This window comes from Pseudomonas sp. YuFO20, from assembly GCF_035064975.1.
Taxonomy (GTDB): domain Bacteria; phylum Pseudomonadota; class Gammaproteobacteria; order Pseudomonadales; family Pseudomonadaceae; genus Aquipseudomonas; species Aquipseudomonas putida_AE.
In genome coordinates, this window is the sequence record NZ_JAXDEO010000027.1 from 1 (window position 1) to 90187 (window position 90187).

79 protein-coding genes and 1 pseudogene are annotated in these 90187 nt (G+C 61.3%); 49 read left to right on the forward strand and 31 right to left on the reverse strand.

Going from position 1 to position 90187, the window contains the following annotated elements; genetic code table 11:
• Positions 1-133: 133 nt before the first annotated feature.
• The gene (locus tag SOP85_RS16465; protein ID WP_274077095.1) at positions 134-1537 is read right to left on the reverse strand and encodes an MATE family efflux transporter; all 1404 of its coding nucleotides are present in this window, start codon (positions 1535-1537) and stop codon (positions 134-136) included.
• Positions 1538-1797: 260 nt separating this feature from the next.
• Between SOP85_RS16465 and pdxB the strand changes: the two genes are divergently transcribed.
• A complete protein-coding gene (pdxB, locus tag SOP85_RS16470) occupies positions 1798-2940 on the forward strand; it encodes a 4-phosphoerythronate dehydrogenase PdxB (RefSeq protein WP_323627518.1) in 1143 nt (380 codons plus the stop codon).
• Positions 2941-2999: 59 nt separating this feature from the next.
• Here the strand turns inward: pdxB and SOP85_RS16475 are convergent, their stop codons facing one another.
• Positions 3000-3179: a PA1571 family protein gene (locus SOP85_RS16475; RefSeq protein WP_274077093.1), complete on the reverse strand. Its 180-nt coding sequence runs from the start codon at positions 3177-3179 to the stop codon at positions 3000-3002.
• 259 nt (positions 3180-3438) lie between these two features.
• Between SOP85_RS16475 and SOP85_RS16480 the strand changes: the two genes are divergently transcribed.
• Together SOP85_RS16480 and SOP85_RS16485 are read left to right on the forward strand one after the other, a co-directional pair.
• The gene (locus SOP85_RS16480) at positions 3439-5205 is read left to right on the forward strand and encodes an ABC transporter transmembrane domain-containing protein (protein WP_442967912.1); all 1767 of its coding nucleotides are present in this window, start codon (positions 3439-3441) and stop codon (positions 5203-5205) included.
• A 164-nt stretch (positions 5206-5369) separates the two neighbouring features.
• On the forward strand, positions 5370-5828 hold the full coding sequence (locus SOP85_RS16485; RefSeq protein ID WP_323627521.1) for an REP-associated tyrosine transposase: 459 nt from the start codon (positions 5370-5372) through the stop codon (positions 5826-5828).
• Between the two features lie 109 nt (positions 5829-5937).
• Here the strand turns inward: SOP85_RS16485 and SOP85_RS16490 are convergent, their stop codons facing one another.
• Positions 5938-7866, reverse strand: coding sequence for a transglycosylase SLT domain-containing protein (locus SOP85_RS16490; protein ID WP_323608958.1), 1929 nt, complete (start codon positions 7864-7866; stop codon positions 5938-5940).
• Between the two features lie 213 nt (positions 7867-8079).
• Here SOP85_RS16490 and SOP85_RS16495 point away from each other — a divergent pair, with 213 nt between their 5' ends.
• Complete coding sequence (locus tag SOP85_RS16495) at positions 8080-9999, forward strand: ATP-binding cassette domain-containing protein (RefSeq protein ID WP_323627522.1); 1920 nt, start codon at positions 8080-8082, stop codon at positions 9997-9999.
• A gap of 148 nt (positions 10000-10147) precedes the next feature.
• On the opposite strand, the gene SOP85_RS16500 is transcribed toward SOP85_RS16495, so the two are convergent.
• Positions 10148-10588 (reverse strand): universal stress protein, encoded by a 441-nt coding sequence (locus SOP85_RS16500; RefSeq protein ID WP_274077089.1) that lies wholly within the window; start codon positions 10586-10588, stop codon positions 10148-10150.
• A 104-nt stretch (positions 10589-10692) separates the two neighbouring features.
• On the opposite strand from SOP85_RS16500, the gene SOP85_RS16505 reads away from it, so the two are divergent.
• From SOP85_RS16505 to SOP85_RS16535, 7 genes are all read left to right on the forward strand, one after another.
• Positions 10693-11130 (forward strand): hypothetical protein, encoded by a 438-nt coding sequence (locus tag SOP85_RS16505; protein ID WP_274077088.1) that lies wholly within the window; start codon positions 10693-10695, stop codon positions 11128-11130.
• A 612-nt stretch (positions 11131-11742) separates the two neighbouring features.
• Complete coding sequence (gene fadB / locus SOP85_RS16510; protein ID WP_274077087.1) at positions 11743-13890, forward strand: fatty acid oxidation complex subunit alpha FadB; 2148 nt, start codon at positions 11743-11745, stop codon at positions 13888-13890.
• Positions 13891-13919: 29 nt separating this feature from the next.
• On the forward strand, positions 13920-15095 hold the full coding sequence (gene fadA, locus SOP85_RS16515; protein ID WP_323608959.1) for an acetyl-CoA C-acyltransferase FadA: 1176 nt from the start codon (positions 13920-13922) through the stop codon (positions 15093-15095).
• A 99-nt stretch (positions 15096-15194) separates the two neighbouring features.
• Positions 15195-15431, forward strand: a complete 237-nt coding sequence (locus tag SOP85_RS16520; protein WP_046819512.1) for a DUF1653 domain-containing protein — start codon at positions 15195-15197, stop codon at positions 15429-15431.
• 114 nt (positions 15432-15545) lie between these two features.
• A complete protein-coding gene (topA, locus tag SOP85_RS16525; protein WP_274077085.1) occupies positions 15546-18173 on the forward strand; it encodes a type I DNA topoisomerase in 2628 nt (875 codons plus the stop codon).
• 653 nt (positions 18174-18826) lie between these two features.
• Positions 18827-19351 (forward strand): DUF6586 family protein, encoded by a 525-nt coding sequence (locus tag SOP85_RS16530; RefSeq protein WP_274077084.1) that lies wholly within the window; start codon positions 18827-18829, stop codon positions 19349-19351.
• A gap of 142 nt (positions 19352-19493) precedes the next feature.
• Entirely contained in the window at positions 19494-19727 is a 234-nt protein-coding gene (locus SOP85_RS16535; RefSeq protein WP_274077098.1) for a hypothetical protein, read from the forward strand.
• 82 nt (positions 19728-19809) lie between these two features.
• Here the strand turns inward: SOP85_RS16535 and sulA are convergent, their stop codons facing one another.
• On the reverse strand, positions 19810-20286 hold the full coding sequence (gene sulA, locus SOP85_RS16540) for an SOS-induced cell division inhibitor SulA (protein WP_323608392.1): 477 nt from the start codon (positions 20284-20286) through the stop codon (positions 19810-19812).
• Between the two features lie 10 nt (positions 20287-20296).
• Positions 20297-20905, reverse strand: coding sequence for a transcriptional repressor LexA (lexA, locus tag SOP85_RS16545; RefSeq protein ID WP_274077082.1), 609 nt, complete (start codon positions 20903-20905; stop codon positions 20297-20299).
• Positions 20906-21134: 229 nt separating this feature from the next.
• On the opposite strand from lexA, the gene SOP85_RS16550 reads away from it, so the two are divergent.
• The 3 genes from SOP85_RS16550 to SOP85_RS16560 all read left to right on the forward strand — a co-directional run bounded on the left by SOP85_RS16550 (position 21135) and on the right by SOP85_RS16560 (position 23775).
• Positions 21135-21842 carry a TetR/AcrR family transcriptional regulator gene (locus SOP85_RS16550; RefSeq protein ID WP_274077081.1) on the forward strand — a complete coding sequence of 236 codons (708 nt, stop codon included), beginning with the start codon at positions 21135-21137 and terminating at the stop codon, positions 21840-21842.
• 158 nt (positions 21843-22000) lie between these two features.
• Positions 22001-23011: a beta-N-acetylhexosaminidase gene (gene nagZ, locus SOP85_RS16555; RefSeq protein WP_323627523.1), complete on the forward strand. Its 1011-nt coding sequence runs from the start codon at positions 22001-22003 to the stop codon at positions 23009-23011.
• Between the two features lie 14 nt (positions 23012-23025).
• Positions 23026-23775: an S-methyl-5'-thioinosine phosphorylase gene (locus SOP85_RS16560; protein ID WP_323627524.1), complete on the forward strand. Its 750-nt coding sequence runs from the start codon at positions 23026-23028 to the stop codon at positions 23773-23775.
• A 98-nt stretch (positions 23776-23873) separates the two neighbouring features.
• On the opposite strand, the gene SOP85_RS16565 is transcribed toward SOP85_RS16560, so the two are convergent.
• The 3 genes from SOP85_RS16565 to mfd are packed head-to-tail and all read right to left on the reverse strand — an operon-like array spanning position 23874 to position 30617.
• Positions 23874-26567 carry a DEAD/DEAH box helicase gene (locus SOP85_RS16565; RefSeq protein WP_323627525.1) on the reverse strand — a complete coding sequence of 898 codons (2694 nt, stop codon included), beginning with the start codon at positions 26565-26567 and terminating at the stop codon, positions 23874-23876.
• Between the two features lie 11 nt (positions 26568-26578).
• Positions 26579-27157, reverse strand: a complete 579-nt coding sequence (locus SOP85_RS16570) for a CsiV family protein (protein ID WP_274077077.1) — start codon at positions 27155-27157, stop codon at positions 26579-26581.
• A 10-nt stretch (positions 27158-27167) separates the two neighbouring features.
• A complete protein-coding gene (gene mfd, locus SOP85_RS16575; protein WP_274077076.1) occupies positions 27168-30617 on the reverse strand; it encodes a transcription-repair coupling factor in 3450 nt (1149 codons plus the stop codon).
• 363 nt (positions 30618-30980) lie between these two features.
• Here mfd and SOP85_RS16580 point away from each other — a divergent pair, with 363 nt between their 5' ends.
• The 9 genes from SOP85_RS16580 (at position 30981) to sthA (ending at position 43356) form a co-directional block, all read left to right on the forward strand.
• Entirely contained in the window at positions 30981-32444 is a 1464-nt protein-coding gene (locus tag SOP85_RS16580; protein WP_274077075.1) for a glyceraldehyde-3-phosphate dehydrogenase, read from the forward strand.
• 114 nt (positions 32445-32558) lie between these two features.
• A complete protein-coding gene (locus SOP85_RS16585) occupies positions 32559-32915 on the forward strand; it encodes a hypothetical protein (RefSeq protein ID WP_323627527.1) in 357 nt (118 codons plus the stop codon).
• A 78-nt stretch (positions 32916-32993) separates the two neighbouring features.
• Positions 32994-33410 (forward strand): hypothetical protein, encoded by a 417-nt coding sequence (locus tag SOP85_RS16590; protein WP_323627528.1) that lies wholly within the window; start codon positions 32994-32996, stop codon positions 33408-33410.
• Positions 33411-34387: 977 nt separating this feature from the next.
• A complete protein-coding gene (locus SOP85_RS16595) occupies positions 34388-35593 on the forward strand; it encodes an HlyD family efflux transporter periplasmic adaptor subunit (RefSeq protein WP_323627529.1) in 1206 nt (401 codons plus the stop codon).
• Complete coding sequence (locus SOP85_RS16600) at positions 35590-36834, forward strand: hypothetical protein (protein WP_323627530.1); 1245 nt, start codon at positions 35590-35592, stop codon at positions 36832-36834. Before SOP85_RS16595 ends, SOP85_RS16600 begins: the two co-directional genes overlap by 4 nt.
• Position 36835: 1 nt before the next feature.
• The gene (locus SOP85_RS16605; protein WP_323627531.1) at positions 36836-38986 is read left to right on the forward strand and encodes a glycosyltransferase family 2 protein; all 2151 of its coding nucleotides are present in this window, start codon (positions 36836-36838) and stop codon (positions 38984-38986) included.
• 9 nt (positions 38987-38995) lie between these two features.
• Entirely contained in the window at positions 38996-40435 is a 1440-nt protein-coding gene (locus SOP85_RS16610) for an efflux transporter outer membrane subunit (RefSeq protein WP_323627532.1), read from the forward strand.
• Positions 40436-40773: 338 nt separating this feature from the next.
• Positions 40774-41754 carry an FAD:protein FMN transferase gene (locus SOP85_RS16615; protein WP_442967913.1) on the forward strand — a complete coding sequence of 327 codons (981 nt, stop codon included), beginning with the start codon at positions 40774-40776 and terminating at the stop codon, positions 41752-41754.
• 207 nt (positions 41755-41961) lie between these two features.
• Positions 41962-43356 carry a Si-specific NAD(P)(+) transhydrogenase gene (sthA, locus tag SOP85_RS16620; RefSeq protein ID WP_077047123.1) on the forward strand — a complete coding sequence of 465 codons (1395 nt, stop codon included), beginning with the start codon at positions 41962-41964 and terminating at the stop codon, positions 43354-43356.
• A gap of 42 nt (positions 43357-43398) precedes the next feature.
• On the opposite strand, the gene SOP85_RS16625 is transcribed toward sthA, so the two are convergent.
• On the reverse strand, positions 43399-44121 hold the full coding sequence (locus SOP85_RS16625; RefSeq protein ID WP_274077067.1) for a glycerophosphodiester phosphodiesterase: 723 nt from the start codon (positions 44119-44121) through the stop codon (positions 43399-43401).
• 14 nt (positions 44122-44135) lie between these two features.
• Positions 44136-44717 (reverse strand): PilZ domain-containing protein, encoded by a 582-nt coding sequence (locus tag SOP85_RS16630; protein ID WP_274077066.1) that lies wholly within the window; start codon positions 44715-44717, stop codon positions 44136-44138.
• 94 nt (positions 44718-44811) lie between these two features.
• Here SOP85_RS16630 and SOP85_RS16635 point away from each other — a divergent pair, with 94 nt between their 5' ends.
• From SOP85_RS16635 to SOP85_RS16645, 3 genes are all read left to right on the forward strand, one after another.
• Positions 44812-46062 carry a lipoprotein-releasing ABC transporter permease subunit gene (locus tag SOP85_RS16635; protein WP_274077065.1) on the forward strand — a complete coding sequence of 417 codons (1251 nt, stop codon included), beginning with the start codon at positions 44812-44814 and terminating at the stop codon, positions 46060-46062.
• Positions 46063-46069: 7 nt separating this feature from the next.
• A complete protein-coding gene (gene lolD / locus SOP85_RS16640; protein ID WP_274077064.1) occupies positions 46070-46753 on the forward strand; it encodes a lipoprotein-releasing ABC transporter ATP-binding protein LolD in 684 nt (227 codons plus the stop codon).
• 66 nt (positions 46754-46819) lie between these two features.
• Positions 46820-48064 (forward strand): lipoprotein-releasing ABC transporter permease subunit, encoded by a 1245-nt coding sequence (locus tag SOP85_RS16645; RefSeq protein WP_323627535.1) that lies wholly within the window; start codon positions 46820-46822, stop codon positions 48062-48064.
• 108 nt (positions 48065-48172) lie between these two features.
• Here SOP85_RS16645 and SOP85_RS16650 read toward each other — a convergent pair whose 3' ends face one another.
• The gene (locus tag SOP85_RS16650) at positions 48173-49522 is read right to left on the reverse strand and encodes a heavy metal sensor histidine kinase (RefSeq protein WP_323627536.1); all 1350 of its coding nucleotides are present in this window, start codon (positions 49520-49522) and stop codon (positions 48173-48175) included.
• On the reverse strand, positions 49522-50202 hold the full coding sequence (locus SOP85_RS16655; protein ID WP_274077061.1) for a heavy metal response regulator transcription factor: 681 nt from the start codon (positions 50200-50202) through the stop codon (positions 49522-49524). The genes SOP85_RS16650 and SOP85_RS16655 overlap by 1 nt, the downstream gene beginning before the upstream one ends.
• A gap of 156 nt (positions 50203-50358) precedes the next feature.
• Here SOP85_RS16655 and copI point away from each other — a divergent pair, with 156 nt between their 5' ends.
• The gene (copI, locus tag SOP85_RS16660) at positions 50359-50880 is read left to right on the forward strand and encodes a copper-resistant cuproprotein CopI (protein ID WP_323608371.1); all 522 of its coding nucleotides are present in this window, start codon (positions 50359-50361) and stop codon (positions 50878-50880) included.
• Between the two features lie 61 nt (positions 50881-50941).
• Positions 50942-51772 carry an NADPH-dependent 7-cyano-7-deazaguanine reductase QueF gene (gene queF / locus SOP85_RS16665; RefSeq protein WP_323627538.1) on the forward strand — a complete coding sequence of 277 codons (831 nt, stop codon included), beginning with the start codon at positions 50942-50944 and terminating at the stop codon, positions 51770-51772.
• A gap of 101 nt (positions 51773-51873) precedes the next feature.
• Here the strand turns inward: queF and SOP85_RS16670 are convergent, their stop codons facing one another.
• Positions 51874-52137, reverse strand: coding sequence for a DUF4404 family protein (locus SOP85_RS16670; protein WP_323627539.1), 264 nt, complete (start codon positions 52135-52137; stop codon positions 51874-51876).
• A 109-nt stretch (positions 52138-52246) separates the two neighbouring features.
• Positions 52247-52876: an HAD family phosphatase gene (locus tag SOP85_RS16675; protein ID WP_323627540.1), complete on the reverse strand. Its 630-nt coding sequence runs from the start codon at positions 52874-52876 to the stop codon at positions 52247-52249.
• 186 nt (positions 52877-53062) lie between these two features.
• On the opposite strand from SOP85_RS16675, the gene SOP85_RS16680 reads away from it, so the two are divergent.
• The 3 genes from SOP85_RS16680 to rssC all read left to right on the forward strand — a co-directional run bounded on the left by SOP85_RS16680 (position 53063) and on the right by rssC (position 55746).
• A complete protein-coding gene (locus SOP85_RS16680; RefSeq protein WP_274077056.1) occupies positions 53063-53752 on the forward strand; it encodes an MlaA family lipoprotein in 690 nt (229 codons plus the stop codon).
• Between the two features lie 330 nt (positions 53753-54082).
• Entirely contained in the window at positions 54083-55264 is a 1182-nt protein-coding gene (rssB, locus tag SOP85_RS16685; protein WP_274077055.1) for a two-component system response regulator RssB, read from the forward strand.
• Complete coding sequence (gene rssC / locus SOP85_RS16690) at positions 55264-55746, forward strand: anti-sigma factor antagonist RssC (protein ID WP_274077054.1); 483 nt, start codon at positions 55264-55266, stop codon at positions 55744-55746. The genes rssB and rssC overlap by 1 nt, the downstream gene beginning before the upstream one ends.
• Positions 55747-55944: 198 nt before the next feature.
• On the opposite strand, the gene tal is transcribed toward rssC, so the two are convergent.
• The 3 genes and pseudogenes from tal to SOP85_RS31405 form a co-directional block, all read right to left on the reverse strand.
• Positions 55945-56871, reverse strand: a complete 927-nt coding sequence (gene tal, locus SOP85_RS16695; RefSeq protein ID WP_323627541.1) for a transaldolase — start codon at positions 56869-56871, stop codon at positions 55945-55947.
• Positions 56872-57186: 315 nt separating this feature from the next.
• Positions 57187-57942 carry a methyl-accepting chemotaxis protein gene (locus SOP85_RS31400; RefSeq protein WP_408601072.1) on the reverse strand — a complete coding sequence of 252 codons (756 nt, stop codon included), beginning with the start codon at positions 57940-57942 and terminating at the stop codon, positions 57187-57189.
• A 102-nt stretch (positions 57943-58044) separates the two neighbouring features.
• Positions 58045-59334, reverse strand: a pseudogene (locus SOP85_RS31405) (HAMP domain-containing protein); the annotation flags it as partial.
• Between the two features lie 210 nt (positions 59335-59544).
• On the opposite strand from SOP85_RS31405, the gene SOP85_RS16705 reads away from it, so the two are divergent.
• Positions 59545-60861, forward strand: coding sequence for a Na+/H+ antiporter family protein (locus SOP85_RS16705; protein ID WP_323627543.1), 1317 nt, complete (start codon positions 59545-59547; stop codon positions 60859-60861).
• Positions 60862-61037: 176 nt separating this feature from the next.
• Here SOP85_RS16705 and SOP85_RS16710 read toward each other — a convergent pair whose 3' ends face one another.
• Positions 61038-61970, reverse strand: a complete 933-nt coding sequence (locus tag SOP85_RS16710; protein WP_323627544.1) for a LysR family transcriptional regulator — start codon at positions 61968-61970, stop codon at positions 61038-61040.
• Between the two features lie 112 nt (positions 61971-62082).
• Here SOP85_RS16710 and SOP85_RS16715 point away from each other — a divergent pair, with 112 nt between their 5' ends.
• The 3 genes from SOP85_RS16715 to SOP85_RS16725 all read left to right on the forward strand — a co-directional run bounded on the left by SOP85_RS16715 (position 62083) and on the right by SOP85_RS16725 (position 63288).
• Complete coding sequence (locus tag SOP85_RS16715; RefSeq protein ID WP_323608363.1) at positions 62083-62577, forward strand: DMT family transporter; 495 nt, start codon at positions 62083-62085, stop codon at positions 62575-62577.
• Entirely contained in the window at positions 62577-63035 is a 459-nt protein-coding gene (locus SOP85_RS16720; RefSeq protein WP_323627545.1) for a DMT family transporter, read from the forward strand. The genes SOP85_RS16715 and SOP85_RS16720 overlap by 1 nt, the downstream gene beginning before the upstream one ends.
• A gap of 91 nt (positions 63036-63126) precedes the next feature.
• A complete protein-coding gene (locus SOP85_RS16725; protein WP_274077046.1) occupies positions 63127-63288 on the forward strand; it encodes a metallothionein in 162 nt (53 codons plus the stop codon).
• A 25-nt stretch (positions 63289-63313) separates the two neighbouring features.
• Here SOP85_RS16725 and SOP85_RS16730 read toward each other — a convergent pair whose 3' ends face one another.
• A complete protein-coding gene (locus SOP85_RS16730) occupies positions 63314-63586 on the reverse strand; it encodes a hypothetical protein (protein ID WP_274077045.1) in 273 nt (90 codons plus the stop codon).
• Between the two features lie 32 nt (positions 63587-63618).
• On the reverse strand, positions 63619-63846 hold the full coding sequence (locus SOP85_RS16735; protein ID WP_020799440.1) for a DUF6555 family protein: 228 nt from the start codon (positions 63844-63846) through the stop codon (positions 63619-63621).
• 166 nt (positions 63847-64012) lie between these two features.
• On the opposite strand from SOP85_RS16735, the gene selD reads away from it, so the two are divergent.
• Positions 64013-65047: a selenide, water dikinase SelD gene (gene selD, locus SOP85_RS16740; RefSeq protein ID WP_323627546.1), complete on the forward strand. Its 1035-nt coding sequence runs from the start codon at positions 64013-64015 to the stop codon at positions 65045-65047.
• Entirely contained in the window at positions 65047-66150 is a 1104-nt protein-coding gene (gene mnmH, locus SOP85_RS16745; RefSeq protein WP_323627548.1) for a tRNA 2-selenouridine(34) synthase MnmH, read from the forward strand. The genes selD and mnmH overlap by 1 nt, the downstream gene beginning before the upstream one ends.
• Before the next feature lie 134 nt (positions 66151-66284).
• Here the strand turns inward: mnmH and SOP85_RS16750 are convergent, their stop codons facing one another.
• Positions 66285-66959 (reverse strand): histidine phosphatase family protein, encoded by a 675-nt coding sequence (locus SOP85_RS16750; protein WP_274077042.1) that lies wholly within the window; start codon positions 66957-66959, stop codon positions 66285-66287.
• 367 nt (positions 66960-67326) lie between these two features.
• Between SOP85_RS16750 and SOP85_RS16755 the strand changes: the two genes are divergently transcribed.
• Positions 67327-68037 carry a glutathione binding-like protein gene (locus tag SOP85_RS16755; RefSeq protein ID WP_323608359.1) on the forward strand — a complete coding sequence of 237 codons (711 nt, stop codon included), beginning with the start codon at positions 67327-67329 and terminating at the stop codon, positions 68035-68037.
• 128 nt (positions 68038-68165) lie between these two features.
• Positions 68166-69140 (forward strand): porphobilinogen synthase, encoded by a 975-nt coding sequence (gene hemB / locus SOP85_RS16760; RefSeq protein ID WP_274077040.1) that lies wholly within the window; start codon positions 68166-68168, stop codon positions 69138-69140.
• Between the two features lie 10 nt (positions 69141-69150).
• Here the strand turns inward: hemB and SOP85_RS16765 are convergent, their stop codons facing one another.
• Positions 69151-70686: an FAD-dependent oxidoreductase gene (locus tag SOP85_RS16765; RefSeq protein ID WP_323627549.1), complete on the reverse strand. Its 1536-nt coding sequence runs from the start codon at positions 70684-70686 to the stop codon at positions 69151-69153.
• A 198-nt stretch (positions 70687-70884) separates the two neighbouring features.
• Complete coding sequence (locus SOP85_RS16770; protein ID WP_323627550.1) at positions 70885-73086, reverse strand: TonB-dependent receptor; 2202 nt, start codon at positions 73084-73086, stop codon at positions 70885-70887.
• A gap of 250 nt (positions 73087-73336) precedes the next feature.
• Between SOP85_RS16770 and SOP85_RS16775 the strand changes: the two genes are divergently transcribed.
• A complete protein-coding gene (locus SOP85_RS16775; RefSeq protein ID WP_323627551.1) occupies positions 73337-74422 on the forward strand; it encodes a DUF1615 domain-containing protein in 1086 nt (361 codons plus the stop codon).
• 121 nt (positions 74423-74543) lie between these two features.
• A complete protein-coding gene (locus tag SOP85_RS16780) occupies positions 74544-75167 on the forward strand; it encodes a glutathione S-transferase N-terminal domain-containing protein (RefSeq protein WP_274077036.1) in 624 nt (207 codons plus the stop codon).
• 117 nt (positions 75168-75284) lie between these two features.
• Here SOP85_RS16780 and SOP85_RS16785 read toward each other — a convergent pair whose 3' ends face one another.
• Positions 75285-75725, reverse strand: a complete 441-nt coding sequence (locus SOP85_RS16785; RefSeq protein ID WP_180204955.1) for a CBS domain-containing protein — start codon at positions 75723-75725, stop codon at positions 75285-75287.
• 250 nt (positions 75726-75975) lie between these two features.
• Here SOP85_RS16785 and SOP85_RS16790 point away from each other — a divergent pair, with 250 nt between their 5' ends.
• On the forward strand, positions 75976-78336 hold the full coding sequence (locus tag SOP85_RS16790; RefSeq protein WP_323627552.1) for a DNA polymerase II: 2361 nt from the start codon (positions 75976-75978) through the stop codon (positions 78334-78336).
• Here the strand turns inward: SOP85_RS16790 and SOP85_RS16795 are convergent.
• Both SOP85_RS16795 and SOP85_RS16800 read right to left on the reverse strand, forming a co-directional pair.
• A complete protein-coding gene (locus SOP85_RS16795; protein ID WP_323627553.1) occupies positions 78301-78771 on the reverse strand; it encodes a DUF1810 domain-containing protein in 471 nt (156 codons plus the stop codon). The two genes, SOP85_RS16790 and SOP85_RS16795, sit on opposite strands and share 36 nt — an antisense overlap.
• A gap of 27 nt (positions 78772-78798) precedes the next feature.
• Positions 78799-79623 (reverse strand): aldo/keto reductase, encoded by an 825-nt coding sequence (locus tag SOP85_RS16800; RefSeq protein ID WP_323627554.1) that lies wholly within the window; start codon positions 79621-79623, stop codon positions 78799-78801.
• 342 nt (positions 79624-79965) lie between these two features.
• On the opposite strand from SOP85_RS16800, the gene SOP85_RS16805 reads away from it, so the two are divergent.
• Together SOP85_RS16805 and SOP85_RS16810 are read left to right on the forward strand one after the other, a co-directional pair.
• Positions 79966-80715, forward strand: coding sequence for a hypothetical protein (locus SOP85_RS16805; protein ID WP_274077032.1), 750 nt, complete (start codon positions 79966-79968; stop codon positions 80713-80715).
• A 197-nt stretch (positions 80716-80912) separates the two neighbouring features.
• Entirely contained in the window at positions 80913-81698 is a 786-nt protein-coding gene (locus SOP85_RS16810; RefSeq protein WP_274077031.1) for a sulfite exporter TauE/SafE family protein, read from the forward strand.
• A 7-nt stretch (positions 81699-81705) separates the two neighbouring features.
• Here the strand turns inward: SOP85_RS16810 and SOP85_RS16815 are convergent, their stop codons facing one another.
• From SOP85_RS16815 to speF, 3 genes are read right to left on the reverse strand one after another with little or no spacing between them, the layout of a single operon-like run.
• Entirely contained in the window at positions 81706-82614 is a 909-nt protein-coding gene (locus SOP85_RS16815) for an amino acid ABC transporter substrate-binding protein (RefSeq protein WP_323627555.1), read from the reverse strand.
• Positions 82615-82660: 46 nt separating this feature from the next.
• On the reverse strand, positions 82661-84001 hold the full coding sequence (gene potE, locus SOP85_RS16820; RefSeq protein ID WP_274077029.1) for a putrescine-ornithine antiporter: 1341 nt from the start codon (positions 83999-84001) through the stop codon (positions 82661-82663).
• Between the two features lie 54 nt (positions 84002-84055).
• Positions 84056-86242, reverse strand: coding sequence for an ornithine decarboxylase SpeF (gene speF, locus SOP85_RS16825; protein ID WP_323627557.1), 2187 nt, complete (start codon positions 86240-86242; stop codon positions 84056-84058).
• A gap of 317 nt (positions 86243-86559) precedes the next feature.
• On the opposite strand from speF, the gene SOP85_RS16830 reads away from it, so the two are divergent.
• From SOP85_RS16830 to map, 3 genes are all read left to right on the forward strand, one after another.
• A complete protein-coding gene (locus SOP85_RS16830; RefSeq protein WP_323627563.1) occupies positions 86560-87219 on the forward strand; it encodes a tetratricopeptide repeat protein in 660 nt (219 codons plus the stop codon).
• 94 nt (positions 87220-87313) lie between these two features.
• The gene (locus SOP85_RS16835; protein WP_323627558.1) at positions 87314-87580 is read left to right on the forward strand and encodes a ParD-like family protein; all 267 of its coding nucleotides are present in this window, start codon (positions 87314-87316) and stop codon (positions 87578-87580) included.
• Positions 87577-88371: a type I methionyl aminopeptidase gene (map, locus tag SOP85_RS16840; RefSeq protein WP_323627559.1), complete on the forward strand. Its 795-nt coding sequence runs from the start codon at positions 87577-87579 to the stop codon at positions 88369-88371. The genes SOP85_RS16835 and map overlap by 4 nt, the downstream gene beginning before the upstream one ends.
• On the opposite strand, the gene SOP85_RS16845 is transcribed toward map, so the two are convergent.
• Positions 88358-88726 carry a VOC family protein gene (locus SOP85_RS16845; RefSeq protein WP_323627560.1) on the reverse strand — a complete coding sequence of 123 codons (369 nt, stop codon included), beginning with the start codon at positions 88724-88726 and terminating at the stop codon, positions 88358-88360. The two genes, map and SOP85_RS16845, sit on opposite strands and share 14 nt — an antisense overlap.
• A gap of 169 nt (positions 88727-88895) precedes the next feature.
• Between SOP85_RS16845 and SOP85_RS16850 the strand changes: the two genes are divergently transcribed.
• Together SOP85_RS16850 and SOP85_RS16860 are read left to right on the forward strand one after the other, a co-directional pair.
• Positions 88896-89459, forward strand: a complete 564-nt coding sequence (locus SOP85_RS16850; protein WP_323627561.1) for a DUF4174 domain-containing protein — start codon at positions 88896-88898, stop codon at positions 89457-89459.
• Positions 89460-89847: 388 nt separating this feature from the next.
• The coding region (locus SOP85_RS16860; protein WP_323627562.1) for a contractile injection system protein, VgrG/Pvc8 family at positions 89848-90187 on the forward strand (340 nt) is incomplete at its 3' end.

Consider the following 90187-nt stretch of genomic DNA (forward strand, 5'->3'; position numbering starts at 1 on the left):
TCGCTCCTACAAGGTCAAATCCGATTGAGCCACAAAACCTTGTAGAAGCTGGCTTGCCAGCGAAGACGGCCTATCAGCCACCATCAATGTTGACGGACACACCGCCTTCGCGAGCAAGCTCGCTCCTACAAGGTCATTTCAGGCTGATACGAATACGCTTGCGCGCACTGCGCGTCAGGCGGATCGACAGCATCAGCGCCGCGCAGCTCAGGCCGACGATCAAACCCTGCCACAGCCCGCTCGGGCCGCTTGGCGTGCCGAACCAGTCGGTCAGGCCGAGGGCGTAGCCCACTGGCAGGCCGATGCCCCAGTAGGCGAACAGCGTCAGGATCATCGTCACCCGGGTGTCCTGATAGCCGCGCAACGCACCGGCCGCCGTGACCTGGATCGCATCGGAAAACTGGAACAGCGCTGAATACACGATCAACATCGCCGCCACCCGGATCACCGTCGGGTCCGCCGTGTAGATGGTTGCGATGTGCTCACGCAGCAACAGCATCAAACTCGCCGAGAGACAGGCATACGCCAGCGCCGTGCCCATGCCGACGCCCGCGGCGAAGCGCGCTTCACGGGGTTGCTCGCGCCCCAGCGCCTGGCCGACGCGCACGGTCACAGCCATGCCCAGGGAGTAGGGGATCATGAACACCAGTGAGCTGAAGTTGAGGGCAATCTGGTGTCCGGCGACCACGGTGGCGCCGAGGCTGCCGATCAGCAGGGCGATCACTGCGAAGATGCTCGACTCAGCGAACACGGCGATGCCGATCGGCAGGCCGATGCCCAGCAGGCGCTTGATCACCGACCATTGCGGCCAGTCGAAACGGCTGAACAGCTGGCTCGACTGATACGCTGGCGCCCAGCGCTCCCAGCCGGCCATGCCCAGGGCCATCACCCACATCACGATCGCCGTGGCCCAGCCGCAACCGACGCCGCCCATGGCCGGCACGCCGAAGTGGCCATAGATGAACACGTAGTTCAGCGGAATGTTCAGCGCCAGGCCGCACAGGCCCAGGACCATCGCCGGACGGGTGCGCCCCAGGCCGTCACTGAAGCAGCGCAGCACATGGTAGATAGCGACCGCCGGCAGGCCACTGGCGATGCCGTGCAGGTACTGCATGCAGGGGCCGATCAGTTCGGGATCGACCTTCATCACGCGCAAGACCGGTTCGGCGCCCAGCAGCAGGCCAGTGGCGATCAGGCCCACCACCAGGGCCAGCCACAGCGCCTGGCGCACGATCGGACCGATCTCGCTGTGGGTGCCGGCACCGAAGCGCTGGGCGACTTTCGGCGTGGTGGCCAGCAACGTGCCGGTCATCAGCAGGAACACCGGCACCCAGATCGAGTTGCCCAGCGCCACCGCCGCCAGGTCGCGCGGTCCGACCCGGCCGGCCATCACCGCATCGACGAAGCCCATCGCCGTGGTGGCCAGTTGCGCGATCATGATCGGCAAGGCCAGGCCGAGCAGGTTTTTCAGCTCCAGGCGGACCCGGGCGGGGCGGGAGAGGGAAGGGCTGGTGGTGTGGTCGGTCACGGAGTTCAAGGGCAAAACGTCCAAATATGTTGGCTGCGCGGGTGCGCATTCTACAGATTGACGCAGCGGTCAGGAAAAGACTGTGTTGGGGATTTGTAATCCTGTGGGAGCGAGCTTGCTCGCGATGGAGGTCAACGATGACGAGGGCTGCCTGAATAAACGCGGCGTTCTCAGGTTTTTCGCGAGCAAGCTCGCTCCTACAGGGGCATCGATGCTAGGCGCAACACGTCAACTACGCCTACACTGCCGATCCGCCAAAGGAGCCTGACATGCTGATTGTTGCCGACGAAAATATCCCCCTGCTAGACGCCTTCTTCGAACATTTCGGTGAAATCCGCCGGGTGCCGGGGCGCTCCATCGACCGCGCCACGGTCGAGCAGGCCGATGTGTTGCTGGTGCGCTCGGTCACCCGCGTCGACCGTGCGTTGCTGGAAGGCAGCAAGGTGCGCTTCGTCGGCACCTGCACCATCGGCACCGATCATCTGGACCTGGATTACTTTCAGCAGGCCGGCATCACCTGGTCCAGCGCGCCGGGCTGCAACGCCCGGGGCGTGGTCGACTACGTGCTTGGCAGCCTGCTGACACTGGCTGAAATCGAAGGCGCCGACCTGACTCAACGCACTTACGGTGTTGTGGGGGCTGGTGAGGTGGGTGGACGATTGGTCAAGGTCCTGCAGGGCCTGGGCTGGAAGGTGCTGGTCTGCGATCCGCCACGCCAGGCCGCTGAAGGGGGCGATTACGTCAGCCTTGAGCAGATCATCGAGCAGTGCGATGTGATCAGTCTGCACACACCATTGACCCGGCAGGGCACCCAGCCGACCTGGCATCTGCTCGATGAAAAACGCTTGAACCAGCTCAAGCCCGGCACCTGGCTGATCAACGCCAGCCGTGGCCCGGTGGTGGACAATCGCGCCTTGCGCCAGGTGCTGCTGCAGCGCGAAGACCTGCAGGCGGTACTCGATGTCTGGGAGGCCGAGCCCGAAGTCGACGTGGCCTTGGCCGAACTCTGCGTGCTGGCCACGCCGCACATTGCCGGCTACAGCCTCGATGGCAAGCAACGCGGCACGGCGCAGATCTATCAGGCGTACTGCGAGTTCCTCGGGCAAGCGCCCCAGGTCAGCCTGACCGACTTGCTGCCAGCCCCGTGGCTGTCGCAGGTGACGTTGAGTGCGGACACCGACCCGGCCTGGGCCCTGGCGATGTTGTGCCGCGGGGTGTACGACCCGCGCCGTGACGACGCGGATTTTCGCCGCAGCCTTGTGGGCAGTGTGAGTGAGCAGCGTACGGCGTTCGATGGGCTGCGCAAAAACTACCCCTCGCGGCGCGAGATCGACGGGTTGCAGGTGCGCATCGATGGGGATGCACCGGCGTTGCAGCAGATCGTGGCGGCCCTTGGCGCGACGGCTATCTGAAAATCGGGTAATAAAAAACCCGGCCCAAATGGGCCGGGTCAATGAAGACGGTGGCTACATCACTCTTGTTCGGCAGGCTTGACCAATCGCTTCTCCAGTTCGCTGCACGCGTGCTGGATCATGTTTTCAGTGATCGGTACTTCGCGGCCCTGTTCATCGATTATCGAGCACCCCAGAGACTGGTCTGGCTGCGTGCGGATCACTTCAATCTTGTCATCGCTGCGTTGTTGCAAGGACATGGCCTGTCTCCTCATCAGGTTGTGTGCCTAGATTAAAACCATCAGGTGACCAGGCTGTGACAACTCCCTGCGATCGCTCCTGAACGGCATCGCCAGTCGACCAGAAATATCCCGACATGGCTACCGCAACTTTAGACCAATAGCGTCTAGGCACTAGACTTCACGGTCATAATTAACCTGACTCATTCTGATTCAACAGGTTCCACCCTCGGGTCGGTGTACGCTGATCCTGTCAATTACTGCGTTGTGGATGATGCAAATGCTCACTGTTCGTCACCGTCGTGCGATTCGCCTGGCCAGTCGTTTCATCGCGCCTTATCGCTGGCACGCGCTGGGTGCCCTGTTCGCGCTGGTCGTCACGGCGGGCATTACCTTGTCCATGGGGCAGGGCATTCGCCTGTTGGTGGATCAAGGGTTCATGACCCAGTCGCCGCATCTGCTCAACCAGTCCATCGGCTTGTTCATGCTGCTGGTGATCGGCCTGGCGGTCGGCACCTTCGCCAGGTTTTACCTGGTGTCGTGGATCGGCGAGCGCTGCGTCGCCGACATCCGTCGCCGGGTGTTCAATCATCTGGTCTACCTGCACCCGGGGTTCTACGAGGACAACCGCAGCTCCGAGATCCAGTCGCGGCTGACCGCCGATACCACGCTGCTGCAATCGGTGATCGGCTCTTCCCTGTCGCTGTTCCTGCGCAATTTGCTGATGGTGATCGGCGGGATCGTCCTGCTGTTTGTCACCAATCCCAAGCTCACCAGCATCGTGGTGATTGCCTTGCCGTTGGTGATTGCGCCGATCCTGATTTTCGGCCGGCGGGTGCGCAGCCTGTCGCGCCTGAGCCAGGACCGGATTGCCGATATCGGCAGCTATGTGTCCGAGACCCTGGGCCAGATCAAGACCGTGCAGGCCTACAACCACCAGGCCCAGGACGAGCAGCGTTTCGCCGTTACCGTGGAGGAGGCGTTCGACACGGCGCGCAAGCGCATCTTCCAGAGGGCCTGGCTGATTACCCTGGTGATCGTGCTGGTATTGGGCGCCGTCGGCGTGATGCTTTGGGTCGGCGGCATGGACGTGATTGCCGGGCGGATTTCCGCGGGTGAGCTGGCGGCGTTCGTTTTCTACAGCCTGATCGTCGGCAGTGCGTTCGGCACCTTGAGTGAGGTGATCGGCGAGTTGCAGCGCGCGGCGGGCGCGGCAGAGCGGATCGCCGAGTTGCTGCGGGCGCAGAACATCATCCAGCCACCGACCACGGGCCTGGTGACCTTGCCCGAGCGGGTGCGGGGCGACCTGGTGTTGCAGGATGTGCGCTTTTGCTACCCCTCACGCCCCGAAAGCTACGCCGTCGATGGCCTGAGCCTGAGCATCCAGGCCGGGGAGACCCTGGCGTTGGTCGGGCCGTCCGGGGCCGGTAAATCGACGGTGTATGACCTGCTATTGCGCTTTTACGACCCCGCCGAAGGCCGCATCCTGCTCGATGGTGTGCCCCTGACCCAACTCGATCCCCTGGACCTGCGGCGCTGCTTCGCCCTGGTCTCGCAAACCCCGGCGCTGTTTTACGGCAGCATCGAAGATAACCTGCGCTACGGCAACCCGACCGCGACTTCGGAGGAGGTTCGAGAAGCGGCAAAAATCGCCTACGCACACGACTTCATCGAAGCCATGCCCAACGGCTACCAGACCCACCTGGGCGACGGCGGCCTGGGCTTGTCCGGCGGCCAGCGCCAGCGCCTGGCCATCGCCCGCGCGCTGCTGGTAGATGCACCCATCCTGCTCCTGGACGAAGCCACCAGCGCCCTCGACGCCCAAAGCGAACACCTGATCCAGCAGGCATTACCGAGCCTGATGAAAAACCGCACCACCCTGGTCATCGCCCACCGCCTGGCCACGGTCAAAAACGCCGATCGTATTGCGGTGATGGATCAAGGGAAGCTGGTGGCGGTGGGGACGCACCAGTCGCTGATTGCGAACAATGCGTTGTATGCGCGGTTAGCGGCGTTGCAGTTCAGTGATGGGCATGAGGCTGCGTGAATCGCCGCTGCTGAATTCTGCAAGGCGGCATTCAGTGAGCTGGCGACCGACCTAGTAACCGACCTAGTAACGGCGCTCTGAAATATGCAGAAATCGCGCAGATCAGCGGCCTCACATCAGTGGGCTAACCTTGCGGAATCAGCATATTCAGGGAGGGCGACGGAATGCCCATCGCCGCAAAAGGGTGTCGCCTGCGCAAGTCCAGATTTTCTGAACAGGGTCGCCTCTATCTGCTGACGGCAGTCACTCATCAGCGCCAGCCGGTGTTCGCTGACTGGCGCTTGGGTCGTTTGTTGGTGGATCAACTGCGCTGCGCTGATGAAAGCTCGGCGATTACTTCCATGGCCTGGGTCGTGATGCCGGATCATCTGCATTGGCTGATTGAATTGAAACACGGGACGCTGGCGGAGTTGATGTGTCGCATCAAGTCCAGAAGCAGTCGTTCGATCAATATGGTGCGCGGTGAGCAGCAGCGATTGTGGCAGCGGGGGTATTACGATCGAGCGTTACGGCATGATGAGGATATCAAGGGGGCGGCGCGGTATATCGTCATGAATCCGTTGCGGGCGGGATTGGTTTCCAGGGTTGGCGATTATCCCTTGTGGGATGCCATCTGGATTTGAGGATCACATTCAAAAGATCGCAGCCTGCGGCAGCTCCTACAGTGGGGCGGGTGTACACCCTGTAGGAGCTGCCGCAGGCTGCGATCTTTTGATCTTGTATCAACGGATCTCACTGATCGTCGAAATACCGCTCATGCCAATCCACCAGCGGTTGCGGTGAGTTGAGTTTCTGGCCGTAGATCACAGAATACGACAGCACGTTCTGCACGTACTGGCGGGTTTCGTCGAATGGGATGCTTTCCACCCAGACGTCGAAGCTCAGATGGTCCGCACCGCGCAGCCACTGGCGCACGCGGCCCGGGCCGGCGTTGTAGGCGGCGGAGGCGAGGACGCGGTTGCCGTTGAACTGGCTGTGGACCTGGCTCAGGTAGGCCGCGCCGAGCTGGATGTTCTTGTCCGGGTTGAATACTTGCTGCGGCGAGGCCAGCGGAATGCTGAACTTGCGTGCGGTTTCCTTGGCCGTTCCCGGCATCAATTGCATCAGGCCGCTGGCACCGACACTGGAGCGGGCGTCGTCCATGAAGGCGCTTTCCTGGCGGGTGATGGCAAATACCCAGCTGGGGTGCAGGCCGCGGATCTTCGCTTCGCGGACCAGGGTTTCGCGGTGGGCCATCGGGAAACGAATGTCCAGGTCGTCCCAATACTGCGCCTGGCTGATGGTGCGAATCGCCGGGAAATACCATTTCAGGTCGTAGGCCAGTTTGGCCTGGGCGACCATTTCGTCGCGACTGAAGTGGCGGCTGACGTGATACCACTCGCGACGACCGTCGACGATCTGCCCGCGGGCATGGAACTCCAGGGCGCGACGAATGCCGGGGGTGTTGCGCACCTTGTTCATCAGCGCCTGGCTGAACACCAGCGGTTTGTTGTTCAGCGAATAGGGCGACTGTGAACGGTCGGCGGCGAGGAAGCCATAGAAATCGCGCTCGCGGGCCAGGCTCTTGTAGAGGGTTTGCGCTTCGGGGTTCTGCGGTTGCGCCAGTTCCAGGCTGCGGGCCTGCCAGTAGCGCCAGCGGTTGGCGGTGGCCAGGTCCTGGGGCAGGCGGCGCGTCAGCTGGTAGGCATCGTCCCAGCGCGCCAGGCGCAGCAGCAAGCGCATGCGCCATTCAGACACCGTGTTGTCGCGCAGCTCCGGGTCGTACCTGGTCATCATGTCCAGCGCACGGCTGTCGAAGCGTTTCGCGAGGGTCAGGCCGATTTCCCGGGCGATCGCCACTTTTTCGTCGCGGGAGAAGTGCATGCTGCTGGCATAACCGTCGAGCAGGCTCATGGCCCGGTCCGGGTCCTGGCGGGCCAGACGGCGCAGGCCGAGGCTGACCACGTCGGACATCGGTTCGTCGGCCGGGGTGAAGCGCGACGGCGAATTGAGCAGCTCCGGTTTCTGTGCCACATCGATCAGCAGGCGACCACGGGGGGCGAGGGTGGTCAAGCCATTGACCAGGCTGTTGGCCAGTGGGTAGTTGCGCGCCTGGGCGGCAAGCTTGGTGCGTTCCCAGCGCTTCTGCTCGGTGAGCTGGCCTTCGGCGGCCCACATGCCGAACAGCGCGTCACACGCCGCCGGTTGCGTCTTGCCGGTCAGCCAGAGTTTGTTGGCGTTGGCGTAGCCTTCGGTCTTCTGGTTGTGGCTGATCTGGTACTGCGCGTTCAGGCAGTCCAGTTCGGTGAAATTCATCTTGGGGTCGTAATATTTGACGAACGTCGCCCAATCGCCGCGTTCGGCCAGCCAGCGCAACCAGCGCAGCTTCATCCAGTTGGCCTGGGGCAGGTCACCGTGCTCGGCGAGGAACTTCTCGATCTCGGCATTGCTCGCGGTCTTCAGGCGCGCGGTCAGCTCGTCGTAGGCCAGGTAGGGTTCCAGCGGGTAGTCGGCCAGGGCCTGGCTGTAACGGAAATACGGGCCGGTGTCGCCCTTGGCCAGGGCGCGCTTGGCTTCATCGTAGTACTGGCGTTGGGTGGACAGGTCCACCGCCTGGACGGATTGAACGGCAGCGGCAGAAAGTAGAAAACAGGACAAAAGATTGAAAAGGCGACTGCGCATGAGACGTCCGGACAGAAAAAACATGACAAGTGCTGGCGACGCCCGCACTGAATTATTCGTAGCTTAGCCTTTTGCCAGCAATGGGCGAAAGCTTTGCCGGGCTGTCTGCATCAGTTCGCAACATTTGTTGTGCAGAGTGCTACCAAGGTGAAAATGCCGGCCTGCTAGGGTCCCGTTTCAGGTAGAATGCGCGCCCGGTTTTTGGAGAAGCTCATGACCCTGCTCAAATTCAGCGATGTGTCCCTTGCTTTCGGCGCTATGCCGTTGTTGGACAAGGTGTCCTGGCAGATCGCCCGTGGAGAGCGGGTGTGCATCATCGGCCGCAACGGCACTGGCAAGTCCAGCATGATGAAGCTCGTCAAGGGCGACCAGAAGCCCGATGACGGCTCGGTTTGGCGCGCACCCGGGCTCAAGATTGGCGAATTGCCGCAAGAATTGCCGGTAGCCGACGAGCGGACAGTGTTCGACGTGGTTGCCGAAGGCCTGGACGGTGTCGGCGCGTTGCTCGCCGAGTATCACCACCTGAGCCAGAACTGCGTCACCGATGCCGACCTGGACAAGCTGATGCACGTCCAGCACGACCTCGAAGCCCGCGACGGCTGGCGTTTGCAGACCCTGGTCGACAGCACCCTGAGTCGCCTGCAGTTGCCGGCCGACAAGACCCTCGCCGAATTGTCCGGTGGCTGGCGTCGTCGTGTGCTGCTGGCCCAGGCCCTGGTGTCCGAGCCGGACCTTTTGCTGCTGGACGAACCGACCAACCACCTGGACATCGGTGCCATCGCCTGGCTGGAAGAAGCGCTGAAGGATTTCCAGGGCGCCGTGCTTTTCATCACGCACGACCGTTCTTTCCTGCAGAACCTGGCGACCCGCATCCTCGAACTGGACCGCGGTGGCCTGATCGACTGGAACGGCGATTACGCCAGTTTCCTGGTGCATAAAGAAGCCGAGCTGGCCGCCGAAGCCACCGCCAACGCGCTGTTCGACAAGCGCCTGGCCCAGGAAGAAGTGTGGATTCGCCAGGGCATCAAGGCCCGTCGTACCCGTAACGAAGGTCGCGTCCGCGCCCTCAAGGCCCTGCGCGTCGAGCGCAGCGAGCGTCGTGAGCGCACCGGCAAGGCCAACATCCAGCTGGAAACCGCCGACAAGTCCGGCAAGCAGGTGATGGTGCTCGAGAACGTGAGCTTTGCTCACCCGGGCGGCCCGTTCCTGATCAAGGATTTCTCGATGGTGCTGCAGCGCGGCGACCGCATCGGTCTGCTCGGCGCCAACGGTACCGGCAAGACCACCCTGCTCAAGCTGATGCTCAGTGGCCTGCAGCCCACCAGCGGCAAGGTGGAAGAGGGCACCCGGATCGACGTCGCCTACTTCGACCAGTTGCGCCACCAGTTGGACCTGGAAAAGACCGTGATCGACAACGTCGCCGAAGGTCGCGACTTCATCGATATCGACGGCCAGAGCCGCCATGTGCTGAGCTACCTCGGCGACTTCCTGTTCAGCCCGCAGCGTGCCCGCACGCCGGTCAAGGCGCTGTCCGGTGGCGAGCGTGCCCGTCTGTTGCTGGCCAAGCTGTTCAGCAAGCCGGCGAACCTGCTGGTACTCGATGAACCGACCAACGACCTCGACGTGGAAACCCTCGAGCTGCTCGAAGAGGTCTTGCTGACCTTCAACGGCACCGTGCTGATGGTCAGCCACGACCGGGCATTCCTCGACAACGTGGTGACCAGCACCCTGGTGTTCGAAGGTGAAGGTCTGGTTCGCGAATACGTCGGTGGTTACCAGGACTGGCTGCGCCAGGGTGGTTCACCGCGCCTGCTGGGCGTGACCGAGAGCAAGTCCGGCAAGGCCGACCTGAACTCCGCCGTGGTCAAGGCCGAGCCTGCGCCTGTGGCGGCCGCCGTCGAGGCGCCGGTGGCGAAGAAGAAGCTCAGCTACAAGCTGCAGCGTGAGCTGGAAGCGTTGCCGGGGCAGATCGAAGCCATGGAACAGCAGATCGCTGCCGTCGAGGCGCAGATGGCCGATGCCGGCTTCTACCTGCGTCCGGCTGCGGAAACCGCTGCGGTGATCGCCCAGCTGGCGCAGTTGCAGGCTGAACTCGACATCATGGTCGAGCGCTGGGCCGAACTGGATGCCTGATTGATCCTGTAACAAAAAAAGCCCGACCTCGGTAATGCGAGTGTCGGGCTTTTTGTAGGAGCTGCCGAAGGCTGCGATCTTTTGATCTTGTTTTTAAACATCAAAGTCAAAAGATCGCAGCCTGCGGCAGCTCCTACACGGGTTTGCTTTAGCTTTTGTTTTGCAGGCGCACTGCCAGCACATCGCAAGGCGCGCCGTGCAGGACGTCGTTGGCGGTGGAGCCCAGCAGCAGTGCCAGGCCATGGCGGCCGTGACTGCCGACCACGATCATGTCGCACCCTTGCTCCTTGGCCAAGTGGTGAATCTCCTGGCGTGGCTGGCCGTAGGTCAGGTGGCTGTATTCCCTGGAGAGCTCAGGGTATTTCAGGATCAAACGATCGAGACGCTCCTTGGCCTGGTCGAACTGCTGCTGTTGCAGTTGTGACAGGTCCATTGGCACATCGCCACCAAAGGCCATGGCCATTGGCTCGACGATATGCACCAGGGACAATTTCGCCCCATTGCTCACCGACAGCTCGCGAGCACGGTGGATGACAGGGTCGCACTCTTCGGTCAGATCTACAGCGACCAGGATGTGGTTGTAGGGCATGAGGTGCTCCTCCTGAGGATTGCAATATTGGTAAGTATGGCTGGTTTCAAGCGCATTGGTTCCAAAGTGACTCAATGTGCTCATCAAGAATCGGGAGTACAGATATGACGGTCTGGATAGTGGTGTCAATCCTGCTGGTGGTGCTCAGTCCGCTGGCATGGCTGCGACCCTCGCGCCATCAGAGCGGTCGCATGGCCCTGCGCATGGAGGCGCGACGCATTGGCCTGGCCATGCAGCTGGCGCCACAGGAGTGGCCGCACTGGCTCGCCCAGGAGCCGCCAAACCCCTGTGCGCAGTACCATCGACCACGCCGGGGCAATCAGCCGGCGTGCTGGAGCTACTGGCAAAAATCACCGGGGCTGTGGGTCAACCAGTGGCAGGAGCCCTGCGAAGATCCCGCGCTGCTCAATCATTTCGAAAAATTGCCGGCCAACGTCTACAAGGTCGAGGCCGACAAGCAAATGATCACCCTGTATTGGGGCGAGAAGGGCGAGGCCGAGGTCCTGCAGCACATCGACGCCACCCTCAAAGCCCTCGCCTGAACCCCCACCCTTGTAGGAGCTGGCTTGCCAGCGATGGACGTCAACGATGACGTTTGAAACCTGACACCCCGCGGCGTTCTCAGGTCCATCGCGAGCAAGCTCGCTCCTACAAGGGTTTTTTGCGGGCAATAAAAAGCCCGACAACTTCATCGGGCGGGGGTGGCCAGGCAGGCCGGTAATTTTGTGTGGGCTGATCTTACGCTGGGCATTCGCCAAAAGCGTTCACTTTTTTCGCCAGTCCCGCCAGCGTAGCCCGTTAAACATAGGCTGCCGTGAATTAGGGCGAATTTTCTAATGATTGATCCTATGAATGGTTGTGCATACCTGTGCGTATTGCAGGTGCTGGCAGTACGGATATGACCGCAAAGTCGCATTTCAACCCGCATTTTGGGCGATTGACAATTGTCGGAAATTCCGTGAAGGTGACGTACCCAAATCAAACGGGCGTATGAATTGAGCGTTTGTCCGACAAAACGCTCCTACAGAATCCCGACTATCGCGTTGGCGGGTGTGACGGGTGGATAGGCGTAGCATCGACGATTGACGTCCCTGCCAGCCATCCGCCTGCGTCCGACGTGTACTGTTCAGCTTCCATATCGTGGAGATCAGTTGATGATTTACGAAGGTAAAGCCATCACGGTTAAGGCTCTTGAAAGTGGCATCGTCGAACTGAAGTTCGACCTCAAGGGTGAGTCCGTCAACAAGTTCAACCGTCTAACCCTGAACGAACTGCGTCAGGCCGTAGACGCCATCAAGGCAGATGCGTCGATCAAGGGTGTGATCGTCAGCAGTGGCAAGGACGTGTTCATCGTCGGTGCCGACATCACCGAATTCGTCGACAACTTCAAGCTGCCGGATGCAGAGCTTGTGGCTGGCAACCTCGAAGCCAACAAGATTTTCAGCGATTTCGAAGACCTCAACGTCCCGACTGTCGCCGCGATCAATGGCATCGCGTTGGGCGGCGGTCTGGAAATGTGCCTGGCGGCGGACTACCGCGTCATGTCGACCAAGGCCAAGATCGGTCTGCCGGAAGTCAAGCTGGGCATCTACCCGGGCTTCGGCGGCACCGTGCGCCTGCCGCGCCTGATCGGTACCGACAACGCCATCGAGTGGATTGCCGCCGGCAAGGAAAATCGTCCTGAAGACGCGCTGAAAGTGGGCGCCGTCGATGCCGTGGTTGCTCCTGAGAAGCTGCAGGATGCCGCACTGGAACTGATCAAGCGCGCCATTTCCGGCGAGTTCGACTTCAAGGCCAAGCGCCAGCCGAAGCTTGAAAAGCTCAAGCTGAACGCGATCGAACAAATGATGGCTTTCGAAACCGCCAAGGGTTTCGTGGCCGGCCAGGCTGGCCCGAACTACCCGGCCCCGGTCGAAGCGATCAAGACCATCCAGAAAGCCGCGAACTTCGGTCGTGACAAGGCCCTGGAAATCGAAGCCGCCGGTTTCGTCAAGCTGGCCAAGACCTCGGCAGCACAGAGCCTGATCGGCCTGTTCCTGAACGATCAGGAACTGAAGAAAAAGGCCAAGGCCTACGATGAAATCGCCAAGGACGTGAAGCAGGCCGCTGTACTGGGCGCCGGCATCATGGGTGGCGGTATCGCCTATCAGTCGGCGTCCAAAGGCACGCCGATCCTGATGAAGGACATCAACGAGCACGGTATCGAGCAGGGTCTGGCCGAAGCCGCCAAACTGCTGGTTGGCCGCGTTGATAAAGGCCGCATGACCGCCGCGAAAATGGCTGAAGTGCTCAACGGCATTCGTCCGACCCTGTCCTACGGTGATTTCGGTCACGTCGACCTGGTGGTTGAAGCTGTCGTCGAGAACCCCAAGGTCAAGCAAGCCGTACTGGCTGAAGTCGAAGACAAGGTCAAGGAGGACACCATCCTGGCGTCCAACACCTCGACCATTTCCATCACCTTGCTGGCCAAGGCCCTCAAGCGTCCGGAAAACTTCGTCGGCATGCACTTCTTCAACCCGGTGCACATGATGCCGCTGGTGGAAGTGATCCGTGGCGAGAAGTCCAGCGAGCTGGCGGTTGCCACTACCGTTGCCTACGCCAAGAAAATGGGCAAGAACCCGATCGTGGTCAACGACTGCCCGGGCTTTTTGGTCAACCGTGTGCTGTTCCCGTACTTCGGCGGTTTCGCCAAGCTGGTCAGCGCCGGTGTGGACTTCGTCCGTATCGACAAGGTCATGGAAAAATTCGGCTGGCCAATGGGCCCGGCGTACCTGATGGACGTGGTCGGCATCGACACCGGTCACCACGGTCGCGACGTGATGGCTGAAGGCTTCCCGGACCGCATGAAGGATGACCGTCGCTCGGCCGTGGACGTGCTCTACGAAGCCAAGCGCCTGGGCCAGAAGAACGGCAAGGGCTTCTATGCCTACGAGACCGACAAGCGCGGCAAGCAGAAGAAAGTCGCCGATCCGTCGGTGCTGGAAGTGCTCAAGCCGATCGTCTTCGAACAGCGCGAAGTCACCGACGAAGACATCATCAACTGGATGATGATCCCGCTGTGCCTGGAAACCGTGCGTTGCCTGGAAGACGGCATTGTCGAAACCGCCGCCGAAGCCGACATGGGTCTGGTCTACGGTATCGGTTTCCCTCCATTCCGTGGCGGTGCGCTGCGCTACATCGACTCGATCGGTGTTGCCCAGTTCGTTGCCCTGGCTGACCAGTACGCTGATTTGGGCGCGCTGTACCACCCGACCGCGAAGCTGCGCGAAATGGCCAAGAACGGCCAGAGCTTCTTCGGTTAAGCGCCCCCAACTAGAGTGAGAGTGAACTTATGAGCTTGAATCCTAGAGACGTCGTGATTGTCGACTTCGGTCGTACTCCGATGGGCCGCTCCAAGGGCGGCATGCACCGCAACACCCGCGCCGAAGACATGTCGGCGCACCTGATCAGCAAATTGCTGGAACGCAACGTCAAGGTCGACCCGAGCGAAGTCGAGGACGTGATCTGGGGCTGTGTGAACCAGACTCTGGAGCAGGGCTGGAACATCGCGCGCATGGCGTCGCTGATGACCCAGATCCCGCACACCTCGGCCGGCCAGACCGTCAGCCGCCTGTGTGGCTCGTCGATGAGTGCCCTGCACACCGCCGCGCAAGCGATCATGACCGGCAACGGTGACGTTTTCGTGGTGGGTGGCGTCGAGCATATGGGCCACGTGAGCATGATGCACGGTGTCGATCCGAACCCGCATATGTCGCTGTACGCGGCAAAAGCTTCGGGCATGATGGGCCTGACCGCGGAAATGCTGGGCAAGATGCACGGCATCACTCGCGAACAGCAGGACGCCTTTGGCGTGCGCTCCCACCAGCTCGCCCACAAGGCGACCGTGGAAGGCAAGTTCAAGGACGAAATCATCCCGATGCAGGGCTACGACGAGAACGGTTTCCTGAAAACCTTCGACTACGACGAAACCATTCGTCCGGAAACCACCCTGGAAAGCCTGGCGGCGTTGAAGCCTGCTTTCAACCCGAAGGGCGGCACCGTGACAGCCGGTACCTCGTCGCAGATCACCGATGGCGCCTCGTGCATGATCGTGATGTCGGCGCAGCGTGCACAGGACCTGGGCATCCAGCCGATGGCGGTGATCCGCTCGATGGCCGTGGCAGGTGTGGATCCGGCGATCATGGGCTATGGTCCAGTACCGGCCACACAGAAAGCACTGAAGCGTGCGGGTCTGAGCATCTCTGACATCGACTACTTCGAGCTCAACGAAGCTTTCGCCGCACAGGCCCTGCCAGTGCTGAAAGATCTGAAAGTGCTCGACAAGATGAATGAGAAGGTTAACCTGCACGGCGGCGCGATCGCCCTGGGTCACCCGTTCGGTTGCTCCGGTGCGCGAATCTCCGGCACTTTGCTCAATGTGATGAAGCAAAATGGCGGCAACCTTGGGGTAGCCACCATGTGCATTGGTCTCGGCCAAGGCATCTCCACCGTCTTCGAACGCGTTTAAACGTTGCGTTGACGGAAGCCGGGGCCCAGTGCCCCGGTTTTTGTTTTTGTGGATTTTTTTATTTTTTTATTTTGAACGGATTTCAGTGAGGGCCGAAGCATGCCGATACAACCTGGGCTCTATCAACATTACAAAGGTCCGCAGTACCGTGTGTTCAGTGTCGCGCGGCATTCGGAAACCGAGGAAGAAGTGGTCTTCTACCAAGCCCTGTATGGCGATTACGGCTTTTGGGTACGCCCCTTGAGCATGTTCCTGGAGTCCGTCGAAGTTGACGGCGAACAGGTGCCACGCTTTGCTTTGGTGCAAGCCGAACCGAGCGTTTTTCCGAAGCCGTAAGGGCAGGGCGCGCAGAACCCTGCGCTTGACCTCACCTTGTAGCCACTATATATAGCGGTGCCGCGTCAGGCGCCAACCGCCTTTCACTTCTAGAATTCAGGAATTTTCTGATCCATGGGCAAATCGCTGGTCATTGTGGAATCCCCGGCTAAGGCCAAGACCATCAACAAGTATTTGGGCAACGAATACGTGGTGAAGTCGAGTATCGGCCATATCCGAGACCTGCCCACCAGCGGTTCGGCTAGCGCCAGCAAAGAGCCAGCCGCCAAGCGCGGCAAGGCTGCTGCGGGTGAAGCGCCGGCCTTGTCGCCGAAAGAAAAGGCGCGCAAGCAGCTGGTCGCTCGCATGGGCGTCGATCCCGATCATGGCTGGAAAGCCAAGTACGAGATCCTTCCGGGCAAGGAAAAGGTCATCGAAGAGCTGCGCCGGCTCGCCAAGGATGCTGACACCATCTATCTCGCAACCGACTTGGATCGCGAGGGGGAAGCCATTGCCTGGCACCTGCGCGAAGCCATCGGTGGTGACGACACCCGCTACAAGCGCGTGGTGTTCAACGAAATCACCAAGAAGGCGATCCAGGAAGCCTTCTCCCAGCCAGGCGAGCTGGACATCGATCGTGTCAACGCCCAGCAGGCGCGTCGTTTCCTCGACCGCGTGGTGGGTTACATGGTCTCGCCGCTGCTGTGGGCCAAGATCGCCCGTGGCCTGTCCGCCGGTCGCGTGCAATCGGTTGCCGTGAAGCTGGTGGTGGAGCGTGAGCGTGAGATCCGCGCGTTCATCCCGGAAGAGTACTGGGAAGTCCACGCCGACCTCGGCACCGCCAAGGGCGCGACCGTGCGTTTCGACGTCGCTCGCGAGAAGGGCGAAGCTTTCAAGCCGCTCAACGAAGCCCAGGCCATGGCCGCGCTGGAGAAGCTCAAGGCTTCCAGCTACAGCATCGTCAAGCGCGAAGACAAACCGACCAGCAGCAAGCCGTCGGCGCCGTTCATCACGTCCACCCTGCAGCAGGCCGCGAGCAACCGCCTGGGCTTTGGCGTGAAGAAGACCATGATGATGGCCCAGCGTTTGTACGAAGCTGGCTACATCACGTACATGCGTACCGACTCGACCAACCTCTCGGTCGATGCCGTGGCGATGGCGCGTACCTATATTGAAGGCGAATTCGGCAAGAAGTACCTGCCGGAAACCCCGAACGTCTACAGCAGCAAGGAAGGCGCACAAGAGGCTCACGAAGCGATTCGTCCCTCCGACGCCAACACTGAGCCAAGCAAGCTGTCGGGCATGGAGCGTGACGCTGAGCGCCTCTACGAGCTGATCTGGCGCCAGTTCCTCGCCTGCCAGATGCTGCCGGCGCAATACCTGTCGACCACGGTCACCGTCGGTGCCGGCGACTTCGAGCTGCGCGCCAAGGGTCGCATCCTCAAGTTCGACGGCTACACCCGCGTGATGCCGCAAATTGCCAAGCCGGGCGACGACGACGTGCTGCCGGACATGGCCCAGGGCGACGCGATGAAGCTGATCAAGCTTGATCCGACCCAGCACTTCACCAAGCCGCCGGCGCGTTACTCGGAAGCCAGCCTGGTTAAAGAAATGGAAAAACGCGGCATCGGTCGTCCTTCGACTTATGCGGCAATCATTTCGACCATCCAGGACCGCGGCTACGTGGCGCTGCACAACCGTCGCTTCTATTCGGAAAAAATGGGCGACATCGTCACCGAGCGCCTGGCCGAAAGCTTCTCCAACCTGATGGACTACGGCTTCACCGCCGGCATGGAAGAGCACCTCGATGACGTGGCCCAGGGCGAACGCGACTGGAAAAACGTGCTCGACGAGTTCTACGGCGACTTCAAGAAGAAGCTCGAAGTGGCCGAAAGCCCGGACGGCGGCATGCGGGCCAACCAGCCGGTGATGACCGACATTCCGTGCACCACGTGCGGGCGTCCGATGCAGATCCGTACCGCATCGACCGGTGTTTTCCTCGGTTGCTCGGGTTACAGCCTGCCGCCGAAAGAACGCTGCAAGGCGACCGTCAACCTGGTGCCGGGCGACGAAATCGCCGCGGACGACGAGGGTGAATCGGAATCCCTGGTACTGCGTGGCAAGCACCGCTGCCCGATCTGCAGCACGGCGATGGACGCCTACCTGCTGGACGAGAAGCGCAAGCTGCACATCTGCGGCAACAACCCGGATTGCGCCGGCTACGAAATCGAAGAGGGCACCTATCGCATCAAGGGCTATGAAGGCCCGAGCCTGGAATGCGACAAGTGCGGCAGCGAGATGCAGCTCAAGACCGGCCGTTTCGGCAAGTTCTTCGGTTGCACCAACCCGACCTGCAAGAACACCCGCAAACTGCTGAAAAGCGGTGATGCGGCGCCGCCGAAGATGGACCCGGTGAAGATGCCTGAGCTGAAATGCGAAAAGGTCAACGACACCTACATCCTGCGCGACGGTGCCTCGGGCCTGTTCCTGGCCGCCAGCCAGTTTCCGAAAAACCGCGAGACCCGTGCGCCGCTGGTGATCGAGATTTTGCCGCACAAGGATGAGATCGATCCGAAGTACCACTTCCTTTGCGAAGCGCCGAAGAAAGATCCGGATGGCCTGCCTGCCGTGATCCGCTACAGCCGCAAGACCAAGGAGCAGTACGTGCAGACCGAAGTCGACGGCAAGCCGACTGGCTGGAAAGCGTTCTACGACGGTGGCAAGTGGAAGGTCGAGGACAAGCGACCGGCTGCGAAGGCGTAAAAGCCTCTCCACAGAAAAAGCCGCATGACGACCTTCGGGTTTTCATGCGGCTTTTTTGTTTGTGCAGGGTGCCTGCTCTCCGGCGCAGGGCCTTACACCCGACCGATCTCCCACGGTTATACCCAATCCACTGTAGGAGCTGGCTTGTCGGGTCGCCGCATCGCAGCGAAGGCGGCCATATAGCCGACCAATCACTTGCGGCTGTACCCGATCCACTGTGGGAGCCGGCTTGCTCGCGATGGAGGTCAGCGATGATGCGGGGATCCTGACACCCCGCGGTGCTCTCAGGTTTTTCGCGAGCAATCGAGCGTCGACCGGCTGCTCCTACAGGGCCCACTGCGCAGAACCTCCACTCGGCCTCTCGATGTGGCAAGAAAATCAAAAGCCAGATCAAAAGCCAAAACCAAAGCGAGGCGGCCTCCCGGCCGGCCTGATCGGGAGCCGTACGCATTTACCTGTAGGAGCCGGCTTGCTGCGGGCGGCGTTCCGACGATGGCGCCGGCAAGTCGGAACGCAGCACCGCTGGCTCCTACGGGGAGATTTATTGGGCCGGTATCTGCTTCAGGATTAGACAATGCTTGCGGCAAAGGGAGTTGATCCACGACACTGTCTGACCTGCGTGAAGCAATTATTTCGTTGTGGAGGCTGCCGTCATGGCCCACGAGCTCTATACCCGTACCAACCAGAAGATTTATTTCGCCGGCTTGTCGCTGGAAGCGCTCGCCAAGGCCGAAGAGGGGCGGGCGATGAATTCCCTGGCGCTGATTCAGGCGGGGCGAGAATCGGCGTTATTTCACCTGTATGGTGCCTTGCTGGGGTTGTGTCACGAGATTGCCGGCTTCTATCGTTTGCCCCAAGCCAATGCCTCCCGGGCCGAATCCTTGCTGACTCGTGAAGTGCTGGAAAGCATCGCAATTCCGGAAATGGCCGAGATGGTCGAGCTGGCCAACAACCCGGAAACCTGGCTGGCCAAACTGTTGGCTGCCCATGCCGCGTTGTTTCAGCCGCCACGGGCGCCGCACAAGCCCAAGGGTGATGTGACGCAGCCGTTGATCCTGGCAGTCAACCTGGATGAAGAAGAGGCACCTCAGGAGCTGGGCCGTGAGGAGCTTGAGAGTTGGCGGCAGAACTTGAAAAGCCTGGCCGTCCGTTTTCGCGAAGGCTTGAACGAGTGCTGAGGGAGTGAAGGGTGCAGCGAACGACCCACAGGGTTGTTTGCTCTGCCCCTGAGCTGATTTCGCGATGGCATCTGGTCAAGATCCCGAGCGAAGCCTGGCCGATGCCTATATAATGCCCGCCTTTCGTGGAGAACAGACCTTTATGCCAACGTCCTTTCTAGAAATTGTCGAGTTACCAGACGGCCGAATCGAGCTGCGCAGGGCTGAGGACGAGGGTTCTCTGGTTACTTTGGATTTCTCCGAGGATGCCAAAGCGTTCCTGCAAGGTCAGCACGTAGAAGTCGCCAAGGCGATGTTGAGTGTCGGCGTGCAAATGGCAGGGCGCCTGGTTGAAGGCGATTTCGAAAAGGAAGAGGGGCCGCGGGTCCTTCATTGACCCCGCCCGTCGGTTTTTACCGACACTGTCTCCCATTGGCTTCTCCGTCCTTGTAGAAGCCCCGCACCTTCACTGTGCGCCGTTACCCCAGTCGAATATTCAGGCTTTGAGCGTCCCCGATCCGGGCGGCGCTGATCAGCTGTTGCCGAGAGTTTGCGTTCAACGGGTTGAGCCAGCTGACCACCGTGTGGCTGCGGCCGAGGCGAAGTGCCTCACAAGTCAGTTGCTGGGCGCTCTGGGTGCCCCGGGGTTGCAGCAGCAGGATGCGCTCGCGATTGAGGCCGGCGTCTCGCAACCAGGTCTGGGTCAGACTGGCAGGCGGGGCGATCAGGGTCAGCCAGCGGGCATCCTGGTCCTGGCTGAGCTCGCGCAGGATCGGCGCCAGAAGGTTCAGGCAATTCCCGGCTGCACCACGCAGAGACAACTCACTGAAGACCTCGGGCTCGGCGCTCCAGGGCGACTCGACCACTTCCTTCAGGATCGGCGCCAATGGCTGTGCCATGAACGCCTCGAACAGTAGCGGCAGTTGGGCTTGCTGTGGTGTCTGTGGGAACTGCATAAAGCCTCCTTTAGCGGCGAATGACGCCGACGCTCAAGCCTTCGATCACCAGTTCCTGATCTTTAAGGTTCACTTCGATAGGGGCAAACTCGGGGTTTTCAGCCATCAGCCAGACTTTGCTGCCGTCGCGCTTGAAGCGCTTGACGGTGACTTCGTCGCCGATCCGCGCCACCACGATCTGGCCGTTGCGGGCTTCGCGGGTGGTGTGGACGGCCAGCAGGTCGCCGTCGAAGATACCCACATCCTTCATGCTCATGCCGTGCACCCGCAGCAGGTAATCGGCGCGCGGGTGGAAGAACGCAGGGTTGATGTTGCAGGACTCTTCAACGTGTTGCTGGGCGAGGATTGGCGCGCCGGCGGCGACCCGGCCAATGATCGGCAGGCTGGAATCGTCGGCCTTGGCCTCGAAGCCCGGAATGCGAATGCCGCGCGAAGCGCCGGGGGTCATCTCGATCGCGCCCTTGCGGGCCAGCGCCTTGAGGTGTTCTTCTGCCGCGTTGGGCGATTTGAAACCCAGTTCCTGAGCGATTTCCGCACGGGTCGGCGGGTAGCCGTTGTCTTCCAGGCAGCGTTTGATGAAGGCCAGAATCTCGGCTTGGCGTGGCGTCAGCTTTAGCATATTGATCGCTCTGTCTTTTTATACAGTGACTGGGATTATATACAGTGGAACGGTCTTGGCAATGCCCCTTTTTTTCTCCGCCGCCAGACGGTCGAGCAACGGGCTGATGGAAGCTTTGCGGTTGTGTGGTTAAATGTCTGACCGACCATTCCCGAAACGAACTGCCAGACTTGACAATGCACGGGCTGAAACGTATGTTTCAAACAAGTGTTTGTCAGGCGGAGTAGCCATGGCCCAGTCGGAAACCGTTGAACGCATTCTCGATGCTGCCGAGCAGTTGTTCGCGGAAAAAGGTTTCGCTGAAACCTCATTGCGTTTGATCACCAGCAAGGCGGGTGTCAATCTCGCGGCGGTGAACTATCACTTCGGTTCGAAGAAGGCGCTGATCCAGGCGGTCTTCTCGCGCTTTTTGGGGCCATTCTGCCTCAGCCTCGATAAAGAGCTGGAGCGGCGCCAGGCCAGGCCTGAAAACAAGCCTTCCCTCGAGGAACTGCTGGAAATCCTCGTCGAGCAGGCCCTGGTGGTGCAGCCGCGCAGCGGCAACGACCTGTCGATCTTCATGCGTTTGCTCGGGCTGGCCTTCAGCCAGAGCCAGGGGCATTTGCGTCGTTATCTGGAAGACATGTACGGCAAGGTGTTTCGCCGCTACATGATGCTGGTCAACGAGGCCGCGCCGAGGATCCCGCCGATCGAACTGTTCTGGCGCGTGCACTTCATGCTCGGAGCGGCAGCGTTCAGCATGTCCGGTATCAAGGCCTTGCGTGCCATCGCCGAAACCGACTTCGGGGTCAACACCTCCATCGAACAGGTCATGCGCCTGATGGTGCCGTTCCTGGCGGCCGGCATGCGTGCCGAATCCGGGGTCACCGACTCGGCCATGGCCACCGCGCAGCTGCGTCCTCGTAGCAAATCGACACCGGTTGCCGCCAAGGTTTAACCGCTCATGGGTGGGCGCGGCTGCTTACATCCGATAAGCTAGCCGCCCATGCCGACTCTCGTTGTCAACCCGTTCCCGCTCATGATCATCGACCTCCCGGGTACAACCCAGGGCGGTGAATCGCTGCGAGCCGGGTTTATCGTTATCAAGGAATTGCTATGACTGCTGGCCTGCAAGGCTCGTTGATGGTGGACGTCGCCGGTACCTGGCTGACCGCTGAAGATCGCCAATTGTTGCGCCAGCCCGAGGTGGGCGGCCTGATCATTTTCGCCCGCAACATCGAGCATCCGCGCCAGGTGCGCGAGCTGAGCGCGGCGATCCGCGCCATTCGTCCCGACCTGCTGCTGGCGGTGGACCAGGAGGGTGGACGGGTGCAGCGCCTGCGCCAGGGCTTCGTGCGACTGCCGGCGATGCGCGCCATTGCCGATAACCCCAACGCCGAATACCTGGCCGAGCAGTGCGGCTGGATCATGGCCACCGAGGTGCTGGCCGTGGGCCTGGACCTGAGCTTCGCCCCGGTGCTGGATCTCGATCACCAGCGTAGCGCCGTGGTCGGGACCCGTTCGTTCGAAGCTGATCCAGAACGTGCCGCATTGCTGGCCGGTGCGTTCATTCGCGGCATGAACACCGCGGGCATGGCCGCCACCGGCAAGCATTTTCCCGGCCACGGTTGGGCCGAGGCGGATTCCCACGTCGCGATCCCCAACGATGAGCGCAGCCTTGAGCAGATCCGCGCCCACGACCTGGTGCCGTTCGCCAAATTGAGCCAGCAGCTGGCCGCCGTCATGCCTGCCCACGTTATTTATCCACAGGTCGACGCGCAGCCAGCGGGCTTCTCCCGGCGCTGGCTGCAGGACATCTTGCGTGGCGAGCTGCAATTCGACGGCGTGATCTTCAGCGACGACCTGTCCATGGCCGGTGCCCATGTGGTGGGCGATGCCGCCAGCCGTATCGAAGCAGCATTGACCGCCGGGTGCGACATGGGCCTGGTGTGCAACGACCGTGCGGCCGCCGAACTGGCCTTGAGCGCCGCTCAGCGCCTGAAGGTCAAGCCGTCGGCGCGCATTGCGCGTATGCGTGGCCAGGCGTTTGCGAGCACCGAGTACCGCCAGGATCCACGCTGGCTGGCCGCCGTTGGCGCGCTCAGGGATGCACAGTTGATCGATTGATAAGGAGGGGCGCCATGACGGTCTACGCGATTATCGGCGGTACCGGCCTGACCCGGTTGGAAGGCCTGGACATTCGTCAGTCATTGGCGCTCGACACTCCCTACGGCGCGCCGTCTGCCGAGGTGCAGATCGGCGAGTACGCCGGCCACGAAGTGCTGTTTCTCGCCCGGCATGGCCAGCCGCACCGTTTTGCCCCGCACCGGGTGAATTACCGGGCCAATCTCTGGGCGCTGAAGCAGGCCGGTGCCGAGGCGATTCTTGCGGTCAACGCGGTGGGCGGCATTAACGCAGCGATGGGTACCGGGCATTTCTGCGTGCCGCATCAATTGATCGACTACACCAGCGGTCGCGAGCACAGCTACTTTGCCGATGACCTGGAGCCGGTCACCCATATCGACTTCAGCTACCCCTACAGTGAATCCCTGCGTCAGCGCTTGATTGCAGCGTTGGTGGCCGAAGGCGTCTGTTTCAGCGATCAGGGTGTGTACGCCTGCATGCAAGGGCCACGGCTGGAAACCGCCGCCGAGATCCTCCGCCTGGAACGAGACGGGTGTGACATCGTTGGCATGACCGGGATGCCGGAAGCGGCCCTGGCCCGCGAGCTGGAACTGGATTACGCCTGCCTGGCGCTGGTGGTGAACCCGGCGGCGGGCAAGTCGGCGACGGTGATCAGCATGGCCGGGATCGAACAGGCGTTGAGTGAGGGGATGGGTAAGGTAAGGTCGACGTTGGCGCGGCTGCTCAAAGGATCGACAAGCGACTGACCTGTAGGAGCTGGCTTGCCAGCGAAGGGGTCCTGAAGCCCAACACAAAATTCACGACCACCTTCGCCGGCAAGCCGGCTCCTACAGTTCGAATCTCGCTACTTCTCCAGCTTGTCCGGCAACGGCGCAAACAACGCTTCAATATCATCGCTCTGCAACTTCCAGTCCCCCGCCTGGCGCCCGTCCAGCACGCCTGCCGCCAGGTCGGATTTTTCCTTCTGCAGGTGCTGGATCTTCTCTTCCACCGTGCCGCGCGCGATCAGCTTGTAGACGAACACCGGCTTCTCCTGGCCAATGCGATAGGCACGGTCGGTGGCCTGGTTTTCCGTTGCCGGGTTCCACCAGGGGTCGTAATGAATCACGGTGTCCGCTTCCGTCAGGTTCAGGCCGACGCCGCCGGCTTTCAGGCTGATGAGAAAGATCTGACGCTTGCCGCTCTGGAATTCCTTCACCGGTGTACGACGGTCGCGGGTCTGTCCGGTCAGCAAGGCATATTCAACACCGCGTTTCTTCAGTTCGACCTCGATCAAGGCCAGCATCGAAGTGAACTGCGAGAACAGCAGGATCCGCCGGCCTTCCTCGAACAGCTCTTCGAGCATTTCCATCAGGCTGTCGAGCTTGCCCGAGGTGCTGCCCCGCGTCGGAAGGGGCGCGTCATTGACCAGGCGCAGATCGCAACACACCTGGCGCAGCTTGAGCAGCGCCTCGAGGATGATGATCTGGCTGCGGGCCACGCCTTTGCGGGTGATTTCGTCGCGGACTTTCTTGTCCATGGCCAGGCGCATGGTTTCGTACAGGTCGCGCTGGGTTTCGTTGAGCTCGACCCAATGGATGATCTCGGTTTTCGGTGGCAGCTCGGTGGCCACCTGTTCCTTGGTGCGGCGCAGCAGGAAAGGTTTTATCCGACCGTTGAGGTGTTGCAGTCGTACTTCGCTGGTGCGCTTTTCAATCGGGACGCGGTAATCGCGGTTGAAGCTTTTCACGTCGCCGAGCCAGCCGGGCAGCAGGAAATGAAACAGCGACCAGAGCTCGCCCAGGTGGTTTTCCAGTGGCGTGCCGCTCAGGCACAGGCGCTGGCGGGCGTTCAACTCACGGGCGGCCTGGGCGGCCTTGCTGTTCGGGTTCTTGATGTACTGCGCTTCATCCAGCACCAGGACGTGCAACGGCTGCGCCGCCAGGCGGTCGACGTCCTTGGGCAGCAACGCGTAGGTGGTCAGGATCAGGTCGTAGTCGGCCAGGTTGTCGAAATGCTTTTTGCGGCTGGCGCCGTACAGTGCCAGCACCTTGAGTTGCGGGGTAAAATGCGCGGCTTCGTCGAGCCAGTTGGGAATCAGGCTGGTGGGCATCACCACCATGCAGGGGCGATCGAGGCGCCCGGCGTTCTTCTCGCTGAGCATGTGCGCCAGGGTCTGCAGGGTTTTGCCCAGGCCCATGTCATCGGCGAGGATGCCGCCGACTTCCAGTTGCCGCAACGACTGCATCCAGCTCAGGCCTTCAAGCTGATACGGGCGCAGGGTTGCATTCAAGCCGTCCGGAGCTGTGGCGGTGTAGTCCTTGATGTCGCGCAGGCGCTGGGCAAAGGTGCGGATCTGCTCGCCACCTTCCCAGAGCAGCGGCAGGTCTTCCAGCGCATTGAGGCGCGTGGCGTCGGCCTTGCTCAGGCGCAGTGCGGTTTCACCCGGCTCTTGCAGGTAAAACTCGCCGAGCGTCGCCAGTACCGGTTTCAGGCGGCCGAAGGGCAGGGCGACTTGCAAGGGGCCGTGATCGGCGTTCGGCCGGTTGGGGATGTTGACCAGGATCAGCTCGTCGTCGCGCCGCCGTGCCAGGCGTTCCGGGTTGAGCAGTTCGGTGTGCGAGCGCATCAGGTTCAGCAGGATCGGCAGCAGGCTCAGCCGCTCGCCATTGACGATGATCCCCAGTTCCAGGTCGAACCAATCCCGCTCCGGCGCCTGTTCGACCGTGGCGTACCAATCGTCCACGGCGGTCAGGTCGAATCCGAAGTCCTCGTTGATCAGCAGTTCCCAGCCCTGGGTGCGCAACTTCGGCAGTTCATTGAGGGTGAAGGTCAACCAGGCGCTGTCATTGACCATCTCATACAGTTCGCCTGCGCTTTCCGGCAGGGCCTTGCTTTGCCGGGTGGCGATCTTGAAGCCGAGGATTCGCAGCTGTTCGCGGTAGGACTGTTCCACATCCGGGTGGCGTTTTATCCGTAGGGTCTGGGTCTCCTGGCGAATCAGGATGTCGGAATTCTTCTGGCCTGAAACGTACTCGTCCAGATAACTGAAGGACAGCGCCGCGCGATGCTGGATGTAACGCTGCATCCGCCCGTTGCGCGGTTCGAAGGCGCTGAATTCGATGCTCGCCAGCCACAGGCGCGGTACCGGTTGCACGTTGTCCACCAGGACTTGCGGTGGTGCCTTGGGGCTGCGGTTTTCCAGCACCGCCTGGAGTTTTTCCAGGAGTTCGGCGTCTTTGGCGGCGGCGGGGTAGTCGAGGGTTTCCTGGACTTGCAGGAGAACCGCCGCGCAATGTTTGCAGTTGCTGTGGACCGGACAGGAGCAGGTGGCATCGACCATCAGCAAGGTGCCTTTGGCCGACTCGCGCAGGCGAATGGTCTGACGGTAAACGTTACCGCCAGAGCCTTCGCATGCCGCGGTGATGGTCGCGTCGCCGACCTCGACGATCCTGACGCGATTTTCCAGTGCGTAGCGGCGACCACGCTCCAGGCTCTGTTCCTTGAATCGGCTGACCCAGGAAGGTGCCAGGGGTTTGCTCAGGGTCGTCGCGGACATGGGGGCTTCAATCAGTCCGGAACGACTTCAGGGGCTTCCCGGGGAGCGGGCGCCGTCAACGAGGTGATCTTGATCAGCAGGCCCAGGTGGCCGTTGTCGAGGAAGTTGAGCTGGCCGTTCTTGGTGTGGCTTTCCTGTTTCAGGCGTTCGCTGGCTGTGACCAGGCCTTCGTCGTTGAACTGGTTGACCCAGAAATCGGCGTCCACATCGGTGAAGCGTCCAAGCGTCATGTTCAGGGTGCCTTCAATCGGGTACTGGCCGAACTGCTCCTTGCCGTCGCTGACCGCGACCTTGACCGGTGTTTCGCCGAGGGTCTGCTGCCAGGCTTTGTGCAGCAGCACGGTGTATTCATTGCTGGCGGTCAGTTTTTCCACTTCGCCATTGAGGCTCGGCGTGCGCAGGCTGTCAGGGCTGACGGCTTGTGCGCCAGCGGCCCAGTCTTCCGGCGCGGCACGGCTGACAATCGCCGGCACGGCGTTCTGCCGCACCAGAATCATTTCAATCTGATACAGATCATCGGCAAAGACCGACGGGGTGACCAGTGCTGTTATTAACATTGTCAACAAGGTCAGTGAGCGAAACAGGCGCATGCGGCGTCCTTCAAGCAGTTTTCGGAATGAGGCGCTCAAACAGCGCCTCTACAGTATTAAAGCGCTCTTCCGAGCGCTCCATCGGGACCTGGAACTTGAACATCGTCGCCCCTTCGAATTTGTAGCGTTTGGGCTGGCTCTGGATCAGCTTGATCAGGGTCAGCGGGTCGACCGGGGTTTGTGTCGCAAACTCGATTCGACCACCTTGCGGGCCGCCGTCGACTTTCTTGATGCCCAGCAACTCGGCCTGCAATTTCAGGGCGGTGATGCGCATCAGGTTCTTGGTTGGCTCCGGCAACAGGCCGAAGCGGTCGATCATCTCCACCTGCAAGTCCTTGAGACCTTCCTCATCGGTGGCCGAGGCGATGCGCTTGTAGAGAATCAGGCGGGCGTGGACGTCCGGCAGGTAGTCCTCGGGAATCAACGCCGGTACGCGCAAGTTGACTTCCGGACCGCCGCCCAGCGGCTGGTCGAGGTTGGGTTGTTCGCCCTTGCGGATCGACTTCACCGCGCGCTCGAGCATTTCCATGTACAGCGTGAAACCGACTGCCTGGATCTGCCCGCTTTGCCCGTCGCCGAGCAATTCGCCAGCACCACGGATTTCCAGGTCGTTGGTGGCGAGCACGAAGCCCGCGCCGAGGTCCTGGGTGTTGGCGATCGCTTCCAGGCGCTTTTCCGCGTCTGCGGTGATCTGCTGGCGCGGCGGCGTCAGCAGGTAGGCGTAGGCCTGGTGGTGACTGCGCCCGACGCGGCCGCGCAACTGGTGCAGTTGCGCCAGGCCGAACTTGTCGGCGCGCTCAATGATGATGGTGTTGGCGCTCGGCACGTCGATGCCGGTCTCGATGATGGTCGAGGCGATCAGCACGTTGAAGCGCTTGTGGTAGAAGTCGCTCATCACCTGTTCGAGCTCACGCTCGCGCATCTGCCCGTGGCCGATGCCGATCCGCGCTTCCGGCACCAGTTCGGCGAGGTCGGCGGCGCATTTCTCGATGGTCTTCACATCGTTGTGCAGGTAGTAGACCTGGCCGCCACGCAGCAGCTCACGGAGCAGGGCCTCTTTGACCGTGCTCTTGTTCTGCTCCATGACGAAGGTGCGCACCGACAGGCGTCGGGCTGGCGGCGTGGCGATGATCGACAGGTCGCGCATGCCCGACACGGCCATGTTCAGCGTGCGCGGAATCGGCGTGGCGGTCAGGGTGAGGATGTCGACTTCGCTGCGCAGGGCCTTGAGCTGTTCTTTCTGGCGGACACCGAAGCGGTGTTCTTCGTCGATGATCACCAGCCCGAGGTTCTTGATTTTTACGTCGTCGGACAGCAGCTTGTGCGTGCCGATGACGATGTCGATCTTGCCTTCGGCCAGGTCCGCGATCGCCGCATTCACTTCCTTGGCCGACTTGAAGCGGCTCATCACTTCCACGCTCACCGGCCAGTCGGCGAAGCGGTCGCGGAAGCTGTTGTAGTGCTGCTGGGCGAGCAGGGTAGTGGGCACCAGGATCGCCACCTGGCGACCGCCGTGCACGGCAATGAACGCGGCGCGCATGGCCACTTCGGTCTTGCCGAAGCCGACGTCGCCGCACACCAGGCGGTCCATCGGCTTGGGCGCGAGCATGTCTTCGCGCACCGCTTCGATAGTCGTTTGCTGGTCCGGCGTTTCTTCGAACGGGAAACCGGCGCTGAAGGTGGCGTAATCGGCTTTCGGGTCGGCGAAGGCATACCCTTCACGGGCGGCGCGGCGCGCATAGATGTCGAGCAATTCAGCCGCGACGTCGCGCACCTGTTCGGCGGCCTTGCGCTTGGCTTTTTGCCAGGTCTCGGAACCCAGGCGATGCAGCGGGGCGAGGGCGTCGTCGCTGCCGGTGTAGCGGGCGATCAGGTGCAGGTTGGCCACCGGCACGTAGAGCTTGGCGCCCTCGGCGTATTCCAGGGCGAGGAATTCGGCGGTCTGGTTGTCGATTTCCAGGGTGGCCAGGCCCAGGTAACGACCGACGCCGTGGTCGATGTGCACCACCGGCGCGCCTTCGCGCAGCTCGGTGAGGTTCTTGATGACTGCATCGTTGTTGGCATCGGCGCGTTTCTCCCGGCGCCGGCGCTGCATCACGCGCTGGCCGAACAACGGGCTTTCGGCGACCAGCGCCAGGGCCGGATCGTCCAGCAGCAAACCTTCGTCCAGCGGCGCGATGGTGATCGCCAGGCGCTCCTTGCCGGCGACGAAGTCCGGCCAGCTGTCAACGGTCTTGGGGCGCAGCTTCAGGCGTTCGAGCAGTTCCAGCAGCACTTCACGACGGCCAGCGGACTCGGCGGTAAACAGCACGCGACCGGGGAATTCGTCGAGGAAGCCGGCCAGCGCCGCCAAGGGTTGCGTGGCCTTGGCTTCGATCGCCAGGTTCGGCAATTCCCGGGCAGGGAAGCGTTCGCGGCCGGCGCCGGTTTCCACATCCTGTTGACTCGCCACTACCCGTGGCCAGTTTTTCAGGCGCGCGAAGCAGTCTTCCACCGGCAGGAACAGTTCGGCGGGCGGCAATAAAGGACGGGATGGATCGACACGCCGCTCTTCATAACGATTGCGCACGTCGTTCCAGAAGTTTTCGGCCGCCTGTTCGATGCCGGGCAGGGAGAACACTTGCGTGTCCTGGGGCAGGTAATCGAACAGGGTCGAGGTTTCTTCGAAGAACAGCGGCAGGTAGTACTCGATACCGGCCGGGGTAATCCCGCTGCTCAGGTCCTGGAAGATCGGGCAGCGCCGGAAGTCGACATCGAAACGCTCGCGAAAGCGCGCCTTGAAGCGGGTGACGGCCTCTTTCTGCAGCGGGAATTCCTTGGCCGGCAGCAGCTTGACCGAATCGACCTTGTCGATGGAGCGCTGGTTTTCCGGGTCGAAGGTGCGCAGGGTCTCGATTTCGTCGTCGAACAGGTCGATGCGATAGGGCAACTTGCTGCCCATCGGGAACAGGTCGATCAGCGAGCCGCGCACGGTGAATTCGCCATGCTCGTACACGGTATCGACGTAGCGATAACCGGTGGCCTCGAGGCGGCTGCGCATCTGCTCGACGTCGAGTTTCTGGCCGACATCCAGCACCAGGCTGCTGCCGAGCAGGAACTTGGTCGGCGCCAGGCGGTGCAGGGCGGTGGTGATCGGCACCACCAGCACGCCGTGCGACAGCTCGGGCAGCCGGTACAGGCTGGCGATGCGCTGGGAAATGATGTCCTGGTGCGGCGAGAACAGGTCGTAGGGCAGGGTTTCCCAGTCGGGGAAATGCAGTACGGGCAAATCCGGGGCGAAGAAACTCAGCTCCTGTTCCAGCCGTTCGGCACTTTGGCTGTCGGCGGTGAGCAGCAGGGTAAAGCGCTTGGCAGCGCTGGCAGCCTCGGCGATGGCCAGGCTCAGGGCGGCACCGGGCAGGTTGCCCCAGTGCTGTTTACCTGCCGCGGCAGGGAGAAGCGGTAGACGCAGAACGGGCACGGAAGGTTGAGCTCCAAGCGTTGCGACAAAGTCGGTAATTGTAGCGGTCCCGGGTGCCGCCTGTCAGTTGCAGACTGTGTCTATTACGCAGGTTTGGCGAAATGTAGTGGTAAAGACAAAAAACCACTGTTTTTTACCGTAAAAACCAGAATATGTAGTGGTAAAACCAGCAGGTGTTACGGAGGGTTACGGACAAGGTAGCGTTGTCTCCAAAAAATTGACTGCGCTGAAAGCCCCGGTTTCATTGGGTTCCAGCGATGCGTGATTTTTTTGAAGGAAAAATTGTTACGGATCGCACGACAGGCGCGCATTGCTACACGAGGCTTACGGCGGCATAATGTAGCCCCTTTTTTCTGCCCCTACATGTGGAAGGTTCCCGTGACTCAGAAGCCCGACCAGTGTCTTGGTGAATGGATCGACCGTGAAGCACTCGCAGAAGCGATGATTCCGCTTATCGGTCAGCTCTACCGCAATAACAATGTGGTGAGCTCGATCTATGGCCGCAGCCTGATCAATCGTTCAGTCATTGCGATTCTCAAAGCTCACCGCTTTGCTCGTCACCGTCAAACCGACGATACCGAGCTGTCCGTCCACGAAACATTCCCGCTGCTCAAGGCGATGAGCGAGCTCAAGCTCGGCGCCGCTTCGGTAGACCTGGGCAAGCTGGCAGCCAAATTCAAGGCTGAAGGCAACGGCCGTACTGCCGAGCAGTTCGTCCGTGAAGAACTGGCCGACGTGGTTGGCCAGCAGAACGCCTCCGCCCGCAAAGGCACCGACGTTGTCCTGTACGGCTTCGGTCGTATCGGCCGTCTGCTGGCGCGCATCCTGATCGAGAAAACCGGTGGTGGCGACGGCCTGCGCCTGCGCGCCATCGTGGTCCGCAAGGGCGCCGAGAACGACCTGGTAAAACGCGCCAGCCTGCTGCGTCGCGACTCGGTCCATGGTCCGTTCGATGGCACCATCACCATCGATGAAGCCAACAACACCATCACCGCCAACGGCAACCTGATCCAGGTTATCTACGCCAAGAGCCCGGCCGAAGTCGACTACACCCAGTACGGCATCGAAAACGCGCTGATCGTCGACAACACCGGCGTATGGCGTGACGCCGACGGCCTGGGCCAGCACCTGGCCTGCCCGGGCGCTGCCCGCGTGATCCTCACCGCACCTGGCAAGGGCGCGCTGAAGAACATCGTGCACGGCATCAACCATGGCGACATCAGCCCTGACGACAAGATCATCTCCGCCGCTTCCTGCACCACCAACGCCATCGTGCCGGTGCTGAAGGCTGTGAATGACAAGTTCGGCATCGTCAACGGCCACGTCGAAACCGTACACTCGTTCACCAACGACCAGAACCTGATCGACAACTTCCACAAGGGCAGCCGTCGTGGCCGCGCCGCGCCGCTGAACATGGTCATCACCGAAACCGGTGCCGCCACCGCAGCCGCCAAGGCGCTGCCAGTGCTCAAGGGCAAGCTGACCGGCAACGCGATTCGTGTTCCTACGCCGAACGTGTCGATGGCCATCCTGAACCTGAACCTGGAAAAAGCCACCACCCGCGAAGAGATCAACGAGTACCTGCGCCAGATGGCCATGCACTCGGACCTGCACAAGCAGATCGACTACGTCAATTCGCAGGAAGTGGTTTCCACCGACTTCGTTGGCTCGCGCCACGCAGGCGTTGTGGACGCTGAAGCGACCATCACCCAGGATAACCGCGTTGTACTGTACGTCTGGTACGACAACGAGTTCGGTTACAGCTGCCAGGTGGTTCGCGTAATGGAAGACATGGCCGGTGTAAACCCGCCAGCTTTCCCGCGCTAAGCCTTTAGCTGCACATGAAAACGCCCCGACCTTGGTCGGGGCGTTTTTATTTGTGCGCCTTTTAGACTTTTCTTTCCGAATAAAAACATTCTTGTAGGAAAAAGACTGTTTCGTTTGACGAAACTTCTGAAACGTCTTTTTCACCTCGCCGTGGCAGTCGCAAGGCTGTCAGCGTCCATTGCATCATTTCTCAACACCCTCACATGGAACGTCCAAGATCGGATGTACAGGGGACGGATGTCCCTCGGAGGCTCCGTCAGCGACCACGGATATCTATATCCGGATACCGAGTTTTTCATGGAGTTTTCTTGGGCAGTTGAGAACGGGCGTTGGCACTGTATCAGCATCACACCGAAGTGGCCCAATATGCATATTTTCCTCGATGCGGACGGCAACATCGATATGAAAAAAGTGAGCGGTACAAATGTGGGTAAGCTAAAAGAGTGTCAATGGGATTTGGTCAAGCCATGACATGCGTCAAATCAGTAGTCTGTCTTGGTTTGATCAATTAAGCCTGCCAACACACCCGCGACTGAAGGGGAGGAGTTCGTGGCATCATTGGCAGGTGAAACCCTAAAGCGGTACTCACGGTGGCTATGGATCCCAGTTGTGTTTTTGGCGATCATCCATTGGGATATTGCGTTGCCTACTGTGACTATTTATTACTCCAAGCACGCTAAAGAAGAAATCAAATACATTTGGAATGTACAGCACCGGATATTCAAAGGACGAATGCAACCTGGGGGCGGCACACGTGATTATGGCTTCTTGTTTCCAAGTGAGAAGTTTTTCATGGAGGTCTCCTGGTGGAATGATAAAGCGCTCCGACACTGTGTCAACGTGACCCCAAAGTGGCCAAATACTCACATCTACCTGGACGCCAATGGTGATGTTGATTACAGCGAAGGCAGTGGCACGGATTCGAATCGGCTGAAACAATGCTTTACGGACACAGCGAGCCCATGAGAAGCGGGCGGAAACTGCTCGCAATATCGTTTCTAATGTATTTTCTCTGGTATGTCTCCGTGCCGAGGGTGAAAGTCTATTTCTCGGAGGAGGGGGTTGAAGAGTTGAGTTTTGTTCTAAATACTCAACACGATATATTTCGAGGGGAAATCTCCCCCGGCCACTCAACAGGAGGCCCTGGTCACATTTTTAAAGATGATAATTTCTTTATGCAGTTTGACTGGGCTGTGTCAGAAAGAAGTCATTGTATAAGAATGATTCCTGAGTGGCCGGTGACCAGCATCTATATTGGAGCAGATGGATCTCTCGATAGCAGTCGTACTAATGCTGTTAATTCAGGCCGATTAACGGAATGCCCTCGGCCATGAATACCACAACAAAGGGGTGGAGTCCCTGCCCGAGTCTGGCGACATTGATCTCAGCGAAGGCAGCGGCTCGGATTCGGATCGCTTTAAACAATGCACCACAGACTACGCGCGCCCCTGATAGGCGCCAAGGCATGAATGTAGCCCGTCTCCCTGGACCGCTTAGGACTGACTTATATCATTTTAATCTGTCCGGCCATCATTTAAGAATTATCTAAAAGTTCAATTCGCAATAAAAAATAAAAACCACCAATAAAAATAATAGCTTGCCGACTAATGCATGACATGGATCCAATTATCAGCCCGCTACATATTTGACGTCATTTAATTGTTCCATTCATTTACTTGACACCCCAAAGCACTGAATCTAGTGTCGCCCATGACACCGCCCGCTCTGCCTCGGGCAATACCAAAGTCATGCTTTACAGCAACTCTCCAAAAAGACGGGGATCCCATTCCCGCTCACATCACAATAAAAATCACATAAACCAGCGTCGGCTTAATTGCCGTGCACAGATCAATTACGTTTTGCTCACCCTGCCAAAAGTGTTTTCGCAGCCAGGCCTGCTATTGCCTGGCTGAAATGCGGTTGGTCTATCGGGAGAGTCGAACATGGCGGAAGAACGATCGAAGTTGTTGTCGCTGTTACCGCGCCTGGTGGGGTTGGGTGTGCTGGGGTTTGTTGTCTGGCTGTTGCTGTCGACCTTGCTCATGCCGCTGGTGTCGGCGTCTGCCACCCGGGCGATTCTGAATGCACCGGTGATTCTGTTGACCACGCCTATCGATGGCGTGGTCAGTTCCCTGGCGGTCAAACCCGGTGTGACGTTTAGCCAGGGCCAGAAGATTGCCGTGGTGGAAAACCCGCGGGCGAACCAGGAAACCTTGTTGACCCTGCAAACCCGGCGCCTGACGTTGGAGCAGCAGCTGTCGTCTTCGGTCAGCCAGGCCGAGCACGATCAGCGCTATTACGAGGAACTGGAGAAGACCAGCCAGCAATACCAGGCCGCCTTCCATACCCGCCAGCTCTATACGCAAAAAGCCCTGAAAGCCGAGAACAGTGCCGCCAGTGCGCGGTTGATCGATGCCCAGGAAACGGTCGAGCGCAATCTCGAGTTGTTCGTCCAGGGGGCGGTCAGTGGGGCGGTGGTGGCTTCGTCGAAAGCGCAGCTGGCTTCGTTGCAGGGCGCGGCCGAGTCGGTGCGTTCGCAGTTGCGCATCACCGATGGTGACGTCAGCGCCGCCAACAAGCGGGTCTACCTCGATCCCGATCAGCTGCGCATGTTCGATCTCAACGCGCAGATGACTACGCTCAAGCTCAGCCTGGAGAATCAGGCGCGCAACCGGGCGACCTATCAACAGGAACTCGCCAACCTCAACCAGCTGATCGATACCGAGCAGAACCGGATCAAGTTGATGGCCGGCTACGACGTCGTGGCGTATTCGCCGGGTACCGTCCAGGAACTGCTCGCCCCCCAAGGCACCCTGGTGCAGGCCGGCTCGACTCTGCTGCGGGCCACCGATTGCGCGCAGAGCTACGTGATCGCGGTGTTTCCCGAGCGCATGGCCAGCAAGATCGACCGCGACAGCGTGCTCACCGTGAAAATCCGCGGCCTCGACCAGCCGCTCAAGGCCAGTGTGGTGCAGTTGTTGTCCAGCGCTTCGGACATCCGCGCCAATACCTACAGCGTGCCGTTTCCCTATGCCGAGCAGAATTCGGTGTACGTGGTCGGCACCTTTGCCACTGACCTCACGGACAGCCAGCGCGCCATGACCTGCAACCCGGGGTTGTGGGCCAGTGCCGAGGTGTCGCGGCCATGAACATTCTATTGCGAGCGATGATGGGGCTGACGTTGATGATCGGCGCGGCAAGCGGATGGGCCGCGCAAGCCCGGCCGCAACTGGCGGCAATGACCTGCGCCGCCCTGGATCAGGCCGTGACAGCGCAGCCAGCGGGCCCGGTGCTGCTGGCCAGTTATCCGCCGCTGGATGGCCAGCCCGCGCCGATCCTGGCGTTGCGCGGCGTGGCGTTCACCTACGACAACGCACTGGCCAGCATCGCCCTGTTTGCCTGCGGCAAGGCCGAATCGGCGCGGCGGATTGCCGATGCGTTGGCTTTCGCCACACGGCACGATCCGGAGTACCAGGACGGACGCCTGCGCAACGCCTACGCCGCCGGCCCGGTGGCGGCACCGTCGATGAAGTTGCCGGGCTATTGGAGTGTCGAGCGCAACGCCTGGAACCAGGACGCCTATCAAGTCAGCAGCGCCACCGGCAATCAGGCCTGGGCGGCACTGGCCCTGTTGGAGGCCTATCGACAGAGCGGCGAGGCGTCCTATCTTGAGGCCGCGCGCAAAGCCCTGCACTGGTCGCAGCAAAACACCTACGACGGGCAGTCGCCCGCCGGATTCAGTGGCGGCTATTACGGGTACTTTGACAAGCAGGTCCAGCAGAACTGGAAATCCACCGAGCACAACGTCGACCTCGCGGCGGCGTGGTCGGCACTCGACGCAGTCGCGCCGAATCAGGACGCAGCGAAACAGGCGCGGATCGCCCGGCAGTTTGTCTCGAGCCAATGGGATGCCGGGGAAGGGCGCTTCCTGATCGGTACCGGCGCGGATGGCCAGACCTCGGATCGCGTGCGCTCAGGGCTCGACGCACAGATCTGGCCCTTGATCGCCCTGCATGAGCCGCCCAAGGACTGGCGGCGGGTCTTCGCCTTCATCGACCAGGCGCACCGTGCCGGCGAAGGTTACGGTTTCAACCGCGACCCCGATGGCCTGTGGACCGAAGGCACCGCCCAGGCCGCTGCGGTGGCGCGCTTGAGCGGCCTGAGTGAGAAAGCCCAGCCGCTGTGGAGCGTGCTGCTGGCCCAGCAGGCGGGCAACGGTTGGCTGTTCGCCACACCGCAAGCGCGCATCAGTACCGGGCTGGCCATAGGCCCGGACTCGGTCAGCAACGATTTCTTCTATTACCACCTGCCTCACTTGGGCGCCACAGCGTGGGCGGCGATTGCTGCCACCGGCGTCAATCCCTTTACCGGTTCGCAAGAGGCTGACTGACATGCAGGCACTGGACTCGCTGCAACTGCTGCAAATCAATTTCTGGACCCTGGCGGCGGTGATTCTGTTCACTTGCCTGACCCACCGTGATCAATGGGCCGCGCGGGTCGGATTCGGTGCCATCACTGCATTTTTGCTGATCAACTATGCAGCCTGGCGGATTCGCGACACCTTGCCCGACGGTCATTCCGGATTTGCCACGGTCTGGGCCTACAGCTTCCTGTTCTTCGAGATGCTGGCGATCGGTTACACGCTGTTTTCCATCGTCGTGATGCTCTGTCGCACGGATCACCACAAAGCGGCCGATGCTGGCGAACGCCGCCTGCGCCAGCAAGGCAACGCGGTGCCGGCGGTGGATATCTTCATCGCCACCTACAACGAGGGCCTGGAAATCCTCGAAAAAACCATTATTGCCGCCCAGGCCATCGACTACCCGAACTTCACCATCTGGGTGCTCGACGACACCCGGCGCGACTGGTTGCGCGACTACTGCGCCGAAATGGGCGTGCAGTACGCGCGGCGCCCCGACAATTCCCACGCCAAGGCGGGCAACCTCAACAACGGTCTGCGCCAGTCGGCGGCCCTCAGCAACGCGCCGTACATCCTGGTGCTCGACGCCGACTTTGCACCGCAGCAACCGATCCTGCTGCGAACCCTGGGGCTGTTCGATGATCCCCGGGTCGGCCTGGTGCAGACGCCGCAGTTCTACTACAACCCCGACCCGATCCAACACAACCTCGGCACGTCGGCCTGCTGGGTCGATGAACAGCGGGTGTTCTTCGATGTGTTCCAGCCGGCGAAGGATGGTTGGGATGCGGCGTTTTGTGTCGGCACGTCCTTCGTGGTGCGACGCGATTTGATCACCGAAGTCGGCGGTTTTCCTACAGGGTCGGTCTGCGAAGACATCTACACGACTTACCGCTTGCTGCAAAAAGGGTACGTCACCCGCTGGTTGAACGAGCGCCTGTCCATTGGCTTGTCTGCCGAAGGTTTGACCGAGTACATCAATCAGCGCGGGCGCTGGTGCCTGGGCACGATCCAGGTGGCGCTGCTCGAGGAGGGCCCGTTGCGCGGCAGCGGCTACACGCTCAATGACCGGCTGCACTATATCCATGGGCTGATGCACTGGTTTTCCAAGCCGTTCATTCTGATGATGCTGGTGTCGCCGGTGCTGTACTGGTACTTCGGCATCGCCGGGTTCTACGCCAATCCGGTGGATTTCCTGGCGTTCGGCATGCCGGCGCTGATTGCGTTCTGGGGTTACGGGACCTGGGTGACGGACCGGCGAACCTTGCCGATCTTTACCGAGGTCACGCAGATCGTTGCCTCGCTGGCGGTCACGGCCACCATCGCCAGCGCCATGATCCGTCCGTTCGGGCGGCCGTTCAAAGTCACCGCCAAGGGCCTCGACCGGACGAAAACCATGGTCCACTGGAAGCTGTTCGGCTTCTTTCTGGCCTTGACCTTGCTCTCGCAATTTGGCGCCTACATCGCCATCAGCACCGCCGCCTCGTTCGACGGCAACATGCTGTTCAACCTGTGCTGGACGGTGGTCGCGCTGGTGTACAACCTGGCGACCCTGGTGGCTTGTGTCGACCGACCGCGGTTGCATGGCGAAGAGCGGTTTCCGTTCGACAAACCCACCGGTTTTCGTTTTGGCGGCAAGGTGCTGCCGGGGCGCCTGATGGATATTTCCCTCAGCGGTGCGTCGCTCAACTGCGCCTTCGCTTCCTCGATCAAGCCGGGGCTGTGCGGGCAGCTGTGGGTCGACAAGTTGGGTTGGATTGACGTCGAAGTCATGCGCAATCACGGCGAGGACCAATTGGGCTTGAGGTTTGCCGACCTTGACGAAGGGCTGCGGCGGCAACTGATTGCCCGGCTGTTCAGTGACGCCACGATCAACGTGGTCAGCAAGGCGCAGCCGGCGCAGGCCTTCGGCACGTTGCTGCAGCGCTCCTTGATCGGCGAAAAACGCCTGGCACCGCCTGCCGCCAAGCCGGTCAAGGCGCCAACCTACGTACCTGCACCCCGCTGGCGGCCGATCAGTGTGCGTTCGCGTAAACAGGCGCTGCCGAACATCAGTGTCGGTCGGTCGGGCCTGTGGTCGTTGCTTCTTTCCCCCTTGCGAGCTTTGCTCGGCCAACGTTTTTAGGTGCGCGCCATGAACAGTTGCTTGCCCACTACATGTTTCATGACATTGTTTTTGCTCGGTGGTTGTTCGCTGGAGCCGACCTACGAGAAACCCGAAGCACCGATCGACCAGCAATGGCCGGCCAATACCGCTGGTGAGTGCTGCAGCGGCAAGCAGGCGTTCGATAAGGACTGGCGCGGTTTTGTGGTCGACGAGCGACTGCGCCAGTTGATCGACATGGCCCTGGCCAACAACCGCAGTCTGCGACAGTTCGCGGCCAGTGTCGAAGAGGCGCGGGCCGGGTATGACAGTGCGCGTTCGGGGCTTTTTCCTACGATCGGCATCGACACTTACGCCGGTCGCAGCAAGTTGCCGCCGCTGGTGCGCACACCCGGAGGCGGCGATACCGCTGGCAGTATCGCCAACACCTATCAGGCAACGGCGGGCTTTACCTCCTACGAGTTGGACCTGTTCGGGCGTATCCGCAGTCAGCGCAATGCCGCCGGGGCGCGCTTCGAAGCGTCCGAGGCGGACTATCAGACGGCGCGGCTGGCGCTGATCGGCGAAGTCGCCAGCACCTGGCTGAGCCTCAAGGCCAACCAGCATCTGCTCGACCTGGCGCAGAACACCTGGCAATCCCAGGATCGTTACGGGCAGTTGTTGCGCAAGAGCTATAACCTCGGTTCCAGTGCGCGGATCGATGTGCATCAGGCGGATGCGCAAACCAACACCGCGGCGGTGCAGGTCAATACCTATCGCATGCAAGTGGCGCAGGACAGCAATGCGCTGCGGGTGTTGGTGGGGCAACCGGTGCCGGTGGGGTTGCTGCCGACCGGCGCGTTGGGGGAGCAGTTGGCGACGCTGGACGTGCCGGCGGGTTTGCCTTCGGCGCTGGTCGAGCGGCGGCCCGACATCATGTCCGCCGAAGCGCAGCTGCGTGCCGCCAACGCGGATATCGGCGCGGCGCGCACGGCGTACTTCCCGACCTTTTCCCTGACCTCGGCATTGGGCAGCCTGACCGGGGAATTTTCCCAATTGCTCACGGGTCCAGCGGAGTTCTGGTCTGTGGCGCTGGCCGGCTCGCTGCCCTTGCTCGACGGCGGCGCGCGACGGGCGCAGGTCGATGCCAGTCACGCCCGCTTCGCCGGCCAGGCGGCGGCCTATGAAGCCACGGTGCAGAACGCTTTTCGGGAGGCGGCCGATGCCCTGAATGCGCGCCAGGAAATGCTCACTCAGGTCGAGTACCAGAAAAAACTGGTGGGGGATTATCAGGAAGCCTACCGGCAGTCGCGCCTGCGTTTCGAATCGGGGCTGGACAGCTATTTTTCCACCATGGATGCGCAGCGGTCGTTGTTCGATGCGCAGCAGAAATGGGCGCAGCTGGAGTTGGCGCGGGAGATCAATCAAGTGACGTTGTACAAGGCGCTGGGGGGAGGGTGGAGCCAATCCTTGAAGATGGCGGAACGTTGACCACGCCAATTCATTCACACCACAAATCCCCCCTGTGGGAGCTAATGCTGTTCACTTAAGCATGGTGTTGTTAAGAACTGAATTGGGGGATATACACCTAATCCAAATATCCACCTGAAGCCCTCCAACCTAAAGTGAACAGCATTACCCTGTGGGAGCGGGCTTGCTCGCGAAGGCGGCGTGTCAGGCAACATCATTGGTGAATGACACTACGCCTTCGCGAGCAAGCTCGCTCCTACAGTTCTATCGCATAATGGCTCAGCTTGGCGTTGGGTCAGGAAGTGCTTTGGGGAGTGGGGGATTTGTTGAACAGGTGGCAGGCCGTTGTTTTTGTGTTGATGGGCACCTTGTCCGCCTGCGGCAATGGCGAATCCATGGAAAGCTTCGGCGGGCCGACCATGGGCAGCACCTGGTCGATCAAGTACGTGCGACACGCCGGTGTTCCCGCCCCGGCCGAGGTCCAGGTTCAGGTGGAAAAGATCCTGGCTGAAGTCGACCGGCAAATGTCGACCTACCGCAGCGACTCGGACATCGAGCGCTTCAACGCTTTGCCCGCCGACCGTTGTCAGAAAATGCCCGCGCCGATCCTCGAATTGGTCCGCGTCGGCGAGCAGTTGTCAGTGCAAAGCGAGGGCTCTTTCGATTTGACCGTGGAGCCGCTTCTGAATCTCTGGGGTTTCGGCCCACAGGCCCGTGAAGAAAAAATCCCCACTACCCAAGCGCTGGCCGATGCGCGCCGACGTGTCGGTCACGAGCATCTGCGCATCGACGGTGACCAGCTGTGCAAGGACGCCGCCGTCGAAGTCGACTTCAACAGCATCGCGGCCGGGTACGCGGTGGACACCATCGCCGCGAAGCTCGAGGCCATGGGCATCCACGACTACCTCGCCGAAGCCACCGGCGAACTCAAGGCGGCGGGCCGCAAACCGGACGGCACGCCCTGGCGCATCGCCCTGGAAGAACCTCGGGACGATCAGCAGGTGACCGAGCGCATCATCGCCGTCGACGGCTATGGCCTGTCCACGTCCGGCGACTACCGACATTATTTCGTACAGGGTGGCCAGCGTTTTTCCCACACTCTCGATGCCCGGACCGGTACACCGGTCTCACACAACCTGGCGTCAGTCACGGTGATTCATCCTTCAGCGCTGATGGCCGATGGCTTATCGACGCTGTTGCTGATTCTTGGCCCGGAGCGGGGCTGGGACTACGCGGAAAAACACGGCATCGGCGCATTTTTTGTGATGCGCACCGATACAGGTTTCGTCACACGCAGCAGTCAGGCTTTTGCACGCCTGAGTGGCGAAAAAACCGAATGATAACGGCGATTCAGGCATTGAAACCTGGCGTTGTAGTGCAGGCAAAACTAGCCTACGACGCGACCAAGGGTTAATGTGCGCGGCGTTGACGCTTCTATAGACTGTGTCCGGGTTCTGCATGGGCCCCAAATTGTTCCTTCATGCCACAGATTGGCGTGATTTAGCCGCAGGTGCCGCTGGCGCCACGGCCTGTTCTGAGGAGTACGCATGGCTGTCTACAACTACGACGTGGTGGTGTTGGGTTCCGGCCCGGCGGGGGAAGGCGCGGCAATGAACGCCGCCAAGGCAGGGCGCAAGGTGGCGATGGTCGACAGCCGTCGCCAGGTTGGCGGCAACTGCACTCACTTGGGCACCATCCCGTCCAAGGCACTGCGTCACTCGGTCCGGCAGATCATGCAGTTCAACACCAACCCGATGTTCCGGGCCATTGGTGAGCCGCGCTGGTTCTCGTTCCCGGACGTGTTGAAAAGCGCCGAGAAAGTGATCTCCAAGCAAGTCGCCTCGCGCACCGGCTACTACGCCCGTAACCGCGTCGATGTGTTCTTCGGTACCGGCAGTTTCGCCGACGAGCAAACCATCGAAGTGGTCTGCGCCAATGGCGTGGTGGAAAAACTGGTGGCCAAGCACATCATCATCGCCACCGGTTCGCGCCCTTATCGCCCGGCCGACATCGATTTCCATCACCCGCGTATCTACGATAGCGACACCATCCTCAGCCTCGGCCACACCCCGCGTAAACTCATCGTTTACGGCGCCGGCGTGATCGGTTGCGAATACGCCTCGATCTTCAGTGGCCTGGGTGTGTTGGTCGAGCTGGTGGACAACCGCGGCCAGTTGCTGAGCTTCCTCGACTCGGAAATTTCCCAGGCGTTGAGCTACCACTTCAGCAACAACAACATCACTGTTCGCCACAACGAAGAGTACGACCGCGTCGAAGGCGTGGACAACGGCGTGATCCTGCACCTCAAGTCCGGCAAGAAGATCAAGGCCGACGCCTTGCTCTGGTGCAACGGCCGCACCGGCAACACCGACCAGCTGGGCCTGGAAAACATCGGCGTGAAGGTCAACAGCCGTGGCCAGATCGAAGTCGACGAGGCGTACCGCACCGGGATCCAGAACATCTACGGCGCCGGTGATGTGATCGGCTGGCCGAGTCTGGCCAGTGCCGCCCATGACCAGGGTCGTTCGGCCGCTGGCAGCATCGTCGACAACGGTAGCTGGCGCTTCGTCAACGACGTACCGACCGGGATCTACACCATTCCGGAGATCAGCTCGATCGGCAAGAACGAGCAGGAGCTGACCCAGGCCAAGGTGCCGTACGAAGTGGGCAAGGCGTTCTTCAAGAGCATGGCCCGGGCGCAGATCGCCGGCGAGCCGCAAGGCATGCTGAAGATCCTGTTCCACCGTGAAACCCTGGAAGTGCTGGGCGTTCACTGCTTCGGCTACCAGGCATCGGAGATCGTGCACATCGGCCAGGCGATCATGAACCAGCCGGGCGAGCTGAACACCTTGAAGTATTTCGTCAATACCACGTTCAACTACCCGACCATGGCCGAAGCCTATCGGGTCGCCGCGTACGACGGCCTCAACCGGCTTTTTTGAGCGGCTCCGGCCGGTGGCCTGAGCCGGCCGGGGAGACCGATTTCAGCAATTCTCGAGCGTGGCAGTGGCCAAACCGGGAAAGTCTGTAATCAGGCTGTCAACGCCGAAATCAGCGAGCCTGCGCATCAGCGCGGGTTCGTTGACTGTCCACACCGACACATGCAGCCCCTGGCGCTGCGCCTTCTGCAGGCGTTCCGGCGTACACAGGGTCCAGTTCAGCGCGAGGATCTCGCAGCCGTAGCCTTGGGCGACCTTTAACGGGTCGAGCCAGGCGTATTCGGCCACCAGGCCGCGGGACACGTCCGGCACCAGGTCCAGGGCCGCCTTCAACACTTCCCGCGAACTCGAGGTGATGGTGATCCTGTCCAGCAGGCCATGCCGTTGGGCCATTTCGCGAATTGCCAGCACTGTCGTCGCGGCGCGGGTGCGTGAAGCGCTCTTGACTTCCAGTTGCCAGTGCTCGAAATCGCATTGCTCGAACAGCTCTTCGAGGGTCGGGATCGGGCAAGGTTTGATCCAGCCCGGGCCACCCTTGCGCGCGTCGTAGGTCACCAGTTCCGCCGCGGTGTGCTCGACCACCTTGCCGCGCCGGTCAGTGGTGCGCTTGAGCGTCGGGTCGTGGATGACCATCAGCTCGCCGTCCATGGACAGGTGCAGGTCCAGTTCACAACGGCGTACGCCGTGCTTGAGACATTCCTGAAAGCTGGTCAGGGTGTTTTCCGGTGCTTCGCCCTTGGCGCCGCGGTGGCCGTAGATGAGGGTCACGATTATTCCTTTATTTAAATGCCTGATTCGTTCAGTTCGCGGGCCAGGCGTCGTTCCTGGGCCTGCTTCTGCAAGATATGGCGCGCCAACAGTTGCCGCTGGGCATCGGTCAGGTGTTCGAACTCGGTGCCGACATCAAAGCCATCGCCCTTGCGGTCGCAATGGGTGACGCGCGCACGCAGCAACAGGCCCAGGGCCTGGGGCATCAGCACCAGCTTGATCGACAGGCGCGAACCGGCGGCGATGGGGGAAGGGTGCTGGAAGTCGATGCCGCCTTCGGAGATGATCACCGGCTGCGGTTCGCCGATCTGCCCGAGCACGGTGATGGCGATCACCTGGCTGAGCAGATCGATGCGCTTGTTCTGGGATTTGAGGAACGCCGCGAGGTTGCGGTCGCGCTCGCTGATCTGGCGCAGCAGGTGCTGCGACTCGAATTCGCTCAGGTGCAGTTCGCTGAGCAGATTGAACAGTGGGGAAGCATCCTGCAACACTTCCTGCCCGGCGGCTTCGAGGGCGGACAGGGGCCGAATTTCCAGTGCGATCATGTCCTCGATACGGTAGTATTCGCGGCGATCTTCTTCATCTAATGTCGACATGGCGAACCCATGGTAGCGGCGGTGGTCTGAGTGTAAAGCTGGTTATCGACCCCCGCCACAAGGACGTTCCTTTTCCCTCCGAACAAGCCCCGACATGTTCAGACCTCTCTTCGTATTTATCGGCACGCGTTATACCCGTGCAAAGCGTCGCAATCATTTTGTGTCATTCATTTCCCTGACCTCGATGATCGGACTCGCCCTTGGCGTGGTCGTGATGATCGTGGTGCTGTCGGTCATGAACGGCTTCGATCATGAGATGCGCACCCGCGTGCTGGGCATGGTGCCCCACGCGACCATCGAATCCGGCGAGCCGCTCAGCGACTGGCAGGGCCTGGCCGCCAAGGTCAAGCAGAACCCTCAGGTGACGGCCGTGGCGCCGTTCACGCAGATGCAGGGTTTGCTGACCAACAACGGCAAGGTCAACAAGATCCTGCTCAATGCCATCGACCCGGCGCAGGAACGCCAGGTATCGATCATCGACAACTTCATGACCCAGGGCAAACTCGACGACCTGGCGCCGGGCGAGTTCGGCATCGTCATCGGCGACAAGGCGGCGGCGAAGCTCGGTGCGGCCATCGGCGACAAGCTGACGTTCGTCGCGCCGGAAGTCACCGTGACCCCCGCCGGGATGTTCCCGCGCATGAAGCGCTTCACCGTGGTCGGCATCTTCCATGTCGGTGCCGGCGAGCTCGATGGTTACCTGGGCATCACCAATCTCCAGGACCTGGCGCGCCTGCATCGCTGGAAGCCGGATCAGGTGCAGGGCCTGCGGCTGAAGTTCGACGACCTGTTCCAGGCGCCGCGCACGGCGTGGAGCATCGCCCGCGAGCTGGGCGAAGACCGTTTCTATGCCCGCGACTGGACCCGCACCCACGGCAACCTGTACCAGGCGATCCGCATGGAAAAAGCCATGATCGGCCTGTTGCTGCTGCTGATCGTCGCGGTCGCTGCGTTCAACATCATTTCCACGCTGGTGATGGTGGTGAACGACAAGAAGAGTGACATCGCGATCCTGCGCACCCTCGGTGCCACGCCGGGCACGATCATGCGCACGTTCATGGTCCAGGGCACGGTGATCGGCGTGGTCGGCACGGCCATCGGCGCGGTGGTCGGGATCTTCGCCGCGCTCAATGTCAGCGCGGCGATCTCGGCGCTTGAAGGCCTCATCGGCCACAAATTCCTCAACGCCGACGTGTATTTCATCGATTACCTGCCGTCGCAGGTGCAGAGCCAGGATGTCCTGATGGTCTGCTGCGCGGCGTTGGTCCTGAGTTTCCTCGCCACCCTGTATCCCGCCTGGCGTGCCGCGCGCACCCAGCCGGCGGAGGCGCTACGTTATGAGTGAGTCGGGCATGAGTGATAAAGCAATCTTGAGCTGCCGCAGCCTGGGCAAATCCTACGAGGAAGGCCCGGAGTCGGTGGAAGTGTTGGCGGGCCTGCAACTGGAGTTGCACCCGGGCGAGCGTGTGGCGATCGTCGGCAAGTCGGGCTCGGGCAAGAGCACCTTGCTCAACCTGCTGGGCGGCCTCGATACGCCGACCAAGGGCAGCGTCTGGCTCGACGGCGAAGAGCTGTCGGCGCTGAGCGAGAAAAAACGCGGGCTGCTGCGTAACCGCGCCCTGGGCTTCGTGTACCAGTTCCACCACCTGCTGCCGGAATTCACCGCCCTGGAGAACGTCTGCATGCCGCTGCTGATCGGCAAGACCGCGATCCCCGAGGCGCGTCAACGTGCCACCGCGTTGCTGACGCGGGTAGGGCTGGGCCACCGACTGGAGCACAAGCCGGCGGAGCTGTCCGGTGGCGAACGCCAGCGCGTGGCCATCGCCCGCGCCCTGGTGAACAATCCCGGCCTGGTGATGCTCGACGAGCCGACCGGCAACCTCGACTCACACACCGCCCAGGGCATCCAGGACTTGATGCTGGAACTCAGCACCTCGATGCGCACGGCGTTCCTGGTGGTGACCCACGACATGAACCTGGCCCGCCAGATGGACCGCGTCCTGCATTTGCAGGAAGGTTGCCTGACGCCCATCTGACCGGTTGCAACCCGACGGCACTGAAAAGCCAGTCGGGTTTTCTATTTTTATACGGTGCCCCAGCGAATGTTCAGACCGTTATCGATCTTTATCGGCACGCGCTATACCCGCGCCAAGCGCCGCAATCGCTTCGTTTCCTTCATCTCGATGACCTCGATGATCGGCCTCGCCCTGGGCGTGCTGGCCATGATCGTGGTGCTGTCGGTGATGAACGGCTTCCAGCGCGAAATGAGCTCACGCATCCTCGGCATGGTCCCGCATGCGACCATCGTCGGGGTCAATCCCATCGATGACTGGCAGCCCGTTGCGGCGGCCGCGATGAAAAACCCGCAAGTCACGGCCGCCGTGCCGTTCACCGAGATGGAAGGCATGCTGTCCTACAAGGGCACGATGCAGCCGATCCAGGTCAGCGGCGTCGATCCGGCGCTGGAAGGCAAGGTGTCGATCGTCGCCCAGCATATCGTCCAGGGACGGTTGGATGCGTTGAAGCCGGGCGAGTTTGGCGTGGTGATCGGCGAGATCACGGCGCGGCGGTTTCGCCTGAATGTCGGCGACAAGATCACCCTGATCGTGCCGGAAGTCAGCAATGCGCCGGGCGGCATCACCCCGCGCATGCAACGGCTGAACGTGGTCGGGGTGTTCAAGGTCGGTGCCGAACTGGACGGTTCGATGGCACTGATCCACATGGCCGATGCCGCGCAGATGCAGCATTGGGCGCCGAACCAGGTGCAGAGCGTGCGCCTGGCGGTGAAGGACCTGTACGCCGCGCCGCAAGTGTCGAGCGACATCGCCACGGGGCTGGGCGCCGCCTACAAGGCTGACGACTGGACCCACACCCAGGGCAGCCTGTTCAGCGCCATGAAGATGGAAAAAACCATGATTGGCCTGTTGTTGCTGATGATTGTCGCGGTGGCGGCGTTCAACATCATCGCCACCTTGATCATGGTGGTGAACGACAAGGGCGCGGACATCGCGATCCTGCGCACCATCGGCGCCACGCCAAGGCAGATCATGGCGATCTTCATCGTTCAGGGCACCGTGATCGGGATTGTAGGCACCCTGATCGGCGGCGTGCTGGGCGTGATTGCGGCGTTGAATGTCAGTGCCATGGTCGGCTGGGTAGAGCGGGTTAGCGGACAGCACATCTTCAGTTCCGATGTGTATTTCGTCAGTAATTTGCCGTCTGAATTGCAGGGTGCGGACGTCGCGCTGATCTGCACGGCGGGGTTTGTCATGAGTTTTTTGGCCACGGTTTATCCGGCGTGGCGTGCGGCGAAGATCGAGCCGGCTCACGCGTTGCGTTATTCGTAACCAGTAACACCGCCTTCGCGAGCAAGCCCGCTCCCACAGTGGATTTGTGAACACAGCATATCCAATGTGGGAGCGGGCTTGCTCGCGAAGAGGCCGGCCCGGCTGGCCTCAATCTCCCTTTGGCAACTCAATCACAAACCGCGTCCACCCATCAGCCGATTCACAGCGAATCTGCCCGCTATGGGCCCGGATGATCGACTGGGTAATCGCCAATCCCAATCCCGCATGCTCACTGCTGCCTTCATGTCGCGCCGGATCGGCCCGGTAGAAACGATCAAACAGCCGCGGCAGCAAATCCGCTGAAATCCCCTCACCGCTATTTTCCACCGTCAGCCTCAAGCCCTCGGGCCGATCGACAATCCGCACCCGAACCTCGCCCCCAACCGGGGTAAACCGCAGCGCATTGTCCAGCAAGTTGGACAGCGCCCGGCGCAACATACTGCGGTCACCCTCGATGCATGCATTTCCGTCGCGGCTCAAGGTGAGTTGAGTTTCCTCGGCCAGGGGCGCAAAAAACTCCAGCAACACATCCACTTCCTCAGCCAGTTCCAGCGGTTCGCGCTTGGGCATCAACAAACCGTGGTCGGCCTTGGCCAGGTACAGCATGTCGTTGACCAGTTGCGCCATCCACTGCAGTTCCTCGAGGTTGCTGTGCAGCGCTTCGCGATAATCCTCGAGGGGGCGCTCACGGGTGAGGGTGACCTGGGTGTGGGTCAGCAGGTTCGACAGCGGTGTGCGCAGCTCATGGGCAATGTCGGCGGAGAAGGCCGAGAGCCGTTGGAAGGCGTCGTCGAGGCGTCCGAGCATGGCGTTGAAGTGGTGGGCCATTTCGGCAAGCTCCGGCGGCATCTGTGCTTCCGGCAGGCGGGCGTTCAGCGAGTGCGCCGAGACCCCACGGGCGACCGCGCTCATGCGGCGCAACGGTCGCAACCCGCTGCGCGCGGCCCAGGCACCCAGCAGGGCAGTGGCCAGGGCGGACAGGCCGACAGTCAGCCAGATCAGGTGTTGCATGCGTTGCAGAAAATGCTGGTGATGGGTGATGTCCAGCAGCAGGGTCAGTTGCGGCGAATCGACCTGGTCGGGATACAGCGGTGCGTTCAGCACGCGATAGTCGGTGCCGTCGTGGCTCACCGTGGACAAGCCGGGCTGGCGCGGCAAGGTCGGCGGCAGGCGCGGGGAGCTGTCATGCCAGCGGCGGCCATCGCTGCCACTGATGCGCAGTGACAGGTCGGCCTGGCGACTCAATTCGTCGGCCAGCCGGGCTTGACCTTCGCTTGATTGGATATCCGGCAATGCCCTTCGTAATCCAACAAGCTTGGCGTCCAGCAACTGTTGGTCGAGCTCGATGAAGTGCGCCTCACTGGCGCGGCTGAACAGAAACCCGGCGAACAGCGAGACCACGGCGGTGCACGCGGCGAACAATAGTGCCAGGCGCGCGCTCAAGGACAGCCGGCGCATCAGGGCTGGCGCTCTTCAAGCACGTAGCCCATGCCGCGCACGGTGTGGATCAGTTTGTTCGGGAACTCGTCGTCGATCTTCAGGCGCAAGCGGCGGATCGCGACTTCGATGACGTTGGTGTCGCTGTCGAAATTCATGTCCCAGACCTGGGAGGCGATCAGCGATTTGGGCAGGACTTCGCCCTGGCGGCGCAGGAGCATTTCCAGCAGGGCGAACTCCTTGGCGGTCAGGTCGATGCGCTGGCCGCTGCGCTCGACGCGGCGACGGATCAGGTCCAGGCGCAGGTCGGCCAGTTGCAGGCAGGTTTCCTGGGGTGGGGTGCTGCCACGGCGCAACAGGCTGCGGACCCGGGCGAGCAACTCGGAGAAGGCGAACGGCTTGACCAGGTAATCGTCGGCGCCCAGCTCCAGGCCGTGGACCCGGTCTTCCACGGCGTCCCGGGCGGTGAGGAACAGCACCGGCGTGTCGAGGCCGGCGCTGCGCACCGCTTGCAGGATCTGCCAGCCATCGCGACCGGGCAGCATCACATCGAGAATCAGCAGGGCATAGTCACCGCTCAGCGCCAGTTGCTGACCGGTGCTGCCGTCGGCCACCAGTTCCGTGGTGAACCCGGCCTCGTTGAGGCCCTGGCGCAGGTAATGGCCGGTTTTCGGTTGGTCTTCGACGATCAGCAGTTTCATGGGCGACTCGGGCTAAATGGCACGACAGCGTTATACCTTGGGCGACGACGCTGCAGGCCAAGCTGACAAAGTTGTAATCTGGCTGTCAGGTAACGGGCAGCAGTGGCAGTTTAGAGTTTTCCACAGGCTGAACCTTTATCTTGTTGGAGTACTTCGATGTTTTTGCGCAAATCCGTGTTGTTGGCCAGCTGTCTGTTGGCGCTGAGTTCGCCGGTGTGGGCATCGCCGGCGCAAACCTGGGATTTTGGTCAGCCGGCACCGGCCGCCAAGGCGAGCCGCAGCGTCGAGGTGGTCATGGGTGACATGACGTTCACCCCCAAGGCGATCGAGATCAAGGCCGGGGAAACGGTGCGCTTCGTGCTGGTGAATAAAGGCCAGTTGCTGCACGAATTCAACCTCGGCGATGCCGCGATGCATGCCAGGCATCAGCAGGAAATGCTGCAGATGCAGCAACACGGCATGCTCACGCCTACCGGCGTGAAGGCAATGGACCACAGCGCCATGGCCGGAATGGGCCATGCCATGCAGCACGACGACCCCAACAGCGTGCTGGTGGAGCCTGGCAAGACCGCCGAGCTGACCTGGACGTTCACCAAGGCCACCAGCCTCGAATTTGCCTGCAACATCCCCGGTCATTACCAGGCCGGCATGGTAGGCAAATTGACTGTCAGTCAGTAAGCACTCAAAGGCTGCGGCAAAGGCTGGTAGAATCCGCTGATTCTTCAGTCAGGTTTCCGCCATGCATCCCGCAGCCGAACACTCGCCGCTGGGCAAATCCAGCGAATACATTGCCACTTACACGCCGTCCCTGCTGTTTCCGATCCCGCGCACCGCGAAATGGGCGGAGCTGGGCCTGACGGCTGAAACACTGCCGTATAAAGGCGTGGATTTCTGGAACTGCTTCGAACTGTCGTGGTTGTTGCCGTCGGGCAAACCGGTGGTGGCGATCGGCGAATTCAGCATTCCGGCGGATTCGCCGAACATCATCGAATCCAAGTCGTTCAAGCTCTACCTCAACTCCTTGAACCAGACACCGTTTGCCGACACCGCCAGCCTCGAATCGACCCTGGCCAAGGACCTGTCGGCCGCCGCCGGCAAGACCGTGGGCGTGCGCATCCGCAGCCTGAAAGAAGTCGAGGCTGAAGGTGTGGTGGCATTGCCAGGGGAGTGCATCGACGATCTGGACATCAGCGTCAGCACCTACGAGCACCCGCGCCCGGACCTGCTGCGTTGTGATGATTCGCGCATTGTCGAAGAGAGCGTGCACAGCCATTTGCTCAAGTCCAATTGCCCGGTGACCAGCCAGCCGGACTGGGGCAGCGTGGCGGTGGAGTACCGTGGCGCGGCGCTGGATCACGCGAGCTTGCTTGCGTACATCGTCAGCTTCCGTCAGCACTCGGACTTCCATGAGCAGTGCGTGGAGCGGATTTTCCTTGATCTGCAGCGGTTGCTGAAGCCGGAGAAATTGACGGTGTATGCGCGGTATGTGCGGCGGGGTGGGTTGGATATCAATCCGTATCGCAGTACTGAAGAGGTGCAACTGCCGAACCATCGCCTGGTTCGCCAGTAAAAATCTAATGTGGGAGCGGGCTTGCTCGCGAATGGGGCGTCACATTCAACATCAATGGTGACTGACACTCCGTCTTCGCGAGCAAGCCCGCTCCCACAGGATCAGATCCCCATGCTGTGCAGGGCTGTGCCAATCCGGCGCAGAGCGTCGGAGAGGGTCGGGTGTTCGAGTTCGAAGCGTTCGACGGCCATGTTGACGTTATCGGCGAGGTTGACGTCCTGGGTCTTGGTTTCGAGCTCCAGCTCAAATTCAATCTGTTGCATCAGCTTGTGCAGGTCTTCGCGCTCGACTTCGGTCAGCGGAGGATTCTGGTCCAATTGCTCGCGCAGGGCATTGAGCTGTTCTTGCAGTTCGCGGGCAGGCATGGCGTTCTTCCTTTTATCGATAGGCACTGGCATAGACCGCGACGGCGCGCCAAAGGTCTATGGCTTATCTTTAGATTAATCCACTCGCGCCTAACCTGCATGATCTGTATCAGGGCTTTTCGCCCTTGAGCCGACGCAAACTGATGTCTGCCAGGCAAGTGTCGAGTTCACCGAGGTGATCGATCACCGAATGCACGCCCAGGCCGAACAGCTGCACCGTGGCCTTGCTGCGCTTGATGTCGCGTTCCTGTGTGGACAATGCCTGCCATTGCGCCGGCGACAGCCCGCAGAGCGAGCCGCAGGAGGCCAGGCCGATGGTCCACAACCCGGCATTGAGACCCGATTGCAGCAGCCGCGGTTCGCCACTGACCAGCACGCAACCTTCCAGGCGTTCGATGTCCAGGGCCATCAAGGCTCGCCAGCACGCATCCGGTGCCGGCCAGGGTTTGATTGTTGCAAGCTGTTGCAGAGGCTGCGAAGGCTTGATCCATTGCGGCAGGCCGATAGCCAAAGCATGGCTGGTCGAGGGAGGTAGTTCATCGAGCCAGGCGCAGGGGACCTGCTGGCGCTGCAAGCTGTGCAGACTCTCCAGGGCGCCGGGGGTGACCTCGGCGTGATCGGCACCATGGCTGGCCTGAAGGCGCATGCAGGCGCCGAAATCCACCAGGCAACCACTCAGGCCGAACAGCACGGCAGTCAGGTTTGGCGCGGTTTGCGGGGTGATTTCGGCGTGTGGCATGTCTACGTCCCTGAAATAGCCTCGAGGCTAAAGGGCGACGGTGACAGTTGAGTGACACTGTTGTGAATTGCTCGCCCTGTGAGGGGGGCGGGTCCAATACTGCCTAAAATGGCAGTTACGTCTTATACTATCGATCTTTGCGCCGGGCCAAGCGCCCCGCGACGTTACAGTCCAAGGAGTTTTTCTATGCGCTGGAGCAATCCTCTCGCTCGGCTTTGTGTGTGCGCCAGTGCGCTGCTGGTTCCGTTTGCTGCCCAGGCAGCCTCGGAAGATGATCCTTGGGAAGGCGTCAACCGTCCGATCTTCGAGTTCAACGACTTCGTCGATACCTATGCCTTGAAACCTTTGGCCCAGGGCTATCAGTTCGTGACGCCAGAGTTTCTCGAAGATGGCATCCACAACATGTTCCGCAACGTCGGCGATGTGACCAACCTCGCCAACAATATCCTCCAGGTCAAACCTCACGCGGCGGGTATCGACACGGCGCGCCTGCTCTTCAACACCACCTTCGGCCTGCTGGGCTTCTTCGACGTGGGTACCCACATGGGCCTGCACCGCAATGACGAAGACTTCGGCCAGACCCTGGGTTACTGGGGCGTTGGCAGCGGTCCCTACGTGATGTTGCCCCTGCTCGGCCCAAGTACGCTGCGTGATGCGCCCTCGAAGTACGTCGACGGCTACACCGGCCCGTACCGCTACATCCACGATGTACCGGTGCGTAACTCGATCTTCGGCCTGAACATCGTCGATACCCGTGCGAGCCTGCTGTCCTCCGAGAAGCTGATCACCGGCGACAAGTACACCTTCATCCGCAACGCTTATCTGCAAAACCGTGAATTCAAGGTGAAAGACGGTCAGGTCGAAGACGATTTCTGATCTCGACCGGTAAGAAACAAGGCGGCCAACGAGCCGCCTTGTTCGTTTTTATTGCCCTGAGCGACCTTTCATTGGGTTTCGGTTTTGCAGGTTCTTATAACTCCCGGTGATTTGAAAAGTCTCGTCGCCAAGAGACCATCGGCGTGAGCTTGAAACGCCTCGCGGATGGGAGTACCGTCTGCGCCTTAGAAGGGCACCTCTGGTGGACCTGTGAGTCGGGTAAACGCTCGAAAACAGTGCAGCAGAGAGGCTAGAAAGCGAATCCAGTAGTCTGAGCCGGGCGAAAATCCGAGCCGCTACGCCAACCTAATTCTGGCGCCGTTTGCCCACATGCCAAAAACCAGTGCCACGCTGCTGATAATCGATGATGACGAAGTAGTGCGCGCGAGCCTCGCGGCCTATTTGGAAGACAGTGGTTTCAGCGTCTTGCAGGCCAGCAATGGCCAGCAGGGTCTTCAGGTATTCGAGCAAGACAAGCCCGACCTGGTCATCTGCGATCTGCGCATGCCACAGATGGGCGGTCTCGAACTCATCCGTCAAGTCACCGAGCTGTCACCGCAAACACCGGTGATCGTGGTGTCGGGTGCCGGCGTCATGAACGACGCGGTCGAGGCCCTGCGCCTGGGCGCAGCGGATTACCTGATCAAGCCTCTCGAAGATCTGGCCGTGCTCGAGCACTCGGTGCGTCGGGCCCTGGATCGCGCACGCCTGCTGGTGGAAAACCAGCGCTACCGCGAGAAGCTGGAAAAGGCCAACCGCGAGCTCGCCGCCAGCCTGAACCTGCTCCAGGAAGACCAGAACGCCGGTCGCCAGGTGCAGATGAACATGCTGCCGGTCAGCCCCTGGACCATCGACGATTTCAAGTTTGCCCACCAGATCATCCCGTCGCTGTACCTGTCGGGTGATTTTGTCGACTATTTCCGGGTCGACGAGCGCCGGGTAGCGTTCTACCTGGCGGATGTTTCCGGGCATGGCGCCTCTTCAGCCTTCGTCACCGTGCTGTTGAAATTCATGACCACGCGCCTGTTGTTCGAGTCCAAGCGCAACGGCACCTTGCCGGAATTCAAGCCGTCTGAAGTGCTTGGGCATATCAACCGGGGCCTGATCAGTTGTAAGCTGGGCAAACACGTCACAATGGTCGGTGGAGTCATCGACGAGGAGACAGGTTTGTTGACCTATAGCATCGGTGGTCATTTGCCGTTGCCTGTGTTGTACACACCCGACAGTGTTCGTTACCTGGAAGGGCGTGGTCTGCCGGTAGGCCTCTTCAATGAAGCCACCTACGAGGATCACGTGCTGGAATTGCCGCCGACGTTCAGCCTGACGCTGATGTCTGATGGCATTCTGGACCTTTTGCCGGAACCCACACTCAAAGAAAAAGAGGCTGCCTTGCCCGAACGGGTCAAGGCGGCGGGCGGCAGCCTGGATGGCCTGCGGCAGGTTTTTGGATTGGCCACGCTAGGGGAGATGCCGGATGATATCGCCCTGTTGGTGTTGAGCAGGAATCTTTGATGAGTACCGGTAGAATCCAGTTCGCCGAGCAGGACGGCACCTTTGTCCTGAAATTCGTCGGTGAAGTTCGCCTGACCCTGTGTTCGGCGTTGGATGCAACTATTGAGCGGATCTTCACCGCGTTGAATTTCAACGCGATCGTGATCGACCTGACCGAAACCCGCAGCATCGACAGCACCACCCTGGGCCTGCTGGCCAAACTGTCGATCCTGTCGCGGCAGAAGGTCGGACTGCTGCCAACCGTTGTCACCACCCATGAAGACATCACCCGTCTGTTGCAGTCGATGGGGTTCGAGCAGGTGTTCAACATCGTCGACCAGCCGGTGCCATGCCCGGAATGTCTGGACGACCTGCCTGATCAGGATCAGTCGGAGGAGGTGGTGCGGATCAAGGTGCTGGAAGCGCACAAGATCCTCATGGGCTTGAACGACTCCAATCGGGAAGCCTTTCATGACCTGGTGAATGCTTTGGAGCGTCATTGATCCCTTAAAAGGGATGGTGGCCGGGCTGGCCTCATCACCAGCAGGCTGGCTCCCACATTGGATCTGTTGCGTGAACAAATCCCCCTGTAGGAGCTGGCTTGCCAGCGAAGGCGTCCGCAAGAACACCTCACTCGATCAGGACGCACAAAAAAGGGCGAACCCACCAAGGTTCGCCCTTTTTGCATTACGCGATGCAGATCACAGCTTGGCCTGCAGCAACGCCTCCAGCTTCTCCTGGTCCCGAGCGAATTGACGAATACCCTCGGCCAGTTTCTCGGTGGCCATGGCGTCTTCGTTGGACAGCCAGCGGAATTGCGCTTCATTGAGGTTCAGGCGCGCTTCACCGGCGCTGCCCGGCGCCAGTTTACGCTCCAGCTTGCCGGTGTCCGCCGCCAGCTTGTCGATCAGGTCGGGGCTGATGGTCAGGCGGTCGCAACCGGCCAGTTGCTCGATCTGGCCGAGGTTGCGGAAGCTCGCGCCCATGACCACGGTCTTGTAGTCATTGGCCTTGTAGTAGTTGTAGATGCGCGTCACCGACTGCACGCCCGGATCATCGGCGCCGACGTAGTCGTTACCGTTGGCTTTCTTGTACCAGTCGTAGATGCGGCCCACGAACGGCGAAATCAGGAACACCCCGGCGTCGGCGCAGGCAGCCGCCTGGGCAAACGAGAACAGCAGGGTCAGGTTGGTCTGGATGCCTTCCTTTTCCAGGATCTCGGCAGCGCGGATACCTTCCCAGGTGGAGGCGATCTTGATCAGCACCCGGTCGCGGCCGATACCGGCGTTTTCGTACAGCTCGATCAGACGGTGCGCTCGCTTGAGTACGGCGTCAGTGTCGAACGACAGGCGCGCATCCACTTCAGTGGAGATACGGCCGGGAATCACCTTGAGGATTTCCTGCCCCACCGCGACGCCAAAACGGTCGCTGGCCAGGCCCACATCGCCCTTGCAGTCGGCGACGCAAGCGTTGAGCAGTTCGGCATAAGCAGGAATGGCCGCTGCCTTGAGCAGCAGGGAAGGGTTGGTGGTGGCGTCCACGGGCTTGACGCGAGCGATTGCTTCGAAGTCGCCGGTGTCGGCAACCACGGTGGTCATCTGTTTGAGTTGTTCCAGCTTGGAAATCATGGGCGTGCTCTGTCCTATGGGTCTGATGAAATTACCCGAGCGCTGACAGCCACTCAAGGGCATGTATGTGTATCGATGGCCCCAGGGGCAACAACCGCAAAACGGCTGTTTGAATGGCGGGGCGCGGTATCGGTAGATAGGATGCCGAAACGCCGCGCAGGTTCCGGGCAACTGACCGGGTGTGCATCTCATGTACGATAGATAGACCTGTGGGAGCGGGCTTGCTCGCGAATGCGGTGTGTCAGTCGATACTCATGTTGACTGACACACCGCATTCGCGAGCAAGCCCGCTCCCACATTGGATGTGTGTATGGGCTAAACGCGGAACTGATCCATCAGGCTCTGCTGTTGATTGGCCAGGCGATTGAGCGATTGGCTCACCCGCGCCGACTCGTTGGCTTGCCCCGACAGCGACTCGGTGACGTCGCGGATGGTCGCCACGTTGTGGTTGATTTCCTCGGCCACGGCACTTTGCTCTTCGGCGGCGCTGGCGATCTGCAGGTTCATGTCGCTGATCACGGTGACCGCGTCGCCGATCTGCTGCAGCGCCGTCACGGCCTGACCAACCTGTTCGACGCTGTCCTGGGCCTGGCGGTGGCTGTTGCCCATCGAACCGACCACGTCCTGGGTGCCGCTTTGCAGTTGTTCGATCACCACGCGGGTTTCTTCGACCGACTCCTGGGTGCGCCGCGCCAGGTTGCGCACTTCATCGGCCACCACGGCAAAACCGCGCCCGGCTTCACCGGCCCGGGCGGCTTCGATGGCGGCATTGAGGGCCAGCAGGTTGGTCTGTTCGGCAATCGCGCGGATCACTTCCAGCACCGAACCGATTTTCTCGCTGTTGGCCGCCAGGCCTTCGACCTGGACCATCGCCGCGCTCATGTCGGCGGCGAGGTTGTCGATGCTCGCGGTGGTGCGGTCGATCACGGTCAGGCCCTGGCGAGTTGCCTGATCGGCATCGCGCGCCGCCTGTGCCGCTTGTGCGGCGCTGCGGGCGACGTCCTGGGCGGTTGCGCTCATTTCGTGGGAGGCGGTCGCGACCTGGTCGACCTGACGGTATTGCTGCTCCATGCCGGCGCTGGTCTGGGTGGCGATGGCGGACGACTGGTCCGCCGTGCCGCGGGCGTCCTGCACCGAGCGTTTGACCTCGGCGATGATCGGTTGCAGCTTGTCGAGGAAACGGTTGAACCAGCCCGCCAGTTGGCCCAGTTCATCCTGTTTGTCATAGGCCAGGCGGCGGGTCAGGTCACCTTCACCGCTGGCGATGTCCTGGAGCATGTGCGCCACGCCGAGGATCGGCCGGGTCACGCTGCGCGCCATCAGCCACACCAGCAGCAAGCCGATCAGCGCGGCGAGGATGCCCAGGCCGAGTTCGGTCAGGGTGCCGGCGGTGTTGCTGTCATCCAGTTGTTTTTTCAGGGCCTCGGCCGGGCCGACCAGGACTTTTTCCGGCACGTCGAGCAGCACGCCCCAGGCTTTGCCGCCGGGAATCGGCTGGAATGGCGCCAGCACTTTCAATTGCTGATTATTGTGCAGGCTGGCGGTCGCGCTGCTGGTGGCAAGCATGCGCATCAGCTCGGCGCCGGTGCGGGTGTCCACGGCTTCCAGGCGCTGGCTGAGTTTGCTCGCATCGGCACTGTAACCGGCGAGCAGGCCGGCCGGGCTGACGATGCTGACGCTGGTCTGGCCGTCATAGAGCTTCTTGCTCGCGCTCTGGCTGATTGCCTGCAAGCTGTTGAGGTTGATGTCCACCGACAGCGAAGCGATGACCTTGCCGTTGACCATCAACGGGAACACGATGCTGGTCATCAGCACGTTCTGGCCGTCGATCACATAGAAGTACGGCTCGATCACGCAAGGCGTGAGGCGGGTGCGCGGGCAGGTGAACCAGGCATTGGCCGGTTCGCCGCTGGGGCCGGTGCTGGTGTCGGCCATGTCGCTTTCGGGCAGCGCCATGGAGGTCACCTTGCCCGGTGTCGGCTGCGACCAATAGAGGGCGAAACGGCCCTTGTCGTTGCTCCCCAGCTCCGCCTGGCCGCTGAACAGTTCGTCCTTGCCGTCCAGGGCGTTGGGTTCGAACACCAGGGACAGTCCGAGCAGGTCGGGGTTGGCTTGCAGTGCCGACTTGACCTGGCGGGTCAGGTCTTCGCGCAGGTCGAAGGCATCGAGGAAGCGTTTTTCCGCCTGGTCGCGCAGGAACAGCACCTGGCGCGAGAAACCATGGCCATATTGATAGGCGTCCATGAACTGCTGGCGGATCATCAGCGCCTGGTTTTCACCCTGGGACTCGATCCGCGCCTGGGCCGCTTCGGTCAGCATCTCCATGCTCGAGGCTTTCACCAGCGCGGAACTGTGCTCCATGCGATACAGCGAAAGACCCACCAGCAGGGTCACGATGCCCGCCAGGCACAGGCCGGCCAACAGGGTGATTTTCCATTGAATGGAAAGTTGTCTGAGCGACATGGAGGCGTCCTTATTCGATAAATATCTGCGACTTTGCTCTGTAACGGCCTGAAAGCAGCTTTCTTGAGCCAAAACTTGTCGCTTGAGGCTTGCAGCTTGCAGCGGCTTCCTTCAAAGTGCGCGCCCTCTAATAAAACCTATTCCTTTATCCGCTGGCGGCTCTCGCAGACTGCCGGCCGGACTCTTTTCGCTTGCCCAGAGGTAACGACAATGAATGCAGTAATTGCCGCGGTCGGCATCATGCTGATACTCAGCCTGTCCCGCGTGCATGTGGTCATCGCGCTGATCGTAGGGGCACTGGTGGGGGGGCTGACCGGTGGCCTTGGCATCGACGCGACCCTCAAGGCGTTCAACAGCGGCTTGGGCGGAGGGGCGACGGTGGCGTTGTCCTATGCGTTGCTCGGCGCGTTTGCGGTGGCGATTGCCAAGTCCGGCCTGGCCCATGCCCTGGCTGACAAGGCCCTGGCAATGGTCGACCGCCAACATGCCAATGGCGGTGGCCAGGTCAAATGGCTGCTGATCGGCCTGTTGTGGGTCGTGGCCATCGCGTCCCAGAACATCCTGCCGATCCATATCGCGTTCATTCCATTGCTGGTGCCGCCGCTTCTGTATGTGCTGACCAAGCTGCAGCTCGATCGCCGGTTGATCGCCTGCGTCATGACCTTCGGCCTGATCACCCCGTACATGTTCCTGCCGGTGGGCTTCGGCAACATTTTCCTGAATGAGATCCTGCTGGCCAACGTCGCCCGCAGCGGCGTCGATATCAGCGGCATCAACGTGACTCACGCCATGGGTATCCCGGCACTGGGCATGGTGGTAGGCCTGCTGATCGCGTTTGTCAGTTACCGCAAGAAGCGCGTCTACGACCTGGCAAAGATCGAACAGGTCGAGCAGGTTGCGGTGCAGTACAACCCGCTGAGCCTGATGGTTGCCGGCGTGGCCATTGCCGCGGCGTTCATCATCCAGCTGCTGCTGGATTCGATGATCATCGGCGCGTTGGTGGGTTTCCTGATTTTTTCGGCGTCGGGCATCGTCAAGTGGCGTGACACCGATGAGCTGTTCACCGAAGGCATGAAGATGATGGCGATGATCGGCTTCATCATGATCGCCGCGTCCGGCTTTGGCGAAGTGATCAAGGCCACCGGAGAAGTACAGACGCTGGTCGAAACCTCGGCCTCGTGGATCGGCCACAGCAAGGCCGTCGGCGCCTTGCTGATGTTGCTGGTCGGGCTGTTGGTGACCATGGGCATCGGTTCGTCGTTTTCCACGGTGCCGATCCTGGCGGTGATTTTCGTGCCCTTGTGCGTGCAGCTGGGCTTCAGCCCGATCGCCATCGTCTGTATCGTCGGCACCGCGGGTGCATTGGGCGACGCCGGTTCGCCGGCTTCGGATTCGACTCTTGGGCCGACTTCAGGCCTGAACATCGACGGCCAGCATCACCACATCTGGGACACCGTGGTCCCGACTTTCCTGCACTACAACCTGCCGTTGCTGGTGTTCGGCTGGATTGCGGCGATGGTGCTCTGATTTCTCGCACCGCAGCGAAGGCGGCATAACGGCCGCCACAAACCCTGTAGGAGCTGGCTTGTCGGGCCGCCGCATCGCAGCGAAGGCGGCATAACGGCCACCGCAAACCCTGTAGGAGCTGGCTTGCCAGCGATGGCGGCATAACGGCCACCCTCGCATCGCCAGCAAGCCGGCTCCTACAGGTCCCAATAGGGCACTTCGCCAAAGCATTCGACAAAAAAGTCGATCACCGTCCTGACCTTCACCGACAGGCGTCGGCTGCCGGGCCAGAGCACGGCGATCTGCTGCGGCTCGAGGCTGTTGGACACCTGATACTCCCCCAGCACCGGCACCAGCGTGCCGTTGCGCACGGCCTCGCCGATCAACCACGACGGAAACATCACCAGCCCCAGGCCCTGCTCGGCGGCCTGGGTCAGGGTATCGGCGTGGTTGCCGGTGATCGGCCCTTTCACCGTATAGGGTGTCCAGGGCAATTGGCCTTTGCGGAAAAACCAGCGCTGCAGGCCTGACACGCCTTTGTAGGCCAGGCATTGATGAACAGCGAGATCGTCTGGATGTTGTGGCGTGCCGTGGCGTTGCAGGTACGCCGGGCTCGCCGCGACCTGAAAGCGATGAGGCGCGAGGATCCGCCCCTGCATGCTGGAGTCATGCATTGGGCCAATGCGAAACAGCAGGTCGGCGCCTTCCTGTAACGCAGAGACGTAGCTGTCGGTCTGCTGAATGTCCAGTTGCAGTTTGGGATAGCGCGCACACAACTGCCCCAGCCACGGCGTCAAATGCCGCTGGCCGAACACCACCGGCGCGTTGATCCGTACCAGTCCGCTGGGCTCGCTTTGCTGTTCCTGCAGCGCCTGTTCAGCTTCTTCCAGTTGCACCAGCACCAATCGCGCGTGTTCACCCAGCAATCGCCCGGCCTCGGTGGGCGTGACGGCGCGTGTGTGGCGATAAAGCAATTGCTGGCCCAGGGCCTGTTCCATCAATTGGATCTGGCGGGAAATCGAAGAGGGCGCCAGGCCCTCGCGGCGGGCGACTTCGGAAAAGCTGCCCTGATCGAGCACCGCGACAAACAGCCGAAGTGCCTTGAATCCCAGTTCGTTGAGGCCGTGCATGGTCAGTCCTGCTGTGCGAATTGCGCAAAAGTGTTATCAGGATGCTCCCATTTATCGCACAGCACTGCCAATCGATAATGCGCGCCATGTTTCAATGAACGGAGTTTTATCGATGCAGTCTTCTTCTCTCGACAACGTCGGTGCTGCAGTGGCACCGAGCACCCGGCCAGGGTTGCGGCTATTGCTGCTGCCCCTGGTGATCCTGGCGGGCATGGGCCTGTCCGTGGAGGCCGGTTTGCTCGGGCCGTTGGGCGTTCAGGTCGGTCACCTGTGGGCGACCTTGAGCATCTTTGGCGTCGGCTCGGCGATTCTGTTTTTCCTGTTGCTGCTCAGCGGCCCGCGACAGGGCCCGGCGCTGAGCGAACTGCCGCGCTGGCAGCTGATCGGCGGTTTTCTCGGGCCGATCTATGTCGTTGTACTGACACTGGCAACACCGCACATCGGTATCGCGATGACCATGATCGCCATCCTGTCCGGGCAGGTCGGCAAAAGTGTGCTGATCGACCATTTCGGCTGGTTCGGCACCACTCGCAAGAAGGTCAACGCTGAACGCTGGCTGGCCTTGCTGCTGATTGTCGCGGCACTTGTCCTGATTGCACGGGGTTGATGATGAGTCTGATTATTTTGTTGGCAGTGGTCGTGGCGGCCGGGGCGATCCTGAGTGTGCAGGCGGCGATCAACGGGCGTCTGGGGGAAACGGTCGGGGTGTTGCGCAGCAGCTTGCTGACCTTCGTGGTGGGCGCGGTGCTGACCGGGTTGCTGATCGTGTTTTTTGAACCGGCCCACGCCGTGAGCCTGCTGGACGTGCCGAAGTGGCAGCTCAGCGGGGCGCTGTTTGGCGTGGTCTACATGATGGTCATGGTCGGTGCGGTGCCGCGGGTGGGTACGGCGGTGGCGACGGTGGCGGTGATCGTCGGGCAACTGGGGATGGGGATGCTGATCGATAATTTTGGCTGGCTGGGCAACCCGGCGATCGAGTTATCGGGGAGCCGGGTGTTGGCGATGGTGCTGTTGGGGCTGGCCCTGGTGTTCATGTACCGCAGCAGCAGTCGGGTTGCGGGTTGAACGGTCAGGTGTCCGCTTGATCAACTCCTACACTGGTACAACGGGTTGCTGATGCGGCCCGCCGACGACCACTGCCCAAGGAGTCAGCGCCATGACCGATGAAAAAAGTGTCTGTGACTGTCCGAAATGCAACTGCAAGCTCGGTGAACATCCGATCGTGCGCCACGGCAAGCATTACTGCTGTGAAGCCTGTTCCAAGCACCACGAGCACGGCGAAGAGTGCGCCCATAAAGGCTGCAAGTGCGCCCACTGACACTTGCAGCGCGGGAACGTGGGGCCTAGTCAGGCTCCACTTCCAGTTTCAGGCTGTCGTCGTCAAGCCGTTCGCTGTGGCGCACGGTGCCGGCCAGGCGTCGTCCATCGACTCGCACCACCACCGTCTTGGCCTGCTCCAGGTCTTCCGGCAATGGCGCTGGAACGCGGATCGCAAAGCGCATTGGATCATCTTCGACCTGTTCCAGGCCGACCCGGCATTCGGTGCTCTTGGTGATGCGGCCGAACAACGTATCCAGACCGTAGTCCAGATGTGCAGGGCTGCTGACGAGTGTCATTTACTGATCCCCCAATCCTGAGCGCTGCCGGGTTAACCGGCCGGGCGCCACTTGACGTTTTCCACGCCGAATTTTTCCGCCATCGGTTTGCTGGTCTTCTGCACTTTTTCGCGGCCGAAGCGAGGGATACGTCCGACCCCCGCGTCGCAGCTTGCCCAATGCCATGCCTCCGCGTTGTCCATTTTGTCCAGACGGATGATGAACGACTTGGGGACGCCATGAAGAGTGTATTCAATGACGAACAGTTTTGCGTTGTTCATAGAGCCTTTCTTCCTCCCTGTGTACATAGAGGGATCGTTGGGCGATGGGAAAATTCATTCGGATTGGCGGACGGTGAATTCATGACCGCTTCGCGAGCCGGCTCACTGCCACAGAGGCAGCGGCCGCTCTGCTAGAATCGGCCCCATTGACCCCATGAGGTGCCCTATGAGCGAACCGATTCGCCTGACCCAATACAGCCATGGCGCTGGTTGCGGCTGCAAGATTTCTCCCCAGGTGCTGGAAGTGATTCTAGCCGGCAGCGGTGCGCAGAATCTTGATCCGAAACTCTGGGTCGGCAATGCCTCGCGCGACGATGCGGCGGTGTATGCCATCGATGCAGAGCGCGGCGTGGTATCGACCACCGACTTCTTCATGCCGATCGTCGACGATCCGTTCGATTTCGGCCGTATTGCCGCCACCAATGCCATCAGCGACATCTACGCCATGGGCGGCGATCCCTTGATGGCGATCGCGATCCTCGGCTGGCCGGTCAACGTGCTGGCGCCGGAGATTGCCCGGGAAGTGATTCGCGGCGGGCGCGCGGTGTGCGATGAGGCCGGGATTCCCCTGGCCGGCGGGCATTCGATCGACGCACCGGAGCCGATCTTCGGCCTGGCCGTCACCGGGCTCGTGGAAAAGCGCCACATGAAGCGCAACGACACGGCCACGGCCGGCTGCCTGTTGTACCTGACCAAGCCCTTGGGCATCGGCGTGCTGACCACGGCTGAGAAGAAAGGCAAATTGCGCAACGCCGATATCGGCCTGGCCCGGGACTGGATGTGCACCCTGAACAAACCCGGCAGCCGTTTCGGCAAGCTCGAAGGTGTGACGGCGATGACCGATGTCACCGGTTTCGGCCTGCTCGGGCACCTGGTGGAAATGGCCGACGGCAGCGGCCTCACAGCGCGCATCGGGTATGACCGGGTACCGCGCTTGCCGGGCGTCGAGTATTACCTCGACCAGGGCTGCGTGCCGGGCGGCACACTGCGCAATTACGACAGCTACGCCAGCAAGGTCGGGCGCCTCCAGGAACTGCACAAGCGAGTGCTGTGCGACCCGCAAACCAGCGGTGGCCTGCTGATCGCCGTGACGCCTGAAGGCAACGCCGAGTTTCTAGCGGTCGCTGCCGAACTGGGGCTGGACCTGGCGCCGATCGGCGAACTGGTGGAGCGACAGAGCCACGCGGTCGAGGTGTCCTGATGCCTGTCGACTGCACCGATTACCGCGACATTTTTCTCAGCGATCGACCGATGATGGATGCCCGTGCGCCGGTCGAGTTTCTCAAGGGCGCGTTCCCCGGCGTGGTCAACCTGCCGCTGATGAACGATCTGGAACGGCAACGGATCGGCACCTGCTACAAGCAACAAGGCCAGCAGGCGGCGATCGAGCTGGGCCATCAATTAGTGTCCGGCGCCATCAAGGCCGAGCGCATCCAGGCCTGGGCGGATTTTGCCCGGGCCCATCCTGATGGTCTGTTGTATTGCTTTCGTGGCGGGCTGCGGTCGCAGATCGTCCAGCAATGGCTCAAGGACGAGGCGGGCATCGACTATCCGCGGGTGGGCGGCGGCTACAAGGCCCTGCGTACCTTCCTGCTGGAAACCATGGACCAGGCCGTCTCTCAGTGCGATTTCGTGTTACTGGGCGGCATGACCGGCACCGGTAAAACCGACGTGCTCACGCAACTGGACAACGGCCTGGACCTCGAGGGGCATGCCAACCATCGCGGTTCCAGTTTCGGCAAACGCGTCACCGGCCAGCCGTCCAACATCGACTTTGAAAACTGCCTGGCCGTGGACGTGTTGAAAAAACGCGCCCGCGGCATCGAACAGTTCGTGCTCGAAGACGAGAGCCGCGCAGTCGGCAGTTGCGCGCTGCCACTGCCGTTGTACCAGGGCATGCAGCAGTTTCCGATGGTCTGGCTAGAAGACAGCCTGCACGGGCGAGTCGAGCGGATCCTGCGCGATTACGTGGTGGATTTGTGTGCCGAGTTCATCGGTGCCCATGGCGAGGAAGGTTTTGCGCTGTTTTCCGAGCGTTTGCTGGCGAGCCTGAACAATGTGCGCAAACGCCTGGGCGGTGAACGGCACCAGCGGATGCTGATCCTGATGGAAGACGCGCTGGCCGAACAGGCGCGCAGTGGTGCGGTGGATTTGCACCGGGCGTGGATCGAAGGGTTGCTGGTGGAGTATTACGACCCGATGTATGTCTTTCAGCGGGAGAAGAAAGGGGCGCGGATCGAGTTTGCGGGGGAGCGAGATGAGGTGTTGGCGTATTTGCGCGAGCGGGGTGGTCGGCGCGGGTGAGGGTGGTTTTGCCGGCCCCTTCGCGAGCAAGCCCGCTCCCACACACAAAATTTGTGTTCACTGAAGATCTACTGTGGGAGCGGGCTTGCTCGCGAAGGGGGCCGTCAAGGCACTACAAGACTTAAAGCACCAATTCAAGTCGGGCAAGTCTGCTGCCCGTTGTCCAACCCCTGCTTGTAGCTGTGGCTCTGCAGACTGGCCTTGCCGTTGTGCCAGGTCAGGGTCAGCACATACAGCGAGTCGTAGTCATTGGACTCCCAGTCCTCGGTGATCTTCTGTTTCTGGCCAACGGCTTCACCGGCGACCTTGTTGATCAATTCCGGCAGATAGCCGTGGGACCAGGCGGTGTAGATGACCGAGTTGTGGTACTTGTCGTGCAGCAGTTCATCGGCCAAGTCGCTGGTGTCGTTGGCCGAGAAGTTGATGTTCACCGGCAAACCGAGCTTGATCGCGCTGGGGCTGATGGTCATCAAGGGGCGGATGTAGCTGTAGGAGTTGTCCAGTTCGCCTTCCTCGACGTTGCGCGTCGGGTTGGCGGCAAACACGTAGTCGGCCTTGCCGAATTTTTCCGGCAGCAGGGTGGCCAGGTCGATGGCGCGGTTCAAACCCTGGCAATTGAGCTGGCCCAGGCCGCCCTCAGGCTTTTCCGCATGGCGCAGGAACACCAGGGTCTGGGTGCCATCCGCCGGCTGGGCGCGACTTTCACGGGCCTCCAGCGCCAAAAACAACGCGCTGGTCACCAGCAAGGCGGGCAGGATCAAATAAGCGCGACGTTTGAAGTGTTGGGTGAATTTCAACGGATTGATCATGGAGTAAACGGTTCTTCAGCGCATTGAGTTAAGGCTGACAAACCTTTGCACCGCGACTTTCCTGCGTCGGGTGTTTTCCATGTCGTGAAGCCGGTCCGTATCAAAGGGACGCATCTCAGAGTCCTCTGAGGCCCGTTTGGTTCGATTCCGGCCGAGAGCGCAGCACTTTACCGGTAACCTTGCACGGGTTGGAGCAAAGGTTATCGACAGGATGTTGCGGAATTATGGACACCTTACACTAGCCGGCACGCCAGCGCGCCGTGATCTCGCTTGATCTCCACCATCATTGATATTCATGGCGCCAGACGCCGCAGCCCGGGTTATCTCCATTATGATCGGCATTCTCAATTTTCCCGTGGATGCCCACATGACCGATTTGTCTGCGTTCCCCATCACCCGAAAATGGCCGGCCCAGTACCCGGAGTGGATTCAGCTGTACTCCTTGCCGACCCCCAATGGCGTCAAGGTATCGATCATGCTTGAAGAGATCGGCCTGCCCTATGAGCCCCATCGCGTGGGCTTCGAGAGCAACGACCAGATGTCCCCCGAGTTCCTGTCGCTGAACCCCAACAACAAGATCCCGGCCATTCTCGATCCCCACGGTCCGGACGACCAGCCGTTGCCGCTGTTCGAGTCCGGGGCGATCCTGATCTACCTCGCCGACAAGAGCGGGCAGTTGCTGGCCCAGGAATCGGCAGCACGTTACGAGACCATCCAGTGGCTGATGTTTCAGATGGGTGGCATTGGCCCGATGTTCGGCCAGCTCGGTTTCTTCAATAAATTTGCCGGCAAGGACTTCGAAGACAAGCGTCCACGCGACCGCTATGTGGAAGAAAGCCGACGCCTGCTCAGCGTCCTCGACAAGCGACTTGAAGGGCGCGACTGGATCATGGGCGAGCGTTACACCATCGCCGACATCGCGACCTTCCCGTGGGTGCGCAACCTGATCGGCTTCTATGAAGCGGGCGATCTGGTGGGTATCCAGAACTTCCCCAACGTCACCCGGGTGTTGGAGAAATTCCTCGCGCGGCCGGCGGTGAAGCGCGGGCTGGAAATTCCGAAACCAATCGCAAATTAAACCCTTACCCCCTGTAGGAGCGAGCTTGCTCGCGAAAAACGCCAGGGCAACGCGATCCTTCAGACTGCGCGCGTTATCATTGACGACCATCGCGAGCGAGCTCGCTCCTACAGTTTTCAGGAATACCCATGTCCAGTCAGTTCCCCGAAGCACGTCCCCGCCGTCTGCGCCGCAATGCGAGCCTGCGCAGTCTGTTCCAGGAAACCGAATTCAGCCTGAACGATCTGGTGCTGCCGATTTTCGTTGAAGAAGAAATCGACGACTTCGTGCCGATCAAGAGCATGCCCGGGGTGATGCGCATTCCCGAGTCGAAGCTGGCTGGCGAGATCGAGCGTTATGCCCGGGCCGGGATCAAGTCGGTGATGACCTTTGGTGTGTCCCACCACTTGGACAGCGACGGCAGCGACACCTGGCACGACAACGGCCTGGTGTCGCGCATGTCGCGCATCGCCAAGGACGCGGTGCCGGAAATGATCGTCATGTCCGACACCTGTTTCTGTGAGTACACCGACCACGGGCATTGCGGCGTGATGCACAATCACGAGGTCGATAACGACCAGACCCTGCTCAACCTCGGTAAACAGGCGGTGGCCGCCGCCCGTGCCGGCGCTGACGTGATTGCCCCGTCCGCGGCCATGGACGGGCAGGTCCAGGCCATCCGCCGGGCACTGGATGCCGCCGGGTTCACCCAGACGCCGATCATGGCCTATTCGACCAAATTCGCCTCGGCGCTTTATGGTCCGTTCCGCGAAGCCGGGGGCAGTGCGCTCAAGGGCGACCGCAAAAGCTACCAGATGAACCCGATGAATCGCCGTGAGGCGGTACGTGAGTCGCTGCTGGACGAGCAGGAAGGCGCCGACGCGCTGATGGTCAAGCCGGCCGGTGCGTACCTGGACATCATCCGCGACATTCGCGAAGCCTCGCGCCTGCCCTTGTCGGCGTATCAGGTGAGCGGCGAGTACGCGATGATCAAGTTCGCCGCACAGGCCGGGGCCATCGACGAGGATCGTGTGGTGCGCGAAAGCCTCGGCGCGATCAAGCGCGCAGGGGCCGACCTGATTTTCACCTACTTTGCGATGGACCTGGCACTGGCCGGAATCTGAAAAAAACCGGTCAGGGCGCGCCAAAATACGGGCGGATGCCGTGATCGCGGAAATACCGTTCGATGACCTTGGGGTCCGAGCAGGTTTCGGCGATCGCCACATAGGTGTCCGGGCGTAACAGGTAAAAGCCGTTACGCCCAAGGCCCGCCGCTTCGAATGCCGGGCGCCAGTAGAATACATGCAGCGGCAGATGGTGCTCGTGGCACCAGGCGATCATCTCGTCGCTAGTGTCGCCATACACGTGCACCTGCCAGGTCGGGCATTTGAGCGGCCCAAAATTGTCCCCTTCACCGTCATGGGCCCACGGCAGGCGATCGCCGCCATGCACGTGCCCGGCGACCCCCGTGCTCAAGGGCATGCCGCGATAGTTCAGGGTGATCTGCGACACCGTGCGAAACAGGAACTCGCGGGTGGTTTCGAACGAGGCCATTTTCGGAATCAGGAAGGGCGCCAGCCGCGTGCGCAGCAGATCGGCGATAGAACCTTCGGCGGTGACGAAGGTGAACACCCGGTCGGTGGTGGCCACCAGTTTGCGGGCGAAGGCGATGCGTTCGATTTCGTAGGAGTCGAGCAGTTTCGCCTCGGCACCGCCGCTCAGGACCGCCGCGAGCTTCCAGGCCAGATTGATGGCATCGCCAATCCCGGTGTTCATGCCCTGGCCCCCGGCGGGGCTGTGTACATGAGCAGCATCGCCCAACAGGAAGGCGCGGGCGCTGCGAAAGTGGTCGGCCACCCGATGATGCACGCGGTAGGTCGAGAACCAGTTCAGTTGTTCGACCTTGACCTGCATATGTTCGATGGCGCGACTGCTCACGTCTTCGAATTGCAGGGTGTGCGCCTGTTCGGCGCGTTCGTCGCGCACGGTGCCGATCAAGCGCGCTCGACCGCTGCCGGCCAGCGGGAATACTGCAAGGAAATCCGCTTCATCCAGGTCCACATGCAATTCGCCATTGAAGGCCGGGCCGCTGGCCTGGACATCGGCGACGTAGAACAGCTGCTGGTAGGTACCGCCGGGAAAACCGGTGTCGAGGGTCTTGCGCACGATCGAACGGGCGCCGTCGCAACCGGCCAGGTAGCAGGCCTGACAGGTTTCCTGCTGACCGTCGGGCAGGCGCAGCGTGGCGCTGATGCCGTCATCGGTTTGCTCGAAACCTTCGAGTTCGGTGTTGCGTTCCACCGTGATGCCGAAGGATTGCAGGCGCTCGATCAATAGCCGTTCGTGTTCGTCCTGGGGGAAGATTTCGAGGAAGGCGTAGGGCGTCAGGCCCTCGCCGACGCGGCTCAACGGCAGGCGCGCCACGGGCTGGCCTTTGACCCAGAAATTGGCGGCGGCTACCCGATGACCTTTGTGCACGATGGCGTCGGCCAGGTCCAGCTGGCGATACAGCTCCAGCGTGCGCGCCTGCACCGCCAGCGCCCGCGAGGTGGTGCCCGGTGCAGAGGTCTTGTCGACGATCCGCACGCGCACCCCCAGTTTGCTCAGCCATAGCGCCAGGACCAGCCCGGTCGGGCCGGCGCCGATGATCAACACATCGCTACGCTGCATGAGCCAGTCCTCCTGGGCGTGTGCAGCAAGTATGGTCCAGCCTTGCGCAGCGGCCAGGCTGACCGCTGAATGGAAAAAATACCTGTGGGAAATACCTGTGGGAGCGAGCTTGCTCGCGATGATCTCAGGTGCGCCGCGCTGCCCGGAAAGCGCGCGTTATCGTTCACGACCATCGCGAGCAAGCTCGCTCCCACATAATCAGAAGTCGATAGTCCCCGACAGCTTGGCCACCCGTGGTTCGCCCTGGGTCAGGAAGCCGCCCTGGGCCGATTCCCAGTACTTCTTGTTGGCCACGTTTTCCACGCCAAAGCGCAAGGTCACGTCCTTTTCCTGCACCTTGAAGGCGTAGCGGGCTCCGGCATCGAAGCGGTTCCAGGTCGGCAGGCTGAGGTTGTTCGCCGCGTCGGCGTATTGACCGCCGGTACGCAGCATCCGACCGTTCAACGCGACGCCTTGCAGGCCGGGGACGTCCCAATCGACGCTGGCGTTGAACTGGAAGGTCGGCACGCCGATGGCCCGGTTACCGTCGTTGAGGCCACCCTGGGTTTTCTTCAGTTCGGTGTCCATCAAGGTCACCCCGCTGAGCAGGCGCAGGCCGTCGAGGGGTTCGCCGAAGACGTTGAGTTCCAAGCCTTTGTTGATCTGCTCGCCCTTTTGCACGAAACGCGCGGTGCCGGCGTCGATGACTTCGGTGTAGCCGTCGGCCGGTTGTTCGATGCGATAGACGCCGAAGGTGGCGCCGTAGGTGCCCATGTCGACCTTCACACCGGCTTCGAGCTGTTTGGAGCGGGCCGGGGCAAAGACTTCACCGCCGTTGACCACCACCCGCGAGCCGGCAGTGTTGGGGGCTGTCGGGCCTTCGGCCAGGCCTTCGATACGGTTGGCGTAGAACGACACGTGTTCCCACGGCTTGAACACGATGCCGTACACCGGGGTGGTGATCGATTCGTCGTAGTTGGAGGTGCGGGTTCCCGTGCCATAGGCATAACCCTGGACCACCAGTTGCTGGCGACGCACACCGACGGTCACCAGCAGGCGATCATCGAAAAAGCCCAGGGTGTCGGACACCGCGCCGCTGCGCACGAAGGTTTTGCCGGTGATGCCCGGATCGTGCAGGTCGCCGCCGGAGAAACCGCCCTGGGGCGCCGGCACGTCGACCGGGTGGTAGATGTTGTTGGGATAGCGGGTCAGGTCGAAATCAAAGGCGTTGCGCTGCTGGGTCCAGATCCCGGCCAGGCCGAAATTGAGCCGGTGACTGACCGGGCCGGTGGCGAACTTGCCGTTGAGGCCGCCCATGGCGCTGCTGTTGTCCTCGTCATGGGGAATGAACGAGCCGGTGGTCACGGAACTGCCATCGTTGCCGACCAGGGTCGTGCCGTCGTACTTGCCGACTTCGCGGGTGTGCTTGGCGCCAGCGGCGGCGTAGGCGGTCCAGCTTTCATTGAGGTCGTACTCGGCGCGCAGCATGCCGAAGGTATCTTCGATCTGGCTGAAGCCCCACTTCTGCGCATAATTGGTGTCGGCCGATGGCGCATCCGGGATGTGCGTGGTATTGCCGAGGTTGACCGAGCTGCGGCCGCCGTTGATGCGCTCCTTGGAATAGATGAAGTCGCCGGACAGGCGCAGGGCATCGCCGCGGTAGTCGAGGCCTATGGCGAACAGCTTGGAGCGCTGGTTTTCATCGTCGATGGCGGTATCGCCTTCACGCTGGGACAGGTTGATCCGTGCGCCGAAGCGGTTGTCCTCGCCGAAGCGCTGGCCGACGTCCAGGTGTTCGCCGATACGCCCTTCATCGCTGATGTCGGTGGTGAAGCGCCGCAAAGGCACGTCAGCGGCGCGCTTGGGTTGCAGGTTGACGCCGCCGCCGATGCCCGAGCCGGACGGAGTCACGCCATTGATGAAGGCGTTCGGGCCCTTGAACACTTCTACGCGCTCCAGGGCATCGGTGGAAATGATCTGCCGCGGCAAAATGCCGTACAGGCCGTTGAAGGAGATGTCGTCGCCGTTCAGTGGCAGCCCGCGGATCATGAAGGTCTGGGCCTGGTTGGAAAACCCGGAGGCCTGGCGCACCGACGAGTCGTTAAGCAGCACATCGCCCACGGTTTCGGCTTGCTGGTCGCGGATCAGTTCTTCGGTGTAGGCGGTGACGCTGAAGGGCACGTCCATGATGTCCTGGTTGCCCAGCACCCCCAGTTGCCCACCGCGCGCGACCTGGCCGCCAGCGTATACCGGGGGCAGGTCGGACGAAGAGGGCGCCTGGGCATTGACGTTAACGTTGTCCAGCACCAGCGCTGAAGAGTTGGTTGGCGCGGGTGTCGCGGCGTGGGCCGTGACCGACAATGAGCAAAACAAGGCCAGTAGCGTAGGACGGTAGGGTATGCCGGTTCGGGCTGGAGTCATGATGGAATGGGTTCCTGGGCGGCGCCGCCGCTGATAAAAAAGTTATGACGGCGCGGAACTCCTTGCGCAAATGCGACTCCTGGCGCGAATGATAGGAGTTCTCAGTCATATCCTGCAATCAATTTGTATGACGGTGTGTAGGTAACGTTTCATGGGCACCAGAGGAACAGCCGGGCTCACGCCACGGTCATAGCCTGGGCCATGCCATTGGTCGTATGGTTAACCGGTTAAACGAACGCCCTGGAGCAACATGCAAGCCCATCGATTGATCATGAGCATCACCGCGTTGCTGGTGCTGGCCGGCTGCAGCAGCCAGCGCACCCAGGAACCGCTGGCGCGCAAGCCCGCCGAGGTCAAGGCGCAGATCGTGCGCCTGCTGCCGGCCAAGACCGTCGATCGCCAGGGGTGGGCCACGGACATCTACGCCGCGTTTGCCGCGCAGGACATTGCACCGACCACGCAAAACATTTGTGCGGTGCTGGCGGTCACCGAGCAGGAATCGACCTTCCAGGTTGATCCCCGCGTGCCGGGGCTGGGCAAGATCGCCCGGGAGGAAATCGATCGCCGGGCATCCAAGGCGCATATCCCCGAACTGTTGGTCAGCGGTGCGCTGCGGGTGAGTTCGCCCAACGGCAAGACCTACAGCGACCGGCTGAATGCGGCGCGCAGCGAACGGGAACTGAGCGCGATTTTCGATGACTTCATCGGCATGGTGCCCATGGGCAAGACCCTGTTCGCCGGCTTCAACCCGGTGCACACCGGCGGGCCGATGCAGGTCAGCATCGACTTTGCCGAACAGCAGGCCAAAGGCTATCCGTATCCGGTGGAGGGCTCGATACGACGCGAAGTCTTTACCCGGCGCGGCGGCATGTACTTCGGCATCGCGCATTTGCTCGGTTATCCGGTGAGCTACAAGCAACCCTTGTACCGCTTCGCCGATTTCAACGCCGGTTGGTATGCCAGTCGCAACGCCGCCTTCCAGAACGCCGTAAGCCGGGCCTCGGGCATTCCGCTGGCGCTGGACGGCGACCTGGTCCGCTACGATTCGATCATGCCCGGCAGCACCGAACTGGCGGTGCGCACCTTGGGCAAGCAGCTCGGCATGCGCAACCCGACGATCAGGGATCAATTGGAGGAGGGCAACACCCTGGCGTTCGAGGACAGCGAACTCTATCAGCGGGTTTTCGCCCTGGCCGAACAGGCCGAAGGTCGTGCCCTGCCGCGTGCGGTATTGCCGGGCATCGTGCTGCAAAGCCCGAAAATCACCCGCAAGCTCACCACCGCCTGGTTCGCCAAACGGGTCGACGAGCGTTACCAGCGCTGCATGGCGCGTTGAACGCGGCGCTGCAATTCCCTTGATGGCCGTGATGTTACAGTCGTCGGACGGTCGAGGCGTGGTCGATGGCGCCTTCTACACTGCATAGCGGGTGCTGATCTCGGCCAATCAGGAGGCGTGCATGTATCAACTCTACGGACATCAGAACTCTGGCGCGGCAGCGATCGAGGCCGCACTGGAGCTGTGCGAGATCGCCTATCGCTTCATCGATGTCGAGACCTCCCCGGAGGCCGCCCAGGCACTGGAGAAGCTCAATCCGCTCAAGCAGATCCCGACGCTGCAACTGCCCGACGGCGGCATCCTCACCGAGAGCGCGGCGATCCTGATTCATCTCGGGCTGACGTTTCCCCAGTCGAACCTGTTGCCGGCCGACCCTGCCGACCGTGACCAGGCCATTCGTGGCCTGGCGTTCATCGTCAGCAATTGTTATGCGGCCATCGGCATCATCGATTACCCCGAACGCTGGCTGGCCGGGGCGGATGAAGCGTCGCGGCAAAACCTCATGGCCGGTGCCCGGCAGCGTCTGCACTGGAGTTGGGAAGTGTTTGCCGACCAGTTTTCCGCGGAGTTGTATTTGGGTGACGAGACACCGGGAGCGCTGGATGTGCTGGCGGCGGTGGTTACGCGGTGGGCGGGCAGCCGCGAGCATTTGCGCCGTACCCGGCCGGGTTTTTCCGCCTGGCTGGAACGGATTGACCGGCACCCGACATTGGCGCCGGTGTTTGCCCGGCATTGGCCTTCGTAAACTCATCAACTCCTCCCCCTGTGGGAGCGAGCTTGCTCGCGATGGTGTGTCAGTCGACACCTGTGCAGCTGATCCACCATCGCGAGCAAGCTCGCTCCTACAGGTACAGAGGAATCGTCATTCGCCGCGGATGTATTGCTCCAGCTGGCGAATCAGCTCGGCCTGTTCGGCGATGGCTTCCTTGACGAGGTCGCCGATCGACAGCAGGCCGATCAACTTGCCGTTTTCCACCACCGGCAGGTGGCGCAGGCGTCTGTCGGACATGATGCCCAGGCAGGTGTCGACGGTTTGATGGGTGTCCACGGTAATGACGGGCGATACCATGATGTCGCGTACCGGCGTACCCACGGAGGACCGGCCATGCAGCACCAGTTTGCGCGCGTAGTCGCGTTCACTGATGATGCCCAGCACCTCGTCATTCTCCACCACCAGCAAGGCACCGACGTTTTTTTCAGCCATCTTCATCAGCGCTTCGAGCACCATGTGATCCGGTTTGATCTGGTGCACTTCCTGGTTCTTCTGATCTTTCATCTTGAGCAGTTGCGCGACGGTTTTCATGGCGGTTTCCCGGGTGTTGTCGTTGTCCTTGAAGGATCGTAGACCCAGGCGTTGAGGGCAAGGGCGAATGCGGCAGATAGCATGCAAAAAACGTCATCCGGCGGTTTTTTTCTGTTAAACCAAAAAGATCGCAGCCTTCGGCAGCTCCTACAGGGGAAATGCGTTCTTCTGTAGCAGCTGCCGAAGGCTGCGATCTTTTCCAGGCTAACGCGTAGAATCACCCTCTGAATCAACGTTGAGGTTTGCAGTGGTGGATTTACCCCAGGGCTTCGTCCTGACCCGGCATTGGCGCGACACACCGGCGGGCACCGAAGTCGAGTTCTGGCTGGCGACCGACAGCGGCCCCCGGCGCATCCGCCTGCCTCATCAGCCGTCGGTGGCGTTCATCCCGGCCGAGCAGCGCGAGCAGGCCGAGGCGCTGTTGCGCGACGAAAAGAACGTCGAGCTCAAGCCCCTGGCCCTGCTGGATTTCGAACATCGCCCGGTGCTCGGCCTGTATTGCCAGCAGCACGGGCAACTGATGCGCCTGGAAACCGCGCTGCGCCGGGCAGGCGTCGAAGTGTACGAGGCCGATGTGCGCCCGCCGGAGCGCTACATGATGGAGCGGTTCATTACCGCACCGGTACGTTTTGGCGGTACACCGGATGCCGATGGCCTGCTGCTCGATGCACAGATGAAACCCGACCCCGACTATCGGCCCAGCCTGAAACTGGTGTCCCTGGACATCGAGACCACCGCCCAGGCAGAGTTGTATTCCATCGCCCTGGAAGGCTGCGGCGAGCGTCAGGTCTACATGCTCGGCCCGCCCAATGGCGACCACAGCGCAGTGGATTTCCAACTTGAGTACTGCGAGTCGCGAACCCTGCTGCTGAAAAAGCTCAATGAATGGTTCGCCCGCCACGACCCTGACGCCATCATCGGCTGGAACGTCGTGCAGTTCGACCTGCGGGTGTTGCACGAGCACGCCCGGCGCCTGGGCGTGCCGTTGAAACTGGGGCGTGGCGGCGAGGAAATGCAATGGCGCGAACACGGCAGCGGCAACCATTACTTTGCCTCCGCCGCCGGCCGGCTGATCATCGACGGCATCGAATCCTTGCGCTCGGCGACCTGGAGTTTCCCCTCTTTCAGCCTGGAAAACGTCGCGCAAACCCTGCTGGGCGAAGGCAAGGCGATCGATAACCCGTACCAGCGCATGGATGAAATCAACCGCATGTTCGCCGAGGACAAGCCGGCGCTGGCCAAGTACAACCTCAAGGACTGCGAGCTGGTCACGCGGATCTTCGCCAAGACCGAGCTGCTCAAGTTTCTGCTGGAGCGGGCCAGTGTCACCGGGTTGCCGGCCGATCGCATGGGCGGCTCAGTGGCCGCGTTCACCCACCTGTACATGCCGCTGATGCATCGCCAGGGCTTCGTGGCGCCCAACCTTGGCAGCAAGCCGGCGCAAGCCAGCCCCGGCGGTTTTGTCATGGACTCGCAGCCGGGGCTGTACGAGTCGGTACTGGTTTTCGACTACAAAAGCCTCTATCCGTCGATCATCCGCACCTTCCTCATCGACCCGGTAGGCCTGATCGAAGGGCTCAAGCACCCCGACAACCAGGACTCGGTACCGGGTTTTCGCGGCGCACGGTTCTCCCGCACCCGGCATTGCCTGCCGGCCATCGTCGCCCGGGTCGCCGAAGGCCGGGAAACCGCCAAGCGAGAGCACAACGCGCCGCTGTCCCAGGCGCTGAAGATCATCATGAACGCGTTCTATGGCGTGCTGGGCTCCAGTGGCTGCCGCTTCTTCGACACGCGCCTGGCGTCATCCATCACCTTGCGTGGCCACGAGATCATGCTGCGCACCCGTGAGCTGATCGAGGCCCAGGGCCACACGGTGATCTACGGCGACACCGACTCCACCTTCGTCTGGCTGCGGCGCGCCCACGGCCAGCAGGAAGCCGCGCAGATCGGCCGCGCGCTGGTCGATCACGTCAACCAGTGGTGGCGCGAGCATGTACGCCGCGAGTACGGCCTGGAGAGCGTGCTGGAGCTGCAGTTCGAAACCCACTACAAACGCTTCCTCATGCCGACCATTCGCGGTGCGGAGGAGGGCAGCAAGAAGCGTTACGCGGGGTTGGTCACGCGCGCCGATGGCAGTGACGAGATGGTCTACAAGGGCCTGGAAACCGTGCGCACCGACTGGTCGCTGCTGGCCCGGCAATTCCAGCAGGAGCTGTATTCGCTGATCTTCCACCGCAAGCCCTATCAGGACTATGTGCGCGAGTACGTGCGCAAGACCCTGGCCGGTGAGTTCGACGAGCGTTTGATCTACCGCAAGCGCCTGCGCCGCACGCTTGACGACTACCAGCGCAACGTCCCGCCTCATGTAAGGGCGGCGCGCATCGCCGATGATTACAACGATCGCCAGGGCCGCCCGCGGCAGTACCAGAATGGCGGCTGGATCAGCTACGTGATCACCGTCGCCGGCCCCGAGCCGCTGGAAATCCGCAGTGCGCCGATCGATTACGACCACTACATCAGTCGGCAGCTGCAACCGGTGGCGGACGCGATCCTGCCGTTTGTCGACGATGATTTCTCAACCCTGGTGGGGGGGCAACTGGGCTTGTTTTGAGTCCATCAGCGACAGCGTCCAGTCATCCAGGATGCCGTGGAAATACTGGTTCAAGGCTTGATGAAAGAGGCTGTCGGCGGCCGCTATCTGGGCAAACAAGGTCATCGAGGAGCGAAACTTCAGGTCGTCGGGATGGCCGAAAATCGCTGCCACCGAGCGCTGCGGGATGTCCAGCACTTGCTGGGTACAAGTCCTTAGCCGGGCACCCAGCAGCGGGTGGTCGAGGTAGGCCTGTGCTTCCTGCCGGGAGCGGATCGCGAAGCGGCGCGACATGTCGCTGTCACCCAGCCCGGCAAATTGCGGAAAAATGAACCACATCCAGTGACTGCGCTTGTGGCCGGCCTCCAGTTCGGTTTGAACCCGGTCGAACACCGGGTTCTGCGCCTGGATAAAGCGTTGCAGGTTAAAGACGTCCGGTTGATCGGTGCTTCTCATATCGAAGCCCTCTGTCACCGCGATGGCTTAGACCATGGCCAACCGCTGCTTGCGTTTGGGCGCCTGAAACGCTTGGTCCAGCGCCTCCAGATCCCCAGCCTCCAGCTTCAACCGTGCCGCTTGCGCATTGAGTTGCACATGTTCCGGGCGGACAGCCTTGGGGATGGCGATCACGCCGTCCTGGCGCAGCAGCCATGCCAGCGCGACCTGGGCAGGCGTGGCGTCGTGGCCAGCAGCTACTTGTTTGAGCGTAGCATTGGCCAGCATGTTCCCTGCCTGGCCGATCGGACAATAGGCCATGACCGGCATCCCGTGTGCCTTGCACCAGGGCAAGAGATCGAATTCTATGCCGCGCTCTTCCAGGTTGTAGAGTACCTGATTGGTGGCGCAGGCCTCCTTTGCCGGGAGTTCCAGCATGTCGTCGAGATCAAGGTTGGACACGCCCCAACGGCCAATCTTGCCGGCTTCACGCAGGCGTTCGAAGGCCTCGACCGTTTCTTCCAGGGGATACTGGCCCCGCCAATGCAACAGGTACAGATCGATAGTCTCGGTTTTCAGCCGCCGCAGGCTGCGCTCGCACGCCTGGGGAATGCCCTGGCGGCTGGCGTTGTGCGGGTAGACCTTGCTGACGAGAAAGACCCGGTCGCGCTGGCCGGCGATGGCATCACCCACCACGATCTCGGCGCCGCCTTCGGCGTACATTTCTGCGGTGTCGATCAGGGTCATGCCCAGGTCGATGCCCAGGCGCAGGGCGGCGACTTCCTCTTTATGTCGGGCGGGGTCTTCGCCCATTTGCCAGGTGCCCTGGCCGATCACGGGCACTTGGGTGCCGGCCAATTGCTGGGTGCGCATGCTTGCTCCTTTTAGTGATATTTCGGTTGGCATCAGGATAGACCCAAGGGTTCCATCCCGACGGCCAACTGCACGCGGATGTACCCGATCCCCTGCAGGAGCTGGCTTGCCAGCGATTAACGCCAGAGCGCCGCGATGAACCTGACATCACGCGTTATCGTTGACGACCATCGCTGGCAAGCTAGCTCCTACAAGGTAAGCGGCTGCGTTCCGGTTCTGCTCCCAAAACTGCCGGTGATCGATTGCCAACCCTCGCCACCGCACTTTTCCCCATCTATCGGCTCTATCCATTGCCAGCCGACGGCGATCCCCACCGCCGGCCCATGTCCAAGTTCAATGCCCATGGCCCAAGTTTCACCCCACATCATCCGCTCAATCCGTCGCCATCGCCTGCTACTGGCCGGCCTGTCGCTGTTGCTGGCCAGCGGTTGCAGCCACCAACCCGGCAACGACCTGTTCACCCAGATACGCGAAGGCAAACCCCAGGAGTTCCTCCAAACCAGCGTCGACCGCATGGCCACGCTGGCCATGCGCGACAACCTCGACAGCCTTTACCTGCTGATGGGCAAGCTGTACCTGCGCAACCCCGAGGAATTGAAGAAATCCGGCTTCCTCGATGCCCGTACCGCCGGCAAGCAGGTGCGCATGGCCATTGAGCAGCAGCAGCCCTTGCCCACGCTGGGGAACAAGAAGGATCTGGCGGCGCTGCGGTTTGCCATGAGCCCTGAGTTTCTCGGCGATCGGGTCGGTGCGTTCATCTATGCCATCGGCAGCATGCTGGTCACCGCCCACGGCAATCGCCTGGAGTTCTACATGACGGACGCGATCAACCCGACGTTCGTCAGCAATGCCGCGCGCAACATCGAGATCGCCACCTGGATCCTCAGTCAGCGGCAGAACAAGGACGGCCAGCCCATGCTGTTCTCCAACGAAATCTCGGAGGAGGGCAGCAACCTGAGTTTCGCCGTGGAGTTCGGCAAGATCGTCGCGCGCCTGGACCTGGTGACCCAGATGCTCGACGAACGCTACCGGCGGATCGGCCTGAATTATGCCCAGAGCCTGCTGTTCCTGAATTTCCTGCCGGTGCAATGACCCACCCCTTTGTAGGAGCTGCCGAAGGCTGCGATCTTTTGATCTTCAAAAACCAGATCAAAAGATCGCAGCCTTCGGCAGCTCCTACAGGTCGTGATGAGATCGGGGTATAAAGATAGATCGCATCGATATAACTGGTTATAAGAAATGTCGCTATGCTGCGGGCCAGTTATTCCCTGCGGTTTGTGGACGTATCAATGGATCTATTGAATTTCGGGTTGGTCGTGGCCGGGCTGGTGGTCGGCTTCATCGTCGGCATGACGGGCGTCGGTGGCGGGTCGTTGATGACCCCCATCCTGCTATGGTTCGGCATCAACCCGGCAACCGCGGTCGGCACCGATCTGCTGTACGCGGCCATCACCAAATCCAGCGGCGTCCTGGTTCACCGCAAGAACAACAACATCGACTGGTCGATCACCGGTTGGCTGACCCTCGGCAGCGTGCCGGCGGTGGCGTTGACGTTGTGGTTCCTGAGCAGTCTGAACGAAGCACCCGACGCGATGAACGCGATCATCAAGCAGGCGTTGGGCTTTGTCCTGTTCGCCACGGCGTTGGCGATCCTGTTCAAGAAACGCCTGCTCGATTTCGCCCACAAGCGCGCGGGCGGCAACTACAACCCCAGCGGTGCGCGCCTCAATGTCCTGACCGTGATCACCGGCCTGGTGCTGGGCGCCATGGTCGCCTTGACCTCGATCGGCGCGGGTGCCCTGGGCACCGTGGCGTTGTTCATCCTCTATCCGTTGCTGCCGACCCGCCGCCTGGTCGGCACCGAAATCGCCCACGCCGTGCCCCTGACCCTGGTCGCCGGCCTTGGCCATGCGAGCATGGGCAACATGGACTGGCACGTACTCGGTTATCTGCTGGTCGGTTCGTTGCCGGGGATTTACCTGGGCAGCCACCTGACCGGGCGCATCTCCGATGAAGTGTTGCGTCCTTGCCTGGCGACCATGCTGGTATTGATCGGCTACAAACTGGCGTTCTGAGAAATCCTCACGGCAATGCATACACCCGGAACAGCTTCTTCATCGTCTCGTTGATCCCGCCCAGGTACTTGTCGTACTCCTGCTCGATGGCGCCGGAGCGATAAGCCTCGCTCAGTGCCATATCGACCAGCAGCCGGAAGTCTTCGTCACCGCGTTCGACGATCATGGCCACCGGGGAGAACTCGAAGATGCGGTCCAGGACCATCAGGTCATTGTTGGCGCCGCCTTTGGCCACCTGGTTTTTCAGGAGCATGCGCTCGGAGAAGAACGCATCGGCCTTGCGCGTGGCGACCATCGCTGCACCTTCTTCGGTATTGGCCACCGTCACCAGCGAAGCGATCACGCCGAGCATGCGCATCTGTTCGCGAATCCAGTCTTCGACTACACCGCCCTCGACGGTGGCGTAGGTCTGGTTGGCCAGGCCGCGGTTGATCGTCGCCCGCCAGGTCGGGCCGGGGATGGCTTCCTTGCCGTTGAGCGCGTTGAGCAGCGGTTCGGTGGCATCCTTGCGCACCAGTACCGAGAGGCCGGCGGTGTACACCGGTATCGAGTAGCTGATGGTCTTGCGCCGTTCGAGGGTGGGCGGGGTGGGCGTGCAGAGGATGTCGACCTTGCCCAGTTTCACCGCGCTGGTCTCTTCGGCAGACGTGACGGGCTGGTAGCGCACCTGCAGGTTGGGCAGGTCGAGTTCGCTCTTGAGCTTGTCGGCGATCTTCAGGCACAGGTCGATGGCATAACCGCTGGCTTTGTCGCCATCCTGGACGCTGAAGGGCGACAGGTCCGGCACGTAGCCCAGGGTAAAGGCATTGCTGGCGCGGATGCGCTCCAGGGTGTTGGCACTCGCCACCATCGGCAGGGCGGTGACCACCAGGGCCAGCAGCAGGCGGGTGGTTTTTGCAGCAAAAGGTACGTTCATGTCCGGTTTCCCCGTGTACAAGTCTGAGCAGTCCTGATTGCCATGCCTAAACATTGCCGGTCCTGGCCTGGGTGACGGTGGGCGCGTCGACGAAACGCTTGGCGAGGAAGCCATAGAGCAGGTAGCCAAAGGCGAGCACCAGGGTGCCGCCCAATACGGCGTCCTTGCCGCAGGCATACAGGGCGTACAACGAGTAGGCCACCGCCACCAGCAACACCACCACGTTGCGCGAGTACACCGCGGGCCCCACCTGGGCCTTGTGCATGATCACCAGCAAACCGGTCAACGCCGTGATGTACGGGATCAGGTTGGTCACGGCCGCCAGGCTCACCAGTTTGCTGAACTGTGCAGCGGCATCGGGCGAGATGGTCGACACGGCCATGAGCGTCTGCAGCACGCCGCAGACGATCATGCCGATCACGGGGGCATCGCTGGCGTTGACCTTGCTGAACAGCTTGAGAAACAGGTTCTGGTCGGCGGTCATCTTCGCGGTCTGGGCCAGGGTGAACTGCCAGCCCAGCAGCGAGCCCACGCAGGCCATGACCGCCAGGGCCATGACAATGTTACCCACCAGCGGGCTGAACATCTTGGCGTAGACCAGCGCGAACGGTGCCGAGGAGTTGGCCAGTTCGGCGTTGGGAATGATGCCCTGGATAACCGTGGTCGACAGCACATAGACCGTGGCTGCACCGAGGGTGCCGAACAGGCAGGCCAGCGGTACGTTGCGCTTGGGGTCTTCCACCGCATCGGTGGCCTGGGCCGCCGATTCCATGCCGAGGAAGGCCCACAGGGTCAGGGGGATGGCCTTGCCGATGGCGTCGGAGATCGCCAGGTTGTTGGGGTTCCAGGCGGCTTCCAGCACGTTGGCATCGAACCAGAACCAGCCGATGATGCACAGGCCCGCCACCGGAATGATCACGCCCCACACGGTGATCGCGCCGATCTTGCCGGTGATGCTGGGGCCACCGAAGTTGGCGATGATGGTAATCCAGATCAGCCCGACCGTGCCGACGAACAGCGGGATGGCTCCCGTGCTCAGCCAGGGCAGGAAGGCGCTCATGTAGCCCACCGCCGAGATCGCGACGGCGACGTTGGCGATCGCCAGGGACAGGAAGTACAGGTACGAGCAGAGGAAGAACCCCGACTTCGCATGGGCTTCTTCGGTGTAGGCGGACAAGCCGCCGGAACGCGCGCAGAACACCCCGCACTGGGCGAAGCAATAGGCAATGGCCATCGAGCCGATCGCCGTGAAAATCCACGACAACAGCGAGACGGCACCCAGTTGGGCCATGTTGGTGGGGAGCATGATGATGCCTGAGCCCATCATGTTGACCGTTACCAGGGTGGTGAGCCCCATCAGGCCCATTTTCTTGCTTGAATCTGCCATCGCACACTCCTTGCTGTAAGTCGCAGGAAACGCTGATCTTTCAATGGGGCGAGGTCAGGCCTTGAGCACGTATCCGTAAGCGCGAATGCGGCCGCCTTGTTCCTTCAGGTACACGCCTTGCAGTTCCGGCGTGAAGCCGGGCAACGCGTTGATGCCGTCTTCCAACGCGAGGAAATACTTGAGCACCGCACCACCCCAGATTTCCCCCGGCACCACGCACAGCACACCGGGTGGATAGGGCAGTGCCCCTTCGGCCGCAATACGACCGTCGGCATCGGCCAACGCGACCAGCTCGACATTGCCGCGGATGTATTCGATCTGCGCCTGTTGCGGGTTCATGGCTTTTTTCGGGAAGTGTTCCTTGCGGAACATGTCCTTTTGCAACTGCTGCACGTTATGGCTGCGGTAGAGGTCGTGCATTTCCTGGCAGAGCTGGCGGATGGTGTAGTTGCGGTAACGGTCCTCGAACCGGGCGTAGATGGCCGGCAGTACTCGGCTCATGGGCGCGTCATCGCTGAGGAACTGCTCGAAGCGCGCCAGTTGCGCGGCCAGATGGCTCATCTTCGCCCAGTCTTCGGCGGGCGTGAGCAGGAACAGGATCGAGTTGAGGTCACACTTCTCCGGGACGATGCCGTTCTGGCGCAGGAAGTTGGCCAGGATGCCGGCGTGGATGCCGAAGTCGGTGTAGCTGCCATCAATCGGGTCGATCCCGGGGGTGGTGAACAGCAGCTTGCAGGGGTCGATGAAGTATTGCTTGTCGGCATAGCCGGGGAAGGCGTGCCAGCGATCCTTGGGGTGGAACTCGAAGAAGCGCAGGTCGCTGGCGATGGCGTCGGTGGGGTGGTCCTGCCAGGGGCGACCGTCGATGGTTTCCGGCACGAAGGGGCGCACCAGCGTGCAGGCTTCGAGGATCAGCTTGCGTGCATTGATGCCGAACTTCACGCAGTCTTCCCACAGGCGCAAGCCACTGCGGCCGGCGTGGATGCGCGCATTCACATCCAGCGAGGCGAACAGCGGGTAGAACGGGCTGGTGGAGGCCTGGGCCATGAACGCGTTGTTCAACCGCGCGTGATTGCAGTAGCGCGCCTGGCCCTTGATGTGGCGGTCCTTCTTGTGGATCTGCGAGGCCTGGGAGAAGCCGGCCTGTTGCTTGTGCACCGATTGCGTGACGAAGATGCCCGGGTCGTCTTCGCCCAGGTCCAGCAGCATCGGCGAGCAATCCTTCATCATCGGGATGAACTGCTCGTAGCCCACCCACGCCGAGTCGAACAGGATGTAATCGCACAGCTTGCCGATGCGGTCGACCACCTGGCGCGCGTTGTAGATGGTGCCGTCATAGGTGCCCAACTGGATGATCGCCAGGCGAAACGGTCGCGGTAGCTGGGCCTTGTCCGGGGCGACTTCCTTGATCAGCTCGCGCAGGTAGTCTTCTTCAAAGCAATGGGCATCGATGCCGCCGATGAAGCCGTAGGGGTTGCGCGCGGTTTCCAGGTACACCGGCGTGGCACCGGCCTGGATCAATGCCCCCTGGTGGTTGGACTTGTGGTTGTTGCGGTCGAACAGCACCAGGTCGCCAGGTGTCAGCAACGCATTGGTGACCACCTTGTTCGACGCCGAGGTGCCGTTGAGCACGAAGTAGGTCTTGTCCGCGTTGAACACTGTGGCGGCATGCTTTTGCGCCAGCAGGGCCGGGCCTTCGTGGATCAGCAGGTCGCCGAGCTTGACGTCGGCGTTGCACATGTCGGCGCGGAACAGGGTTTCGCCGAAGAAATCGAAGAACTGGCGGCCGGCGGGGTGCTTTCGAAAGAATTGTCCGCCCTGGTGGCCGGGGCAGGCGAAGGTCGCATTGGCGGCCTCGGTGTAGAGCTTGAGGGCGTCGAAGAAGGGCGGCAACAGATTTTCTTCATAGGCCTTGGCGGCTGTTTCCAGCTGATTGCCGTAGTACTCGGCATTGTAGCTGGAGAGGTCAAACACTCCGTTGACCAGTAGGATGACCTCGTGCAGGCGCTTGTAGACATCGAGTGCACGGTTGCCGGCACCGCCGCGAGGGACCACCAGGAATAGGGGGATGTCGAAACCTGTTCGTTGAATGGCATCGAGCGCGCCGCCCATGACATCGTCGACGGTCAGTACCGCGGCGGCAACATCGGTGAAGTCGGTTTGATCCAGGGCAACGATCGGGCGGGAAGTATGGAAGCAATCTAGAACGGTATGGCCTGCTGCGACTTTCAAACCATTCATAACCAGAGTCTCGTGGTCTGTCCTGACGTTGAGTGACCGGGGACCAGCGACTGCACGGGTGCTTGGGGCCGGGATCAATACTGATTGCCCAATTGGGTATAGTTGATTTTCCTGAAGTTGAAAATTTAATGATGTGTGCGGGAGCAGGTCCTGTCGGTTCGACTGGCAGAGGTCGAACGTGGGCTGAAGTGGCCGTGGCAACGGGAACTTCAGGGTGCAGGCCAGGTCAGTAGGGGCCCTGTATCGGAGATTCCGAGCAGTGCTGGTGGCCTGCTTTCATGGCGGTGCCCTCCGAGATCAGCCGAGTCTGCCCCCTGATGCCAACCAAGCGTTTCCTGCCCAGCTTCCTCCTGGCGTTTTGCGCCGTCGCGTCGTTTGGCCCGGTGGCTGCCGAGCGAAAAACGCCCGCGCAAAGCAATAGTGCCTCAACCGCCCTGATCGAAACCGCCTCGCGGCAGTATGAAAGTGGCCAGCTGGACCAGGCCGCCGCCACGCTGGAGCGTGCCCTGCATATCCAGCCGAACAATCCCGCGACCCTGCATTACCTCGGCGTGCTGCGCCTGCAGCAGGGGCAATACCAGCAGGCGCAAACCCTGGCGTTGCGCTCGAACATGCGGATTACAGGCAACGAGGCGTTACGCAACCGCAATCTCCAGTTGATCCAGGCGGCGCAGCAGGCCCAGGCTTCGGGTATCCCGCCCAAGGCGCAGGAGAATCCGGTTGCCGTACAGAAGGCGCGCGAAGCGGAAGTGGCCGCGGCGACTGCCGGGCCACAGAGTGCAGGACAATTCAAGGTGGCTGCGCTGGAGCCAGAGCCTGCGTCCGATGAGATAACGATTCCCCGCGGCCATTGGCCGCCCCCAGGCCAATGCCGCATCTGGTTCGCCGATCGCCAGCCGGGGCAACAGCCCCCGCCCGGCAGTTGCAAGAAGCTGCGCAAGCGGGTTCCGCCAGGCGCCGTCCTGATGCAGGGTTGAGTATTCTTCTGGCTGAACCCAGTGCCAGAAATTGCGCTCCAGCACCTGAAACGATTAGTATATGTTTCATATATATTTCGTATCGGGAAAGTAGATGGGTATCGTCAAGATTTCAGAAGACATGCATGAGAACCTGCGCGTCGCCAGCGATGCGCTGAGTCGCTCGATCAATGCGCAAGCCGAACACTGGATGCGCATCGGGATGCTGGCCGAGCTACATCCAGAATTGAATCACAGCGACATCTGCCGCCTGCTCATTCGTGCCGAACTGGCCGGTGGCCTTGATGTAAAACAGCTCTGTGCGATCGCGGATGTTTCCCAAGCCTCGCCGGTTCATGCAACGTCCGGGGGCAAGCAATGAAGGCCAATATCAAGCTCAATACCCCGGCAGAAATAGCCCAGTCGCGCGCGGCGGCCACGCTGGCGGCCGAAGTGCTGGCGATGATCACGCCCCATGTGCAAGCAGGGGTCACCACCGACGAACTCGATCGGCTTTGTCACGACTATATCGTCAACGTACAGAAAGCCATTCCAGGCAATGTCGGCTACCACGGCTTTCCCAAGACCGTATGCGCCTCCGTCAACGAAGTGGTCTGCCATGGCATCCCTTCGAACAGGGTATTGAAGGATGGCGACATCCTGAACATCGACATTGCCGTGATCAAGGACGGTTGGTACGGCGACACCAGCCGCATGTACTTCGTGGGCGAACCCAGCCCGCAGGCACGACGCCTGGTCAAGACGGCCTATGACGCCATGTGCGCCGGCATCCGCATGGTCCGCCCCGGCGCTACGCTGGGCGACATTGGGCATGCCATCCAGAAGGTGGCGGAAGATGACGGGTTCAGTGTCGTGCGCGAATACTGCGGTCACGGTATCGGCAAGATCTATCACGATGAACCGCAAATCCTTCACTACGGCTACCCAGGCCAGGGAATGAAGTTGAAAGCCGGCATGATCTTCACCATCGAGCCGATGTTGAACCTGGGCAAGCGCCACGTCAAAACCCTGGCCGACGGCTGGACCGTGGTCACCAAGGATCACTCCCTTTCAGCCCAGTGGGAGCATATGGTGGCGGTCACTGAAGATGGCTTCCAGGTGTTGACGACCTGGCCGGACAGCAGCGATGAGTATCCCGCTATTCGCGGGTGAAGATCTCCAGCAGATGCCCGTCCGGGTCATCGAAATACACCCGCCGTCCGCCGCCATGGTCATTGATCTCACCCGGCCGCTGCTTGCCCGGATCGGCCCACCATGGCTGCCCGGTTGCTTGCAGGCGGGCGAAGGCCTGGTCGAAGTCGTCGTCGCCGAGCAGGAACGCGTAATGCTGCGAGGCGATCGACGGGTCGTTGTCGTAGAAGTCCAGCGACACCTGGTTGTCGAGCCTGACGACCAGCATCGGCCCGAAGGGCTCCGGCGCCGGGAGGCCGAGCAGTTCAACGAGGAAACAGGCCGACCGTTGTTTGTCGCGGCACCAGACGATGGTGTGGTTCAGTCGAACGCTCATGCACGGCTCCTCATGAGGTTTATTTCATGCTTTCAGATTAGCCCAGCCTGTTGCGCAATGACCGCCCTGACCTAAGCTTGGAGCAAGGTGAAACACATTTGCCAAGCGTCACCGGAACGAACGCCGCGATGCGCAATCATTAGAGCGTGGATATCAAAAGGAGATGCGCATGCTCATCAGGTCACTGACCCTGGCTACCTTGCTGGCGATTGCCGGCCCCTTGTTCGCCGCCGATGGCGATTCACCTCTGGATATCGACAAGGGCAGGGCCCGGCCGCTGATCGTGATTGCCTCGAGCACCGTCGACCCGGTCTGGGTCAACCTGAAAAAGTCCCTGGAAGATCCGGCCAACAAGCAGGGTGTCGCCGAGCGCAACATCCGGGTGTACAGCGTGCTGAACACGTCCGGCCAACTGGACGGCAAGGACCTCGGCCAACAGGACACCATGGCCTTGATCCGTGCGCTGAAACTGGGGGCCGGCGCGTTGCCCAAAGTGATCCTGATGGGCAAGGACGGCGAGAAGAAACTCGAAAGCTCGGGGGATGAATCCAGGTCGGTCGACCTGAAGAAAATCTTCGACACCGTCGATGCCTTGCCGGCGGCAGAGAAGGAAGCAGCGGCGCCAACGCCACCTCCGGTTGCCGAAACCCCACCGCCCAAAGGGACCGCCAAGGCTGCAAAAAACGGCAAACCGGCAAAACCGGCCAAGCCACCGGAAATGCCGGATGATTGAGGCTTTACCTGTTTACCACTGGTAGCGATAACCCGCCGTTACCGCCCAGGGCTGCGTAGGCAAGGGCCCGGGGATTGGCCTGGTCTTCCACACCTGCGTACAGCTGCCACCCTCATGTAGGAGCGAGCTTGCTCGCGAAAAAACCGAGATGGCCGCGGGGTGTCAGGCTTACAGAGTTTTCGTTAACGACCATCGCGAGCAAGCTCGCTCCTACAGGGTTGTCCGATACTTTTAACCCCGGTGTTCCAATACAGAAAAGCCCTACACCCTTCTCAGAAACGTCCCATTTCCAACTTATTCAACTTAACCAAAGCTTTCATCCATCAGGACCTGGGTGAACGCAAAACCCTTCCTGCAAATTCTCCCCGCAGACCAGGAAGGACTGACCATGAGCACGCCTCCGCGCATCTTTTTCGACCACACTCGCCACAAATTTGCCATCCGCTGGTTCGACGCCGTCTTCGACGTCCTGGCCTTCGAGGGCGAAGAACACCTCAGCCAGCCCTTCAGCTACCGCATCGAATTCACCTGCACCAATCAGGACCTCAGCGCCGAGCAGATGCTCAACAAGGACGCCAGTTTCAGCCTGTACCCCTCGCCGCCAAAGCCACCTTACCCAGGCTTTCCAGCGCCCGAGTACAAGCCATTGCGCAGCCTGTACGGCATGGTCAACAACTTCCAGCGCCTGTCCAGCTCCCGCGACGAAGCCCGCTATGAAATCACCCTGC

Bases quoted from the DNA above. Each gene is read 5' to 3' on its own strand.
- pdxB (WP_323627518.1), top strand. From the start codon at position 1,798: ATGCTGATTGTTGCCGACGAAAATATCCCCCTGCTAGACGCCTTCTTC.
- SOP85_RS16475 (WP_274077093.1), bottom strand. From the start codon at position 3,179: ATGTCCTTGCAACAACGCAGCGATGACAAGATTGAAGTGATCCGCACG.
- SOP85_RS16480 (WP_442967912.1), top strand. From the start codon at position 3,439: ATGCTCACTGTTCGTCACCGTCGTGCGATTCGCCTGGCCAGTCGTTTC.
- SOP85_RS16485 (WP_323627521.1), top strand. From the start codon at position 5,370: ATGCCCATCGCCGCAAAAGGGTGTCGCCTGCGCAAGTCCAGATTTTCT.
- SOP85_RS16490 (WP_323608958.1), bottom strand. From the start codon at position 7,866: ATGCGCAGTCGCCTTTTCAATCTTTTGTCCTGTTTTCTACTTTCTGCC.
- SOP85_RS16495 (WP_323627522.1), top strand. From the start codon at position 8,080: ATGACCCTGCTCAAATTCAGCGATGTGTCCCTTGCTTTCGGCGCTATG.
- SOP85_RS16500 (WP_274077089.1), bottom strand. From the start codon at position 10,588: ATGCCCTACAACCACATCCTGGTCGCTGTAGATCTGACCGAAGAGTGC.
- SOP85_RS16505 (WP_274077088.1), top strand. From the start codon at position 10,693: ATGACGGTCTGGATAGTGGTGTCAATCCTGCTGGTGGTGCTCAGTCCG.
- fadB (WP_274077087.1), top strand. From the start codon at position 11,743: ATGATTTACGAAGGTAAAGCCATCACGGTTAAGGCTCTTGAAAGTGGC.
- fadA (WP_323608959.1), top strand. From the start codon at position 13,920: ATGAGCTTGAATCCTAGAGACGTCGTGATTGTCGACTTCGGTCGTACT.
- SOP85_RS16520 (WP_046819512.1), top strand. From the start codon at position 15,195: ATGCCGATACAACCTGGGCTCTATCAACATTACAAAGGTCCGCAGTAC.
- topA (WP_274077085.1), top strand. From the start codon at position 15,546: ATGGGCAAATCGCTGGTCATTGTGGAATCCCCGGCTAAGGCCAAGACC.
- SOP85_RS16530 (WP_274077084.1), top strand. From the start codon at position 18,827: ATGGCCCACGAGCTCTATACCCGTACCAACCAGAAGATTTATTTCGCC.
- SOP85_RS16535 (WP_274077098.1), top strand. From the start codon at position 19,494: ATGCCAACGTCCTTTCTAGAAATTGTCGAGTTACCAGACGGCCGAATC.
- sulA (WP_323608392.1), bottom strand. From the start codon at position 20,286: ATGCAGTTCCCACAGACACCACAGCAAGCCCAACTGCCGCTACTGTTC.
- lexA (WP_274077082.1), bottom strand. From the start codon at position 20,905: ATGCTAAAGCTGACGCCACGCCAAGCCGAGATTCTGGCCTTCATCAAA.
- SOP85_RS16550 (WP_274077081.1), top strand. From the start codon at position 21,135: ATGGCCCAGTCGGAAACCGTTGAACGCATTCTCGATGCTGCCGAGCAG.
- nagZ (WP_323627523.1), top strand. From the start codon at position 22,001: ATGACTGCTGGCCTGCAAGGCTCGTTGATGGTGGACGTCGCCGGTACC.
- SOP85_RS16560 (WP_323627524.1), top strand. From the start codon at position 23,026: ATGACGGTCTACGCGATTATCGGCGGTACCGGCCTGACCCGGTTGGAA.
- SOP85_RS16565 (WP_323627525.1), bottom strand. From the start codon at position 26,567: ATGTCCGCGACGACCCTGAGCAAACCCCTGGCACCTTCCTGGGTCAGC.
- SOP85_RS16570 (WP_274077077.1), bottom strand. From the start codon at position 27,157: ATGCGCCTGTTTCGCTCACTGACCTTGTTGACAATGTTAATAACAGCA.
- SOP85_RS16580 (WP_274077075.1), top strand. From the start codon at position 30,981: ATGTGGAAGGTTCCCGTGACTCAGAAGCCCGACCAGTGTCTTGGTGAA.
- SOP85_RS16595 (WP_323627529.1), top strand. From the start codon at position 34,388: ATGGCGGAAGAACGATCGAAGTTGTTGTCGCTGTTACCGCGCCTGGTG.
- SOP85_RS16600 (WP_323627530.1), top strand. From the start codon at position 35,590: ATGAACATTCTATTGCGAGCGATGATGGGGCTGACGTTGATGATCGGC.
- SOP85_RS16605 (WP_323627531.1), top strand. From the start codon at position 36,836: ATGCAGGCACTGGACTCGCTGCAACTGCTGCAAATCAATTTCTGGACC.
- SOP85_RS16610 (WP_323627532.1), top strand. From the start codon at position 38,996: ATGAACAGTTGCTTGCCCACTACATGTTTCATGACATTGTTTTTGCTC.
- SOP85_RS16615 (WP_442967913.1), top strand. From the start codon at position 40,774: ATGGGCACCTTGTCCGCCTGCGGCAATGGCGAATCCATGGAAAGCTTC.
- sthA (WP_077047123.1), top strand. From the start codon at position 41,962: ATGGCTGTCTACAACTACGACGTGGTGGTGTTGGGTTCCGGCCCGGCG.
- SOP85_RS16630 (WP_274077066.1), bottom strand. From the start codon at position 44,717: ATGTCGACATTAGATGAAGAAGATCGCCGCGAATACTACCGTATCGAG.
- SOP85_RS16635 (WP_274077065.1), top strand. From the start codon at position 44,812: ATGTTCAGACCTCTCTTCGTATTTATCGGCACGCGTTATACCCGTGCA.
- lolD (WP_274077064.1), top strand. From the start codon at position 46,070: ATGAGTGATAAAGCAATCTTGAGCTGCCGCAGCCTGGGCAAATCCTAC.
- SOP85_RS16645 (WP_323627535.1), top strand. From the start codon at position 46,820: ATGTTCAGACCGTTATCGATCTTTATCGGCACGCGCTATACCCGCGCC.
- SOP85_RS16650 (WP_323627536.1), bottom strand. From the start codon at position 49,522: ATGCGCCGGCTGTCCTTGAGCGCGCGCCTGGCACTATTGTTCGCCGCG.
- SOP85_RS16655 (WP_274077061.1), bottom strand. From the start codon at position 50,202: ATGAAACTGCTGATCGTCGAAGACCAACCGAAAACCGGCCATTACCTG.
- copI (WP_323608371.1), top strand. From the start codon at position 50,359: ATGTTTTTGCGCAAATCCGTGTTGTTGGCCAGCTGTCTGTTGGCGCTG.
- queF (WP_323627538.1), top strand. From the start codon at position 50,942: ATGCATCCCGCAGCCGAACACTCGCCGCTGGGCAAATCCAGCGAATAC.
- SOP85_RS16670 (WP_323627539.1), bottom strand. From the start codon at position 52,137: ATGCCTGCCCGCGAACTGCAAGAACAGCTCAATGCCCTGCGCGAGCAA.
- SOP85_RS16675 (WP_323627540.1), bottom strand. From the start codon at position 52,876: ATGCCACACGCCGAAATCACCCCGCAAACCGCGCCAAACCTGACTGCC.
- SOP85_RS16680 (WP_274077056.1), top strand. From the start codon at position 53,063: ATGCGCTGGAGCAATCCTCTCGCTCGGCTTTGTGTGTGCGCCAGTGCG.
- rssB (WP_274077055.1), top strand. From the start codon at position 54,083: ATGCCAAAAACCAGTGCCACGCTGCTGATAATCGATGATGACGAAGTA.
- rssC (WP_274077054.1), top strand. From the start codon at position 55,264: ATGAGTACCGGTAGAATCCAGTTCGCCGAGCAGGACGGCACCTTTGTC.
- tal (WP_323627541.1), bottom strand. From the start codon at position 56,871: ATGATTTCCAAGCTGGAACAACTCAAACAGATGACCACCGTGGTTGCC.
- SOP85_RS31400 (WP_408601072.1), bottom strand. From the start codon at position 57,942: ATGGAGCAGCAATACCGTCAGGTCGACCAGGTCGCGACCGCCTCCCAC.
- SOP85_RS16705 (WP_323627543.1), top strand. From the start codon at position 59,545: ATGAATGCAGTAATTGCCGCGGTCGGCATCATGCTGATACTCAGCCTG.
- SOP85_RS16710 (WP_323627544.1), bottom strand. From the start codon at position 61,970: ATGCACGGCCTCAACGAACTGGGATTCAAGGCACTTCGGCTGTTTGTC.
- SOP85_RS16715 (WP_323608363.1), top strand. From the start codon at position 62,083: ATGCAGTCTTCTTCTCTCGACAACGTCGGTGCTGCAGTGGCACCGAGC.
- SOP85_RS16720 (WP_323627545.1), top strand. From the start codon at position 62,577: ATGATGAGTCTGATTATTTTGTTGGCAGTGGTCGTGGCGGCCGGGGCG.
- SOP85_RS16725 (WP_274077046.1), top strand. From the start codon at position 63,127: ATGACCGATGAAAAAAGTGTCTGTGACTGTCCGAAATGCAACTGCAAG.
- SOP85_RS16730 (WP_274077045.1), bottom strand. From the start codon at position 63,586: ATGACACTCGTCAGCAGCCCTGCACATCTGGACTACGGTCTGGATACG.
- SOP85_RS16735 (WP_020799440.1), bottom strand. From the start codon at position 63,846: ATGAACAACGCAAAACTGTTCGTCATTGAATACACTCTTCATGGCGTC.
- selD (WP_323627546.1), top strand. From the start codon at position 64,013: ATGAGCGAACCGATTCGCCTGACCCAATACAGCCATGGCGCTGGTTGC.
- mnmH (WP_323627548.1), top strand. From the start codon at position 65,047: ATGCCTGTCGACTGCACCGATTACCGCGACATTTTTCTCAGCGATCGA.
- SOP85_RS16750 (WP_274077042.1), bottom strand. From the start codon at position 66,959: ATGATCAATCCGTTGAAATTCACCCAACACTTCAAACGTCGCGCTTAT.
- SOP85_RS16755 (WP_323608359.1), top strand. From the start codon at position 67,327: ATGACCGATTTGTCTGCGTTCCCCATCACCCGAAAATGGCCGGCCCAG.
- hemB (WP_274077040.1), top strand. From the start codon at position 68,166: ATGTCCAGTCAGTTCCCCGAAGCACGTCCCCGCCGTCTGCGCCGCAAT.
- SOP85_RS16765 (WP_323627549.1), bottom strand. From the start codon at position 70,686: ATGCAGCGTAGCGATGTGTTGATCATCGGCGCCGGCCCGACCGGGCTG.
- SOP85_RS16770 (WP_323627550.1), bottom strand. From the start codon at position 73,086: ATGACTCCAGCCCGAACCGGCATACCCTACCGTCCTACGCTACTGGCC.
- SOP85_RS16775 (WP_323627551.1), top strand. From the start codon at position 73,337: ATGCAAGCCCATCGATTGATCATGAGCATCACCGCGTTGCTGGTGCTG.
- SOP85_RS16780 (WP_274077036.1), top strand. From the start codon at position 74,544: ATGTATCAACTCTACGGACATCAGAACTCTGGCGCGGCAGCGATCGAG.
- SOP85_RS16785 (WP_180204955.1), bottom strand. From the start codon at position 75,725: ATGAAAACCGTCGCGCAACTGCTCAAGATGAAAGATCAGAAGAACCAG.
- SOP85_RS16795 (WP_323627553.1), bottom strand. From the start codon at position 78,771: ATGAGAAGCACCGATCAACCGGACGTCTTTAACCTGCAACGCTTTATC.
- SOP85_RS16800 (WP_323627554.1), bottom strand. From the start codon at position 79,623: ATGCGCACCCAGCAATTGGCCGGCACCCAAGTGCCCGTGATCGGCCAG.
- SOP85_RS16805 (WP_274077032.1), top strand. From the start codon at position 79,966: ATGGCCCAAGTTTCACCCCACATCATCCGCTCAATCCGTCGCCATCGC.
- SOP85_RS16810 (WP_274077031.1), top strand. From the start codon at position 80,913: ATGGATCTATTGAATTTCGGGTTGGTCGTGGCCGGGCTGGTGGTCGGC.
- SOP85_RS16815 (WP_323627555.1), bottom strand. From the start codon at position 82,614: ATGAACGTACCTTTTGCTGCAAAAACCACCCGCCTGCTGCTGGCCCTG.
- potE (WP_274077029.1), bottom strand. From the start codon at position 84,001: ATGGCAGATTCAAGCAAGAAAATGGGCCTGATGGGGCTCACCACCCTG.
- speF (WP_323627557.1), bottom strand. From the start codon at position 86,242: ATGAATGGTTTGAAAGTCGCAGCAGGCCATACCGTTCTAGATTGCTTC.
- SOP85_RS16830 (WP_323627563.1), top strand. From the start codon at position 86,560: ATGCCAACCAAGCGTTTCCTGCCCAGCTTCCTCCTGGCGTTTTGCGCC.
- SOP85_RS16835 (WP_323627558.1), top strand. From the start codon at position 87,314: ATGGGTATCGTCAAGATTTCAGAAGACATGCATGAGAACCTGCGCGTC.
- map (WP_323627559.1), top strand. From the start codon at position 87,577: ATGAAGGCCAATATCAAGCTCAATACCCCGGCAGAAATAGCCCAGTCG.
- SOP85_RS16845 (WP_323627560.1), bottom strand. From the start codon at position 88,726: ATGAGCGTTCGACTGAACCACACCATCGTCTGGTGCCGCGACAAACAA.
- SOP85_RS16850 (WP_323627561.1), top strand. From the start codon at position 88,896: ATGCTCATCAGGTCACTGACCCTGGCTACCTTGCTGGCGATTGCCGGC.